Origin of the sequence: Rhizobium sp. PRIMUS64, assembly GCF_023006465.1 — a bacterium.
Lineage (GTDB): Bacteria > Pseudomonadota > Alphaproteobacteria > Rhizobiales > Rhizobiaceae > Rhizobium > Rhizobium leguminosarum.
In genome coordinates this window covers 1-89,001 of sequence record NZ_JALBGX010000019.1, presented here as the reverse complement: position 1 = coordinate 89,001, position 89,001 = coordinate 1, and the positions used below count along the sequence as shown (strand labels likewise).

105 protein-coding genes and 5 pseudogenes are annotated in these 89,001 nt (G+C 60.0%); 50 read left to right on the top strand and 60 right to left on the bottom strand.

Features of this window, described 5'->3' with window-relative positions; genetic code table 11:
- Positions 1 to 187: pseudogene (locus tag MOV76_RS11090) on the bottom strand (MarR family transcriptional regulator); the annotation flags it as partial.
- Between the two features lie 92 nt (positions 188 to 279).
- Here MOV76_RS11090 and MOV76_RS11085 point away from each other — a divergent pair.
- Positions 280 to 1,737 carry an MFS transporter gene (locus MOV76_RS11085; RefSeq protein ID WP_247264511.1) on the top strand — a complete coding sequence of 486 codons (1,458 nt, stop codon included), beginning with the start codon at positions 280 to 282 and terminating at the stop codon, positions 1,735 to 1,737.
- 100 nt (positions 1,738 to 1,837) lie between these two features.
- Here the strand turns inward: MOV76_RS11085 and MOV76_RS11080 are convergent, their stop codons facing one another.
- The 5 genes from MOV76_RS11080 to MOV76_RS11060 form a co-directional block, all read right to left on the bottom strand.
- The gene (locus MOV76_RS11080) at positions 1,838 to 2,617 is read right to left on the bottom strand and encodes a class I SAM-dependent methyltransferase (RefSeq protein ID WP_018241160.1); all 780 of its coding nucleotides are present in this window, start codon (positions 2,615 to 2,617) and stop codon (positions 1,838 to 1,840) included.
- 162 nt (positions 2,618 to 2,779) lie between these two features.
- The gene (locus MOV76_RS11075; protein WP_047619548.1) at positions 2,780 to 3,775 is read right to left on the bottom strand and encodes an NAD(P)H-quinone oxidoreductase; all 996 of its coding nucleotides are present in this window, start codon (positions 3,773 to 3,775) and stop codon (positions 2,780 to 2,782) included.
- Between the two features lie 175 nt (positions 3,776 to 3,950).
- The gene (locus tag MOV76_RS11070) at positions 3,951 to 5,774 is read right to left on the bottom strand and encodes a bifunctional diguanylate cyclase/phosphodiesterase (RefSeq protein ID WP_245498921.1); all 1,824 of its coding nucleotides are present in this window, start codon (positions 5,772 to 5,774) and stop codon (positions 3,951 to 3,953) included.
- Between the two features lie 159 nt (positions 5,775 to 5,933).
- Positions 5,934 to 6,173, bottom strand: coding sequence for a type II toxin-antitoxin system ParD family antitoxin (locus MOV76_RS11065; RefSeq protein WP_018241158.1), 240 nt, complete (start codon positions 6,171 to 6,173; stop codon positions 5,934 to 5,936).
- Positions 6,174 to 6,366: 193 nt separating this feature from the next.
- Positions 6,367 to 6,921: an HdeD family acid-resistance protein gene (locus tag MOV76_RS11060; protein ID WP_018449469.1), complete on the bottom strand. Its 555-nt coding sequence runs from the start codon at positions 6,919 to 6,921 to the stop codon at positions 6,367 to 6,369.
- Between the two features lie 152 nt (positions 6,922 to 7,073).
- Between MOV76_RS11060 and betI the strand changes: the two genes are divergently transcribed.
- The 3 genes from betI to betA all read left to right on the top strand — a co-directional run bounded on the left by betI (position 7,074) and on the right by betA (position 10,980).
- The gene (betI, locus tag MOV76_RS11055; RefSeq protein WP_130718806.1) at positions 7,074 to 7,700 is read left to right on the top strand and encodes a transcriptional regulator BetI; all 627 of its coding nucleotides are present in this window, start codon (positions 7,074 to 7,076) and stop codon (positions 7,698 to 7,700) included.
- Positions 7,697 to 9,160, top strand: coding sequence for a betaine-aldehyde dehydrogenase (gene betB, locus MOV76_RS11050; protein ID WP_018241156.1), 1,464 nt, complete (start codon positions 7,697 to 7,699; stop codon positions 9,158 to 9,160). The genes betI and betB overlap by 4 nt, the downstream gene beginning before the upstream one ends.
- A 170-nt stretch (positions 9,161 to 9,330) precedes the next feature.
- Complete coding sequence (gene betA / locus MOV76_RS11045) at positions 9,331 to 10,980, top strand: choline dehydrogenase (protein WP_130715972.1); 1,650 nt, start codon at positions 9,331 to 9,333, stop codon at positions 10,978 to 10,980.
- Here the strand turns inward: betA and MOV76_RS11040 are convergent, their stop codons facing one another.
- The 5 genes from MOV76_RS11040 to MOV76_RS11020 all read right to left on the bottom strand — a co-directional run bounded on the left by MOV76_RS11040 (position 10,981) and on the right by MOV76_RS11020 (position 13,213).
- Complete coding sequence (locus MOV76_RS11040) at positions 10,981 to 11,280, bottom strand: type II toxin-antitoxin system RelE/ParE family toxin (RefSeq protein WP_130715971.1); 300 nt, start codon at positions 11,278 to 11,280, stop codon at positions 10,981 to 10,983.
- A complete protein-coding gene (locus tag MOV76_RS11035) occupies positions 11,277 to 11,558 on the bottom strand; it encodes a YlcI/YnfO family protein (protein WP_003546405.1) in 282 nt (93 codons plus the stop codon). The genes MOV76_RS11040 and MOV76_RS11035 overlap by 4 nt, the downstream gene beginning before the upstream one ends.
- 119 nt (positions 11,559 to 11,677) lie before the next feature.
- Entirely contained in the window at positions 11,678 to 12,151 is a 474-nt protein-coding gene (locus tag MOV76_RS11030; RefSeq protein ID WP_130715970.1) for a DUF6644 family protein, read from the bottom strand.
- A 19-nt stretch (positions 12,152 to 12,170) separates the two neighbouring features.
- Positions 12,171 to 12,518: a DUF6152 family protein gene (locus tag MOV76_RS11025; protein ID WP_130715969.1), complete on the bottom strand. Its 348-nt coding sequence runs from the start codon at positions 12,516 to 12,518 to the stop codon at positions 12,171 to 12,173.
- A gap of 248 nt (positions 12,519 to 12,766) precedes the next feature.
- Positions 12,767 to 13,213, bottom strand: a complete 447-nt coding sequence (locus MOV76_RS11020) for an Rrf2 family transcriptional regulator (protein ID WP_027685528.1) — start codon at positions 13,211 to 13,213, stop codon at positions 12,767 to 12,769.
- Between the two features lie 420 nt (positions 13,214 to 13,633).
- On the opposite strand from MOV76_RS11020, the gene MOV76_RS11015 reads away from it, so the two are divergent.
- The 5 genes from MOV76_RS11015 (at position 13,634) to MOV76_RS10995 (ending at position 18,797) form a co-directional block, all read left to right on the top strand.
- Complete coding sequence (locus tag MOV76_RS11015) at positions 13,634 to 14,374, top strand: phosphoadenylyl-sulfate reductase (RefSeq protein WP_130715968.1); 741 nt, start codon at positions 13,634 to 13,636, stop codon at positions 14,372 to 14,374.
- Positions 14,375 to 14,488: 114 nt separating this feature from the next.
- On the top strand, positions 14,489 to 15,442 hold the full coding sequence (gene cysD / locus MOV76_RS11010) for a sulfate adenylyltransferase subunit CysD (protein ID WP_003546395.1): 954 nt from the start codon (positions 14,489 to 14,491) through the stop codon (positions 15,440 to 15,442).
- 1 nt (position 15,443) lies between these two features.
- Positions 15,444 to 16,940, top strand: coding sequence for a sulfate adenylyltransferase subunit CysN (gene cysN, locus MOV76_RS11005; RefSeq protein ID WP_130759470.1), 1,497 nt, complete (start codon positions 15,444 to 15,446; stop codon positions 16,938 to 16,940).
- Between the two features lie 408 nt (positions 16,941 to 17,348).
- Positions 17,349 to 17,990, top strand: a complete 642-nt coding sequence (locus tag MOV76_RS11000; protein WP_018241147.1) for a peroxiredoxin-like family protein — start codon at positions 17,349 to 17,351, stop codon at positions 17,988 to 17,990.
- 393 nt (positions 17,991 to 18,383) lie between these two features.
- Positions 18,384 to 18,797 carry a GFA family protein gene (locus MOV76_RS10995; RefSeq protein ID WP_165420877.1) on the top strand — a complete coding sequence of 138 codons (414 nt, stop codon included), beginning with the start codon at positions 18,384 to 18,386 and terminating at the stop codon, positions 18,795 to 18,797.
- A gap of 154 nt (positions 18,798 to 18,951) precedes the next feature.
- Here MOV76_RS10995 and MOV76_RS10990 read toward each other — a convergent pair whose 3' ends face one another.
- Both MOV76_RS10990 and MOV76_RS10985 read right to left on the bottom strand, forming a co-directional pair.
- Entirely contained in the window at positions 18,952 to 19,332 is a 381-nt protein-coding gene (locus tag MOV76_RS10990; RefSeq protein WP_245278918.1) for an N-acetyltransferase, read from the bottom strand.
- A gap of 138 nt (positions 19,333 to 19,470) precedes the next feature.
- Positions 19,471 to 20,337 carry a LysR family transcriptional regulator gene (locus MOV76_RS10985; protein WP_197728767.1) on the bottom strand — a complete coding sequence of 289 codons (867 nt, stop codon included), beginning with the start codon at positions 20,335 to 20,337 and terminating at the stop codon, positions 19,471 to 19,473.
- A gap of 67 nt (positions 20,338 to 20,404) precedes the next feature.
- Here MOV76_RS10985 and MOV76_RS10980 point away from each other — a divergent pair, with 67 nt between their 5' ends.
- Positions 20,405 to 21,376, top strand: coding sequence for a quinone oxidoreductase (locus MOV76_RS10980; RefSeq protein ID WP_130759468.1), 972 nt, complete (start codon positions 20,405 to 20,407; stop codon positions 21,374 to 21,376).
- A 14-nt stretch (positions 21,377 to 21,390) separates the two neighbouring features.
- On the opposite strand, the gene MOV76_RS10975 is transcribed toward MOV76_RS10980, so the two are convergent.
- The 11 genes and pseudogenes from MOV76_RS10975 to MOV76_RS10925 form a co-directional block, all read right to left on the bottom strand.
- Positions 21,391 to 21,894 (bottom strand): hypothetical protein, encoded by a 504-nt coding sequence (locus MOV76_RS10975; protein ID WP_020572948.1) that lies wholly within the window; start codon positions 21,892 to 21,894, stop codon positions 21,391 to 21,393.
- Between the two features lie 490 nt (positions 21,895 to 22,384).
- Entirely contained in the window at positions 22,385 to 23,566 is a 1,182-nt protein-coding gene (locus MOV76_RS10970) for a cellulase family glycosylhydrolase (protein WP_028734147.1), read from the bottom strand.
- Positions 23,567 to 23,581: 15 nt separating this feature from the next.
- The gene (locus MOV76_RS10965; protein ID WP_130759466.1) at positions 23,582 to 24,961 is read right to left on the bottom strand and encodes a hypothetical protein; all 1,380 of its coding nucleotides are present in this window, start codon (positions 24,959 to 24,961) and stop codon (positions 23,582 to 23,584) included.
- Positions 24,962 to 24,963: 2 nt separating this feature from the next.
- Complete coding sequence (locus tag MOV76_RS10960; RefSeq protein ID WP_130759465.1) at positions 24,964 to 25,965, bottom strand: glycosyltransferase family 2 protein; 1,002 nt, start codon at positions 25,963 to 25,965, stop codon at positions 24,964 to 24,966.
- On the bottom strand, positions 25,958 to 26,785 hold the full coding sequence (locus MOV76_RS10955) for a hypothetical protein (protein ID WP_130759464.1): 828 nt from the start codon (positions 26,783 to 26,785) through the stop codon (positions 25,958 to 25,960). The genes MOV76_RS10960 and MOV76_RS10955 overlap by 8 nt, the downstream gene beginning before the upstream one ends.
- Entirely contained in the window at positions 26,782 to 27,669 is an 888-nt protein-coding gene (locus tag MOV76_RS10950) for a DUF6492 family protein (RefSeq protein WP_130715965.1), read from the bottom strand. The genes MOV76_RS10955 and MOV76_RS10950 overlap by 4 nt, the downstream gene beginning before the upstream one ends.
- Positions 27,666 to 29,765 carry a hypothetical protein gene (locus tag MOV76_RS10945; protein WP_247264510.1) on the bottom strand — a complete coding sequence of 700 codons (2,100 nt, stop codon included), beginning with the start codon at positions 29,763 to 29,765 and terminating at the stop codon, positions 27,666 to 27,668. The genes MOV76_RS10950 and MOV76_RS10945 overlap by 4 nt, the downstream gene beginning before the upstream one ends.
- Positions 29,752 to 30,912, bottom strand: coding sequence for a glycosyltransferase family 4 protein (locus tag MOV76_RS10940; protein ID WP_130715963.1), 1,161 nt, complete (start codon positions 30,910 to 30,912; stop codon positions 29,752 to 29,754). Before MOV76_RS10940 ends, MOV76_RS10945 begins: the two co-directional genes overlap by 14 nt.
- Before the next feature lie 26 nt (positions 30,913 to 30,938).
- Positions 30,939 to 31,655: a glycosyltransferase family 2 protein gene (locus MOV76_RS10935; protein WP_246724833.1), complete on the bottom strand. Its 717-nt coding sequence runs from the start codon at positions 31,653 to 31,655 to the stop codon at positions 30,939 to 30,941.
- Positions 31,656 to 31,828: 173 nt separating this feature from the next.
- Complete coding sequence (locus MOV76_RS10930; RefSeq protein WP_245278920.1) at positions 31,829 to 33,085, bottom strand: polysaccharide biosynthesis/export family protein; 1,257 nt, start codon at positions 33,083 to 33,085, stop codon at positions 31,829 to 31,831.
- Positions 33,086 to 33,370: 285 nt separating this feature from the next.
- Positions 33,371 to 33,512 (bottom strand): annotated as a pseudogene (locus MOV76_RS10925) (IS5/IS1182 family transposase); the annotation flags it as partial.
- Between the two features lie 215 nt (positions 33,513 to 33,727).
- Between MOV76_RS10925 and MOV76_RS10920 the strand changes: the two are divergent.
- Positions 33,728 to 34,681 carry an NmrA/HSCARG family protein gene (locus tag MOV76_RS10920; protein ID WP_247264509.1) on the top strand — a complete coding sequence of 318 codons (954 nt, stop codon included), beginning with the start codon at positions 33,728 to 33,730 and terminating at the stop codon, positions 34,679 to 34,681.
- Between the two features lie 60 nt (positions 34,682 to 34,741).
- Here the strand turns inward: MOV76_RS10920 and MOV76_RS10915 are convergent, their stop codons facing one another.
- The 3 genes from MOV76_RS10915 to MOV76_RS10905 all read right to left on the bottom strand — a co-directional run bounded on the left by MOV76_RS10915 (position 34,742) and on the right by MOV76_RS10905 (position 37,255).
- Positions 34,742 to 35,662: a LysR family transcriptional regulator gene (locus tag MOV76_RS10915; protein ID WP_247264508.1), complete on the bottom strand. Its 921-nt coding sequence runs from the start codon at positions 35,660 to 35,662 to the stop codon at positions 34,742 to 34,744.
- Positions 35,663 to 35,863: 201 nt separating this feature from the next.
- The gene (locus tag MOV76_RS10910; protein ID WP_047619503.1) at positions 35,864 to 36,463 is read right to left on the bottom strand and encodes an NADPH-dependent F420 reductase; all 600 of its coding nucleotides are present in this window, start codon (positions 36,461 to 36,463) and stop codon (positions 35,864 to 35,866) included.
- A gap of 39 nt (positions 36,464 to 36,502) precedes the next feature.
- Positions 36,503 to 37,255 (bottom strand): 3-oxoacyl-ACP reductase family protein, encoded by a 753-nt coding sequence (locus MOV76_RS10905; protein ID WP_247264507.1) that lies wholly within the window; start codon positions 37,253 to 37,255, stop codon positions 36,503 to 36,505.
- Positions 37,256 to 37,366: 111 nt separating this feature from the next.
- Here MOV76_RS10905 and MOV76_RS10900 point away from each other — a divergent pair, with 111 nt between their 5' ends.
- Positions 37,367 to 38,296, top strand: coding sequence for a LysR family transcriptional regulator (locus tag MOV76_RS10900; RefSeq protein ID WP_210067113.1), 930 nt, complete (start codon positions 37,367 to 37,369; stop codon positions 38,294 to 38,296).
- Positions 38,297 to 38,383: 87 nt separating this feature from the next.
- Here MOV76_RS10900 and MOV76_RS10895 read toward each other — a convergent pair whose 3' ends face one another.
- On the bottom strand, positions 38,384 to 39,373 hold the full coding sequence (locus MOV76_RS10895) for a LacI family DNA-binding transcriptional regulator (RefSeq protein ID WP_063829411.1): 990 nt from the start codon (positions 39,371 to 39,373) through the stop codon (positions 38,384 to 38,386).
- A 612-nt stretch (positions 39,374 to 39,985) separates the two neighbouring features.
- On the opposite strand from MOV76_RS10895, the gene MOV76_RS10890 reads away from it, so the two are divergent.
- Positions 39,986 to 41,491, top strand: a complete 1,506-nt coding sequence (locus MOV76_RS10890) for a DegQ family serine endoprotease (protein WP_247264506.1) — start codon at positions 39,986 to 39,988, stop codon at positions 41,489 to 41,491.
- 143 nt (positions 41,492 to 41,634) lie between these two features.
- Here the strand turns inward: MOV76_RS10890 and MOV76_RS10885 are convergent, their stop codons facing one another.
- Positions 41,635 to 42,009: a hypothetical protein gene (locus MOV76_RS10885; protein ID WP_047619498.1), complete on the bottom strand. Its 375-nt coding sequence runs from the start codon at positions 42,007 to 42,009 to the stop codon at positions 41,635 to 41,637.
- A 72-nt stretch (positions 42,010 to 42,081) separates the two neighbouring features.
- Positions 42,082 to 42,486 (bottom strand): hypothetical protein, encoded by a 405-nt coding sequence (locus tag MOV76_RS10880; RefSeq protein ID WP_018241126.1) that lies wholly within the window; start codon positions 42,484 to 42,486, stop codon positions 42,082 to 42,084.
- A gap of 191 nt (positions 42,487 to 42,677) precedes the next feature.
- On the opposite strand from MOV76_RS10880, the gene MOV76_RS10875 reads away from it, so the two are divergent.
- The 8 genes from MOV76_RS10875 (at position 42,678) to MOV76_RS10840 (ending at position 45,971) form a co-directional block, all read left to right on the top strand.
- On the top strand, positions 42,678 to 42,980 hold the full coding sequence (locus MOV76_RS10875) for a hypothetical protein (RefSeq protein ID WP_247264505.1): 303 nt from the start codon (positions 42,678 to 42,680) through the stop codon (positions 42,978 to 42,980).
- Positions 42,981 to 43,125: 145 nt separating this feature from the next.
- On the top strand, positions 43,126 to 43,389 hold the full coding sequence (locus MOV76_RS10870) for a DUF1488 domain-containing protein (RefSeq protein WP_018241124.1): 264 nt from the start codon (positions 43,126 to 43,128) through the stop codon (positions 43,387 to 43,389).
- Between the two features lie 79 nt (positions 43,390 to 43,468).
- On the top strand, positions 43,469 to 43,831 hold the full coding sequence (locus MOV76_RS10865; protein WP_018241123.1) for a hypothetical protein: 363 nt from the start codon (positions 43,469 to 43,471) through the stop codon (positions 43,829 to 43,831).
- A gap of 70 nt (positions 43,832 to 43,901) precedes the next feature.
- Positions 43,902 to 44,048, top strand: a complete 147-nt coding sequence (locus MOV76_RS10860; protein ID WP_017959492.1) for a hypothetical protein — start codon at positions 43,902 to 43,904, stop codon at positions 44,046 to 44,048.
- An 85-nt stretch (positions 44,049 to 44,133) separates the two neighbouring features.
- Positions 44,134 to 44,577, top strand: coding sequence for a pyridoxamine 5'-phosphate oxidase family protein (locus tag MOV76_RS10855; RefSeq protein WP_168319584.1), 444 nt, complete (start codon positions 44,134 to 44,136; stop codon positions 44,575 to 44,577).
- A gap of 213 nt (positions 44,578 to 44,790) precedes the next feature.
- Entirely contained in the window at positions 44,791 to 45,027 is a 237-nt protein-coding gene (locus tag MOV76_RS10850; RefSeq protein WP_018241121.1) for a hypothetical protein, read from the top strand.
- A gap of 116 nt (positions 45,028 to 45,143) precedes the next feature.
- A complete protein-coding gene (locus tag MOV76_RS10845) occupies positions 45,144 to 45,326 on the top strand; it encodes a DUF3606 domain-containing protein (protein WP_018517836.1) in 183 nt (60 codons plus the stop codon).
- Positions 45,327 to 45,770: 444 nt separating this feature from the next.
- A complete protein-coding gene (locus tag MOV76_RS10840; protein ID WP_018241119.1) occupies positions 45,771 to 45,971 on the top strand; it encodes a hypothetical protein in 201 nt (66 codons plus the stop codon).
- Positions 45,972 to 46,579: 608 nt separating this feature from the next.
- Here MOV76_RS10840 and MOV76_RS10835 read toward each other — a convergent pair.
- From MOV76_RS10835 to MOV76_RS10810, 6 genes and pseudogenes are all read right to left on the bottom strand, one after another.
- Positions 46,580 to 46,765 (bottom strand): hypothetical protein, encoded by a 186-nt coding sequence (locus MOV76_RS10835; protein WP_018241117.1) that lies wholly within the window; start codon positions 46,763 to 46,765, stop codon positions 46,580 to 46,582.
- Positions 46,766 to 47,039: 274 nt separating this feature from the next.
- Positions 47,040 to 47,468: a DUF1515 domain-containing protein gene (locus MOV76_RS10830; protein ID WP_113542617.1), complete on the bottom strand. Its 429-nt coding sequence runs from the start codon at positions 47,466 to 47,468 to the stop codon at positions 47,040 to 47,042.
- 14 nt (positions 47,469 to 47,482) lie between these two features.
- Positions 47,483 to 47,893, bottom strand: a pseudogene (locus MOV76_RS10825) (hypothetical protein); the annotation flags it as partial.
- Between the two features lies 1 nt (position 47,894).
- Positions 47,895 to 48,092 (bottom strand): annotated as a pseudogene (locus MOV76_RS10820) (terminase); the annotation flags it as partial.
- Complete coding sequence (locus tag MOV76_RS10815) at positions 48,058 to 48,531, bottom strand: terminase small subunit protein (RefSeq protein ID WP_130759453.1); 474 nt, start codon at positions 48,529 to 48,531, stop codon at positions 48,058 to 48,060. The pseudogene MOV76_RS10820 and the gene MOV76_RS10815, both read right to left, overlap by 35 nt.
- A 21-nt stretch (positions 48,532 to 48,552) precedes the next feature.
- On the bottom strand, positions 48,553 to 48,789 hold the full coding sequence (locus tag MOV76_RS10810) for a hypothetical protein (protein ID WP_018449515.1): 237 nt from the start codon (positions 48,787 to 48,789) through the stop codon (positions 48,553 to 48,555).
- A gap of 712 nt (positions 48,790 to 49,501) precedes the next feature.
- Here MOV76_RS10810 and MOV76_RS10805 point away from each other — a divergent pair.
- Both MOV76_RS10805 and MOV76_RS10800 read left to right on the top strand, forming a co-directional pair.
- Entirely contained in the window at positions 49,502 to 50,383 is an 882-nt protein-coding gene (locus MOV76_RS10805; protein ID WP_050565095.1) for a dienelactone hydrolase family protein, read from the top strand.
- Positions 50,384 to 50,469: 86 nt separating this feature from the next.
- Positions 50,470 to 50,649, top strand: coding sequence for a hypothetical protein (locus MOV76_RS10800; protein WP_245510096.1), 180 nt, complete (start codon positions 50,470 to 50,472; stop codon positions 50,647 to 50,649).
- A 107-nt stretch (positions 50,650 to 50,756) separates the two neighbouring features.
- On the opposite strand, the gene MOV76_RS10795 is transcribed toward MOV76_RS10800, so the two are convergent.
- Positions 50,757 to 51,218, bottom strand: a complete 462-nt coding sequence (locus tag MOV76_RS10795) for a hypothetical protein (RefSeq protein ID WP_247264503.1) — start codon at positions 51,216 to 51,218, stop codon at positions 50,757 to 50,759.
- A gap of 290 nt (positions 51,219 to 51,508) precedes the next feature.
- Here MOV76_RS10795 and MOV76_RS10790 point away from each other — a divergent pair, with 290 nt between their 5' ends.
- From MOV76_RS10790 to MOV76_RS10780, 3 genes are all read left to right on the top strand, one after another.
- Positions 51,509 to 51,838: a helix-turn-helix transcriptional regulator gene (locus MOV76_RS10790; protein WP_247264502.1), complete on the top strand. Its 330-nt coding sequence runs from the start codon at positions 51,509 to 51,511 to the stop codon at positions 51,836 to 51,838.
- Positions 51,835 to 52,299: an SRPBCC domain-containing protein gene (locus tag MOV76_RS10785; protein ID WP_210067108.1), complete on the top strand. Its 465-nt coding sequence runs from the start codon at positions 51,835 to 51,837 to the stop codon at positions 52,297 to 52,299. Before MOV76_RS10790 ends, MOV76_RS10785 begins: the two co-directional genes overlap by 4 nt.
- A 64-nt stretch (positions 52,300 to 52,363) precedes the next feature.
- Positions 52,364 to 52,780: a GFA family protein gene (locus tag MOV76_RS10780; protein ID WP_168297816.1), complete on the top strand. Its 417-nt coding sequence runs from the start codon at positions 52,364 to 52,366 to the stop codon at positions 52,778 to 52,780.
- A gap of 359 nt (positions 52,781 to 53,139) precedes the next feature.
- Here the strand turns inward: MOV76_RS10780 and MOV76_RS10775 are convergent, their stop codons facing one another.
- Positions 53,140 to 54,213 (bottom strand): alkene reductase, encoded by a 1,074-nt coding sequence (locus MOV76_RS10775; RefSeq protein WP_112906242.1) that lies wholly within the window; start codon positions 54,211 to 54,213, stop codon positions 53,140 to 53,142.
- Positions 54,214 to 54,338: 125 nt separating this feature from the next.
- On the bottom strand, positions 54,339 to 55,127 hold the full coding sequence (locus tag MOV76_RS10770; protein WP_113542609.1) for an SDR family oxidoreductase: 789 nt from the start codon (positions 55,125 to 55,127) through the stop codon (positions 54,339 to 54,341).
- Between the two features lie 113 nt (positions 55,128 to 55,240).
- Between MOV76_RS10770 and MOV76_RS10765 the strand changes: the two genes are divergently transcribed.
- A complete protein-coding gene (locus MOV76_RS10765) occupies positions 55,241 to 55,816 on the top strand; it encodes a TetR/AcrR family transcriptional regulator (RefSeq protein ID WP_131605189.1) in 576 nt (191 codons plus the stop codon).
- Positions 55,817 to 55,944: 128 nt separating this feature from the next.
- Here MOV76_RS10765 and MOV76_RS10760 read toward each other — a convergent pair whose 3' ends face one another.
- The 6 genes from MOV76_RS10760 to MOV76_RS10735 form a co-directional block, all read right to left on the bottom strand.
- Complete coding sequence (locus tag MOV76_RS10760; protein WP_026188308.1) at positions 55,945 to 56,142, bottom strand: hypothetical protein; 198 nt, start codon at positions 56,140 to 56,142, stop codon at positions 55,945 to 55,947.
- 8 nt (positions 56,143 to 56,150) lie between these two features.
- Positions 56,151 to 56,549, bottom strand: coding sequence for a hypothetical protein (locus MOV76_RS10755; protein WP_247264501.1), 399 nt, complete (start codon positions 56,547 to 56,549; stop codon positions 56,151 to 56,153).
- Positions 56,550 to 56,726: 177 nt separating this feature from the next.
- Positions 56,727 to 57,629 carry an NADP-dependent oxidoreductase gene (locus MOV76_RS10750; protein WP_247264500.1) on the bottom strand — a complete coding sequence of 301 codons (903 nt, stop codon included), beginning with the start codon at positions 57,627 to 57,629 and terminating at the stop codon, positions 56,727 to 56,729.
- An 82-nt stretch (positions 57,630 to 57,711) separates the two neighbouring features.
- A complete protein-coding gene (locus tag MOV76_RS10745) occupies positions 57,712 to 58,110 on the bottom strand; it encodes a DoxX family protein (protein ID WP_247264499.1) in 399 nt (132 codons plus the stop codon).
- 29 nt (positions 58,111 to 58,139) lie between these two features.
- Positions 58,140 to 58,520: a glutathione S-transferase N-terminal domain-containing protein gene (locus tag MOV76_RS10740; protein ID WP_018241093.1), complete on the bottom strand. Its 381-nt coding sequence runs from the start codon at positions 58,518 to 58,520 to the stop codon at positions 58,140 to 58,142.
- Complete coding sequence (locus MOV76_RS10735; protein WP_018241092.1) at positions 58,517 to 59,365, bottom strand: class III extradiol ring-cleavage dioxygenase; 849 nt, start codon at positions 59,363 to 59,365, stop codon at positions 58,517 to 58,519. The genes MOV76_RS10740 and MOV76_RS10735 overlap by 4 nt, the downstream gene beginning before the upstream one ends.
- Before the next feature lie 119 nt (positions 59,366 to 59,484).
- On the opposite strand from MOV76_RS10735, the gene MOV76_RS10730 reads away from it, so the two are divergent.
- Positions 59,485 to 60,381, top strand: a complete 897-nt coding sequence (locus MOV76_RS10730) for a LysR family transcriptional regulator (RefSeq protein WP_247264498.1) — start codon at positions 59,485 to 59,487, stop codon at positions 60,379 to 60,381.
- 133 nt (positions 60,382 to 60,514) lie between these two features.
- On the opposite strand, the gene MOV76_RS10725 is transcribed toward MOV76_RS10730, so the two are convergent.
- The 3 genes from MOV76_RS10725 to MOV76_RS10715 form a co-directional block, all read right to left on the bottom strand.
- Positions 60,515 to 61,270, bottom strand: a complete 756-nt coding sequence (locus MOV76_RS10725) for a hypothetical protein (protein ID WP_247264497.1) — start codon at positions 61,268 to 61,270, stop codon at positions 60,515 to 60,517.
- 11 nt (positions 61,271 to 61,281) lie between these two features.
- A complete protein-coding gene (locus MOV76_RS10720; protein ID WP_247264496.1) occupies positions 61,282 to 61,485 on the bottom strand; it encodes a hypothetical protein in 204 nt (67 codons plus the stop codon).
- Between the two features lie 210 nt (positions 61,486 to 61,695).
- On the bottom strand, positions 61,696 to 63,078 hold the full coding sequence (locus MOV76_RS10715) for a tetratricopeptide repeat protein (RefSeq protein ID WP_130651967.1): 1,383 nt from the start codon (positions 63,076 to 63,078) through the stop codon (positions 61,696 to 61,698).
- An 80-nt stretch (positions 63,079 to 63,158) separates the two neighbouring features.
- Between MOV76_RS10715 and MOV76_RS10710 the strand changes: the two genes are divergently transcribed.
- From MOV76_RS10710 to MOV76_RS10690, 5 genes are all read left to right on the top strand, one after another.
- Entirely contained in the window at positions 63,159 to 63,434 is a 276-nt protein-coding gene (locus tag MOV76_RS10710; RefSeq protein ID WP_024322782.1) for a DUF4242 domain-containing protein, read from the top strand.
- A gap of 499 nt (positions 63,435 to 63,933) precedes the next feature.
- Positions 63,934 to 64,986, top strand: coding sequence for a sensor histidine kinase (locus MOV76_RS10705; protein WP_247264495.1), 1,053 nt, complete (start codon positions 63,934 to 63,936; stop codon positions 64,984 to 64,986).
- 73 nt (positions 64,987 to 65,059) lie between these two features.
- On the top strand, positions 65,060 to 65,452 hold the full coding sequence (locus MOV76_RS10700) for a response regulator (protein ID WP_018241090.1): 393 nt from the start codon (positions 65,060 to 65,062) through the stop codon (positions 65,450 to 65,452).
- A gap of 79 nt (positions 65,453 to 65,531) precedes the next feature.
- On the top strand, positions 65,532 to 65,936 hold the full coding sequence (locus MOV76_RS10695) for a hypothetical protein (protein ID WP_247264494.1): 405 nt from the start codon (positions 65,532 to 65,534) through the stop codon (positions 65,934 to 65,936).
- A 239-nt stretch (positions 65,937 to 66,175) separates the two neighbouring features.
- On the top strand, positions 66,176 to 66,967 hold the full coding sequence (locus tag MOV76_RS10690; protein ID WP_247264493.1) for an aldolase: 792 nt from the start codon (positions 66,176 to 66,178) through the stop codon (positions 66,965 to 66,967).
- A 15-nt stretch (positions 66,968 to 66,982) separates the two neighbouring features.
- Here MOV76_RS10690 and MOV76_RS10685 read toward each other — a convergent pair.
- The 3 genes and pseudogenes from MOV76_RS10685 to MOV76_RS10675 all read right to left on the bottom strand — a co-directional run.
- Positions 66,983 to 67,135: pseudogene (locus tag MOV76_RS10685) on the bottom strand (ethanolamine utilization protein); the annotation flags it as partial.
- Positions 67,136 to 67,197: 62 nt separating this feature from the next.
- Positions 67,198 to 67,671 carry a nucleoside deaminase gene (locus tag MOV76_RS10680; protein ID WP_247264492.1) on the bottom strand — a complete coding sequence of 158 codons (474 nt, stop codon included), beginning with the start codon at positions 67,669 to 67,671 and terminating at the stop codon, positions 67,198 to 67,200.
- 281 nt (positions 67,672 to 67,952) lie between these two features.
- Entirely contained in the window at positions 67,953 to 68,402 is a 450-nt protein-coding gene (locus tag MOV76_RS10675) for a VOC family protein (protein WP_131623356.1), read from the bottom strand.
- 51 nt (positions 68,403 to 68,453) lie between these two features.
- Between MOV76_RS10675 and MOV76_RS10670 the strand changes: the two genes are divergently transcribed.
- A complete protein-coding gene (locus tag MOV76_RS10670; protein ID WP_028734195.1) occupies positions 68,454 to 69,056 on the top strand; it encodes a TetR/AcrR family transcriptional regulator in 603 nt (200 codons plus the stop codon).
- Between the two features lie 174 nt (positions 69,057 to 69,230).
- Here the strand turns inward: MOV76_RS10670 and MOV76_RS10665 are convergent, their stop codons facing one another.
- Positions 69,231 to 70,169: an AraC family transcriptional regulator gene (locus MOV76_RS10665; RefSeq protein ID WP_247264491.1), complete on the bottom strand. Its 939-nt coding sequence runs from the start codon at positions 70,167 to 70,169 to the stop codon at positions 69,231 to 69,233.
- Positions 70,170 to 70,248: 79 nt separating this feature from the next.
- On the opposite strand from MOV76_RS10665, the gene MOV76_RS10660 reads away from it, so the two are divergent.
- Entirely contained in the window at positions 70,249 to 71,076 is an 828-nt protein-coding gene (locus MOV76_RS10660) for an oxidoreductase (protein WP_247264490.1), read from the top strand.
- Positions 71,077 to 71,128: 52 nt separating this feature from the next.
- Here the strand turns inward: MOV76_RS10660 and MOV76_RS10655 are convergent, their stop codons facing one another.
- From MOV76_RS10655 to MOV76_RS10645, 3 genes are all read right to left on the bottom strand, one after another.
- On the bottom strand, positions 71,129 to 71,368 hold the full coding sequence (locus tag MOV76_RS10655; RefSeq protein WP_247264489.1) for a hypothetical protein: 240 nt from the start codon (positions 71,366 to 71,368) through the stop codon (positions 71,129 to 71,131).
- Positions 71,365 to 71,682: a hypothetical protein gene (locus MOV76_RS10650; protein WP_018449539.1), complete on the bottom strand. Its 318-nt coding sequence runs from the start codon at positions 71,680 to 71,682 to the stop codon at positions 71,365 to 71,367. The genes MOV76_RS10655 and MOV76_RS10650 overlap by 4 nt, the downstream gene beginning before the upstream one ends.
- Positions 71,683 to 71,757: 75 nt before the next feature.
- Positions 71,758 to 72,477, bottom strand: coding sequence for an SOS response-associated peptidase (locus MOV76_RS10645; protein WP_168297800.1), 720 nt, complete (start codon positions 72,475 to 72,477; stop codon positions 71,758 to 71,760).
- Positions 72,478 to 72,674: 197 nt separating this feature from the next.
- Here MOV76_RS10645 and MOV76_RS10640 point away from each other — a divergent pair, with 197 nt between their 5' ends.
- The 4 genes from MOV76_RS10640 to MOV76_RS10625 all read left to right on the top strand — a co-directional run bounded on the left by MOV76_RS10640 (position 72,675) and on the right by MOV76_RS10625 (position 76,732).
- The gene (locus tag MOV76_RS10640; protein WP_026231155.1) at positions 72,675 to 73,265 is read left to right on the top strand and encodes a TetR/AcrR family transcriptional regulator; all 591 of its coding nucleotides are present in this window, start codon (positions 72,675 to 72,677) and stop codon (positions 73,263 to 73,265) included.
- A gap of 72 nt (positions 73,266 to 73,337) precedes the next feature.
- The gene (locus MOV76_RS10635) at positions 73,338 to 73,967 is read left to right on the top strand and encodes a hypothetical protein (protein WP_018449542.1); all 630 of its coding nucleotides are present in this window, start codon (positions 73,338 to 73,340) and stop codon (positions 73,965 to 73,967) included.
- Positions 73,968 to 74,207: 240 nt separating this feature from the next.
- Positions 74,208 to 74,783, top strand: coding sequence for a DUF308 domain-containing protein (locus tag MOV76_RS10630; protein WP_247264488.1), 576 nt, complete (start codon positions 74,208 to 74,210; stop codon positions 74,781 to 74,783).
- A 176-nt stretch (positions 74,784 to 74,959) separates the two neighbouring features.
- Positions 74,960 to 76,732: an adenylate/guanylate cyclase domain-containing protein gene (locus MOV76_RS10625; RefSeq protein ID WP_131605168.1), complete on the top strand. Its 1,773-nt coding sequence runs from the start codon at positions 74,960 to 74,962 to the stop codon at positions 76,730 to 76,732.
- Positions 76,733 to 76,874: 142 nt separating this feature from the next.
- On the opposite strand, the gene MOV76_RS10620 is transcribed toward MOV76_RS10625, so the two are convergent.
- Positions 76,875 to 77,468 carry a TetR/AcrR family transcriptional regulator gene (locus tag MOV76_RS10620; RefSeq protein WP_018449545.1) on the bottom strand — a complete coding sequence of 198 codons (594 nt, stop codon included), beginning with the start codon at positions 77,466 to 77,468 and terminating at the stop codon, positions 76,875 to 76,877.
- A gap of 123 nt (positions 77,469 to 77,591) precedes the next feature.
- Here MOV76_RS10620 and MOV76_RS10615 point away from each other — a divergent pair, with 123 nt between their 5' ends.
- The 6 genes from MOV76_RS10615 (at position 77,592) to MOV76_RS10590 (ending at position 81,262) form a co-directional block, all read left to right on the top strand.
- Entirely contained in the window at positions 77,592 to 77,972 is a 381-nt protein-coding gene (locus MOV76_RS10615; RefSeq protein ID WP_028734204.1) for a DUF4267 domain-containing protein, read from the top strand.
- A gap of 1 nt (position 77,973) precedes the next feature.
- Positions 77,974 to 78,294: a DoxX family protein gene (locus tag MOV76_RS10610; protein ID WP_028734205.1), complete on the top strand. Its 321-nt coding sequence runs from the start codon at positions 77,974 to 77,976 to the stop codon at positions 78,292 to 78,294.
- 383 nt (positions 78,295 to 78,677) lie between these two features.
- Complete coding sequence (locus MOV76_RS10605; RefSeq protein WP_018241069.1) at positions 78,678 to 79,010, top strand: helix-turn-helix transcriptional regulator; 333 nt, start codon at positions 78,678 to 78,680, stop codon at positions 79,008 to 79,010.
- Positions 79,003 to 79,488: an SRPBCC domain-containing protein gene (locus MOV76_RS10600; protein WP_028734206.1), complete on the top strand. Its 486-nt coding sequence runs from the start codon at positions 79,003 to 79,005 to the stop codon at positions 79,486 to 79,488. Before MOV76_RS10605 ends, MOV76_RS10600 begins: the two co-directional genes overlap by 8 nt.
- Positions 79,481 to 80,101, top strand: coding sequence for a glutathione S-transferase family protein (locus MOV76_RS10595; RefSeq protein WP_026231157.1), 621 nt, complete (start codon positions 79,481 to 79,483; stop codon positions 80,099 to 80,101). Before MOV76_RS10600 ends, MOV76_RS10595 begins: the two co-directional genes overlap by 8 nt.
- Positions 80,102 to 80,449: 348 nt before the next feature.
- On the top strand, positions 80,450 to 81,262 hold the full coding sequence (locus MOV76_RS10590) for an alpha/beta hydrolase (protein ID WP_247264487.1): 813 nt from the start codon (positions 80,450 to 80,452) through the stop codon (positions 81,260 to 81,262).
- A 233-nt stretch (positions 81,263 to 81,495) separates the two neighbouring features.
- Here MOV76_RS10590 and MOV76_RS10585 read toward each other — a convergent pair whose 3' ends face one another.
- Positions 81,496 to 82,428, bottom strand: a complete 933-nt coding sequence (locus MOV76_RS10585; RefSeq protein WP_247264486.1) for a LysR family transcriptional regulator — start codon at positions 82,426 to 82,428, stop codon at positions 81,496 to 81,498.
- A 121-nt stretch (positions 82,429 to 82,549) separates the two neighbouring features.
- Here MOV76_RS10585 and MOV76_RS10580 point away from each other — a divergent pair, with 121 nt between their 5' ends.
- From MOV76_RS10580 to MOV76_RS10570, 3 genes are all read left to right on the top strand, one after another.
- Positions 82,550 to 83,242, top strand: coding sequence for a type 1 glutamine amidotransferase domain-containing protein (locus MOV76_RS10580; protein WP_247264485.1), 693 nt, complete (start codon positions 82,550 to 82,552; stop codon positions 83,240 to 83,242).
- Positions 83,243 to 83,659: 417 nt separating this feature from the next.
- A complete protein-coding gene (locus tag MOV76_RS10575; RefSeq protein ID WP_247264513.1) occupies positions 83,660 to 84,598 on the top strand; it encodes a sialate O-acetylesterase in 939 nt (312 codons plus the stop codon).
- Positions 84,599 to 84,937: 339 nt separating this feature from the next.
- Complete coding sequence (locus MOV76_RS10570; protein ID WP_247264484.1) at positions 84,938 to 85,465, top strand: BA14K family protein; 528 nt, start codon at positions 84,938 to 84,940, stop codon at positions 85,463 to 85,465.
- A gap of 150 nt (positions 85,466 to 85,615) precedes the next feature.
- Here MOV76_RS10570 and MOV76_RS10565 read toward each other — a convergent pair whose 3' ends face one another.
- The gene (locus tag MOV76_RS10565) at positions 85,616 to 86,362 is read right to left on the bottom strand and encodes a glucose 1-dehydrogenase (RefSeq protein ID WP_247264483.1); all 747 of its coding nucleotides are present in this window, start codon (positions 86,360 to 86,362) and stop codon (positions 85,616 to 85,618) included.
- A 107-nt stretch (positions 86,363 to 86,469) separates the two neighbouring features.
- Between MOV76_RS10565 and MOV76_RS10560 the strand changes: the two genes are divergently transcribed.
- Entirely contained in the window at positions 86,470 to 86,814 is a 345-nt protein-coding gene (locus MOV76_RS10560) for a helix-turn-helix transcriptional regulator (protein ID WP_018241057.1), read from the top strand.
- Positions 86,815 to 87,546: 732 nt separating this feature from the next.
- On the opposite strand, the gene MOV76_RS10555 is transcribed toward MOV76_RS10560, so the two are convergent.
- Positions 87,547 to 88,086, bottom strand: a complete 540-nt coding sequence (locus MOV76_RS10555) for a hypothetical protein (protein WP_247264482.1) — start codon at positions 88,084 to 88,086, stop codon at positions 87,547 to 87,549.
- A gap of 1 nt (position 88,087) precedes the next feature.
- On the bottom strand, positions 88,088 to 88,537 hold the full coding sequence (locus MOV76_RS10550) for a hypothetical protein (protein ID WP_408987990.1): 450 nt from the start codon (positions 88,535 to 88,537) through the stop codon (positions 88,088 to 88,090).
- Positions 88,538 to 88,676: 139 nt separating this feature from the next.
- Here MOV76_RS10550 and MOV76_RS10545 point away from each other — a divergent pair.
- The coding region (locus MOV76_RS10545; protein WP_247264481.1) for a phosphotransferase enzyme family protein at positions 88,677 to 89,001 on the top strand (325 nt) is incomplete at its 3' end.

Here is an 89,001-nt window from a genome sequence, read left to right as displayed (position 1 = left end):
GGCCCCTGCCCGCGGCGGCAACGGTGACCGGTTCCACCAGCCCCTCCTCCGCCATCTTCGACAGCTGCTGCCGGGCGGCTTCGCCTGATATGCCGAGCGCATCGCCGATCGCGGCGGCAAGCTGCGGGCCGTCGGTCTTTATCAGGATCAGGATCCGGTTGGCTGGGGACTGGCGCATATTTTCCAAGTCAAGTCTTGTTTTAATCAAATCGGCATGCAATTTTCCAATTTATAACTTGGAAAATAATCCTTCGCCAGTAAAAATCTCGGGGTCCTCCCATGTCGAATATCGACCAGACTGCAGCCGTCCCGAATTCCAGCTCGGTCTTCCGCCTGTTCCTGCCCGAGCACCTGCCGGCAACGCTGATGCTGGCCGGCGGCGTGACGCTTTATGCTGTGGAGAGCTACATCATGGCGACGATCGCGCCTTCGATCGTGCGCGATATCGGCGGGCTCGCGCTGTTTTCCTGGGTTACCAGCCTGTTCGTCGCCGCCGCCGTGCTCGGCTCGATCTTCGTCGCCATGCGGCCGCGCGGCATCGGGCTTCGATCCGTCTATGTGATCGCGGCACTTGTCTTCGGCGTCGGCAGCCTGATTGCCGCAGCCGCACCGTCGATGCCGGTGGTGCTGATCGGACGCGCGGTGCAGGGTCTGGGAACTGGCGCGCTGGCAGCGCTCGGCTATGCCTTCATCCGCTTCGTCTATCCCGAGCCCCTATGGCCGAAGGCCTCGACGCTCTATGCGGCGATCTGGGGCGTGGCGACCGTCATCGGACCGACGCTCGGCGGCTTCTTTTCTTCGGGCCACACCTGGCGTTACGCTTTCATCGTGCTCGTGCCGCTCGGGCTGTTGATGGCATTCCTGGCGCCACGGCTTCTGCCCGAGGTCGAGGACGACCGCGAGCAGGAGAAGACCCCGGTTGCCCAGATCGGACTGCTGCTTGCGGCCGTGCTGATGGTGAGTGCGGCCGGCGCGATCGAGACAACAGGCGCGAAAGCGGCGCTGATTGCGGCCTCGGTCATCGCGGTGGCAACCATGCTTCTCATCGAGCGGAAGAGCCCGAACCGGCTCTTGCCGTCCGGCGCCGTCAGCCTTTCCCAGCCGATTTCCCGGGTCTACCTGGCGATGCTCGCCATGACCGTCGTCCTCGTCAGCGACGTCTTCATTCCCTATTTCCTGCAGACCCTGCATGGGGTGGCGCCACTCCTATCGGGATATCTCGTCGCACTCGTCGCACTCGGCTGGACGTTTGCGGCCTTCCTCAGTGGCTCTTGGACCGGCAGGCAGGCTTACCGGGCAATCGTCATTGGTGCCCTTATCGAGGCGGCGGCGACCGCTTCGCTCGCGATTTTCCTCGCGAGCGACAATCCGGAGGGGCATATGCCTTTCATCGTGCCGGCGGCGATCGGCATGTTCATGATGGGCTTCGGCATCGGTCTCGGCTGGGCGCATCTGGTCGCCATGGTCCTGAGGCTTGTTGCCGACAACGAGCAGGACAAGGCCTCTTCGGCGATCCCGACGATGAGTTCGCTCGGCGGCGCCTTCGGTGCGGCCTTCTCAGGCGTCATCGCCAATGGCGCCGGACTCGTCGATCCGGGCAGCGTTGCAGGCAGCATCTCGGCGGCCCACTGGCTCTATGTCGCGATGGCGCTGCCCGGCATCGTCGCGATTGTGGCGGCGATGACGCTGAGAGAGTCCGAAAACCACTCACACTTTTCGGACGACATCATGCTCTAAAGCGCCTCGCATCAAATTTGATACATGCAACACGCTTTAGCTCTTTGTTTTTATGCATGTCGTTGTCCCGGAACCGCTGCACACTTCCGGGCGACATGCATTAGGCGACGTTGCGCTCCGGTTCCGGCTCCTGCTGGACGGCCTGCTGCTTCACGCCGAGATAGAGGACGGAGCTGCGGCCGATGCCATAGGTATCGCAGACCTCGGGCGTCAGGAATTCGGTGACCGGAACTTGCTGCACCGCCAAACCGGCGCGCTGGATCACATCGATGAACCCGGACCTTGAGAAGAGGCGCACATGGTCGTCTTGGCCGAAATGCGCCCAGCGGCCTTCCGGCGTCGTCACTTCGGGATTTTCATAGTTGTCCTCGATCGACAGGCAGATCGGCGCCATCAGGATGGCGATGCTGTGCTCCTTGAGAACACGCCGGATTTCGGCGGTGGCACGCACCGGATCCTCGACATGTTCGAGCACATGGGAGCAAAGCACGAAGTCGAAGCTCTCGTCGGCGTAGGGCAGGTTGTGGATATCAGCTTTGTCGTCTGCCTCGGGCATATACATGTCGCAGCTGCGGTAGAAGATATGCGGGTGGCTCTTGAGCCAGAAGCTCAAGGCCCGTCCCGGCGCAATGTCCAGGAACCGGAAGGGGTGCGCCTGGTTGAGGCGCTGGAACACTGGCGTCAGGAACAGCGCGTAGAGCCTGTCGCGATCGGACGAATGACAATTGGGGCAGCTATAGGCCTGATGGTTGATCGTCTCGAATTCATCGACGCGATAGGGAAAGCCGTGCTCAACCGCCTTGTCGATGTAGTAGCGCGGAAGCGGTATGAAATGCGGAATTCTGCTGCGGCAGATGGGGCAGGCGTGGAATAGAGCCATTGCATTCCTCGTAGGGACCGTACAATGCGCAAGCAACACCACATCAAGATGCGCAGTTTCGGGGCCGGGTTTCGATCAGACGACTGTTCAACGACCCGGGGAGACTCACAAACGGCCAGGATCAGCTTCACCTTGCGCACAAATGCTGGTCCGAAGCTGACCTCAGACGGTGAGCATGACCTTGCCGACATGGCTGCCGTCTTCCAGCAGCCGGTGGGCTTCGATAACCTCTTCGAAGGCAAAGACCTTGTGGATGACGGGCGCAACGGTGCCGGCTTCCAGCAGCGGCCAGACCTCGGAGAGCAAGTCGTCGCGGATGGCGCGTTTTTCTTCTGCCGTGCGCGGCCGCATGGTGGAGCCGGTGACCGTCAGCCGCTTGACCATGATCGGCGAGAGATTGACCTTTTCGGCGATCGCGCCGCCGAGGAAGGCGATGATCGACAGGCAGCCGTCCTTGGCCAACGAGCCGATGTTGCGCTCGAAATAGGAGGCGCCGATCATGTCGAGGATGATATCGACGCCGTGGCCGGTCTCGGCCTTGATCACCTCGGCGAAATCCTCGGTCCTGTAGTTGATCGCGCGTTTGGCGCCGAGCCTCTCGCAGGCCTCGCATTTCTCCTTCGAACCCGCCGTCGCGTAGACTTCAGCGCCGAAGGCGCGGGCGAGCTGGATCGCCGTCGTGCCGATGCCGCTGGAGCCGCCATGGATCAGCACGGTTTCGCCTTCCGTCAGCCCAGCCATCTGGAAGAGATTGGCCCAGACGGTGAAGAAGGTCTCGGGCAAAGCGGCCGCCTTTACCGCGTCATAGCCCTTAGGGAACGGCAGGATCTGGCCTGCCGGCAGCAGGCAATATTCGGCATAGGCGCCACCATTGGCGAGCCCGCAGACCTTGTCGCCGACGCCATAGCCGCTGACGCCGGGGCCGACGGCAACGATTTCGCCTGATAGCTCCAGACCGAGGATCGGGCTCGCATCCTTGGGCGGGGGATAGCTGCCCTGGCGCTGGGCAATATCGGGGCGGTTGACGCCGATCGCCTCGGCGCGCACCAGAACCTGCCCGTCTTGCGGTACGGGAAGCGGTCGCTTGCCGATCGTCATCACCTCCGGCCCGCCGAAGGACGGCAGATCGACGAAACGCATTTCCTGAGGCAATGGCATGACCCGGCTCCTCCCTGGAGCAGTTCAGCTTTTGGTGGAAGTGCGCGGAACCGCTCTGGCTTTTTGTCTAAAACACAGGAAGTAAATCAGCCCCGCAGGCTTGGGAAGACTTGATGTGGCAGAGGCGTCAATTCGCCTCGCCCACTGCATAAGTGCTACAGCGTCCTTTGCGCATCTAAAATGACGCGCGGCGCTGTAGGAGATGGAAGACCAGGCCTCCCTCGCTGTCCTTGGCGGCCGACTTGATGATGGCGATTTCGGCGCTGACGCGGTTGATATCGTCGATGACGAGTCCTTCCGGCAGTTCGATGACGCCGATCGAGCAGCGCATCAGCGGGAACAAAGCTTCGGCGCCGGTGCGGTCGTGACCGAGGATGCGGCCGGCGGCGCGATCCTCGTCGGAATAGAGGTCCCGCACGTCGTCATGGAAATCGCTGATCAGCCGCTCGAGGATTTCCGTCAGCTCTTCCTTGGTCCAGCCGACGACGCCGATGAAGAAATCGTCGCCGCCGACATGGCCGAGGAAATGACGTTCGGCGAAGAAATAGCGGCGCATCAGCGCGGCAAACAGCGAGATCGCGTGGTCGCCGAGATGGAAGCCATAGGCATCGTTGAACGGCTTGAAATTGTCGAAGTCGCAATAGCAGAAGTGGCGAAGCGCATCGCCGTCGCGGCCGGACTGACGCATGAAATCGCGGATGGCACGATTGCCCGGCAGGCCGGTCAGCGGGTTCTGGTCCTGCGCGGTCTTCAGCTGTTTCTCGTTGATGACCTTGATCAGCGACGCGGCGGAGACGACACCGGCATAGCGCATATTGTCGGTCAGGATCAGGCAGTTGCTGCCTTCCATATTGGCGAAGATGGCCATCAGTTGCTCGGCGTCGCTGTCGAGGCCGACGATCGGCGCCATCTCGACGAAATGCGAGATGGAGCGCTCGTACATCTTGTTCTTCAGGAGATCGCGGCCGAAGGGCTGGTAGATATACTCCTTGAGGTGATGCTCGTGGATGATGCCGCGCGGCTCATCATTGGCGTTGAGGACGGGAAAGAAAGCCTGGCGCGGATTACGCCGGAAGAGTTCGAAGACGCTGTCGATGCTGTCATTCTCATAGACCGTCGGCAGCAGCTCGATCTGCTTGCGGATGAGGATTTCGTCGAGCGACTGGCTGCCCCGCTTGCTCTTGCCGAGCTCCTGCAGGTGCGGGTAGGACGGCGCCAGCTCTGATATATGCGTCGTCGGGCGGGAGATAAACCAGCCCTGGACGAGGTCGACGCCATATTCGCGGCAGGCGATGAATTCGGCCTCGGTCTCGATGCCTTCGGCGATGACGCGCGTGCCGAGCACATGGGCAATGTTGACGATGCTCCTCAAGAGATGGCGCTTGCGGGGGCTGCGGTCGATCTCGGCGACGAAATGGCGGTCGATCTTGAGATAATCGACGGCATAATCGCAGAGCAGCTTTATCTCGCCGTGGCCGACGCCGAAATCGTCGATCGCCAGTTTGAAACCGGCCTTGCGCAGCCTGGAAACGAGGCCGGAAAATTCCGGCACGCTGGTATTGTCGAAACGCTCGGAGAATTCGAAGCAAACGGAAGACGGCGGAATATTCGCCTTGCGCAGATGCTGCAGCAGGCTCTCGACTAGGTGTTCGCCATGCGGGATCAGCCGGACATCGAGATTGAGGAACAGCGTCGAGGTGGAGCAATTCGATAGCGTCGCGAATTTGGCGAGCGCGCGGCTGGCGACCATCTGTTCGAGCTGCAGCAGCTGGCCGGCCTGGTGAGCCTCGTCGAGGATTTCGAGGGGCGTATCATAGCCGATGCGTTCCTGGCCGCGCATCAGGGATTCGTAGCCGAAAACCGTGCCGGTGCCGGCCTCGACGATCGGCTGGAAGGCATTCTCGACCACGAGCTTGGCAAGGGTGACGATCTGATCGCTGGCGTAGCGGCGCAGGACATCCGGCGCGACGGTGGCAGCCAAGGACATGCTGGTCTTCATTGTGGGCCGATCTCCACTGTGACTTGTTCTTTTTCGTCCGGAACATGCCGCAGAAGGATCAATGAACTCTTTCGCCAGTGTGAAAGTTTTATGAAACGCGCAAGAGCATCCTGCGCGTTCCGCGTTCATTCAATTTTTCCAATGCAATCAAATGCTTGTTCAGGCGGAGCGACGGCGCTCCGCCTCATGATCGGCGAACATGTCGGCGACGCATCTGCCGCCGGATGGAGCGCCGTCGTCAAGAATATCGTCCCGGAACTCATTGAGCTTGCGGGCGGTATCCCAGAGGCGGAGCGCCTCGCGGACGACCTCACTGCTCGAGGCATAGCCGCCATTGTCGACGGCGGCGCGGATGCCCGCTGCCTGTTGCGGAGAGATGGAAACGGTGACCATCGGCATGAACTTCCTCCCTTTTCTGATCAGGCAGAACCCTGCCTCTGGGGGACGCATGACCATTTTCAGCATTCTCGGCGATCTCGCCGGTGCCTTGGTGCATTCGCACTCAGACCGTTCACTTGACTTAGGACCGGTCTGTAACCCGTTAAGTCTAATCCCCTGTCATAGTCTTGTCAAAAAAGAACGGTCAGCGGCATCAGTTTCGACTGCGGATGCCGAGGCTGAAGGCAATCATTGTCGAGCCCTGGACGATGAGATCGGCGGCGAGGAACAGGCCGAGGATCCACAGGCTGTTCACCGGCCAGCCGAGCGCGATGACGAAACCGGCAAGAGCGGTGATGACGCCACTTGCGACGATCCAACGCCAGCCCTTGGTGGGCTTCATGCGCATGCCGACCCAGGTGCGGAAGACGCCGGCGATGACCAGTGCGAGCGAGAGAAACAGCGTCAACGCCGCCGAGGTCAGGATCGGATTGACGAAAGCGCAGATGCCGGCAAGCACATAGAGCAGGCCGCTCAGTATCCAGAACAGCACATGATCCCAGCCGCGCACCTGGAAGGCATGGACGAGATAGATCACCCCGCCGAACAGCATCAGCATGCCGACATAATAGACCGAAACGACGGTGGCGAGCATCAGATTGCCGAGCGCGATCAGACCGCAGACGAGCAACAACACGCCGAGGCCGGCAAACCAGATCCATTTCGACTGTAGCGAAGATGTCGGCGTTCCCTCGAAGACATCGGTCATGATGCACCTCCTGAAATTCTGAATATGTTGCAGCAATTTGACAGGGAAAGATCCGCGCCCAGTCAAATCGCGAAAGATTTTTATTGATTGATCAGTCAATCAAAAATAACCTGCCGCTGATTTCAAGGAGTGGTTTGTTGCCGAAAGTCGGAATGGAGCCGGTGCGCCGCAAGGCGCTTGTTGATGCAGCGCTGCGGGTGATCGGCGATCACGGCTCGCTTACCGTCACCATGTCCGATATCGCCCGGCAGGCCGGCGTGTCGCCAGCCCTGGCGCATCATTATTTCGGCAGCAAGGAACAATTGCTGATCGAGACGATCCGCTCGCTTCTCCGACAACTGCGCAGCGATACGGTGGCGGCACTTAAGGCCGCCAGGACGCCGCGGGCGCGGCTTTCCGCCATCATCCGCGTCAGCTTCCACGCCGACCAGTTCGCGCCGGAGACGATTGCCGCCTGGCTTGCCTTTTACGCCGAAGCGCAGCGCTCGGAAGAGACGCGACGCTTCCTGGTGATCTATGCGCGGCGGCTGCGCTCCAATCTGCTGGCCGACCTCAAGGCGCTGTTGCCAGCTGACGCCGCAGAACGCATCGCCGAAGGCGCTGCGGCGATGATCGACGGGCTTTATATCAGGCAAAGTCTGAAATCCGCGCCGATCGGCATTGAAGCCTCGATCGCGCTGACGGAAGATTATCTGAATGCGCTTTTGGCCACCGCCTCCCCCTCTCCCCGGAGCGAGAAGGGACGACCACATCGAACCACCCAAGGACAAATGACATGAAAGCCCAGCCGAAAGCCTCACACTTCATCGACGGCGAATATGTCGAGGATACCGACGGCACCGTCATCGAGAGCCTCTATCCCGCGACCGGCGAGGTGATCGCCCGGCTGCATGCCGCAACGCCCGCGATCGTTGAACGGGCGATCGCGGCGGCCAAGCGCGCCCAGCCGGAATGGGCGGCGATGAGCCCGATGGCGCGCGGGCGCATCCTGAAGCGGGCAGCCGACATCATGCGCGAGAGAAACCGGGCGCTTTCCGAACTCGAGACGCTCGACACCGGCAAGCCGATCCAGGAGACTGTTGTCGCTGACCCGACCTCGGGTGCCGATGCCTTCGAATTCTTCGGCGGCATTGCGCCGGCCGGTCTCAACGGTTCGCAGATCCCGCTCGGCCAGGACTTTGCCTATACCAAGCGGGTGCCGCTCGGCGTCTGCGTCGGCATCGGCGCCTGGAACTATCCGCAGCAGATCGCCTGCTGGAAAGCTGCGCCGGCGCTTGTCTGCGGCAATGCCATGGTGTTCAAACCGTCCGAGAACACGCCGCTCGGGGCGCTGAAGATCGCCGAGATCCTGCATGAGGCAGGACTGCCGAAGGGCCTCTTCAATGTGATCCAGGGCGACCGCGACACCGGGCCGCTGCTCGTCAACCATCCCGATGTCGCCAAGGTATCGCTGACCGGATCGGTGCCGACCGGCCGCAGGGTGGCGGCGGCCGCCGCCGGCAACCTCAAGCATGTGACGATGGAACTCGGCGGCAAGTCGCCGCTTGTTGTCTTCGACGATGCCGATCTCGATTCGGCGGTCGGCGGCGCGATGCTCGGCAATTTCTATTCGACGGGGCAAGTCTGCTCGAACGGCACACGCGTCTTCGTGCAGAAGGCTGTTAAGGCCGAATTCCTGAAGCGGCTGAAGGTCCGCACCGAGGCGATGCTGATCGGCGATCCGATGGACGAGGCGACGCAGGTGGGCCCGATGGTTTCCTGGGCGCAGCGCGAGAAGGTGATCTCCTACATCGAGAAGGGCAAGGCCGAGGGCGCAACACTGATTGCCGGCGGCGGCATTCCGAACAACGTCTCCGGCGAGGGTTATTATGTGCAGCCGACGGTGTTTGCCGATGTCACCGACGACATGAGCATCGCCCGCGAGGAGATCTTCGGGCCGGTCATGTCGGTGCTCGATTTCGACGATGAGGACGAAGTGATCGCGCGGGCCAATGCCAGCGAATTCGGCCTTTCCGGCGGCGTCTTCACCGCCGACCTCACCCGCGCCCACCGCGTCGTCGACCGACTGGAGGCGGGCACGCTCTGGATCAACACCTACAATCTCTGCCCGGTGGAAATCCCCTTCGGCGGCTCGAAACAATCCGGCTTCGGCCGCGAGAATTCGCTGGCCGCGCTGGAGCATTATTCCGAGCTGAAGACGGTTTACGTGGGCATGGGGCCGGTGGTGGCGCCTTATTGAAGAATATCTGGTGCCCCTCACACTAACCCTCTCCCCGCTCGCGGGGAGAGGGGACGTGGCATACGGGGCGCTTAAGAATGCCGAAACGGTGCGGCATATCCCTTCTCCCCGCGAGCGGGGAGAAGGTGGCGGCAGCCGGATGAGGGGCAGGCTCTAGGAAAGACAAGACTATGCAAGCAGATTTCGTCATCATCGGCTCGGGCTCCGCCGGCTCCGCCCTCGCCTACCGTCTGTCGGAAGACGGCAAGAACAGTGTCCTCGTCATCGAGGCGGGCGGCAGCGATTTTGGGCCGTTCATCCAGATGCCGGCGGCGCTTGCCTGGCCGATGAGCATGAAGCGATATAACTGGGGTTATCTGTCCGAGCCGGAGGCGAACCTCAATAACCGGCGCATCACCGCGCCGCGCGGCAAGGTGATCGGCGGCTCCTCGTCGATCAACGGCATGGTCTATGTGCGCGGTCATGCCGAGGACTTCAACCGCTGGGAGGAGCTCGGCGCCAGCGGCTGGGCCTATGCCGACGTGCTCCCCTATTACAAGCGGATGGAGCATTCGCATGGCGGCGAAGAAGGCTGGCGCGGCACCAACGGGCCGCTGCATGTCCAGCGTGGCGGCTTCACCAATCCGCTGTTTCGCGCCTTCGTCGAGGCCGGCAAACAGGCGGGCTTCGAGACGACGGAGGATTATAACGGCAGCAAGCAGGAAGGCTTCGGGCTGATGGAACAGACCATCTTCGGCGGCCGCCGCTGGTCTGCCGCCAATGCCTATCTGAAGCCGGCGCTGAAGCGGCAAAATGTCGGGATCGTCTATGGCTTCGCCCGCAAGATCGTGATCGAGGACGGACGTGCCACAGGCGTCGAGATCGAACGCAACGGCAAAGTGGAGGTGGTGAAGGCGAACCGCGAAGTGATCGTCTCGGCCTCCTCCTTCAACTCGCCGAAGCTCTTGATGCTGTCGGGCATCGGTCCCGGCGAACATCTGCAGGACATGGGCATTACGGTGAAGGCCGACCGGCCGGGCGTCGGCGCCAATCTGCAGGACCATATGGAATTCTACTTCCAGCAGGTCAGCACCAAGCCGGTGTCGCTCTATTCCTGGCTGCCGTGGTTCTGGCAGGGCGTGGCCGGCGCACAATGGCTGCTCTCGCGCGGCGGGCTCGGCGCCTCCAACCAGTTCGAGGCCTGCGCCTTCCTGCGCTCGGCGCCGGGGCTGAAGCAGCCCGACATCCAATACCATTTCCTGCCGGTGGCGATCAGCTATGACGGCAAGGCGGCGGCGAAGAGCCACGGCTTCCAGGTTCATGTCGGCTACAACCTGTCGAAATCGCGCGGCAGCGTGACGCTGCGTTCGGCCGATCCCAAGGCCGATCCGGTGCTGCGCTTCAACTATATGAGCCATGCCGAGGATTGGGAGAAATTCCGCCACTGCGTGCGCCTCACCCGCGAGATCTTCGGCCAGAGCGCCTTCAACGACTATCGCGGACCGGAGATCCAGCCGGGCGAAGGCGTGCAGAGCGACGAGGAGATCGACGCCTTCCTGCGCGAACATCTGGAAAGCGCCTATCACCCTTGCGGCACCTGCCGGATGGGCGCCAAGGACGATCCGATGGCGGTGGTCGACCCGCAAACGCGGGTGATCGGCGTCGATGGCCTGCGTGTCGCCGACAGCTCGATCTTCCCGCACGTCACCTACGGCAACCTGAACGGACCGTCGATCATGACCGGAGAGAAGGCGGCCGACCATATCCTCGGCAAACAGCCGCTGGCGCGCTCGAACCAGGAACCCTGGGTCAACCCGCGCGCGGCGGTGGGCGACAGATAGTCAGTGGTAGTCTTCTTCGCGGTGGTGACGGACGGCGAGGACAATGACGCTCGTTTCGCTCATCACTTTGAAAAGAATGACATATCCGGCAGAACCGAATGGTACGACGAGCTCGCGCAGCAAGGGATCATCCGCAGAGGCGCGTCTGGCCATTAGCGGGAAATCCTGAAGTATCATCAGAGCTTTTTGGATGGCGTTGATGGCACGTTCCGCCAAATCCGGATCACGTTCGATCAGAAAATCGGCGAGCCGATCCAGATCTCCATAGAAGGTCTGGGTATACTTTAGCTCGAAGGTCACTTCTGCTGCGCTGCTTTACGGGCTTTCGCCTTTTCAAGCTTTTTGCGCATCAACTCCTGAATGTCGTCCGTTGTATAAAACACACCGGTCCGCTCTGCGTCCGCCAAGCCGGCCAGACCCCGCGCGATGAACTCCGCTTGGGTCTTTCTGTAATCGATCTGGCGGCGAAGAGAGTCCTCTATCAGCGACGACAAGCTCTCGCCCTCTTTGAGAACGCTTTCGGCGGCAGCGCGCAATTCAGGATCCACGCGAAGGGACGGGAGAGATGCCGTTTTCATGACGTTCCTCATGCGTTGCAATTGCAATGCAATATGATGGATCATCGTGTTATGTTCAACTCCCCTCCACCTGACGCAATTCATATGCGCCGCGGTTGAGAAAATCGGGAGCGATCCCATCAGAGAAATCCGATCCAGCGTCCCGCCACAAGTGCGGCGATCCATGTCGCCGCCGACAGAGCCGCCGAAACTCTTATGGCAGGGCGAAGAATGCCGACAGTGGTTGCCGTTCGCCAACCCTGTCCCGCGTGCACCACCAGCACGTTGAGTAATCCGAAGGCAATCAGCCCTAGCTTGGCGAGGAAGGCGGGATTGGCGGCATATTCGACCGCCCGGACGCTGAAGAGACAGAAGCCGGTTAGAATAGCCGCGGCAAGGCCGACGCCGGCGGAGCGGGAGAGAAACGGGGCAACGACTTCAACAGGCAGCTTGCGGAAAAAGCCGACGAGCTTGAGATCAAGCGGCAGGATGGCGCCGATGAGAAGACCGATCGCCAGGATATGGGCTGCGTTGACGAACATGTAGAGTGTTCCGGAGCGCCGGAGCGCGGCCGCAGGCATGGTGGCTGACAGCCATTCGAGAATGTCGATCACAGCTCAGTTCGCCCAGAGGTCAGTTCGTCTTGATGCGGTCGGGATAGATATCGTAGCGCTTGTCGCCGATGGTGAGGCGCACCGCCTTCATCCGCTTCTCCTTTGGATCCTGCGAACGGTTTCCAAGGGCCACCACCTGGTCGCCGGGCTTGGCGACACCTTCGACGAAGCCGGAGCGTTCCGTCTGGCGCGGATTGCCGAGCTCGACGAGCCAGACGCCGTCATTGGCGGTCGCGACGTTAAGGGTCGGATGCGGCCCGCCCATGGAGATTTTCTCGATGGTGCCGCGAAGCTCGATCTGGTCCGCCTCTGCCCAGGACCAGCCGTGATGGGCCATTGCGCCGGTGGCGAAAGCCACAGAAAGCATGGCCGCAACCACTAGAGTATTTCCGTTTTTCTTCGCGCCACGGAAATGCTCTACCTCTTTGTTTTCACGCAATTCCGGACGCAAAACCGCTGTGCACTTTTGCTGGAATTGCTCTAGCCGCTGTGCTGAAATTATAGACATCATGTCCTCCCTACCCGTATTGACGGGCAGGTGGAGCATTTGAGCCGGAAGAAAAGGGATTTCACCAAATCTTGAAGAAAGATGCGGGCGTCAGTTCACCCTGATGCTCAGGCCAGCAGACGGGTGACTTCGGCGCTGTGCGTTGGGGCGACGGCATCGGCGATGGTCGTCGAGAACAGCACCTTGCGGGTGGCGTCCGCCACCTTGGCGAAGACGTGGCGGATCTGGCAGTTCTGTTCGCCGTCGCAATCGTCGCACCGGCGGTAGGCGGTGATCGAGAGGCATGGAAGCGGGGCGATCGGGCCGTCGATGATGCGCAGGATCTCGCCGAAGGTGATGGTGTGGGCGGGCTTGAGGAGGAGATAACCGCCCTGCTTGCCGCGGCGGCTGGCGACGACGCCGTGATGTTTCAGGTCGAGCAGGATCTGTTCGAGGAACTTCTTCGGGATCTTCTGCTGCGCCGCGATATCGGAAATCATCACCGGTTCGTCGGCATCGGCATCAGCCAAGACCGTGAGCGCCCGCAGCGCATATTTCGCCTTTTGCGTAATCATTTTTGACCATCGACACACACAGGCAGTGCGAATTTCCGCACTGCTACGGAAGTACTTTCACCTCTATGGCACAACCAGCATGAACGGAATTTGAACGCGCCGGAGAAAGCCTTGAGAGACAAGCGTTTTGGCCTTGTTTTTTGCTCTCGGCCAAGCTCTCTTAATCTATGCCAAAACTGCGCCTTCTGCACCATTTTCGGCATCACTTCAGATTTCGGATTGACAGGCTGCGTGTAACTCTACTATTTCTATAGACATTCGAGCTGCCGATGTGGATTTTCATCCGCAGGCGGCTGCTTTTCTGCATCGCGGCAGCTTCGGAGAGATATTTGCTCTTCCGGCCGCAGCTTTCGAAATCCCTTTTTCTGTCCGATCCCTGTGTGAACTGCGATACTCCGGTCAACAAAGGACAGGATTCTCATGACTGCTATCAATCCGATTGCGGAAGCCAAGGCGCTGAATGACAGACTGGCAGGCCTCGACCTTGCCGGACGCCTGTCGCTGGTCTCAGGCCTCGGCGGTCGCGTGGTGTTCACAACGTCACTCGGCATCGAGGACCAGGTGATCACCGCCGAGATCGGCACGCACCGCCTGCCGATCGATGTCGCCACGCTGCAGACCGGCCGGCTGTTTGCCGAAACGCTGGCACTGATCGAAGAGACCGAAAGCCAGTACGACATCCGCATTCATCGTTACGAGCCCGAGAAGGCCGATATCGACGCCTATGCGGCACAATACGGCCTCAACGGTTTCTACGAGAGCGTCGAGGCCCGGCATGCCTGTTGCGGCGTGCGCAAGCTGAAGCCGCTTGCACGGGCGCTCGAAGGTGCTGCGATCTGGATCACCGGCCTGCGTCGCGGCCAATCGGCCAATCGCGCCGAAACGCCCTTTGCCGAGTATGACGCCGAACGGCACCTGCTGAAGGTCAATCCGCTCGCCGACTGGGACCTGGAGGCGATCAAGGCCTTCGTTTCCGCAAATGGCGTGCCGGTCAATCCGCTGCATCAGCGTGGTTATCCTTCGATCGGTTGCGAGCCCTGCACCCGGGCGATCAAGCCCGGTGAGCCGGAACGCGCCGGCCGCTGGTGGTGGGAGCAGGACGAAACGCGCGAATGCGGCCTGCACGTCGCCGAAGAGGCCGCAGCGATCGCCGCACAGTAAATCACCCCACGGCTTTCCCAATCGGGGCGCGGCGACCGCCGCAGCCTTGGGAAAGTCAACATCAAGGAATTGTTTTGCGGCGAGCCGTAAACGACCGATAGCCTGGAGTAAAACATGCCCGATAGCCGTCCGGATACGGAACTCAGCAATCCGCAGAGCGCCAAGGCGCCGCTCGACCCGCATCTGAAAGCGCTGGAAAACGAATCCATTCACATCTTCCGCGAGGTTGCGGCCGAATTCGAGCGTCCCGTCATGCTCTATTCGATCGGCAAGGACTCCTCGGTGTTGCTGCATCTGGCGCGCAAGGCCTTCTATCCCGGCCGCGTGCCCTTCCCGCTGCTGCATGTGAATACCGGCTGGAAGTTTTCCGAGATGATCGCCTTCCGCGACGAGACCGCGAAGAAGTATGATCTCGATCTGATCGAGCACATCAATCCGCGCGGCAAGGCCGAAAACATTACGCCGTTTACGCATGGATCGGCTGCTTTCACCGACATCATGAAGACCGAAGGCCTCCGTCAAGCGCTCGATGCCGGCCAGTTCGATGCCGCTTTCGGCGGCGCGCGGCGCGACGAGGAAGCCAGCCGCGCCAAGGAGCGCATCTATTCCTTCCGCACGCCGGATCATCGCTGGGATCCGCGCAACCAGCGGCCCGAACTCTGGAACATCTACAACGGCATGATCCGCAAGGGCGAGAGCGTGCGCGCCTTCCCGCTGTCGAACTGGACTGAGGTCGACATCTGGCGCTACATCCAGGCCGAGGACATTCCGCTGGTGCCGCTTTACTACGCCAAGAAGCGGCCCTTCGTGGAGCGCGACGGCATGATGATCCTGGCCGAAGATCCGCGCCTGGAACTGCTGCCCGGTGAAGTCCGCCAGGAAGGCATGATCCGTTTCCGCACCCTCGGCGACTTCCCGCTGACCGGCGCCATCCGCTCACAGGCCACCACCCTCGAAGAGGTGATTGCCGAACTCGAAATTGCAACGGTGTCCGAACGCCAGGGCCGCGCCATCGATCGCGACCAGTCCGGCTCCATGGAAAAGAAGAAGCGTGAAGGATATTTCTGAGATGACCGCAGCCCAAACCGCCGTCTCGGCCGCCACCGTCGTCAGCCTGCCCGCCGCCGAGCAGCAGAAAGCTCTGCGCGATTCGCGCCCGCTGCGCCTGATTACCTGCGGCAGCGTCGATGACGGCAAGTCGACCTTGATCGGCCGCCTGCTCTGGGACACCAAGGCCGTCAAGGAAGACCAGGCCGCCACCCTGCAGCGCGATTCCACCGGCAAGCAGAACGATCTCGGCCTGCCCGACTTCGCATTGCTGCTCGACGGCCTGCAGGCCGAGCGCGAACAGGGCATCACCATCGATGTCGCCTATCGCTATTTCTCGACCGACAAGCGCTCCTTCATCGTCGCCGACACGCCCGGCCACGAGCAATATACCCGCAACATGGCAACCGGCGCCTCGACCGCCGATCTCGCCATCCTGCTGGTCGATGCGCGCTTCGGCATTCTTGAGCAGACGCGCCGTCACGCAACGATCGCCTCCCTGCTCGGGATCAAGCAGTTCGTGCTTGCCGTCAACAAGATCGACCTGACGGGCTATGATCGCGCCGGCTTCGACAAGATCAGCCATGACTTCCGGGAATTTGCCCTGTCGCTCGGCGTCAAGCAGATCACCGCCATTCCAATGTCGGCGCTGAAGGGCGAAAACGTCGTCTATTCCGGCCAGGCCGCCATGCCCTGGTACAGCGGCCCAACGCTGGTGGAGACACTGGAGCTTGCCACCGTGCGCTCGTCGCAGACGGTCGGCTTCCGCCTGTCCGTCCAGCGCGTCTCGCGTCCCGGCGAAAGCTTCCGCGGTTATCAGGGCACGGTTGCCGGCGGCTCGGTCAAGCCGGGCGACAGCGTCATGATCCTGCCGTCCGGCATGGTCGCCAATGTCTCCAAGATCGTCACCTTCGATCTCGTCCGCAATGCCGCCGTTGCCGGCGACGCGATCACGCTGGTGCTCGACCGCCAGGTCGACGTGGCGCGCGGCGACATGATCGTCTCGATCGACGCCCAGCCGCAGGTCGGCCTTGCCTTCGACGCGCAGATCGTCGCGCTGCAGCCTGAGGGTATCGAGCCCGGTAAGCGCTACTGGCTGAAGAGCGGCAGCCGCCGCCAGCGCGTGCAGGTGCAGCCGCTCAGCCAGCTGGAGCTGAAGACCGGCGCCTGGAACGCCGCCCAGCGGCTCTACATGAATGCGATCGGCAAAGTCCGGCTCGTCTTCGACGAAGCGGCGATCTTCGACCCCTATGAGCAGAACCGGCTTTCCGGCTCCTTCATCCTGATCGATCCGGAGACCAACAACACGGTTGCCGGCGGCATGGTCACCGGCAAACGCACGGAACTCGGCGGCCTGCACAATGGCGAAGCCCGCGTCATCCTCTCGCTTCCGGCCGATCTTGCCGAGCAGATCATGGCAAGCGAACTCTTCGCTAGCCGCAGCCATGAGGCCGAGGTGCGGCGCATGACGGCAGCCGAAGCGGCCGACCTCTGGTCGAGCGCTGCAAGCGATATCTAAGGGATAAGGGGCCAGCAAGTCTGGCCCCTCATCGAGACCGAATCCGCTGGCTGCAGGGCCGGCGGATTCCCTGTCGAGCGGCAAAGAACCGATCAGAACCTGAGACTTTGCGATAGGGGCTCTCCACTACGCGGCCCCACGCTGCTTGAACGCAAAATCGGCAGGTCCCCCCGCTCAATTTTCTGTGTCCGCCTCTACGGCCGCTAAAAAAATCAGAGTTTGCAGAAAACGGACTTTTTCAATTCACGATTCGCTGTTTAACGCTTGCCCGCAGGCCAATGTGGGGCCATTCTTAGATCGGATCCTGGCGGTGCGGTAAGACGAGAGGTCAGGCCTTGCAACGCTCAATCTCGACCTCGAAGCACGTGGCGCCTTTTCTCGACTGATCCCCGAGCGAGGAGGTTGTCCATGTCCACGCACTTTGTCGACCATCCGCTACAACCGGGCGACCGGGTCCCGAACGTTGTGTTTGATGCGATCTCGCGCGAGGGGAAGATCGCTCTTGATGATTTTCGCGGCCGCAGCCCATTGTTGATCGGTTTGTTTCGAGGCCTGCATTGTCCGTTCTGCCGGCGCCATGTCGCGGCCATGGCATATCTCAACCCGATGCTGCGTGAGAAAGGCGTCCAATCCCTGGCGGTGGTCAACACCCCGGTCGAACGCGCGCGGCTCTATTTCCGTTACCATCCGATACCCGATCTTCTTGCTGCTTCCGACCCGGTACGGGCTTCGCACCAAGCCTTCGGCTTACGCGAGGTCGGGATCGACACGGTCATGGCGATACGGATCGATCTTCCGGGCGAGTTGCCCGAGCCGATGGGCGTGATGGCAATGGACGAGTTCATCAACGAGAAGGAAGGATATCAGATTACGGAAGCCGATCAGCAGATGATGACTGCCGACCACGGGCAGCTTGTCGGTCAGTTCCTAATCGACCGGGAGGGCATCGTACGCTGGAGCTTCACTGAAGTTCTGGAGGCTGGGCTCCAGACATTCAAGGCACCGAATTCCGAGGAATTGATGTCGGTAGCTTCCCAAGTCGTGCATTAACAACGAAAAACTCGATCGACGACCCGCCGCCCGGGTGGTGCTATGCATCGTTCGAGATGCTCATCGATTCGCTGTTTACCGCTTGCTCGCTAGTGATCGCCCTCCGCCCTTGGCTAGAGATCGCCAGTGGAATTTGAAATCCAGCTTGCCGCAAAGAACCGATCAGAACCTGAGACCGTGCGATCAGGGCTCCGCATCCGCTCCGCGCCGAAGCGGTCAGATGGCGTTCCTCTAGACTTCGGCATTTCCGCGATCTACATTTGAGCTTCTGTGAGCCTGAAATTATATCAGCTCTCAGTCCCTTCGCATCGCCCACCCCAACCATTTGCGGTTCGGGCCTGCGCTTCACCCCCCATTCAACGTAATTTCACCGTGCAAGCGGGAGGAGTTTCCATGGCCAATGCCCAATGCGCCTGCGGCGCTCTGAGACTGATGCTCAGCGAGCCGCCACAATTGACTGCGCTATGCCACTGTTTGGCTTGCCAGCGCAGAACGGGTGCGCCGTTCAGCGCAAATGCTTTCTACTCGATGGGCTGTGTCGAAATATCTGGAACGTCTACAGAATTCATTCGTACCGCCGAGAGCGGCCGCAAGGTCCGAATGCATTTTTGCCCAATGTGCGGCTCGACCGTCTATTGGAAGGCCGATGCTGCGCCGTCCTGGATCGGGGTGGCAGTCGGTTCCCTTTCCGACCCGACCTTCGCGCCACCCGCCATGTCAGTCTACGAACAATCGAAACATCATTGGGTGCAGCTTGACGAAGCGGTAGAGCACTTTCAGAGCCATCCAATCCGCCAATTGGAATGAATCGACGCGGGCTTTCGGCCTCAAGCGGACTTTGGATCATCGGCAGCGCAAGCGCTTTCGCTGCCTGCTAGACAACCCTTTCGCGCAGACCATTGATCGCTGACAACACCGTTGCCTCCGGACCGAGCCGTCTCGGCAGATAGTCGCGCAAAACTCAGAGTGATCGTTCGAAAAGAAGCTCATTCCCCCTTTCGCCGACATGCTCCCAACCAGCCGCTCGATAAAATCTCTCGGCTCGGGTGTTTGGATCGGTGGTGAGCCACGCGCGTTCGATGCCGGCAGATTTGAGGCAGGCGCAGGCTTCGGCCAGCAGAATCGAGCCAATCCCTTTTCTTTCAAATCCGGGAGCGATAAAGAGCGCCCAAATGTTTCCGTTGCGTGGGTCAGCCGCGGAAAAGCCGACCACATCGCCCTTCTCTTCCCAAACGGCCACTCCCGGATTTCTTACATACCATTCATAATCATGATCGGTGACCTTGGAGGGGTCAGCCAATACGTTTTCGACGACTGAAGAACGGACAACTTTGAGCGCCATGAGGTCACTCGCAACCGCTTTTCGGAGCATGCAACGATCTCTCGATAGCTTGTGAAAGGCTTGCAGAATGCCTCTTTGTGGCGATCAGTTCAATGACTGCCTCTGCCGCTTTACGGCCCTAGCCAACTGAGCGGACTACTATTTCCCGAGAGCGTTTTTCAGCGCATCGACGACGACGCGAACGGAGGGGATGTCCTTGATGTCCGAATGGACAACCAGCCAGACCTCTCTTGTCAAAGCATATTCGTTCTCAATGCGCTGGAGACCGCTGGACTCCGGGACAGCGAAATCGGGGAGCATGACGACACCTGCGCCAAGGCTTGCGGTTGCGGCCTGAAACTCCAGAACGGATGACCTCACAGCGATCGGCCGGCCGGCGGCCAATTCGATCAACCGCAACTGTTGCGGCGAGGCGTTCATGGTTTCGTCGTAACCGATGAAGGTCCAGTCCGGCGGTGGAACCGTTTCGAGATAGGTCTTGGATGCGTAGAGATGGAAGCTTGTCTCGCCGAGCTTGACGATGGCGTAATCGCCGTCCTCGGGACGCGACATTCGCACCGCAATATCCGCCTCTCGTCTGTTCAGGGACGCGAGGCGCTTTTCTCCGACAAGCGTGATCTGAACACCGGGATGGTCTCGCCTGACGGCCGCGATCGGCTTTGCCAGGAGCACGCTTGAGAGAGCGGGAGGCGCGCTGATCCTCACATGGCCACGCAATTCCGTGGCGCTGCTGCGACCAAGCTGCTCGATTGCCGCAGTTTGCGCCGCGACAAGAGCTGCGTGCCTGGCAACCTGCTCTCCGTCCGCGGTTAACATGATGCGCCGTCCGCGGCGGTCTATGAGTTTACGCCCCAGGCTGGCTTCAAGCGACGAAACGCGCCGACTGATCGTGGCGTGTTCGACGCCGAGCTGCTTTGCGGCACCAAGCAATGTTCCGGACTGCGCGAGTGCCAGGAAATGCCGAAGGTCGTCCCAGTCGATATTTGTGAATTCTCTCCCAATCATTGTGAAGCAATAGGGAATTTTCACACATCATGCCATCGCTTAATTTGTGCCCATGAAGGAGCACGAGATGACCGACCAAATCATATGGCTGAACGCCCCTGGTGACATCACCCAGTTCCGCGTTGAGCATCACCATTGTGAGCCTCCCGGTGATGACGAGATAAAAATCCGTCATCAGGCGATCGGAACCAACTTTCTCGATGTCTATCATCGAAAGGGCATCTACCCCATGCCCTCCTACCCCGCGGTGATCGGTGCGGAGGCGGCGGGCATCGTCGACGATGTCGGTCCTGGTGTCTCCCTGTTCCAAAAGGGTGACCGCGTTGCCTATGCCGGGCCTCCGGTTGGAGCCTATCGCTCCACGAGGAATATTGCCGCTGAAAGGGCGATCAAGCTTCCGGATGCCGTTTCAGCAAAGACGGCAGCGAGTTCGCTGCTCAAAGGCATGACCGCCTACATGCTGTTGAAAAAGACCTATAATGTGCGTGCAGGCACTCAGGTTCTGATCCATGCGGCCGCCGGTGGGCTTGGCAGCATCCTCGTGCGTTGGGCCAGGTCGCTCGATGCCACCGTGATCGGGACGGTCGGCTCTTCCGAAAAGGCAGCCCTCGCCGCATCTTATGGCGCCGATCACCTTATTGTTGGACGAGGCGCCGATATCGTTGCGGAGGTGAAGCGGCTCACGAACGGGCTTGGCGTCGACGTCGCCTATGACGGGATAGGCGGCGACACGCTTCTCAAAAGCATTCGTTCTGTCCGCCCATTCGGCATGGCTGTCACCATCGGTCAGGCCGCCGGTGCTATTCCACCGGTGCCTGTCGAGGAACTTCGACCGGGCAAGGCGCTCTGCCATCCGAGCATCATGGCCTGGTGCGCTGACGTCGGACAATATCGCGAGGCTGCTCTCGCTGCAGTCGGGGCGATGGAAGCGGGGATCGTTTCGCAGATCGGTGCCGAATATCGTTTGGCCGATGTTGCCAAGGCGCACGAAGAGATGGAATCCGGACGCTCGGCCGGCAGTATCCTGCTGATACCCTGATCGGTCAGCGTCCGTTATTTCGGTTTGCGCAGATGGAGAGATCCTGTCGGAATAGGAACCACACTGGCAAGTCGTTGGCCTACCACGGTACCGATTGTGGCAACCCCGGACGTATTCCTGGATGCAGGCTCGATTTGGCGAAGAAACAGTCCGCTATCATCTGCAAGAGATCCGATGGTAATCATCGGCTCATCGTCGACGAAAAGTATCAATCCAATGCCGGATCCGACCTTATCCTCCACCCTGCACGGCAGGGCTCTCAGTACGGTCTCCGCGTTTGTCGAAAACAGGGATTTCACAAGCCCGCCAAGGGCTTCGACCTTATTGACGAACGGCCGCACGACAAGCGTGACCGCGTCTTCTTCAGATAAAGAGAGTTTGACTGAAAACTGAGCCGGCGCAGAACCGGTTGGCAGGCAAGCACTATAAAGCTGGAAAATCGCGGCGCGGGCGAAATTCAAGCGTGTATCATGGGATTCGGCTTCGACGATTGATTGAAGAAAGCGTGAAGAGTTCACTGCCGCAATCCCTATTTCGAATCGGGGTAGCCCGATGAGGTTTCATTATACGATACCGCTTCTGCGTGCGAGCCGTCCGCATTATTCATATTAACGAATGCTGACCTTCGAAAATCTCCGGCTTGTCCCCGATATCCTGGATAGACCGCGAATATTTGGCGAAGCTGGAAAGCCAGTTTAGATCGCAACAAAATATGTAAGCATTTAGGTCAATACTCTGGCGTGTCGAGATCGCTATCACTCGTCTATCGGTATGCGACGATTGTGGAGGGTGGAAAGCCCCCGGAGCATGATGCCGAAAAGTGCCCGCAGTATTCGGAAGACATCATGCTCCATAAAAACCGGATTCAGATTTCAGGCCGACCGGCCTAAATCATCCTGCTCCAGGGGAAAGAACGCGCAACCGTTCCGGTCCGCAGGAGCGCTTCCGATCTTCGTGTCACGCATATTGTCTTCTTGAAATCGGTTTCCGCCTTCGAGCGAGCCCTGATTATTGAAACTTGAGGGCGGCGGCGCGCAGAGCCTGCCAAGCAGGGCCTCCATCGTTATGAATGTCGAATTTGTCGTAGTCGTCCTGGGGATAGAGGCCTGAGTCCTGTGTGCTGACAAGCCGCCAAACCACCCAGCCTCCGCAATCCGACGTGGCGATCGTGTTCAGCCAAGTTTGATAGGCATTTGCCTGATCGGGATCGGATCGCGGAACTCCAAATTCCTCCAGGATCACCGGTTTCCCGATATTTCGTCCGATCTCGCAGTATTCGCGAATGCGAGCATCGAAATCGGAATGGCTGATTTTGACGTAGGATGGGTAGCCATGCCATGTGCCGAAATCGACGCTCGGAATGTTCATATCCGACAGCTTCTGATCCATGTTCCCATGGCCCGTCGTTACGAGCTGTTTCGGTGCCAGGGTTTTGACATAGGCTGACATTTCCGACACCCAGTCGTGAAGGAGCGGTTTGGGATGAATGTCAGGTTCGTTGGCCAGGTCCCAGGCAAATATGGTGGGGTCATCGGAATAGCGGACACCAGTAATCGTGTTGACGCGCGACAAAACATGCCGAATCCATTCCTTGTAATCGCGTCGGGTTCGCGGATCAGCGGCAAAAAAGGTGTATTTGTCCGAACTCCCGTACCAGGCGTTCATCTGTTGGGCACCGCCCGTATAGGCCCAGAAATCGACGAATGCGAGAATCAGCTTAAGTCTGCGCTTCGCCGCTTCCGCGATGAGGTAATCGACCTTTTGCAGGCCGTCAGGTCCATCGTTGGGAACCATCCGTTTGGTTGTCGGATCCCAACTCATCATATAGATGCCCTTGGTACCCAGATTGCTGGAATCGGACGTGCTTTTTGAGTTCCAGATCGTCGGCACCCGGCCGTCCAGCGACCCTATTACCGGTTGGAGGAAGGTGCGCACCACATTGGCACCCATTGCCGTGGCATCGTCCAACACGCGGGTGACTTCGCCTGGCGAGCCAAATGTCAGATAATGGTTGTTTACGCCGGCCACGCGAAATGGTTTGCCGTCCAGCAGGAAGCCCTCCCCTTTCGTCGTGACGAAAGATTGCTGCCCAGATGACTGCGCGGCAGTAGATCCGACCTGAGCAGACCAAAAAAGCGCCAGCGCCGCAGCGCCGACAGCGAAATTCCGGAAGCGTTGAATAGGCCTCATGCGAAGAACTCCCTTTCAAGCCCGTGACGCAATTCCGATTTGGTCGGTCTGGTCGAGGGAATTGCCATATGTCGAGACACCGGCAGCCGCTGATGGCGCGGTGGTGGATGGCGTCGCAATGCGCCGCGCAGCCCAATACAATGCCGGGCACAGAAGGAGGCCTTCCAGCGAAACAGCAATGACCCAGAAGTTGGCTGTGCCTGCAATCCCGAATTGCGCACCGGCGGCAGCGGCCACGATCTCCAGCACCGCACCGCCGATCAGAACGAGCGTGGCAAAACCCAGGCGCCGCCGGACACGTTGAACCGCGAGATAATGATACTTGGACGCCATTCCGAAAGCGGCAAAGCCAAGAAACTGGAGACTATTTCCTGCAATCACAGCATAGGCCGGATTGAATATCCAGAGCATGAAGCGCGGCAGGAACAGGAACGCCAAGGCGGTCGCCGCGCAAACCAGCATCGACAAGCCGAGCGACAGGCGCAGGCGCGCGGGAAACAGCTCCGGCTCCCGCACAGCGATGGCAAACAACACCGAAGCGAGTGACGCAGGGACTAGAAGCGCGACGTTCAGCACCGTCCATGCGGCATAGAAGGCGGCGTTGATCTCAGCGGACAGCATCACCGTGACGACGAAGGGCAGCAGCAGCGCCGGCGCCTGAACAGCCATGCTGAGCCCATGATGACCTAAAACCTGTCCGAGCGCCGGGCGGAAGGCGTGGATGTCCGGCCGGTGGAAAACGCGCCCACCGGTATAAAGAAGTAGCCCGGCCACGACGACCAGTGAGACAAGCTGCCCGGTAAACCAGGTGGTGAAGATCGCCAATTCGCTGCTTGCGCGGCCAAGTGTCAGGCCGAGAGCGATCAGTAAAAGAAGCTTGCTGGCGGCGAAGACGACGTTTCGGGCCAGTTGAAGGCCGCTGCGCAGAAGGCCGACCAGGGCCTGGTCGAGCACGAGGGTCACGGCCGTCAGAGCGCAAGCAGCAACGAAGAAGAGATCGGTCGCGGAGGAGCCGACGATCGAGCCAAGCTGCGTCGATGTCCAGGCTGCGATAGCAAGATAGATCAGCCCCACCACGATGGAGGCGCTGAACGAGGCAAGGAGCGCGCCCGTCAAAAAAGGGCCTGCTCTTTTCTGGCGGCCTATCTCGCCCATCAGGAAGGGTCCGAGACCGACTTCCCCGAGATTCGCGAGGAGGTTCATCAACGATATGGCGGCGGCGGCGAGCCCAACAGCCTCGGCCGAGAAGGAACGCGCCGCGAACCACCAGTAGACGAAGCCGAGAATGGCCGTCATCAACGTTCCAAGCCCCAACATGCCTGCATTGAGGAGCAGGACCGCCTGATTCATCAGGAGGCTGCGGACCATGGCAATAGCGGCGTTGAGGGTCATCATGCCTATTCCACCGGTTCGAGAGCGCGAGCAGGAACGGAGGTGAACGGTCGCGTAAGGGCAGCGCGGGTCCGGCCGAGAGCGAAGCCGGCCGCAGTGGCTGCCAGGCCGGCGCCCAGCGCGACGGCGCGAAGAAGGCCGCTCGGCTGGCCAAGCAACACATCAGCGAATCCCCGCATAACCCCTTGGGGCAACGTCCTCGTCATATAGGTCTTTTCCGACGCCAGCGCCTCGCCGGAGCCCGCCATCAACGATAGGCAGGCCTTTGAAAGCCCTTCGGCCCAGCAGCGATGGAGGAAATATTTCCACGTCGCGCGATCGGCGGGTATGGCGTGATCGCTGCCGCTCGATGGCTCGAAGACGAAACGGCCATGCGGCAAGGCCTTGGTTGCACGGATGCAGAGTTCGGTTTCCTCGCATCCGAGCGGCAAAGCGTTGGCCGTTCGGCCCAAGCCGGAATCGAAGCCGCCCGTATGATCGAAGACGGAGCGGCGGATGCACATGGACGCGCCGATGAGGTTGCGCACCGGCCCCGGATGAAGGCCGCGATAGGTGCAGCCGAGGGTCCATAGAAATTCTTCGGGAAACCAGGACGGACGGTCTGTTTCCCACAACGGGCGGATGGCGGACACGGCGCCCAGAACCGAGGGATCCTCGAGTTGCCGCCCCAAGGTCGCCAGCAAATCTTGATCCGACACAGCGTCGTCGTCGAGAAACAGGATGACCTCGCCGCGGCTGACTGAAATCCCGGTGTTGCGGGCACCGGAGAGGCCGGGCGGATGAATATTCTCGACGATCCTGACCGGGGTTTCGAAGCACTTGGCGCGCAGACGCAGCGCCAGTGCCGGATTGTGATCGACGATGACGACGATCTCGTCCGCGGCCGGGACCTGGCGCGCTGCCGCCGCGATTGCTTTGTTGAGAATGTCCCAACGCTTGTCGGAATAACAGCAGATGACGATTGCCGTCGTAAGCTTGCCGGGCACGGGGTGCTGGAAATTATCCATTTTTCGGCTCCGGAGCGAACTGAAGGGTTATTCCGGTCGGTGCCGGGGACTGGAGCGTGTCGATGGCCATCCAGACCTTGCGGTAGATCGTTCCCCTGTCGCCGCCCTTGTAGAGCCAGGCTTCCAGCCGTGCGGGTGGGCGCGTTTTTGTCGGTACGGAGAATTCGAAGGTTTGGCTGGAGGAAGGCGCCAGTTCGAAGGTTGGCATCTTTCCAATCAACGTGCCGCCCAGAACAAGGTCAAAACTGTAAAGCGTTTTGGCGTCTTCCGAATTGCGCACGCCGACCGTTACCACATTGTTCGTCCAGTTCCATTTGGGCACCATCCAAAGCTCGGTGAAATGAAACGGCTTGCGTTCAAGCGCGACCGGGCGCGCCACGAGGACGGAACTCGCCGCCAAGATCATGGAAACTGCGAAGATCGCAAAACGGCGGCCGGGCCAAGCCCAGGGGATGGCTGGAACCGGCCTTGCGAGCAGCAAAACGACATTCAGCCACCGAAGGGCGATAGTCGTCAGGCCCAGCGCGTAGACCCAGCCTCGCGCATCGAGATGGCCGACGACATGCAGCAGAAGCCCCAGAAAAATGCAGGTCGCGAAGCTCAGGAACACCGCGAACGTCCCCCTGGTGACCCCATCGCCCTCGAAGCGCAGGGTGTCCACCAGCATGCGGCCCGGGAAATACAGTAACAGCGGCGCGCAGAGCGCCAGACGGACCAGCTTCTCCCAGGTCGAAAAGGTTTCGGGCAGCCACGTTACGGCCAACGCAGCGGCAAGAACCCACAGCGGAATGATTCCCAGAAAGACGCGGCGGGCCATCATCGGGGACGAGCTCCTGCATTCGCCCATGCCGTTGCGCCGATGATCTGAGCGGCGCCCGGGTTCACCTTCATGAGCTTCTGGCGGATCACATTCGGGTCGAAGGATTTCTGGACGAGATGAACGACCTTGCTGTCCAGCCGGCTCAGCGTGAGGCCGAGGCGGCTATGGATCTGCGTCAGATAGGCCCCGCGCGCATCGCGCATCGTCGGCGACAGGTGCATCACATCGAGCAGAAAGACGGAATAGAGTGTCCATTCTCCGAACCGCGTCTGGTCTTTTGACGCACTCAGACCCTTGAGCAGCTCGACGTAGGGTGTTGAGCCGTATTTCGACGCGATGTAGTCATTCAGCGCGATGAGCCATTCACGCTTGAAGCAGAAGAAATCGTTGATGAAATCGACATAGCGAAAAGACCGGGCCGGCTCGACGCCGAGGATCCTTGCGACATTGCGCAACCGCTTCTTCTCGAAACGGTAGTGAAGATCGGGAAGCCTGTGGCTGGAATAATAGAGAACCGGTTCGCGCCGGTCGATCAGATCGGTCGTCGCGATGGGCCGCAGCAGCAGTGTATCCGCACCGAGATTGCAGAAATGCTCGGTGCGGCAGAATTCGAAGGCGCGCAGCTTGATGATCTGCTGCCGAAACCAGCCGGGAAGTTCCAGTTCGCTGGCTGAAAGCCAGTCGTTGTCGCCGGTGACGGCGGCGCCAGGCACGAGACCCTTCCCGTCGAGGAAGGCTCTCAAAGCGACCGGGTTGTCCGTGACCATGGTTAGGTTTCCCTTGTCGGGGAAATGCTGCTGGTAGGAGCGAAGGGACGCTTCGAGCAAATATTCGATGTCCCGCGAATGGACGCACATGAAAGCGTCGATACGGCTATCGATCATTGTAAATCTCCGTCTGGTCGTCCCAGGGATTGCACCGGCTCTCCGGTCCGCCTAGGAGGGGCGGCGGGCTGCCGTGTTTTCCCGAGCCGCTCGACATCGAAAATGACCATGAAGCCGTTGTCGAAGGTGCGGTCGACATCGGGCTCGGAATTGAACTTGAGCAGCGACGACGCCTGGAGGGGGACCGTGTGGTTTCGGTCCTGCGCGCCGCCGTCGAAATAGACGCCGACGCCGGGCAGGCCGGTGGTCATGCGCAGATCGACCATGACGAAACCGACGCCCGAGTCGATCAGCAGCTTGCGTTCCATCGGGCCGAGATCGGCAGCGGTGATGGCCATGCCTGTATCCTGCCCGCTCTCAAGCGTGGTCGAGACCTTTTGCCGGCCGTAGGTGGACAGGAGCAGGCGATTGATCCGGTCGGTTGCGAAATGCTGCTCGCCGCCCAGCCATTCCCTGGTCCACTTTGCGGCGCTGATCCCCATCGGTTCTATCGACGAGGAGTCGGCCGAAACTTCATAGCCGGCCGGAACCAGGATACGTGGCCCCTCGGAGCTGATGACGCCAGCGATCAGCACCGTCGTTGCGGCGGCGGCAAGCGACGATGCGCGCAGCCAGCCACGCGAGGTGCCGTGCCAGAATGCCGCGACGGCCACCGCGACGACGATTGCGACGCCGAGGAAAGATAGCGAGCCGATGCGGTTGCCGATCTCCCACCCACTGCGCGTCAGCCGGAAGATGATACTGACGGGATAGGCCAGCGTCACCAAAACGAGGATCTCGAGAAGGCTTGACCGCCATAGGCGCCATCTGGTCGGCGGCCAGAGGATGCTCGCATTCGGGTGCTGCCCATTGAAAACGAGCGAGCGGAGAAAGCCGGTGAGAAGTCCCAGGCAGATCAGCGCGACGCCCGCCATCGTCAGGTAACGTTGCCAAGCAGGCGCCAGGGCTCCCGTGTCCGACACGAAAAGCTTACGCGTCGAGGTCGAACTCGATACGAGTTGCGCTACCTCGTGTATGCCGCCTGCCAGTACGGGAAGGATGTAGCTGCCGGTGGGGTTCCCGACGATCTTCGACCAGGCGACCGGAGCAATCACGGCGATCGAGGCCAGCAGGATCGCCTGCCGCCTCTGCATAGCGGAAGCGCCCTGCCTCAGGCATTCCATCACCGCCGTGCCGCACAAAAGGGCCGTGCAAAAATAGGAGGTGAGATGATGAGTAGCTGCGAGCGCCACGATCAGGACCATGGTGGCGACGACCGTCGGCCAGCCTGCCGTGTCGCCTCGCTCCAGGCGTCGGCTTTCGGAAGCCAACAGCACCGCCGCAAGCATGGGGATCGCCAGGCTTTCATACGAGTAGTGGACGTCGAACAGCAAAAACGTGGACGAACCCATGTAGATCAGGCAGGCGATGGAGGCGATCCGTGCAGAATTCGTGATCTTCTCAAAGAGCAGGAATAGCGTGAGCATCAGCATCATCCGTGCTGCCGCCAACACGATGAGGCCTGCCGCGAAGACGGACAGTCCGGACAGTTTGACCAAGGCGGACGTTACGAGCTCTAACCCGGGATAGAGGGGGCTGACCGGCAAAAGGGGATTGGGCAGGAACAGTCGCCCCGCCTCCAGAATGTCGTTAACCGTCGCCCAGTGCAGGAATTCGTCATGGTCTATGAAGGCGACGGGCGCGCGGATCAGGCGTACCACGAAGAGGGCTGAGGTCACGATCACGATGAGCGCCAACCGCTCCAGGCGGCTGGCCCCCGGATGGATGATTCGCGCCGCAGCGGGGAGAAAGATCGCGGCGATGGCGGTATAGAACGTGGGAACCGCCCAGCCCTCTCCCAGCCGACTGGCATTTGCAGCAAGAGCGACCACAATAAGGGCGCAACTGCACAGGAAGGCAAAGGCCGGCGACATCCCCAGCGACGAAGGATCGGCAACACCCCCGACCGCGCTGTCCTGCCTGCGCAGGCCCAGAAATGCGGCGATCCACAGATCGATGCGTGGAATGGAAACCCCTACCGTATAGCCATGACGATAAGCTCCGTCCTGGTAGGCCTTCTGCTGGTCTGGAGACGTCCGCCCCTCAACAACGGTCATCGTGCTTCAAATCTCCAAGCAGTGCCGGACCGGTTCGCAGTTCAGGCTGCGGATGCGAAAGTACGCGTCTGTACACCATCAGCAGCCGGTCCGTGCAATCGTCCCAGTCCGGCAAGCTCGTCTCAACCGAGATCGGCCCCGCCTCCATGGCGGCGAGCATTTCACGCGCGGTGAAGTCTGGCGAAGCGTTGAGCGGAATGGATCGCACGAGGCCCTCCTCAGCCAGCTCCCGAAAGCCGGATGTGTCGGTGGTCAGTACGGGAGCCTTGACCGAAAGCGCCTCCATAACCGCCACGGGATGAGCTTCATAATCGCTGAGGAGCACGACAAGAGCGGCCGAAGACAAAAGATCGGCCATTGCGGACCGGTCGGTCGGCGGAATTGCCCCGATCTCGACACGGTTGCCGAGCCCGAGTTCGGCCACCTGCTGACGCAGCTTCGCCTCATAGGGGCCTTCTCCTAGGATCCGAAGGCGCATATCGGGGAATTTCGTTGCCAGCACATTAAATGCAGCAAGCGCCCGATGATGACCTTTGTAGCGCTCCAGCCTGCCGAGCGAGACAATCAGCGGCCTGTCGTGAGGTGAAGCTGGTCGCCGCCCGGACTTTTCCGGCAGGCGCGCGCCATTGGGGATAACGATGAACCTGTCTCTCGCGATTGCCATATTATGGCTGAACAGATCCGCTTCGAACCGCGACACGCCAATGAGTTGCGCTGCTCTGGCGGCCAGAGGCGCAAGCATTCTATGTTGGAAGCGCCGGATCGAGGACCGAAATCGTGACGAATGGCCACCGCTGTGAAAGGTAACCACGAAAGGAAGCCCGTTCCGCGATGCGGCGGCCATTGCCAGCGGTGCCAGGAAGGTGTGGTAGCCCTGAACATGCATCAGGTCCCAATCACCTTCGGCGACCGCCCTGAAGACGCCGGGGGCGAAGCACCAATCCCGCCCACGGGGAAAGGTCTTCAGCCTGACAATCTGCACGCCGTCTCGGCTTTCCGCTGCCGGAAGAAGGCCGTCGGGATTGCCCGTCAAGACCGTCACCGCATGCCCCTTGTGCACGAGCCGGGTTGCGACCTCGCTTACATGGGTTTCCGTTCCTCCGGCAAAAGGCAGGTATCTCGCGCTGAGCATCAATATGCGCATCATGCGGCCTCGCCCATTAAATCCAGACCTCAGGACATGCCCTGCTCGAGGACTTGGACGCCCGCCGGCGTGCTGACGCGTTCTCGGAAGATCGTCTTCAGCACGCGCCAGCCGTCCGGAAGGGCACGCAGATTGCTGACGCCGTAGATACGCTCCGATTCAAAGCTCGCGACTTCCATGATTTTGAGCTTGTTCTTCAGGGCCCGCAAATTGATCAGCGTCTCAATTTCGAAGCCGTCGCAGTCGGCACGCAGCAAGGGAACATGCCGTTTCCAAAAGCCCATGTAGCCGTAGCACAAATCGCTGAAAGAGCTGCCATAGAGCATCCGGACCAGGAGGGTCAGGCCGAGATTGCCGAAACGGCGGATGACCGTCATGTCGCTGGTGCCGCCACCCTGCATAAAACGAGAACCCTTGACGAAATCCGCACCTGCAACAAGAGCCGCGACGAACAAGATGATTTCGTAAGGATCCATCGACCCGTCAGCATCAAGCATCACGATCATATCACCCGATGCGGCTTCGAAGCCGGTCCGCAATGCGATGCCTTTGCCCTTCTTGGGCTGGAGTACGATCTTGACATCGTCGCGCATGCTTCGCGCTATGTCTGGCGTTCCGTCTGTCGATCGCCCATCGACGATGATGATTTCATGCACCCAGGTCGGTATGCGGGGCAAAAGCAGCTTAATGTTTTCCGCTTCGTTCAAGGTTGGAATGACGAGCGAGGTCCTTGGCAAATTGAACATCGGACCCTGGACCGGCATTGAGGAATGCGAGGATTCTAAAGCTTCGATTGTAGACATAAGCTCTCCATGGCGTTTTGGACCGCGTGACAAATCGCAAATCAACGATGCCCCTGAGCTCTTGGGCCGAGAGGAGGACTAAACTCTCCCAGTCGGGAGGAGTATGCGGCTAAGTCTCAATGGACTTTGATCAGATCGCCAGGCTGTAAGACCGTTTCTTCGGTCGCAGGTTCGACGATGACACCGTTCGGTCCAGGCCGAACGATTTCGAATTCAACATCGGCGGTATCCTCCGACGATACCATGGACCGGAAAATTTCAAGATCGCTCTCGGTCGTCTTCAACGCCGTTGATAGGCCTCTTTCGGCATCCGCTGCTGACTTTTCGATCTCGATCTTGCGTTCGATACGATCGCGCTCGACGTCCTGTTTCGCTGCCGCCAACCGTTGCTTTGCGCTCTCGACATCGATGACGGCCTGCTGTTTTCGATCTTCAGACTCAGTCAGTTCGCTTTGCGCCCGGGTCAACTCGATGCTGGTGACAAGCTTGTTTTTGGCCAAATTCTCGATACTTGCCAGCCGATCCTGACGGACCCGAATTGTGGCATCATAATTGCCGACGCGTGCCTGGCGCAGATCGAGATCGGCCTGAGCATCGGTAACAGATTTTGCGTAAGCACTGCTCTGCGCATCCTTGCTCGTCGTTACCAATTGGCGCTGCCATGTCTCATCATCCAACAACTGTTGAGCATCGGGATCGGGACCAAGAACAGGTGTGCCAATGCTGGCAATTTGCACGGAATCGCGCTTCGCCCTCAGCACCTCGGTTCGCGACGCAAGCCGCTTCAGATCGGCCAGCCCAGCCTTCAACCGCTCGATCTGGCGTGTAATCTCCACACTCTGCCATGGCTCGATAGTCTTCGCCGTCATGCCACCCGCTTGCGCAACGGCATGCAGAACAGTCATGCCATCAACATATTGAAACGAGCCTGGATTACGAACCGGGCCGGTAATGTAAATCGGCTGGTGCTCAATCCTGACGATGTTGACGAACCCCTTTCTGCCGACCAGACTTTCGTACGAAGGAAGAATTATCGCCTCCACATCGGCCGGAGGAAGCCCTCGAACCGGGAAGCGTCCCAAAAGCGGAAGCGAAATGGTTCCGTCCGCTTCAACGACGTATTCGCCAGTGAGCTCGGGGCGCTGGTAAAAGTTCCAGGGAACCGTGCCCCGTGAGCCCGTCCAGCGATCTTCTACAGAGGCCAAGCTTTCGTAAAATGCGAGATTCAATTTATCGCCTGAACGAAGACCATCACGCAGCGATTGAGGCTGCCGGGCCGAAGTCTCGCCAGAGGTCACAACCGGGGCCGAACCTGTGGACGCAGGTAAATCTTCCGCTGCTGACGTCAATGGAACAATTGCTGCAAACACCATGCACAGTATTGTTTGATGCAGGCGAGAACCGATTCTCGACCTATATTGAGGCATCTCTGGCGATATTATCTTCGAAAGCTTCATGTTTCGAATTTCCGCTTTGGAAGCGCTGAACACTGTCCGATCTCTTTAAGATTAACATAATATTAACCATATTCAATAGTACTTAACAATGATTAATACATCTGCCAGACAGGCCAAGAGTCTGCGTTGAAAAGAATTCAATAAAAGTAATATCTTGCGGCGACTGGGCAGCACTTCGAAACCTTTGGTCCTATCGGTTTATTTGACGGTCTGCAGGGTGAACTTGCGTCTTTGCCATGCAGCTCTCAGCATTAGTCCATCAGAGCCGCCATCGGCGAAGAGATGTCTGAGCCAACGCCGGCATTTGAGAAGTGGTTTCAAGAACGACACTTGCGCCGTCGCGATGGATGGCGAACCGATTTGTATCCAGGCCCAGCCGGGACGCCATTTATCCAGAAAATGGCATTACGTTATGCATTTCAGATATCTACAGCCATAGAACCTGTTGCGATAGGGTGCCCGCCATCGAGTGGGCTCTCGGCACAGGCCGACCGCTCTCCCGCAAAACGACGCCTGCCACCGTAGCGGCGTCAATGACAGGGAAAGGTTTAAAGCTCTATGTCTGCACATGAAAAGCCACTGATCGCGATTGTCGGTGCAACGAGCAAACAGGGGCGCAGCGTCGCCGCGACACTTCTTGAGAGCCAACGTTTCCGGGTGCGAGCTTTAACCCGGAAAAAGGATTCGCCTGAAGCTTTGCGCCTGGAGGAACGCGGCGCTGAAATCGTAGCCGTCCCTCTCGAACTTGGCCGTCAAAAGGACCTCGTCACCGCCTTCAAAGGCGCGGATGGCGCATTTCTGATGACGCCGCCGATCGCCCCGCCCGAGACAATCGAGGCCCCTCTCGGCCGACAACTGGCGGATGCCGCCGTTGAGGCCGGCGTCGGGCATATTGTTTTCAGCACGCTTGAGAATGTCGACAAGATCACCAACGGGACGAAATATGCGCCGCATTTTACCGACAAAGCGCGCGTTGCAGACCATATTCGCGGCCTGCCGGTCTCTCATTCCTTCGTCATGCTGGCATTCTTCTACACGAATCTTCTCGAATATTATGTGCCGCGCATGGAGGGCGATACGCTCCTCTTGCCGATTTATCTTCCTGAAGATTTCCGAGCGCCGTTCGTCGATCCGCTGACGGCGACCGGGCCGGTCGTGCTTGAAATTTTCTCCAATCCCGAGCGTTACAACGGGAAAACGCTGCCGATCGTTGGCGATATCATTTCTCCGCGCGAGATGGTCGAAACCTTTCAGCGTGTGACCGGGCTCAAGGCCGCGTATCGAAACGCTTTCACCCGGGATGGCCTGCTGCACTATTTTCCGGAGTTTGCCGCCAACGAACTTCTCGTTCGAGAGCTTCTGGGGATGGTCGAATATGCTGTCGACCATGGCTATTTCGGCAAGGAGCACGATCTCGAATGGAGCCGTCGCCTGAACCCCGACACTCTCAACTGGGAGCAGTATCTCAGGACGACGGGGTGGCGTGGCGATAAGCGGTCTTTCGGACTTTGAAGCATGTCGCGCAAATGTGTGCAGCGGTTTTGCGATAACGACATGCTTGAAAACAAGGGCTTACGATGGCCGAATTCCCGGCAATTTGGAAACCTCGGCGACAAGAAAGTCGACGAGAAGCCGAACGCGGGCAATGGCGGCACGCTCTGGAACGATCAGCAAGCTCACCGGAACCGGTAAAGGACGATAGTCGCCAAGCACGACCTCGAGCTGGCCGTCGTCCAGAAGATCGTGGACCAACCAGAGGTGTGCAGGACCAATGCCGCGTCCGGCGGCAAAGGCTTCGCGCGCCGCAAGCCCGTGATCGACGCGCAGCTTGCCACTGACCGGGATCATCAGGCTTGTACCGTTGGGAGAGGACAGAACGAGCTGATCGCTCCCCGCCACATTGGACATCACGACGGTTTCGTAGCGTGACAGATCGGCTGGGCGTTCCGGCCGTCCGTGGGAGGACAAATAGGTCGGAGCGCCCACCAGCAACCGATGGCTTTCTCCGAGCGCATGAAGTTTCATCGCGCTGTCCGCGAGAGGCCCAAGACGGAGTGCGACGTCGACGCCTTCGCGAACCAGGTCGATCCGCTCGTCCGTCAGATTGAGGTCGACCCGGATGTCTGGATGCCTGTCCTGGAAATCAAAGATGAGGCGGGTGATGTGCATCACGCCGAGTGCTGCCGTACAGGAAAGCCGAACAGCCCCAGCAGGAGCCCGGCGGGCATCTCTCGCTTCTTCCGCAGCCTGTTCGACCAGGCGCAATATCTGAAGGCAGTTCGTATAGTAGCGGCTACCTTCCTCCGTGAGGGTGACGCGACGGGTGGTTCGGCTGAGAAGCGGCACGCCGACAGCCTCCTCGAGTTCATTGAGGTGCCGCGTCACGGTGGATTGACCGACACCCAGCTCTCTTGCGACCATCGACAGGTTACCGCGTTCGGCGACGCGAACGAAGGTGCGCATTCTGTCCAGAGACAGTCCCGCACTATCCATTTTTCAGCACAGTGATCCTCATTCTTTCCATATAGGGAATAATCTGAGCCGTGCCTACTGCATAATTCCTTAAAACGGAACCGATTTAAGGATAAAATTATGCAGCAATTCAAAGTGTTACAGCGTCCTTTGCGCGTCTGAAAAGACGCGCGGCGCTGTCGTTCGAGCAGATCGGCCGGATTGATCCGGCCGATCGCTGTTTCATCCGAATTTGACGAGGTTGAGGACAGGCAGCGGCCCGCCGGGGAATTGCGCGAGCTTGCCGCCGATCGAAATCGGCCCGAGATCGATGCCGGCAAAGCCCAATTTGGAGATCAGCGTCCCCACTTCGGCCTTCGATTGGGCATCATCGCCGGAATAGAAGAGCACGCGGCTGCCGCCCTCGGCGCGGGGATCGGCTGAAACCAGATGCGCCTGGAGATGGTTGAATGCCTTCACAACGCGAGCACCGGGCACCAGGCCGGCGAAGACCTCAGTCGACAAACGGCCGTTCAGCTCGGCCGGTTTGAACAGCGGTCCTTCGACCGGATTGTTGGCGTCGATCACGATGCGACCCGCCCAGTGGGGAAGACCCGCCAATGCCTTGGGAAGCTTCGACCAAGGGACGGCGACAAGGACGAGGTCGGCTTTCGCCGCCTCTTCGATAGTCCCCGCCGTAATGTGCGGCGACAGTTCCTCGGTCAGATCCTGCAATGTGTCAGGGCCGCGACTGTTCGAGATCGTGGCGGCGATGCCGTTGCGGGCAAGGGCTCGGGCGAAGGCGGAGCCGATATTGCCGGCGCCAATGATGCCGATGGTCATTGAAATTCTCCTTATTGGGAATGATGGTTGGGGTAATGCTCAGGCGGTGAAGCCGCCGTCGGCGACGATATCGGCGCCGGTCACGAAGGCCGCCTCGGGGCCGGCGAGATAGGCGACGAGGCTGGCGATTTCATAGTCCTTGCCGTAGCGACCGACGGCCATGCCGGGGCCGACGATCTGCGAAACAGGGCCACCGTCCGGGTTCATGTCCGTGTCGGTCGGGCCGGGATGCACCGTGTTGACCGTGATGCCTTTCGGTCCGAGATCGCGCACGAGGCTGCGGTTGAAACCCGCGACAGCACCCTTCGTCAGCGTATAGAGCGAGGCGGTCGGGAAGGCGGCATAACGGACCATCGAAGAGCCGATATGGATGATGCGGCCGCCCGCTTTCATGCGCCGCGCGGCTTCCTGAGTGCCGACGAAGACGCCCGTAACATTGACGGCGATCATCCGCTCATAGTTTTCGAATGTGATCTCCTCGATCGGGCCGCCAAGGGCGATGCCTGCATTGTTGACGAGAATGTCGAGCGAGCCAAATGTTTCTTCCGTCTTCGCCACTGCCGCCCGCACCGATTCCGGATTGCCGGAGTCGGCATGGATGGCGACAGCGCGGCCGCCGGCATCCTCAATTTGCTTCACGACCGCGGCGGCTTTGTCGGGCGATGCGCTATAGGTGATGGCGACCGCTGCGCCGTCGGCAGCAAGGCGTTTTGCGATTGCTGCGCCGATCGAGCGAGAGCCGCCCGTAACGAGAGCGGCCTTTCCGGACAGTTTCCGAGAAGTGTCGGACATTGCGATAACTCCATTGTTTGGTTTCGATGGAACGAATATCGCCTTGTTATTCCCTTGTGATTAGACGGTATTGCCTGTTATCAATTTCAAGCATTCATTGAAAGTTATGCTATGGAGACGCTTGCAAACCTGGAATCCTTCGTGCGCAGCGCCGAGCTTGGAAGCTTCTCCTCGGCGGCACGACGGCTCGGCCTGACGCCGGCGGCGGTCAGCCGCAATGTCGCAGCACTGGAAGGCAACCTGAAACTCAGGCTGTTTCAACGAAGCACCCGAAGTCTGACGCTCACGGAAGCAGGCGAGCGCTTTCTGCACTCAATCCGAGATCACCTGGAAAGCCTGCAGGGAGCGATCTCGGAGGCATCGAGCGAACAGTCCGAACCATCCGGCGTGCTGAAACTCAGCATGAGCCCGACACTCGGCATAGGCTACATCCTTCCGCTATTGCCGGAGTTCATGCAGCGATATCCGATGATCCGGCCGGAATGGATGTTCGAAAACAGACAGGTCGATCTGATCGCCGAGGGCTATGATGCTGCGATCGGCGGGGGTTTCGAGTTGACGCCTGGTGTCATCGCCAGGCCATTGGCCCCTGCTCATATTATCCCCGTGGCATCACCGGGATATCTGGGCGATCGGGTTCCGCCTCATGATCCGTCGGGCTTGCACGAACTCGACGGTATCGTCATGCGTTCGATGCGGACGGGTCGAATTCACCAGCGGCAGATGCGCAATCTTGCTGGAGATGAGCAGCCTGCGGCCTTGAAAGAGACGATCGTCGTCAACGATCCCGCGGCCATGCGATCCGCCGCCCTTCTCGGCCTTGGTGTCGCGATGATCGCCAAGGCGGATGCTCTGGCCAATCTGGAGAGCGGCGAGCTGATCCGATTGATCCCGGCATGGTATGCCGACGCAGGCCCGATTTCGATCTATTATGCAAACCGCACCCTGTTGCCCTCCAAGACAAGAGTGTTCATCGACTTCCTGACGGAGGTTTTTCAACGTGAGCGATGGCCGGAACGATTTGCAGGAACACTGGGCTGATATCGATATTTTGGCTGCCCGCATTGCTCGAGCATGATGCCGAATAGTGTAAGCGGTTTTCCCCTAACTATTTAATTTAGAAAAGGTTTATCGCGTCGAGCCGCGCGGGATGATGGAGAAGCCGCAATCGACCTTGTTTTCGCCGGGCGGCTCGTCGCGGATGGCGCGCCGCAGCATGTCGGCGACGCGGTAGCCGATATCGTAGCGTGGAATCTGAACTGTCGTCAGGGTCGGTTGGGTGAAGGCTGAAAACTCCAGATCGTTGAAGCCGCAGATGCCGACATCCTCCGGCACGCGGATGCCGCGCGCGGCGCATTCGATGAGGACACCGAGCGCCAGATCGTCGCTTTGAGCAAAGACGGCATCGATATCCGGCACGCGCTGCAACAGGCGGGCAAACAATTCCCTGCCGAGGCCGGTGCTGCTTCCCTCATTTCCGCCAATGGCGAGATCAGCATCGAAACGGCCGGCTTCGCCCATCGCGGCCTCATAGCCTTCCTTCCGGCGACGCGAGCGAATATCCGTGCCGCGGCCGATGAAGCCGATCCTCTCATAACCCCTCGATAGCAGGAAGCGGGTGGGTTCGGCGCCGGCCGCATAATGATCGAGGCCGACGACCAGCCTTTCCGGCTCCTGGCTGAGATCGGTGATATGGGCGATCGGACAGGCGGCGTTTTCGATCAGCGACAGAAGATCATGATAGGATTCGGCGCCCGCGATAATGACGCCGGCCGGCTTCTGCGTCAGGAAGGATCTGAGCTCGCCGGCCTCGCCGTCGGCATGGTGGAGCGTGTTGGAATATTGCACGCGGAATTCGGTGGTGCGCAAGCAATCCTCGATGCCGATCATCAGGCCGGCGAAGCCGTGATGGTGCAAAGCGGGCGTGATTACGCCGATGATGCCGTTGTGGCGGCCGGCGAGTGCCCGGGCGGCAAGATTGGGGATATACCCCATCTCGTCTACCGTGCGCAGGATAGTCTGGCGCAGATCCTCCGAGACGATTTCGGGATTGCGAAGCGCGCGCGAAATGGTGATTGGGCTGACACCCACCTTCTTCGCCACATCGCTCAACTTCACATGCGCACCGCGCCTGGCCTTCCGCCCCCGCTCCACTGCCGTCCTCACCGCCCCCGTTATATCTCGCCCGCGAGACTCGCTTGCCCTCGAATCGCGACCTTTACTTTCTGAAGAAGAAATAATTTAGAGTCTACTAACATTTTATATTCGCAACAGAATCCGGGAATAGAACTTCCAGAAACAGCAACGGGATCGTCTGTCGGCAAATTACGGGCGCCTGCGGCGATCGGATCACCGCCATCGGGAATAAGTCCATTTATTTTCGAATGAAAACATCGCGAAGGACGCGAAGCGAGACAAAACCGGGCCGGAAGTTCTGCAGCGGGGCAGCCGGCCGGAACGCACGGGCAGCGAAGATTAAATTCCCGTCATAACTTACAAATCGGCAATATAAACATGATCAAACTTTAATTTGTAAATCCGCTTGGTGGGATCATATGAATCCCGAGCGCCAATTCTTCTCTTCCCCCGGTCGCCGCCCCTCGACGACTGCGCGTTCCCAAGAGGAATTGCCGCCAATAGCCATCCGACGCCAGGTCCCAGGACATGGAACCGCGACGCCATCCAAAGCCAACGCTCTCGCAAGGGACCACCGCCCAAGGGATCACCACCATGTCACACATCTTACGCAAACATCGCACCGCAGCGCTTGTCGGAGCCGCCATCATCGCCGGCGCGGCATGCCTGCCCTTTACGATCAATTCGTCCAGCGCCTTTGCCGCGCCGTCCGATGCCGGCGGCGTTCTCGCGCCGAGCGGCTCCTTCGCGACCATCGTCGATGCCGACAAGCCGGCGGTCGTCACCATCACCACGACAATGAAGGCGACCGATGTCAGTGCCGACCAGCAGGAGTCGCCGATGGACGAGCAGTTCCGCCAGTTCTTCGAGGACCAGGGCATCCCGCTGCCGCACCAGGCGCCGAAAAACCGGCCTTCGCAGCAGGCGATGGCGCTCGGCTCCGGCTTCATCATCAGCCCCGACGGCGTGATCGTCACCAACAACCATGTCATCGACAATGCCGTCGACATCAAGGTGACGCTGGATGACGGCACGGAACTGCCGGCCAAGCTGATCGGCACCGACCCGAAATCCGATGTCGCCGTGTTGAAGATCCAGGCGGGCAAGCCGCTGCAGACCATTGCCTGGGGCGATTCCGACAGGCTGAAGCTCGGCGACCAGATCCTGGCGATCGGCAACCCCTTCGGCATCGGCACCACGGTGACGGCTGGCATCGTCTCGGCGCGCGGCCGCGACCTGCACAGCGGCCCCTATGACGATTTCATCCAGATCGACGCGCCGATCAACCATGGCAATTCCGGCGGCCCGCTCGTCGACCGCAGCGGCAATGTCGTCGGCATCAACACCGCCATCTATTCGCCGAATGGCGGCAGCGTCGGCGTCGGTTTCGCCATTCCCTCCGACGAGGCCAAGGCGATCGTCGCCAAGCTGCAGAAGGACGGCTCGATCGATCACGGCTATCTCGGCGTGCAGATCCAGCCGGTCACCAGGGATGTCGCCGATGCCGTCGGCCTTGATAAAACAGGGGGTGCGCTGGTTGCCGCCGTCACGGCCGATACGCCGGCCGCCCATGCCGGCCTGAAGCCGGGCGATATCGTCACCTCAGTCGGCGGCGAGACCGTCAAGACGCCGAAAGATCTGTCGCGCCTGGTCGCCGACCTTTCGCCGGGCGCCAAGGAAGCGCTCAGCGTCTGGCGCGACGGCAAGACGATCGATCTCAACGTTACCGTCGGCACCAATGAGGAAGGCCAGAAACAGGCCGCGGCCGAAAGTCCCGCCAGCAAGGGCGAGAGCAGCGGCCAGCCGAGCCTCGGCATCGGCCTTGCCGACCTGACACCCGACGTGCGCCAGCAGCTCAACCTGCCGCGCTCTGTCAACGGTGCGGTGGTCGCCAGTGTCAACCCGGACAAGTCGGCCGCGGCCGCCGGAATTCAATCCGGCGATGTCATCGTCTCGGTGAACGACAGACCGGTCCACAACACCCGCGACGTCAAGACCGCGATCGCCGATGCCGGCAAGGCCGGCCGCAAGTCGGTGCTGCTGCTCGTCGAACGCGATGGCAACAAAACCTTCGTCGCCGTGCCGTTTGGGGCCGCCTGACGGTCGCCCGAGCTTTTGCCGCAAACAGGAAAAGCCCGCCTAAGGCGGGCTTTTCGACAGACCCCGAGCGGATAGTCCCTGGAGCCAAGCACCGCTCAGTCAGCAAGAAATCTATAGGGCGCCGTCCGCCCCTCTATTCCTGCTCAGGGAGATTTCAGCGTCGTTGTCTTTGCCCGCATACGGGATTTGCCTTTTTGGCGGTTTGCCTCTTGCCGCTTTATCGCGTCGGATTGGCTGCGTTGCGCCGCCTCCAATTGCTGCCGCGTCGGGAGATCATGGTCGTAGGTGGCAGCGCTGAATGCCGTTGCGTTGTCGAACGGACCTTTGTGTGGACGCGCCAGACCATAGGCTTGCTTATCAGCGCTATCGATCCCCTGCTCCGCCGACGGTGAGCGCGCTTGACGAGCCTGCGTTATCAGATCGTCGGCGGTCGAGCTTGACGTCGCGTTTTTCCGCACGGGGGCGATGGTCTCGCGTTTCCTGGCCCGGTCCTTTTGATCGGCGTGAATCCCAGACATGTCTTCTTCCTTGTTCGTCATGTCATCGCGACGATCGATCGGGCGTTGCCGGTGACGTCGCAGCAGGCGCGTTCACGGGATCTCGGACAATCGTTCAGGCAGCCTGGTTTTGGGAAAGCGGTAAGCTGGCGGCCGCAGCGGTGCGTCCGCGCGACCAGACGCCGTATACCGCGCGATCCGATAGGCTTTCACCGGGGCGCCGCCGTCATCCTGCCATCTGGCAAAGGAGCCGTCTTCCATGGCCTGCGGAAGCGGGCCTGAGCTCAACTGTGTCGCGAGATACATTTTCAGAGCCGATTTCAACGCGGCCTCATCGACGATTCCCATCTGGAAACAATGAATGAGGAAACTTGTGGCGCTGATCTCACCATCATCGGTCGCGTAGGTTTCGCCGCCGCGAAAGCCGGCCTTTCGGAGGATACGGTCCAGCATTCTCAAATTGTGGATATCGAATAATTGATCTGATGTGGAAGACATTGTGTCCTCCTTCGTTGGGGCTAGGGTTCGCTGGCGCCAGGGCTTACTGGCGCGCCCCAAGCAGCGGTGCCCGTATCGTGCCCGCCGATAGTTCAGCTTGCGCTCTTTGCCATCTGACCGCAACCTCATTCGGCGGTAGCCATTGATAATGGCGTGGCGGAACCCATTTTAGAGAGAGGAGGATACGCATCATGCAGTTTAACGGTGAAGCGACCCTCACAAAGCCGTCGGCACTGGCGGTTTCAGAACGGCGTGCGCTCATAGATCACCTCAGAGAGGTGATCGCAGGCCTGGCTCACGGGCTGGCCGCCGATGGATTGCTGGACCTTGTGCCGCCTCTGCTTGAGATAAACAGAGTCCTCCGCGATATGACGGACGAAATTTCGCGTGCGGACCCGGTCTATTCCGACGAGATCATCACTGGTACGGTGCGCTTGATCAAGACATCTCAGGCTTTGCTTGATGACCGGGTCATCGTGCAGACGATCCATTGAGACCTGCCGACGGTCAGGCATGGCGGCAGGCTGGTTGCCAACCATCTGGCATCAAGCTGCCCGTTCCGGTCAGCCGTGCATCGACAATCATCGCCGGGTCCGAGGGTCGCACAGCGGCTCCCGCCCACTTCCAAGGACAACCGCAATGGCACTTATCTTTCCCAACAGAAGCCGCAGCTTCGACGAAGCGAGAAAAGGTGTCCGCTTCACCGGCTATGACGGCATGTTCGAGGTCAGGTTTCTGGTCGAAGAAGCAGCGCTCGGCAGCGCGATCACCCAGAATTCTTCCGAAGCCGCCTATCTCAATGCCTTCGATGCGGCGCGTTCTTCCATTCAGGAGGCTGCATCGAGAGTCTATCAGCATCGACGCGGAAACAACTTCACGCTCACGGCTGCAGATTTTCGCTGATTGCGAGAAGGCGTATGGCCGGTGAAATGAAACGGCCACCATCCTGCTACTGCCGGATGAGACAGGGGGAGCAAAGCATATGGTTGCCACACGATACCGCCTGAAAGACCTGAAGCTGGCGCGTCGCCATATCGTGAAGGCGGCGCATCGCGTTGCCGATCAGGAAATGCTGATCAGGAAACTATTGCGCAAAGGTAGACCCTCCGGATCGGCCTATGCGCTGCTCAGCAGGCTCTACGACGATCAACGGCGGAAACTCGATCGGCTGAAACTGATCGAAGCAATGGTTGAGGTCGAAGCGCAATCCTGTATGGACGTGCCCCGCAATCCTGCCCCCTCCGCGCCGCCATTGGCGATCGTGCACAGCAGCGGGATCTCTCTGCCGGACCGGCAATCCGCCACGCCTTGTAGCGCAGAGGATTGGCGCCCATATTTGGTGTAGTGGCAGTTTGTGAACGGGCGCTGCTTCCCGGGTGATCAGAGTTATCCGGCCCCAACCAAAGGAGGGCATGATGTCTTCCACGGTAAACATCCATTCGTGGAAACGCCTGGCTCAGCATATCGGCAGGTTCCGGTACATCGACTTTCTGGTGAAATCGACACCGGCCATCTGTCTGGCCTTTATCGTCTATATCATTCTCAACGATGTCTTCTGGTAGGCGCGGCAAGACTGTTGCGGCGAGCCAGGACGCTTTGCTGCCTATCAAACGAAGGACTGAAACGCAGACGGAATTGGATAACGCAATGCAACTGCGAGAAATGGGTGAACAAGACTGCCTCGCCTTTCTGGCAGGCCACACCCGTGGCCATCTGGCATGCCTGGGCGAAAAATATCCCTATATCGTTCCCATTCAGTATGCCTATGAAAAAGGCCGACTTTTCATATTTTCCATGCCGGGCCTGAAGATAGATCTGTTGCGGGCCCATTCGCCAGCCTGCGTTCAGGTTGAAGAATTCGGCGAAAACCGAACGTGGAGAAGCGTGCTTGTTCAGGGCACCTATGATGAGCTGACCGATACGCCGGCCCGGCATGACGAACGCATCCACGCCTGGTCTCTCCTGCAGAAGCAACCGTTCTGGTGGGAACCCGGATCGCTTGCCTTAAACTCGGAAAGCGAAGACAGCCTTGCTCCCTCCATATTCTTCGGCATTTCGATTGAGATGGTATCGGGGAGGCAAGTGGTTTAACATGCGGGCGTTCAGACTGGCCGCGCCTTGATCCTTGATTCGCAAGGCGGCGCTGCTGCATGATATATGGAACTCCAGACAGACACCCCCAGCTAAACGCTGTCCGATACCAGCCTTTCCCATAGGGGCGCGGATTGCTTGATGCATCTTACCAACGTGGCCTGCCGAACCGGCACCGCGTTGAATGCCACGCGACCACCCATAGGGAAAACGATGACAGACGCACCTGAGAATGAAGCGCTTTTCAACATCACCGGACACTATGTGCAGGAATTGAAGGCCGTTCTTCAAAGCGAGAGCATTGTCGAAGGCACCGACTACGAAAACAGCGCCTTTAACGAAAAACGACGGGCGGAAGGACTGCACCTGCTGCGATTCCACAAGACCGGCACGGCAGCGCAGGCGACGCAGATCTGGGAAAAACATATGACGGCCCGCGCGCATCGATAAGACGGCACGAAGCCCATTCTTCGATTGATGCCGACTTGAGAGCGCCGGTTCTCCGATCCTTTGTCCGGAGACGGGGTTGGCACGTCCAGCTCAACATTTCCATGGAAGGAAAAATCATGTCCAATGACAAAACGAAAAAGATCCAACCCGCCAAAGAGGCTGTCACTGAGGCGCCCTACGAAGTCATCTACTTCGCCAAGAAACACCGCATTTCCAACGAGGATGCCAGGGACATCATCGAAAAGCACGGCGCCAATCGCAAAGAGGCTGATAAAGCCGGCCGCCGTATCAGCGTCTAGCGCAAAAAATAGCCTCGCAGGCGCTAAACTCTAAGGGCTTTATTGGATGCATGTCATTTTCCCAAAACCGCACACACTTTTGGGCGACATGCAGTATTTGATGCATGTCGTTATCCCAAAACCGCGCACACTTTTGGGCGACATGCTTTATTTGATGCATGTCGTTATCGCAAAACCGCGCACACTTTTGAGCGACATGCATTGGCCGCGGCTGGCTTTGCACCTGCTTGCGATGCCACGATGCAACATCAGTGGACGAATTAACCCTACTGGCTTACCTTAATATCAGCATGCGCTTGAATACATCCGCCCCTATGCCATCGTAGCTTCAACGACAACACTTCTGGTTCCTGAAGCAGCTCGCCGGAACCGTGGCCCCGCCTTTCCCTGGAGAGGCTGGGTTGCCTTCAGAGGCCCCGAGCTAGATCGAATGGAGGGTATGCCATGAACAACGTCTTGGAATTTCGTCCAAAATGCCCGCATGACGAAAGTCTGTCCGACTGCCGGGAAGCGCTTGAACCGGCCGTGATGAAAATCGTCAGCGACGCCATCGGCAAGGGATACACGGCCGCGGAAGCCGCCATGGTGGTTGCCGATATCGCCGACGATTACATTCTCATGCTCTCGCGGCAACTGCAGCGTTGACAGGCTTTCCTGGCGCGCAGCTGTGCCTTCTTGATCCATCGCAGATACTGGCGCCGACGCGGATCGATGCGTCTTCGAGCGTGTGAACTTCCAAAGTCGACAAACGACAAATGACTTTGCCCGCTGACGACAGCCGGGAGCAAAGCGCCATCATACCTGCATGAGTGGACCGCGCAGCAACTGCAGGGGTAGCAGTAGGTACAGGAGACGAGACCTGCCGCGCGATCCGCCGGCAAAACCCCTGATATTGTCGGAAGTTCCCCGGCAGAGATACGACGCCACGATCCCGGAAATTCCGCCGGGGATGATCGACAACCTGCCCGGGCACGTTGCGACCGTCACACCGATAAGCTCGCGCTGGGCGAAAACCGACAGGCTCATTAGAACGCCAACGAAAAACCCCGCCGGAGCAGGGCTTTCAGCAGGTCCAAGTGGAGCAAGCCGGAGATTCGGCCCACGTCTTAAACAAGATCGATCATGTCAAAACCCGGCAAAAGCACCTCTTTCGCGAGCGTTCACGGCGCTGCTCTGTTCCGCTCAATCTTTGAATCATTGCCGTAATGTGGCGTGTATTGATCACCTGCGACGTCTTCCGCGACCCTCGCCATCTAACGCCACCTCGGCTGCCGCGGCGGAGCATTGGCCTGGATTTCATGGAGCGGCGCCCGAGAGCCGAGAAGTTTCTTCAGCTTCTTCTCCTCGGCCGGGCCGATCCCAAACTTGCGGCAATGTTCCGCAACATCGTGCTCTCGCGGGCCGGGAATGCGAACTTGGCGATTGCTCATGGTTTTCATGACCGTTTCCTCCTGAGAGGAAAACCAGCAGGCCGCCGTTTTGTTCGTTAGTGACGCCTAAAATTTAGCTGTCTGGTTTGCTTCGGTTTTGGGGCGAGCATGAGTATCCGTCTGCCGGGCGCCACGGCGGAGCCTAAAGGGGTCACCAACGGGTTCCATTTTCATCAAACGAAACAGCGCCATCGCGACCGCAATAGTAGGCTATCTGTAGAGCACGAGATGCATCTGCGCACGGCACACCCAAGACCGGCCGCCGAATGACCGGCACCACCCATCAATTGATCTTCAACCAATGCCGCAGCGCCGCCACCGCGCCATCGCTCGCATAAGCGATCATCCCGCCGATCGTCAGGCCGGCGAAGGCAATCAGGCCTGAGATGCCATAGCCGATCGTTTTCATCCGTTTCCACTCTTCAACCGCCGGCCCGACCGCCTCCTGGTTCTTCTCGACGGTCTCCTTGAGGCTTTTGATTTCCTCGCGGATCTGCGCATCCGCACCGCCGCTGATCGCCACCCTGGTATCGAGATGGGCGATCTGCCTGGCCTGTTCGTCGAGCCGCTGGTGGATCACGGCGCGGCTATTGTGGGCATTGGCCTTTTCGTCGCTGACCTCCTTGCGCAGAAGCGCGACGTTGTCCTCGATGCCTGTCAGCCTGCCCTCGACGCGCCCGAGAGCGCGGAGAATATCGTCATTGGATGTCATCTCTCAGCGCTCGACTAGGGGTAAAATTTCAGCTTTTCGGATTGTGGCAAGCGGCCGACAAATCGCAAGATCCCATGCAGCGTCGGATGGACATAAGACGTGGTATCGAGGTTCATGCCGTGAGCCAGCAGCGCGGCATTGTCCTGGACGTTGGTGGCGAATATCTCCTGCACCTTATAGTCGGCCGTCCCGTCGCCATTGTCGATGCGGCCATAGGTGTTTCTCGACGTCCATTGACCAGGCTGATATTCGAACATGATGCGGGTGCCGTCCGGCACTGAAGCCGGCAGCTTGATCGTGTCCCACGTCGTCACGCCGTCCTGATTTCCAGGATGCCCGACGACGTTTCCGAGCGGAAACATTTCAGCGGCCGACGACTTCGTCGGATCAGTGTCCGCCGTGAAGGCAAGCAGCTGATCGATGACCGGTCGTCAGACCCAGCTGGCGGGCTTTCAGCAGCACATTGAGGTAATGCATCTGCTCGAAAAACGTCATCTGCGTCCAGTTCATCTCGAACCTGACGCGTTTGCCCGATTTGTCGGTGATCCAATAGAGGTTGTTCAGCCGCCAGCGCCAGTCGGAAAACTGGTCAACTGCCGTTTGGAAGTCCGCGCGTCTTACCATTGATATCTTCCAGCAACTGCGAAACCTCGCCGGTCACGACGCCTTGGTCGGGCTCGACCTTGGAACCGTATTTCTTCGGCTTCAGCTTTTCGGCGACCCATTGGCGGGTGGCGATGCGGAGCTGCGACCGCCGGATGGCCTCGCCATTCTCCTGCCAGCCGGTGGTCTCGCCGCTCGCATTCTTCTTTTCGATCCAGTCATTGCTGCGGTCGTCGGCAATCTCGACCATCTCGTCGACAAAGCCGTCGGCCAGGATTTCGCGGGCCAGCGCATACCGCGCCCGAAAGGCCGCCTTATCGTCGTCGGCGAGCCAGGACAGCACGGTCGACTTTGACGGCATATCCTCATCCCGGCAGATCGACCGCAGGCTTTCCCTGTCAGCAATGCGCTCGCAGATCTTCTCGGCCAGCGCCTGGCTGAACTTGGTCGGTCTTCCCATGGGGCGCGGCTTCTGGAAGGCTCAGAACAGCGCAATGATGTTGGATGCGGTGGTCCCGGTCAGCGCCACGATGGCGGCATGAACAGGCAGGATCGTTCCAGCCGGCACGCTCTTGAAGATGACAGGATCCATGTCACGACGCGGCGCAATGGCAACATCACCGGCCGTGCCGATGTAAAGCGCGCGGGCTCCGACGATGGCGGTATCGTTCGGCGTTACCGCCGCTGCCCGGGAGGCCGGAGCAATCGAAGGGTCCATTGCAGTTCTCCTTGGAAGAGGCGAGCGCTACCCTGCCCGATCCCTATGTGATTGAAGATGAGAGGTCAGCCGGAAAAGGATGGGGATCAAGGGCGATCCGAGGAAGCGGACCGGACGTCTGAGATGACCGGTTCTCAAGCCTTGGCGAGTGACGCAAACGATTGAAGGGGCGGCGCCGATTTTATCGACATCACCTCTGGACTCAAATTTCGCAGCTTGGATTTACGGTAGTGATAAATGATCTGCCAGGGGGTGATCAAGGACTAATTGTGGGTCTCGCGCCAGTTCGAAAACCGAGGCTGCTCGATCAAGTGGGCGCCAGAATGCCATTCGCTGCAGCGGCAAGTTTGGCAAAACGTCCCTCCGCTCTCCCTCATCCCAGGCCTTGAGCCTAGGATCCATTCCGCTTCTGATGGAGACCAACGTGGGTCCTCGGGTCAAGCCCGAGGATGACGGAGCAAGAGGTGGGCCGTGTGACAAATCCGCAAGCCTTAGCAAGTGGCGCGTACGATCAGCCGGCGGCGCCGACTTGGTCGACATCACCTCTGGACTCAAATTTCGCAGCTTGGATTTACGGCAGTCATAAACGATCTGCCAGGGGGTGATCAAGAGCTTCTAATCGCGGTGCGCGGTTAATTTAACTCCGCCGAACCCGACCCAATCGGCGGCAACCCCCCTCACCCGCTTTGCGAGCCTTCAGGTCCGGCGTACAATGAGCAGGCTGTTGATCAAATGGCGGAGAAGTTCAGTGAAAACCACGAGACTTTTTCTGTGCCTCGTCGCTTTTCTCAGCGTCACGCTCGCTGGAAACCCGGCTGATGCCGACGAACGGGTTCACTTCGAAAGCGCGCCCGTAAAGCTCAGCCCGTTTCGAATAAGCAAGGCTAGAGAACAGGGAGAAATTATTTCTCAACCGCAAGGCACACCCCTGCTGGGATATTTGTCCCGCCCGGAGGGTGATGGCCCCTTCCCGGCGGTCGTCCTCCTGCATGGATGCGAGGGCATGCGGTTGAGCGTCAAAGACCTTTGGCCGAAACGGCTGGTTTCGTGGGGTTACGTCGTGTTGGTCGTCGATAGCTTCACTACCCGCAACATCAAGGACACGTGCCAGGGTTCTCTCCCCGATCGCCTCTTCGACGCCTATGGGGCTTTGAATTTTTTATCGAAACACAGCTTTGTCGATATCAGGCGCGTTGCCTTGATGGGCTTTTCAACCGGCGGCACGGCGACGCTGGAGGGGACAAAAATCGAAGGCAACGAACAGCTCATGGACCACAAATTCAAGGCAGCGGTTGCCTACTATCCCCTCTGCGCGGCAAGTCAGGGTGACGCGACGGTGCCGACCCTGATTTTGAGTGGCGAACGAGACAATTGGAGCCCGGCTGACCGATGCCAGAAGAGGCTTGCCCGTCTGAGTGACAATGGCCCGCCCATCGAGCTCAATGTCTACAAGGGCACTTACCACGATTTTGATGCTCCGGAGTTTAAGGTGGGAAGGCGGGTGTTTGGTCACATCGAAAAATACAATCCAGACGCCGCAGGAAAATCCATCCGCAGCGTTCGAACATTCCTTCAAACGTACCTCTCGAACTAAAGCCCGAGCTTTGTCCGCATGAGCGCCGATACTGTTGAAACACGATGCCCGGTGTTATGGTGGATGCTCGCAAGAGGAGCGAGCGGATGATCTGGATCTACTCTGTCATCGGCGTCTTGAGCGGCGCGCTACTGATCGGCCTCGCGATCTGGGTCGGCATGTCACCATCATTATCCGACCGAAAATCGTGGCTGCCGGAACCGAGTGGAAACTCCGTAGAGCCGAACGATTCGAGTATTGCGGGATCGGGTAGTGACTTGGCTTAGATCTGCGGGAGATTGAGCGTCGGCTGCGAGTTTTACACCAACGCACCCGCATTCTCCGTCATTCCAGGCCTTGAGCCTGGAATCCATGCCGACCGGCCGCGGAGGCACTACCGCGTGAGCATCGCCTTCAGTCGCTGTTGCAAGGCAGGAGGTTCGCTAGACATTCGAACCTGACCGAGCGCATACCGCATGGCAGGCGTGAACGGCAGCCAATGCTGCAAATGATCCAGCAATTCATCCGACATCATGTCTTCGAGCGGGCCGGCGCCCATTTGACCGAGCGCTTTCTCGTGATCAGGTAATCTGGCTTGCTCGACAATGGCGAGAACGCGCTTCAAGACGCTCTCTCTCGAATCATGCAGTAAAATCGTCGACCAATACCATTCGCCAGGATCTGCGAGATAAGCCTGCACATAGGCTTCAGCGCTAACCGGTGGCTTTCCGACAGCCGTCACATCCGGCAGCCACGTCAGATCCGATGCGAGCGCGCTGCTTGTGAACGGTTTGGCCGCTGGAGCGTCGGCGGTGTGGCTCCCCGAGCGCGGGTTGCTACGGTTTTTCTTGGTCACTTTGGCTTTCCATTTCGAAAGCACTCTGCATCAGCAAATGGTTGTCCGCAACTCAACTCCGCTATCCCCGGCCACTCGACGCGCCATCCGCTGCGCCGGCGGCAAGTTTGGCGGAAACGCGCCCCCACCCTCCGTCATCCCAGGCCTCGAGCCTGGGATCCATGCCCGTGGCTGATGGAGGCCGACGTAGATCCTCGGGTCAAGCCCGAGGAAGACGGAGCAAGAGGCGAACTCCCCACCAAAACAAATTAGCCTTGACTCATCAATTAGCATAGGCTATTTATTTCCTCATGATCGAAGCCGCTTCCATCACCACCGTCATGCGCGCCCTTGCCGATCCCACGCGGCGGGCCGTGTTTGAGCAGATCGTCAATTCAGACGAAATCACCGTCGTCGAACTGACGCGGGCAAGCAGCGTCACGCAGGGCGCCATTTCTCAGCACCTCAAGGCGCTGAAGCTGGCGGGCCTGGTCGCCGAGCGCCCCGAAGGCCGGAAGGTCTATTACCGCGCCGAGCCGGAAGGCCTGGAGCCCCTTGTCGACTGGATGAGCCATTACGGCGTCTTCTGGCGCGACCGCTTTGCCAATCTCAGAACATTGCTGAAGGAAATCGATCCATGAGCGACGCCGCATTGAGGCCCGACACGCAAGAGATCGTGGTCGACGAGGTCTTCCCGCATCGGCCGGAGACGATCTGGAAAACGCTGACCACGGCCAATCTGATGGGCCGCTGGCTGATGATGCCGGCGGGCTTCGAGCCCGTGGAAGGCAAACGCTTCACCTACCAGACGACGCCCGCCGGCGCCTGGGACGGCACCATTTACTGCCAGGTGCTGGAAGTGAAGCCGAACGAGCGTCTCTCCTATGCCTGGAAAGGCGGGCATGAGGGAAATGCCGGCTACGGCTCCCCGCTCAACACCGTGGTCACCTTCATCCTGTCCGAGGTCGAAGCCGGCACGCGGCTTCGCCTCATCCATTCCGGCTTCGTCCTGCCGAGAAATGAAACCGCCTTCCAGAAGATGGGCGAAGGCTGGAAGAAGGTCGTGAAGAACATCGGCGCCATCGTCGGCGAGACGGACTGAGGCGACCGACATCGCGCTTGCCGACGCAGCGTTTTATTCGGCGGCGCTTCATCAGGAGAGAGATATGAGCAAGCCTTACACCGGCGGATGCGCCTGCGGTGCGATCCACTATGAAATCTCGGCCGAGCCGATTGCGATGAACGACTGCCAGTGCCGCGATTGCCAGGCGACCAGCGGCACCGGGCACGGATCCTACCTGACCTTCCCGAGCCGGCAGGCAGTGAAGCTCGAGGGCCAGGCGACGCATTGGGAGATGGTCGCCGACAGCGGCAACGTCAAGACGCGCGGCTTCTGCCCCAGCTGCGGCGCGCCCGTCTATCTGACCTTCTCTGCCATGCCCGATCTCTTCACCATTCACGCCGCCAGCCTCGACGATCCCACCCGATACCAGCCGCAGATGGTGACCTACACGCTGCGCGGCCTCGGCTGGGACCGGGTCGATCCGGCGGTGCCGAAATTCGAGACGATGCCGCCGATGTAGAGTTGGGGCAGCGGGCCTGGCAAATGGTGCGATCGACGGCTGGGTCGCCGTGTGTCAGTGAATCCGATGCCCACCTGACCTGGCGCAGGCGATGCCAGGAGATGTCAATTTCCGGCAAGACGCTCGATCGGCTCGGCCAGGTCGAGCCAATGCGGGCGATTGCCCCACCAATCAACATGATCCGGCGTCTAAACATCTAAAGCTGGCGGACGGTATCAGCTGGCAATGCAGAAATTCGCCTCGGCCTGCGCGTCCTGGTGAAACTTGAGGCAAGGGCGTTCTTAGCCCCGCCGCCTCCCCCATTCGGCATGGTGAAAAGGCGCCGTGCAGCAGCACGGCGCCGGTGCATCACGCGCGCGTCATGCGGCGATGGAGGGATAGTCGGTATAGCCTTGGGCGCCGCCGCCATAGATGGTCGCCGGGTTCACCTCCGCCAGCGGAGCAGCGGTCTTCAGTCTCTCGACGAGATCAGGATTGGCGATGAATGGCCGGCCGAACGAGAAGAGATCCGCTGCGCCCTCCGTCAATCGCAACGTTGCGCGGTCGAGGTCGTAGCCATTATTGGCAATGTAGGTGTTTGCGAACTTGGCCCTGAGCTCCGCGTAGTCAAAGGCAGCAGCCTCATTGGGCCCGCCGCGCCCAGCTTCGACGACATGGAGATAGGCAATCCCCATCTGGCCAAGCTTCTCGGCGATATAGTTGAATTGCGCCTGCGGATCGCTCGAGGTGACGCTGTTGACCGGCGAAATCCGCACTCCCGTCCGCTCGGCGCCGACCTCGGCAGCCACGGCGGCAGCGACTTCCAATATCATCCGGGCGCGATGTTCGACCGAGCCGCCATAGGCGTCGGTGCGGGTGTTGGAGCCGTCTTTGGCAAACTGTTCCAGCAGGTAACCGTTGGCGCCATGGACTTCGACGCCATCGAAGCCCGCGGCAATCGCGTTGGCGGCGGCGCGACGGAAATCGGCGATGATGGCCTGGATCTCATCCAGTTTGAGCGCGCGAGGTTCGGACACGTCGACGAAGGCATTGTTCACGAAGACCTTGGTCTCAGCCTTGATGGCCGATGGCGCGACCGGCGCCTGCGCATTCGGCTGCAGATCGACATGCGAAATACGACCGACATGCCAGAGCTGCAGGAAGATGTGTCCGCCTTTGGCATGCACCGCGTCGGTGACTTTCCGCCAGCCGTCGATCTGGGCTTGCGTATAAATTCCCGGTGTATCCTGGTAGCCCTGCCCTTCCTGCGAAATCTGCGCGCCTTCCGAGATGATCAGGCCGGCTGTCGCCCGCTGGGCATAATATGTCGCGGCGATATCGCCCGGCACGAAGCCGGCGCCGGCTCTGTTGCGGGTCAAGGGCGCCATCACGATCCGATTCGCGAGCGTCAGGGCGCCGAGTGTGTAGGGTTCAAAAAGTGCGTTGTCAGTCATTTCGTTTCTTTCGTCAGGATTTCGGGGGTCTCTGTCACATCTCGGAGTTTCGCGCCGGAACACGGCACAGGCCGGCCTTGCGACACAGCCTGTGTTGGTGTGACGGCGCGTTTCCGCGGGAAGCGCTACGAGGCGGCTCGATAGCGCTCTGCCGGCTCAGACTGCGAAAAGCCCGGGATCATCGTCTGGCGCGCGGACTGATAGGCGTCCCATTGGGCGGCATCGTGCAGCGGCGGGATGGTGACGGGCTCGCGCTTGTCGAAGCCTGCCAGGGCGGCGTCCACTAGTTCGCCCACTTCCATCACGCCGGAGAGCGTGTTGACGTCGATGCCGGAAAGCTCCCAGATCTCCGTCCGTGTCGCCGCCGGCAGGACCGCCTGGACGTAGACGCCTTTGGGACCGAGTTCGAGGCTGAGCCCCTGGGAAAGGAAGGTCACGAAGGCTTTGGTGGCGCCGTAGACCGTCATTCCGAATTCCGGGACGAGTCCGACGACCGAGGAGACGTTGACGATGGCGCCCGAGCCCGCTTCGACGAAGCGTGGCGCAACGGCGCTGGAAAGGCGGGCAACCGCCGTCGTGTTGAGCGCGATCAGCTGGGCGATATCATTGACGGGCTGATTGACGAACGTGCCTTCGAGGCTCGTGCCGGCATTGTTGACGAGAATCCCGATCCGATGATCGTCGCGCAGACGGGTTTCCACCGCCGCAAGCTCATCGGATTTGGTGACATCGGCCTGCAGGATGTCGATCGTTACGCCGGTTTCCTCGCGAAGTCGCGCCGAGAGAGCCTCCAGCCTTGCCTTATTGCGGGCGACCAGTACGAGATTGTGCCCACGACGGGCGAAACGGTCTGCATAGGTCGCTCCGATACCCGAGGAGGCGCCGGTGATGAGGACGGTGGGAGTGTCGGTCATTGTCTTGTTCTCTTTCGAATGAGCGTTATATAATTATGATGACGATCCTAATTACGGGTTTAAAGTGATGGCTATCATAAAAAAGTCAATGGCAGAGAGGGAGAAATCTCAACATGAAAATCAGCCGTGAGCAGATGGCCGAAAACCGCCAAAGGATCCTGGAAGTCGCAAGCCGGCTGTTTCGGGAGAAAGGATTCGAGGCCGTCGGCGTTGCCGAAGTGATGAAGGCCGCAGGCCTGACGCATGGCAGCTTCTACGGTCATTTCAGCTCGAAGGACGACCTGATCGTCCAGGCGCTCGCGCATGCGCTTGGCCAGCGCAATGGCGCGTCACTCCCGCTTGGCGCCTATATGGAAGAGTACCTGTCGCCGCGCCATCGCGACAACAGGGCCGGTGGCTGCCCGATTTCCGGACTTGCCGCCGACACGCTGCGCCAGACGCCTGAGGCCCGTGCGGCGGTGACGGAGGGTGTGCGGGCGCAGATCGACTGGATGAGCGAGAAGGACGAAGGGCCGGACGCCGACCGCCGACGCCGGGCAATCGCCAACTGGTCGGCGATGGTCGGGGCAACGATCCTCGCTCGCGTCATAGTCGATCCCGCCCTGTCGAAGGAAATATTGACGGAGACGCTGGCCTGGATCGATGACGGAGCCGACCGACCTGCTTCGACACCGGCAAAAGCCGAATGAGGAAATGCCACGGTCAGCGGCCGTGCCCCGCCGCAGTTGTCATCCCATCGCCGGATCCAAGATCCTCGATGCCGACCTGCCATAGGTGGGCAGCCGTCGGCTGAGCGTCCAGCTCCATTTCGGGCATTTTAGTCCCGATCGTAGCTCGGCCGCCAGCCGCGGGTCATGCCGCCGCCCATGGCGCCTTCTGCCAATATCAACTGCCGGCGCAAATGTCGGACGTCCTCCAGCAGCGTGCCTATTGCGGCCCGCATATCGCCATTGTGATAGGCGACCACCTCGGCAAGCTCATTTTCGACCGGCCGCGACGATGTTTCGGCTTCCATGGCGGCGCTCAAGAGAAGATGCCCGCCATTTTGAGTTTGCCGCAGAAGCTCGCTATGGCTTTCGCGACGCCCTCGCTGCAGGGAAACTTGAACGGTCGCGTGGCCTCCTCGGTCAGAACCGGCTCGCCGGTTGCGGCGTCACGGCCGGTGACATGCTTCGTCAGCAGGATGCCACAGGCCTCGCCGGCGGCCTCGTCGATCGCCATCTGGACATCGCCAAGATAGGTATCGCTGGGGATGTCGATGATGAAGGCGGTGAAAAATCTCACGCCGCGGCTCCCCGCCACAGCCTTGACCAGGCTTGCATGCGCCTCGGAGACCTCAATCTCCTTCTCCGGCGGCCACATTACATCACTTGCGGGCCACGCATCATCTTCCACGGCTTCGCCGATCGGCTGCTCACGCATATCCGCTCTCCATATCTTCGGTTTTCAGATGGCGGCCGCCGCGCCGATGTTCTTATTATGTTCTGATAACGAAGAGTGTCAAGACGGATGTTTTGCTGTGAGCGACCTTTCGGGCAACCGCCAGAGAATGGGGCATGATCGAGAGATCTGCACCACGCTTCGGCCCTGTCTTAAACCCTAATGCTTGAGCACAACCTTGCCCGGGGCTCCGGCTGCGACCGCATTCTGCGCCGCACCGATCTCCTCCAGAGTGAAGGTATGGGAAATCGGGATGACCAGCAGGCCGCGCACGGCAGCATCCAGCACGGCGTCGAGCGTCGCCGCCTCGGTGCGGTGGAAGAGTTCATGGATGGTGACGCGGCCTCCGGCATTGGCGCCTTCCGGCACCGGAACGATGCTGGCGACCGTGCCGCCATCACTGATATGGCCGATGAGATTGCCGGCCACCGGCCCGGCGGCACTGATCCCATAGGCAAAGCTCGGGCTTGCGACGGGGAGCGTGATGTCAAGCGCTTCGCCGGCCAGGGCCTGGCCTTCGCTCAGCCGCTCGGGACGGACGCCGGCCACCGGCTGGGCGCCGATCTGCTTGAGATATTGGATGGCGGAACGGCCGACGGTGCCGAGGCCGCCGGAGACCAGAACCCGGTCACCAGCCTTGACATCAAGCGCCTCGACGGCCTGGCGCCCGGTCAGCCCGGCCTTGACCAGCGATGCACCCGCTTCGAAGCTCAGGCCAACCGGCAGCTTGGCGACGGAGGTGGCGGGAAGCACACCATATTCGGCATGGGCGCCTTTGCCGTTTGCCGCAAAATCGGCGACGACCCGATCACCGACCGCAAAACCGGTAACGCCGTCGCCGAGTGCCGAGATGGTGCCGGCTGCGTCGCCCCCGAGCACGGCCGGCAGCGGAAGCGGGATGAACTTGGCCATGAAGCCCTGGCGGAGAATGAGGTCGAAAGGATTGACGGCGGATGCCTCGATCTTGATCAGGATTTCGCCTGGTCCGGGCTTCGGCGTCGGGATATCGCCGATTTCGAACTGGTCGACATCGCCGTAGGATTTGAGAAGGGCCGCTTTCATTGTGGTCTCCAGATTTTGTCGTCGCGCTTGGGCGTGAGACCAGGCTGCCGGCTGGCAGCCCGGTCTCGGCCGGTTCCCGCCGTTAAGCCGTAGCCGGACGACGCGCGGTGTCGAGCGTCCATGCGCCACCACCGGCAAAGGCGAGGTAGAGGAAGATGAAGCAGAACAGGATGGCGACTTCGCCCATGTTCAGCGCCGGCCAGAAGCCATAGGGCATGTGGCCCATGAAATAGGCGGCCGCCATTTCGCCCGAGGCGATGAAAGCGGCGATGCGCGTTTGAAAGCCGATGAGCATCAGAGCCGAGGTGATCACCTCGATGGCGCCGGCGATGATCATGATGGTCGGAAGCGGATAGGGCACGCCCTGAATCGGACCCGGAAATTGCAGGAATTTCATGGTCGCGTGTTCGAGGAAGAGAAGCGCGGTGATGATGCGCAGGATTGCGAGGACGTATGGCGTCCATTTGCTGGTATCGGTCATCGAGGCTTTCCAATGTTGGTTATGGGAGATCAGGCGGCGGATGCCGCTTTCTTCAGTTCCTGGTTTTCTTTCCAGAGCTTCATCGACATGGCGAAGACGCCGTCGACATAGTTGCGGTAGACCGTCATGCCGGCCGGATCGCGGCCTGCCTTGGCTGCAAAGAACGCAACGATGTCATCGGATTCCGTGACGTATCGGCCGGGCTCAAGCTGCGCGGAGGGAAAGCTCACCTTGTCGAGATGCGGCTGAAGCTCGGCGCGGATCTTCGCCTCCTGCTCGCTGTCGGGAACGAAGTCGCGGGTTTCAACGTCCGAGGCCAGTCCCGATTCCAGGAGGAACAGGCGAACCTTGAGGCAGAAGGGGCAGTTTTCCTTGAGATAGACGATCGGTTTGAACGTTGCGCTGGTCATTGCGCATCTCCTTTTGATTGAGGGGCAGAGGGGACATCGCCGAAGCGGAAGCTCGATGCGGTCAGGCCACCGGCGAAGTCTTTCTGGTGGTAGGTGACGGCGCCCGGTTCGTCCTCGGCAGCGCCCACCGCCACCATCAGGGGGATCAGGTGGTCTTCCCGCGGATGCGCCGCGCGGGCGGCGGGCGCCTTCTCCCATTCGACAAGCCGCTCGGTGCGCGTTTCGGATGGCGACCGGATCAGCGTCTCCTGCAGCCAGGCGTCAAACTGACGGGAGGGGCCATGTCCGGCCGTGCCCTGTATGGCCGACAGGTTGTGGTAGCTGAGGCCGCTGCCGATGATCAGCACCCCCTCTTCGCGCAGCGGCGCGAGCGCCCGGCCGACCTTGAGATGCAGCGCCGGATCGTAACCGGCATCCAGCGAGAGCTGGACCACAGGGATGTCTTCGTTGGGATAGAGCGGCTTCATCAGGCTGAACGTGCCGTGATCGAAGCCGCGGGTGGGGTCCGGCCTGGCGTCGATGCCGGCGGAATGCAGCAGATCCTGCACGTGACGCGCCAGCTCGGGGGAGCCCGGCGCGCCATACTTGATCTGATAGAGATAGTCGGGGAAGCCGTTGTAGTCGTAGACCATGCCCGGGTTACTGCCCGAAGAGACGGCAAAGCCCCTCTCCTCCCAGTGGCCCGAAACGACCAGCACCGCCTTGGGCAGATCTTGAAGCTCGGCCCGCATCTCGATCAGGGATTGCTCGAGCTTGTCGAAATTGCTGCGAAAGCCACCGGTCATATAGGGCCAGGGGCCGCCGCCATGGCTGAGGAAATAGGTGGGCAGCCTCGATGTCTTCACGTCGCCATTCCTTTTCGGCACCGCCGCTGCGGCTGGCCTTGTTCAGCGACTGTCTTGGTTTTCCCTGGATTGATCAATCGGCTTTGCCAACATGCATCATTTCCTCTAAGTTGATGATCATGGACACGATGATGAGCCTGCGGGTATTTTGCTTGGTCGCGGAGCTGAAGAGCTTCACCGCGGCAGCAGGCCGTTTGAATCTGTCGCCGGCGATGGTGAGCAAACACGTGATGCATCTGGAGACGCGCCTGGGAAGCCGGCTCTTGAACCGGACCAGCCGGAGTGTCACCCTTACCGAAGCCGGCGCGCTTTATTTCAACCAGACCAGGCAGATGCTCGAAGGGCTCGACGAAGTGGAAGCGTCGATCGGCAATGTCACGGTCGCGCCGCGCGGAACGCTCAAATTCAGTGCTCCCGTGTGGGCGGCCAGTTCAGGCTTTGTCGATATCCTGGCCGAATACAACCAGCGTTATCCGGATGTCAGCCTGGATATGGATCTCAGCGGCCGGATCGCCAATCTGGTCGAGGAAGGCTTTGACCTTGCGCTGCGGGCAATGTCGTCCGAGCGGCTCGATCCGGGTCTCGTTGCGCGCCCATTGGCGAAGATAGAATTCCGCCTGATGGCATCGCCGGATTATCTCAAACGCGCCGGGCGACCCCAGAGCATCGCCGAGTTGAACGGCCATGCGCTGCTTCGCTACAACGGCATCAATGTCAGCGAAAGCCTGCTGTTGGGCCGCCAAAACGACCGGCATAAGGTCACCTTCCGCAATGTGCTGCTGAGTGCCAACGAGACGCTTCTGCACCTGGCGGCCTTGCGGGGAATGGGGCTGGTCTTCCTGCCGGAATGGCTGGTGGAGGAGGATCTGAAAGCAGGCCGGCTGGAGGTGGTGCTTGCCGGGACGCTCGGCATCAGCAACACGCTGCATGCCGTCTACCCGAGCCGGAAATACCTTTCCGCCAAAGTCCGCACCTTCATCGATTTTCTCGTGCTGCGCTCGCCACAGATATTCTGACGCTCGCAGAACGCCCGACCGGACAATTCCTTCGATAGGAATCTCTGCCCTGCCGATCCGCAGCCGAATATTGAGGGCGTAGCGTTGGTCTCCCATTAAACAATGCTATTGGGGAGCAAATAGAGAAAGACGCTTAGGAACCGTCATCAGATAGCCAAATCCTCAGTTTGCCGACCGACCTGAAGCCCAGCCTTGTCATTTCGTTTAGCGCGGCGCCACTGTCATATCCGACTAGCGGCACATCGGGTGAAAAGGCGATGTTGGCCAACGAAATGGCATCCAGGAAGACCTGCGGCATACCGGTCAAGCTAAAGATATTGGAAATCCCTACAGCCTCGGGTGATCGATTTACGATGCAGCCCGCATCAAAGCCGTCGCCGGCCAATCGGCCATAGATATGTATGTTGGGATCGGAAAGCAGGGCCGGTGTGAAGACGTTGGCATCGGTCTGGCTACCAGACTCTTTCCAGGAATGTTCCCAGCGATCCAGTGCCGCCGCATCGCGAATGCGTGTCCAATCTTCAGGCGCACGCGCTGCAATTCCGTGAGGTTCAGCCCAAATCCATGATGCGGAAAACAACAACCGGAATCCTTTGTTGACGAGATCGAGCCTGGAAAACCCATCTTTCAGACCGGGTCTCCGTCCTAACCGATCTGTCAACCGACCGATTTCAACCAGCTGTTCCTCTGTTGCGTCCGGGTCGAGTGTCGTCATGTTGGAATAGTATGGAGGTGCGATCGCATCGCTTGACCAAAATGCACTGGTTCGCTGATCAGGCAGTCCATGGGCACGGAACATCGCCTGATACAGGTCTGCATTGTTAGCGGCACATATGCGCGCTTTTTCTGCATCGGATCGTACCGTGTGTTTCCGGATATCGCTTTGCAAGGGGTTGCCTATCATAAGAAACCCTGTTGCTCGGAGCGTCTGACACCTGCGGCGTCACGAAGCGCATCGATCAGTTCATCAGGACCATTGAGCGGATGCCCTACCCTCTTCATCGCGGCATGGACCATGACCATGTCGCCGGCGGAAATCCCGAGATTGTCCAGATCCTTGGCGAGCGTGAAGCGTGTGCGGAACGCGGAACGATCATAGGCCAACGATTATTGGGTCGCCTTCGAGAGTCAAGGGATTGACGATTACGGTGGATCGATGGATGCGGGCGTTACGACAAACGGCTTGCGACATCGTTGCTGCATGGAGGTGGCTCGGCGATGAAAAACTTCGCGGAGGTCTCAAACGCGCGAAGAGCGGACCTCCCAGTTGCCATGATTGATTTTGATGTCGCCTCTTCCGGCCACCGCATAAACTCAACCTGAAGAGAGCTCGCTTGCTTTCCGCGCATATCGATCAGCCTGCTCTTCCTCGCCCATCGCTGCCAGCAGAAGGGAGAGATTCCGATACGTCTGCGGGTCAACAGGACGCAATCTTATGGTGGTGAGATAATGTGACTTTGCATCCGATAAAGCGCCCTTCTCGTGAAGAAGCACCGCCAGATTATTGTGAGCTTCCGCGTATTCCGGCGCCGACCTCAGCGCTGCGCGATAGTGTGATTCTGCCGCCTCGACGTCTCGCCCTTCGAGAAGCATCGCATAGTTGTAGTGAGCCTCAGCGTAATCCGGCCTGAGCTGCAGCGCCTGTCTGTACTGCGATTCAGCCTCTTCCGCATCGCCGTGTTTCTCGAGGAAGACTCCGAAATTGTTGTGGGCTTCGGCAAAACCCGGCCGAAGTCGCAGCGCCTCTTGGAAGTGATGATGCGCTTCGAACCGATCGCCCCATTCGTCGAAAAGACCAGCGAGGCGCAGAAGGGCGTCCACGTAGTCTGGTCGGCACTTCAGAGCCTGCCGATAATGTGCTGCAGCTTCATCAGGGCGGTCGGTTTCCTCAAGAAGTATCGCCAAGTTGTAGTGAGCTTCCGGATACTGCGGCCAGAGGCGAAGGGCATCCAGGTAGCGGGCTTCGGCGGCGGTTCTGTCACCAGCGGCTTTCAGGATGACACCGAGGTTGTTGTGCGCTTCCGGATAGTCGGCCCGGAGCTCCAATGCTTTTTCGTAGCAATGCAGTTCCTTTGCCAGCTCCCGTGTATCCGTACTTGCGATCCCGGCCCCCTTTAAGAACCAGTCCTCGGCCGTCATCCGCTCTTCGGACCGTGCAGCAAGTGCCGTGTGGTTCACTGATACGACCCGATAGAGATGCCGCCTCGGTAGGTAGTCGCCTTTGAGTTCGAATACGTCAACCTCGTGGAAGAGATAGACCGGCAGATCGATGAGATCGAGTACGGTCTGCGTGACGAAGAGGGTATCGGGCTCGGCACATGTTTCCACGCGCTTCGCGATGTTCAAGGCACGACCGATCCAGGCGTCGTCATCGTGCATCCGGGAGCACTCACCGAAGTGGCAGCCCACCCGGACTGGGAGGTCATGCGCCTGGTCGGATGTCAAGTGACGTCGCCGTTGCTTCCAATAGGCGATTAGCTTCAACGAGAAATGGACGGCTACATCAGCAGATTCGAATAGATAAAGATGCCCGTCGCCTGTAAAGTTCTCGTGCCGCCGCCCGTATTGGCTGGCAAGCGTCTGAGACAGGTATCGATATTCCGCAATTGCGCTTGTGATCGTATCGCGCGAAACCCTGTTCCAAACCGCTGAGTGTCGGACGAGGTCTGTGAATACGGCGGCAAAGTAGATGTCCATTCGCAACGGCCGGAAGTTCAAAGCGATCGCGCAACATGTTCAAACGGTTGCTGTCGTCGCTCAACCCAAGGACAACCATCATGCCACAGTACATGGTCGAAAGACACCTGCCTGGAATCACTCCCGATCAACTCAGTGCGGCGGCGTCCCGCGCGAAGAACGTCACCGCAGAGATGACCAGCCAGGGCAAGCCAGTGCGCTATCTTCGCTCGACATTCGTACCATCCGAGGAACGATCATTCTGTCTGTTCGACGCTTCGTCGGAACAAGATGTGATGGAGGCAAACGAACGCGCAGAGATCCCGCTGGTGAGAATTACCGAAGTTAAGCACATCTCTGCCGATGACGTGGTCTAGCGCATCAATGGTCGACGTAAGCGCAAACGATGTAACGACCACTTCGGGTCGACAGGTGGCAAGCGTAAGGCCAGGATCGGCCTAAGCGGACTAACGGAGTTAGCGAACTGTCGGCCGACTAAGCCAGAGTCCACGACTTGCGATGCCGAACGACTTTCCGCCTTGATCGCGAACCTTCCGGTCGAAGAGCCGAATGCGGAAGGCCGCCGTCGTCCGGAACGCGCCAATTGCGGTCGCGCGTCGCATCGAATTGGATTCAGCCGATCGGCTTTAGGTCTGTTATTTGATGCATGTCGTTGTCCCTAGACTGCTGCACACTTTTGGGCGGGCATGCATTCGGCATCGGCGTCGCCCGGCATGCAGCCCGTGATATTTAGCATGAAGCGATTGCGCGTCACGCGTGTTAAAGTCTTTTTGTCCAGCTGAGGCTTCCGGCCGGTTGGCATTGTTGCCGAGTGATGACTTGCTTCGTGAGTCTCCGGCCCTTGAGGGCCTCTCCATGCAAAAGACACCCACCGTGCGTTTCGAAGCGGCGAGCACTCTTGCTGTGGTGGTATCGTCCAATGAACCGCTGCTATACCTATCCGACGACCAGAAAATCATTGCGGCGAGCGCATCCTTCTGCCGGGCCTTCGACATCGACCCCAAGATGGTTTGCGGCCAAAGCCTCAGCGAAATTGGAAACGGTGAATGGGCGATGCCCCAGCTTGCGTCACTGCTCACGGCCACCGCCTCGGGCAGCGCCACCATCGAGGCTTACGAAATCGACTTTCAACGGCCAAACCAGAAGACACGGCACCTGGTCGTCAATGCACGGACACTCGACGACGGCGACATCGATCATATTCGCCTGCTGCTCGCCATCACCGACGTGACCGATGCGCGCGCCGAGGCTCGGCTGAAAGATGATCTCGTTCGCGATAATGCCATCCTGCTGCAGGAGGTCCAGCACAGGGTCGCCAACAGCCTCCAGATCATTGCCAGCGTTCTCATGCAGAGCGCCCGGCGGGTCCAGTCGGAGGAAGCGCGCGGGCATCTCCACAACGCCCATCACCGGGTCATGTCGATCGCGGCCCTGCAACGCCAACTCTCCATGTCCAACGGCGGCAAGGTTGAACTCCGTCACTATTTCACTCAGCTTTGCCAAAGCCTCGGCGCGTCGATGATCGCCGACCCCGACAGGCTTGCGATTCAGGTGATGGTCGACGAGAGCGCCGTGGAAGCGGATGTTTCCGTTCGCTTGGGGCTTGTCGTGACCGAGCTTGTCATCAACGCCCTCAAGCACGCCTTTCCCGATGAACGACCGGGCGCAATCGTCATCGACTATCACTCATCCGGCAAGGACTGGACTCTCGCCGTTACCGACAACGGCATCGGCATGCCTGCTGGTCGCGAAGCACTAAAGGCGGGCCTCGGGACTGGCATTGTGGAGGCGCTCGCAAAGAGCCTGAATGGCGACATTCAGTTGAGCGACGCGGGTCCCGGCGCCGTCGTCACAATCAACCACCGGGAAAGCGCCGGTTTGCGAACCGACATTTCTACGGCCGCTTAGGAACCGAATGGCTTGCGAAACGCTATCCCATCGGAGCCTGCGAGGCTCACACTCCAAATTGACCGAGTGAGCGATGAAATATGGCAAAGCGGTCGTCCTGGTCGTCGAAGACAGCACGATTATTCGGATGAGTGCCGTCGATCTGGTACTCTCTGCGGGCTATGAAGCGCTTGAGGCATGCGATGCCGATGAAGCTATTCGCATCCTTGAGTCGCGAAACGACATCGATCTGGTTTTCACCGATGTTCAGATGCCGGGCACGATGGACGGCATCAAGCTATCTCATTACATCCGGGATCGGTGGCCACCAGTCAGGTTGATCGTTGCCTCCGGCGCGGCCATCCTCAAAGAGAGCGATCTCCCCACGGGAAGCAGGGCCTTCTCGAAACCCTATGACAACCACGCAATTACCGATGCGATGGCTCATCTGCTGTCGATCGGGAACACGACTGAGTTGGCAAGTTAAGGGTTTTTCGACAAGCTTCCAGGATGATCAGGACGTCGTCGACCGCCATCGTCTCGGTGAAGCGCTGAGGAACTGAACATTGACACAACCCGCAGCCGACAGGGTCCGCTTTCAATTTGTCACGCAATGTCCAAGGGATGATGGCTGCGGCGTATTCGTCTTGCAGATGCTGACGGGCAAACCCTACGACCAGATTGCCGGCATGATCGATTGGGGCGCTCAGACCAATCATTACACGACGTGGAACGAACTGCGCGGCGTCCTGACCGAGTTGGGCTGGCAGACCGGCGGATTACGCAAGGCAGAGAGCTGGGGCGATGTTTGCGGGGTAGCGGTCGTCCATGTCGAAGGAGACCACTTCATCCTCTATGACGCCGATAACGGCATCTTCTATGATCCGGGGCAACCCGACGGCCCCGATCTGCATAGCCGCCTCGTTCCTGTGAACTACCTTGCAGTGCAATCGCCAGAGAACGGTGTCTAACTCCCAGACCCTGAGCCTGGGATCCATGCCGGTCCCGATGGTCCGCGCCGATGGCTCACTCGCCGTGACCACCATTCCAGGCTCGCGGGTACTGAAAGGCGCAGCCGCCGAGCCGCGTACTCACCCAAATATGCAAATGACCGAACCATGTTTGCCGCCAGCCGGCTTGATGCCAGGCCAATCCGGGCGTAGTTCAGAGATAGCCACCCTCTCCTTCGACAAAAATTTGAAACGATCCTATGGCGCACTCCCTCAATACAGCCCCATCGCCCGCCGGCGGCCCCAACCAGCCGAAACTTGATACGGACGACATCTGGCAGGCCCGCGTCGATCTTGCTGCCTGCTTCCGGATGGCGGCAAGGCTCGGCATGGAGGAAGGGATCTGTAACCATTTCTCGGCCGTCGTTCCCGGCTATGATGACCTGTTCATCGTCAACCCCTACGGCTACGCTTTTGCCGAACTGACCGCCTCGATGCTGTTGATCTGCGACTTTCACGGCAACGTGGTGTCGGGCAGCGGTCAGCCCGAGGCCACCGCTTTTTACATCCACGCCAGGATTCATAAAAACGTTCCCCGCGCCAAGGCGGCGTTCCACACCCATATGCCTTATGCCACCGCTCTTTCGATGACGGAGGGCGATCCTCTCATCTTTGCCGGGCAGACCGCCTTGAAATTCTATGGACGCACGGCCGTCGACCACAACTATAACGGCCTGGCGCTCGACGCGCGCGAGGGCGATCGCATCGCGGCCGCGATCGGCGATGCCGACATCGTCTTCATGAAGCACCACGGCGTGATGGTCTGTGCACCCAATATCGCCGAGGCTTGGGACGACCTCTATTACCTCGAGCGCGCCTGCGAAGTGCAGACGCTCGCCCTGTCGACCGGACGCGAAGTCCTTGCCGTCGCGCCCGAGATCGCCGAAGCGGCGTATCGGCAAATGCGCGAAGGAGACCCCGAGTCGGCCCGGCTCCATCTGGAGTCCGTCAAGCGCGCACTCGATCGCAGCGAACCCGAATACAAGCGCTGATCCGCAGACCGCGGCTTAGTCGTGCGCCGGCCGCCAATGCGGATAGGTGACATAGGCGGTGAGCGCGCCCTCCTCGTGCGAGCGGATGGTCACCGCTTCACCCTTGGGCATGTAGACGATCGCGCCGGGCCCCGCGGTGACCGTCCCCAAGTCTGTCGAGACCGAAAGCCCGATGCGAGGATTGAAAGTGTTAGGACGTCCTTTGTGCGTCCGAAAGGACGCACGGCGCTCTAAGCCTTGCCCAGATGCTTCGGCCAGAATTGCTGATGGACTTCGGCGGCTTCGTCTTCGAGGTTCGTCGGGCCAACCACGGTGACGTTGCGCGCGCCGGTTTGCAACACCGCCCGGCTCGGCACGTTCAACCCGATCCCGGCGATCTCGCCAAGCCGCGTTTCGGAGCAGGCAAACACCATGCGCCCGATGCCCGACCAGTAAATCGCCCCGGAGCACATCGCGCACGGTTCCGTGCTGGTGTAGAGCGTGCACTCCGCGAGAAAAGCAGTGTCGTAGTGCTGCGCCGCTAGTTTAACCAGGTTCATCTCGGCATGGTTCGTCATATCGCGGCCGGTGAAGACGCTGTTTTCGGCGCGAAGGATGACTTCGCCGTCCTTGACCAGCACCGAGCCAAACGGTTCGTCGCCGTGTTCCATCGCGGATTTCGAGAGCGCAATCGCCTCGCGTAAAAACGGCTCGTGGTTTTCCATCAGAGTCCCCCCAGCTAGAGCGGGATGAGTTTGTCTTGAATCGGAGGGATTTCCAAGGGGCTGCACATCAGGCGATCGCGTCGTCTTGGTCATCGTGTCATGGCTCAAGACACCGGATCCGATCGCCGAAAGAATAGCCTGTGCAGGGATTGGGCCTCGCTCAGGCGTCACCGGCACCCAATCCTCAGTGATGCAGGCGGCGATCTGGGTGGGATCGTTGGAAACCACCGCCGCGTTGAAGGCGCGCTCAGCCTCCTCGAGCGCTTCAAGGGCTGCGGCACTTACGCCGACATGTCCTCGTTCCAGCGGCGTTGCATCTCCTCAGGCGTGACCTGTTCGATGGTTTGCGACAACATCCAGCGATGACCGAAGGGATCAAGCACCTGCGCCACCCGCTCGCCAAAACTCTGGTCGGTCGCCGGGCGCAACATCGTCGCCCCAGCCGACAGCGCCTGCGCCAATGCTTCGTCGGTCGACACCGTGTCCATGTGGAAGGTCACCGGCGAGCCTCCGATGGTATCGGGAGACAGGGCGCCGAAGTCCGGATATTCGTCCGCCAACATCATCAGCGTCTCTCCGAAACGCAGCTCGGCATGGCCGATCCGCCCATCCGAAGGATCGGTCATGCGGAAGACTTCCGTGGCGCCGAAAGCCTCCTTGTAGAAGTCGATGGCCCGTGCCGCATCCTTGACGATGAAGTAGGCGCTCACTTTTCGGGCAAAACTCGGCATGGACGATCCTCCTTGACTGGTTTATATATTAACGTTACGTATCGTAAAGATATGAGTCAAGAGAGTAATGCAACACCGAGGAAACGAGGGCGACCGCCAAGCGCTGCCGCGCAGAGGCGTGCCTTGGAGGCCGCCCATGAAATCCTGATGGCCGAAGGTTTTGGCCGCATGACGATCGAAGCCGTGGCGGCGCGGTCCGGCGTCGGCAAGCCGACGATCTACCGCTCCTGGGCCAATGCGCAGGAACTGGCGATGGCCGCTCTTCTGGTCAACCGGCTGCCGGAAGCGGAGGTTGGAGGAGGCACGGCACAGGCGGCTCTCGGCGCGCAGATGAGCGGACTGGTGACTGCCTTTGCGAGCACGCGCGGGCGGCAGATCACCATGGCACTTGCGGCCGCCGACCCGGAAAGCGAATTCACCAAGGCCTTCCGCAATCGGGTGATCCTGTCGAGCCGCAACGCGGGTCGTGTCATCCTGGAGGAGGCTCTGGCTCGGGGAGAGATCGTTCCGCCGCTTGATATGGAGGCGCTGCTCGACATGATCTACGGACCGGTCTTCTTCCGGCTGCTGGTCGGCCATCGCCCGGTCTCGCCGGAGTTCGGCGATGCGATCGTCAGGACCGCGTTGCGGGCCGTTGCACCGTCGGGCGCGTGACCCCCACGTCGCGATGGGCGAAGCCGACGGCTGCGCAGGCGGCCGACCAAGCGGCCTAAAGCGCGTCGCGATCGCGCGTCGCGATCTTTCAGATTCGCTTGGCCCGCGCTTTAGGTCTTTGTTTTTCCGCATGTCTTTGCCGCAAAACCGCTGCACACTTTTGCGAGACATGCTTTAGCCGTGATCGTCACCCAGTTCGCCAAGGTGGCGCTGGACCCACGTGATCTCTTGCGATGCCGTGCGCCCGAAATGCCGTTTGAAATCGCGGCTGAACTGCGCCGGGCTGGCGTAGCCCACGGAAACCGCGACCTCGGCAATCGTTCTCGTCTGGCGCGCGATCATCAATCTTGCTTCATGAAGCCGCATGGCTTTGACGTATTGCATCGGACTGTTGCCGGTCAGCCCCTTGAAATGGACATGGTAGGAGGGAACGCTCATGCCCACCTCTCTTGCCAGATCGGCGACGGCGATCTCCAGGCCATAGTTTTCCCGCAACCAGGCGAGGCTCTGAATGATCTTTCCGGATCTGCCTTTCTGCTGGAGGGCGGCGATCATCGCGCCGCCTTGCGGACCGACCAGGACGCGGTAGTGCAGTTCGCGCAGAATGCCGGCGCCAAGCACATCCGTCTCGACGCTGCTGCCAAGCGCCGTCAGCAGGCGCAGCAGGACATCCTCGATATCGTCAGCCATGCTGCTCGACACGAGACTTCTCGGCTGGTCGCCTGGCAGTTCGGCATGTTTTTCCACCTGCAATGCGATCTCGGCCGCCATCTGCATATCGAACTCGACATAGACCGCAAGCAAGGGCCGCTCGGGACTGGCCGTCGACGTCATCCGAAACGGAACGGGCAGCGACACCGCCAGATAATGCTCCTCATCATAGAGGAAGACTTCGCCTTCGAGGATGCCCTGCTTGCTGCCCTGCAAGACGAAAACCGCGCCCGGTTTGTAGAGCACCGGGATGTCGTGGAGCACGGCTTCCGTGCGCAATATGCGGACGAAAGCAAGCGCGGTCGGATTGTATCCGTGACGCGGGGCGAGACGCCCGGCCAACGCGACCATCTCCTCTCGCCTGGATAGGCCGCGATCAGCCATCATAGGATTTGGCAACATTCTGAGAGAATCCGCAATCGATTCACCGGTTTCTCCATACTATTTGTCAAGTTCCATCCTCAATCAAGGAATATCGCTGATGTCACGAAAGACCTTCTTCATCACCGGATCGAATTCCGGCTTCGGGCTCGCCATTGCGTCTGCGGCCCTTCAGGCGGGCCACACGGTGATCGGCACCGTGCGCTCGCAAGCGTCGCGCCAAGCGCTCGCCAAAACCCTGCCTGGCCTGCGGCCGGTCGTCTGCGACGTCACCGAGTTCGACCGGATTGATGATGTCGTCCGCCAGGCGGAGGACGAGCATGGGCCTGTCGACGTGCTGATCAACAATGCCGGCTACGGCCACGAGGGCGTGCTCGAGGAGTCGCCGATCGAAGAGATGCGGCGGCAGTTCGACGTCAACGTCTTCGGCGCCGTCGCCGTTGCCAAGGCATTTCTGCCTGGGTTTCGCGCACGACGCCGCGGCTTCATCGTCAACGTCACCTCGATGGGCGGCATGATCACCATGCCGGGCATCGGCTATTATTGCGGCAGCAAATTTGCGCTCCAGGGCATATCGGAGGTGATGCGGGCGGAAATGGCCCCGTTCGGTGTGCATGTGACGACCCTTTGCCCCGGCTCCTTCCGGACGGACTGGGCCGGACGATCGATGGTCCGCACCGAGCGGTCGATCACCGATTATGATGGCCTTTTCGATCCGATCCGTAAGGCGCGCCAGGCCGTCAGCGGCAAGCAGCTCGGCGATCCCGCCAAACTGGCCGCGGCGGTTTTGGAGCTCATCGAATCCGATAATCCGCCGCCGCAGCTGCTGCTCGGCAGCGACGCCCTCAAACACGTATCGGAGAGGATCGTTCGCCTCCAGCAGGAGATAGAGGCGTGGAAGTCTGTGACCGTCTCGACCGACGGCTGATAGCAGAATATCTGTATGCCGCTTCAACGATATCGAGATAATCAGCCCGCTCTTATTGGATGATTTTCTCGCCCCCGGCCGCCTCCAGCTTACGCCGGAGCGCCTGTTCCTGTTCAAATGTCTTGTGCGGGAAATGCTCGAAGCACCACCAGCGCGTTGGAACGGCCGGGGATGGGCTGTTTCCCCAGCCTCCCCACTCCTTGCAGCGTGTGCCGTCAGCAAGCCGGTGCTCGCAATAATGCTCAACGATCACATTGGCGCCCGGCGCAGTCGAATGGCCTTCGATGCTCATGGGTGCGTCCTCCGTTTCCCGCTCTTGATGCTCTCATAGATCATTTCCAGCCGCCTCGAGGCGACATAGGCACTGTCCTCGTATCCGGCCGATGGCCAATCCAGTCGATGGCTGCCATCTGTCGCCACGATCCAGAACCATCGATTATCGATCCCTCCGCCTGCCTGTGAGCGGAATATCCTGCCGATCTGGGTATCGCCGTCAAAAGCGACGTAATCGTCGCCGGGTTTCTCTTTCCAGGCGTGCCGCCATTTGTATTTGATTTCCCGGCCGCTGACATGTTCCCACGATTTCCATGTGATTTGTTCTGGCATGCGTCGTCCTGTCCTCTCGCGAGGTTTTCCTTTGACCGCATGGTTGATGGATGGCTCCCGCCCGAGCCGGTGAATTCAGATCAGCGTCGGTTCCGGATCGGGGTCGATCGGATCGATGATGTCAGCCGTGTCATTCTTCGGCGAACCCACATTGCGGCCGATCGGCCACATGGTCATCAGTTCCGCCGGGAACGGCTTCATCAGGTCGCTCGGATCAGGCTCCGGCGATAGCCAGCGCTCGTAATCTTCGCGGTGCAGGACGACCGGCATGCGGTCATGGATCTGCGCCATCATCGCATTCGGCTCGCAGGTGACGATTGCGAAGTTTCTGATGTCGACGCCTTCCGGGCTGCGCCAAATCTCCCAGATGCCGGCGAGCGCAAAGGGCGAGCCGTCAGCCATGGCGATCGCATAGGGCTGCTTGTTCTTGCCGGTGCCAAAGATATCCTTCCACTCGAAGAAGCCGTTGATCGGCACCAGGCAGCGGCGCGACCTGTAAGCCGAGCGGAACAGGCCGTTGGTACTGATGCCCTCGCAGCGGGCATTGATCGGCGGCGGCCGCCCTCCCGGCTTCATCCATGCCGGCATCAGACCCCAGCGCGCCGAGGCGAACACCGGCCCCATGACATCAGGCTCGCGGACCATGTCGCGAATGATGATCGGATAGTCCAGCGTCGGCGCGCCGTTATAGCGCGGAAATCGGTTCCCGAGCGCATCGATCGCGCCCCGCTCTGCAAAGGCGAAATTGCGCACCAACTCCTCAAGCGATGTCTTGATGTAGACGCGACCGCACATCCGGAACTCCATACCGCATATTAGATGTTCTGATTATGTTCTGGGTATTCGAGGCGAGTCAAGGCCGGTCGCTACAACCGATGCCGCCATCGCTTTCACCAGAGTCAAGGTGAAGCCTGTCACCGTCTCGACGACGGCTGACGGCGGAGATCTGCTTGCCGCTTGACAGCCTTCCTACTGGAAGGTAGATGAAATCCATGAGCAATGTTTTGACGACCTCCGACGAAATCCTGGCCTCCGCCCGAGCTCTGATCATGACCGGAGGCTATAACGGCTTCAGCTATGCCGATATTGCTGCCGTCGTCGGCATCCGCAAGGCCAGCATCCATCACCATTTTCCCAGCAAGACCGACCTGGTGCGCACGCTTGTCGTGCGATATCGCGAGGATGCCGAGGCGGCGATCGCCGGCCTGGAGCAACAGGTGCGAAATCCCCTGGCGCTCCTCCAAGCCTATGCGGGCCACTGGGCCCAGTGCATCGAGGATGCCAGCCGACCGTTTTGCGTCTGCGCCCTGCTGGCGAGCGAACTGCCGGCGCTGCCGCCGGAGGTCGCAGCCGAGGTCAAGGCTTTCTTCCGCTTTGCGTCGACATGGCTGACCTCGGTGATGGAACGGGGCGCTCAGGACGGCAGTTTGAAACTGTCGAGCGAACCGCGCGTCGAGGCTGAAGCCTTCATGGCCACCGTCCATGGCGCCATGCTTTCAGCCCGGGCTTACGGTGCCCCGGAGATCTTCGCCACCATTCTGGCCCCCACCTTGCAGCGGCTGTCTCCGACCGCCGCTCAATAGAGCTCCGGGCGGCATAAAAGCCCGGAGTGACAACGACGTTCAGTGAAACTACCAACTAGTAGGAAGAACGACATGATCAAGAACATTCTCCCCGCCTTCATGCTGGGGCTCACCGCCATCGCGTCTGCGGCCCTGCCCGCGGCGCCTGTCCATGCCGAAGACCAGAAGCCCGAGCAGATCCATGTCAGGGGCAGCATCGTCAGCTACAGCGGCTCCGCTCTCAAGGTGAAGACCCGCGAGGGAGAGACCGTCGATGTCACCCTCGCCGACGGCTGGAAACTGGCGAGCGTTGCAAACGCTGCGGTCACCGACATCAAGCCGGGCGACTTCGTCGGCATCGCATCGCTGCCGAGTGAAGGCGGTGGCGACGGCGCGCTTGAAGTGCTGATCTTCCCGCCGGCGATGAAGGGTGCCGGTGAAGGCAGCTACGGCTGGGACCTCAAGCCCAACAGCAGCATGACCAACGCGACCGTGGCCGACGCCGTCAAGGGCGTCGATGGCCGCACCGTCACCGTCTCCTATCACGGCAAGGAAAAGAAGATCGCCATTCCGGACGGCACGCCGGTCGTCACCATCGCTCCGGCCAGCAATGACGATCTCGTTCCCGGCGCCGTCGTCTTCATCCCCGCCGAGAAGGCTGCCTCGGGTCCCCTCGCCCATCAGGTGCTTGTCGGCAAAAATGGCGTGGTGCCGCCCATGTGACCACGTCGTCGCCGGTCGGCCGGGCCGCCCCCGGTTCGACCGGCGATTTACCAGGGAATGCTGCCTGACCGGCAGCCAATGCGCCCGAATGACGGAGAACCGTCGTCTCGGCAGCCGCCCGTCGGCACTCGGGCAGTTCCGGCAAACCCATGAAAGCAATCGCGATGAGGGACGACGCCGCTCCCGGCGGTGAGCCGTCCCTATCAGACCAACACCATCACATTCAGGAAAGAGATCTTGATGACCAACGATCAAACCACCGTCGCGCCTGGCGACAGGGAAGAGTGGCTGACGCGCTATTACTTCACCCGCGCAGCCTTTTCCGCAATCTGGGTCGCAGCAGCCTTGACGACCGGCCGCCAGTCGCTTGCCGTCGCGGCTGGTTTGCTGATCCTCTACCCGGCCTGGGATGCCGCCGCCAACCTCATCGACGCAGCGCGCAATGGTGGCCTTGCAAACAACCGCAGCCAGGCGATCAACGTCGCCGTCAGCGCGGTGACGACAGCGGCCGTGATCGTCGCCCTGACGATGAGCATGAATTGGGTTCTCGGCGTCTTTGGCCTCTGGGCGATCTTTTCCGGCCTGCTGCAGCTTAGAACCGCTGTCCGGCGCTGGAAGACCAATGGCGGCCAGTGGGCGATGATCCTCAGCGGCGGCCAATCCGCGGTGGCAGGCGCCTTCTTCATCGCCCAGGCGCAAATGCCGGAACCGCCCTCCATTGCCAACATCGCCGGCTATGCCGGCCTCGGCGCCTTCTATTTCCTGGTGTCGGCCGCCTGGCGGAGCGTCACAGAGATGCGGCGGAATCGGGCCTGAGCCGATCGGGGGCCGGATCTTCCGTTCGGCCCCATGACAGAGCAGTCATTGCGTGGGGCTGTAACGTCGGCAGCGTCCACATGAACCATGGCCAACCAGGATCGCTCTGAGCAGCGGCTAAAACTTCTTTCTTGCCCTCTGTCTCCCTGTTATCGTGGAAGTTAGGAGACAGCGCCATGAGCGAGAACCGAAAGCTGGCTGCAATCCTGGCCGCGGACGTGGTCGGGTACAGTCGGCTTGCCGGCGCTGACGAGGACCTCACCCTGGCGAGGTTGCGCACACTGCGCAGCGATCTCATCGATCCGACGATCGCCGTGCACCACGGCCGGGTGGTGAAGCGCACCGGCGATGGTGCGCTGGTCGAGTTCCGCAGCGTGGTGGACGCCGTGCGCTGCGCCATTGAGGTGCAGAACGGTATGGTGGAGCGCAATGACGGCGTCCCGCAGGACCGTCGCATCGAGTTCCGGATCGGTATCCATTTGGGCGACGTCGTCGAGGAAAGCGACGGCGATCTGATGGGCGACGGGGTCAACATCGCTTCGCGATTGGAGGGCGTCGCTGCGGCGGGCGCGATCTGCCTGTCCGAGGATGCCTATCGCCAAGTCAAGGCGAGGCTCGACCTCTCGGTCAGCGATCTCGGCAGCACGCAGCTCAAGAACATCGCCGAGCCGATCCGGGTCTATTCGCTGCAAGTCGGCAGCGCAGCGACCAAGGCAGCCGCGACCTCGGAAACCGCGACGAGCCGACCGGCGATGGCAGCGCCGCCGAAGCTGTCGATCGCCGTCCTGCCGTTCGCCAACATGAGCGGTGACGCCGAACAGGATTACTTCGCCGACGGCATCTCGGAAGACATCATCACGGCGCTATCGAAGCTGTCGCAGCTCTTCGTCATCGCTCGCAATTCGTCGTTCACTTTCAAGGGCAAGAACGTCCATGTGCAGGAGGTGGGCACGAAGCTCGGCGTGCGGTATGTGCTTGAGGGTAGCGTACGCAAATCGGGGAACAGGGTACGCATCACCGCGCAGCTCATCGACGCGACCACCGGCGGGCATTTATGGGCGGAGCGGTTCGATCGCGACCTCACCGACATATTCGCGGTTCAGGACGATGTCACGCAGCAGATCGTCGGCGCGCTGGCGGTCAACCTGACAGAGGGCGATCGGCAAAGACTTGCGCCGGGGCAGATGCGGCACCCCGAGGCGTATGACTGCTTCTTGCGTGGCCGGGAGCTGTGGCACCGGCTGACGAAGCAAACGAACAGCGACGCCCGCGACCTTTTGCAACGTGCCGTCGAACTGGACCCGAACTTCGCCTCGGCCCACGCCTTCCTCGCCCTTACCCACGGGCTCGACTACCTGAACCGGTGGAGCGCGTTGCCGCAGCGCTCGATCGAGCAAGCCGAAGAGGCGGCGACCCTGGCGGTAGCGCGGGATGATAGCGATCCCGTGGCGCACTGGGCACTGAGTGTGGTCAAGCTTTACTCGCGACAGCACGATAGAGCCATCAGCGAGGCCGAGCGTGCGATCGTCCTCAATCCGAACTTCGCCGAAGGGCATGTCGGCCTCGGCGAGGCACTCATCTATTCAGGCAGATCCGAGGAGGCACTCGCCTATTTCGATCGGGCGAGGGTCCTCAACCCGTATTTTCCGGATGTCGTTCTTCACTTTCAGGCCTTGGCCTTGTTTCCACTGGGAAGGTACGAAGAGGCCGTCGAACTGTTGCTGCAGCGCGTGAGCCGCAACCCCGTCACCGATGTCTCGCGCGCGCTTCTGGCCGCCTGTTACGGGCACCTCGGCCGTTTCGAAGAGGCTCGCGCGACGTGGCAAGAGGTGATGCGCGTCAATCCCGACTACTCCCTGGAATACCGTCGCAAAGTCTTGCCCTTCAAGAACCCCGCCGATTTCGAGCTCGTCGTGGAGGGGCTACGCAAGGCCGGTGTCGTACAATGACGGTGATTAATCTCAGATCTTGAACCTGTTGGGTGGCGTGTGGAGCAAGGACAGCGACGGATCTGGACATGATCGGCGACAGCTCTCTGTTGGAGATGCGCAGTCCACATCCGGTAGCCGATGCGCCAAGCGACTGATGTCATCAGCCGCGACGGGGCGCGTTTCCTCCCGCATCCACGATCGCCTGAACCACAAGCGCGATGCGTTTGTCACGCATGCCGGGCCTGATGCGGCCTGAACGTTCGAGCTCGGCAAGCCCATGAAGGGCTGCCCAGAAGGTCTCGGTCACGATCTCCACATGGCGCGAGAACGGAGACACAGCTGCTGCAATGGCGTCGAAACCGGCCCGAAGTTCCGATCTCGTTTCGGCCTCGGCGAACTGCAGTTGGGTCGGCAGGATAAACATGGCCTGGTAGAGTGCTGGGCGACTGAGCGCGAAGGCAAAATAGGCCATGGCAACATCCATGAGGGCATCTCGTCGCCCGTTCGCCCCGCCTGCCGCTTCCTGAAGAACGGTTGCGAGTTCCTTGAAGCCCTCGACTGCAACCGCGGCAACGATGGCGTCCCTGTTGGCGAAATGCGAATAGAGGATTGGCTGGCTGTATTCGATTTCCTTGGCCAGGCGGCGGATCGTCACGGCATCCCACCCTTCACTCTCCGCGACGGCACGTGCTGCCGCGACAATGCGCTCTTCGCGCCCTGCCCTTTCCCGACTTTTTCGCTCTGCGATCCCCATTGCTCAATCTCCATGCAGGGCCAGCACTCATCAAAGATTATACCAACGCTTGACTAACTAGCAATGCTAAGGCATTTTATATAGCAGTGCTAGTTTTTATATCAATGATAGAAGGATTGTCTCATGCTTTGGTTTGCCAACGGGGCCGGATTGCTGCTTGCCCTCGCTATTATCGTGATCGGCACCAGCTATATTGCGAGCCCGACGACCACGATGCGCAGTTTCGGCCTGCCGCTTCCCGAAGAAGGCCCAAACGTCGCTTGGTGGCTCCGCCTCAAGGGTGTTCGCGATATCGTCGCGGGATTACTCGTGCTGGCGTTCATGGTGTGGGGTTCCCAACGGGAGGTCGGCATCGTGCTTTTGATCGAAGCGATGATCCCTGCGGGCGACATGCTGCTCGTTCTCGCAGCGAAAGGCTCCACCAGAAGCGCCTTCGGCATTCACGGCCTGACGGCGGTGATCATGGTGCTGGTCGCCATCCCCATGATGATCGGGGCGCACTAAGATGGTTCACGTTCTTTCCATCTGGTTCCTGGTTGTCGCCTTCGCGGGCGCAGGTCTCGTCAACGCCATCGGCACGGCAGGGACGCGAAGCGAATTCGCTCGGTGGGGCTACCCGCGCTGGTGGGGCATCGTGACGGGTGGGCTGGAGATATCGAGCGCCGTCCTGATTGCGCTTCCTGCCAGCCGCATTGTCGGCGTGGGGCTCGGGGCGGTCATCATCGGGGCTGCGGTTTTCACGGTTCTACGCCACCGCGACCATGCACACCTGGCGCCGCTGAGTGTCTTTGTCACCCTGATTGCTGTTGCTGTAATCGCATCTTGAGCACGATCGGCCGCTTTCACCGACAGGCGTGGGCGAAGCACTATCATGTGGTTCCTGGCGCCACCTGATTGTAGCGGTAATCAGCCCCAAGCCTCACCCTATACCGCTTTGGTTATCGAAAACCCGCCCCCACCCTCCTTAATCCCAGGCCCAGAGCCTGGGATCCATGCCCGCTGCTGATTGACGAGGCCAGAGTGGATCCTCGGGTCAAGCCCGAGGAGGACGGAGCGCGGGGTGGCGTCTGCAGCAGGAACAGCGACGTATCCCGACATGATCGGGAGTCATCAACGCCGATTTTTGCCCCGTGATTTCGCCCATGCAAAACCGTTGACATTACGCTGAACAGAATATATCCATTCGGCTATATAGCTACATGGTGATATATGGACGACAAGCTCGATGCGATTTTCTCCGCACTCGCCGATCCCACGAGGCGAGCAATTCTTGGGCGGCTTGCGAACGGCAAGGCGACGGTGGCCGAGCTCGCTGATCCCTTCGAGTTGTCTCAGCCTGCCATATCAAAGCATCTCAAGGTCCTGGAACAGGCCGGATTGATCCGCTCCGGCCGTGAGGCGAATTCGCGTCCCCGCGTCCTCGAGCCGGCTGCGTTGAAGACAATTGCTGATTGGATCGCCGATTACAGACGCTTCTGGGATCAAAGCTTTGATCGTCTCGATGACTATCTGTCCAAGGTACAAGGATACGAAAATGACTAATCCAGAGACCGACACCGACAACGCCCGCGACCTGGTTCTTGTACGAAGGTTTGATGCCCCATGCGATCTGGTTTTCAGGGCATGGACCGACCCGAAAGCGTTCGCACAGTGGTGCGGTCCTCACGGTTTCAAGGCGGTGGGCGACCGACTCGAAGCCTGGCCCGGCGGTAGACACCGCGCCTGTCTGATCGCGCCAGATGGAGAAGAGCATTGGGTCGGCGGAAAATATCTGGAGGTCGAGCCGCCGCACAGGCTTGTCTTCACACATGCCTGGGAACTCGCAACCGGCGAAAATAGCCCGGAAACAGTCGTCACCATCACGTTCAGGGAAAGCGACGGAGGTACGGAAATGACTTTTCGGCAGAGTGGATTTGATAGCGCATCGTCACTTAAGGGTCATGAAGCCGGCTGGTCCCAAAGTCTCGAGCGATTGAGCGTCTTTCTCGGGACTGAATCCGAGGGGCCGGATCATGTCTAAGGCGGCGATGAAGCTCTATTATTGCGAGACGCTCAATCCGCGGAAGGCCTGCGCCGCTGCCCGTTTTCTTAAAGCCGACGTCGAGTTCGTCAGGGTTGACCTCGCAAGCGGAGAACAGCGCACCGCAAAATTCCTGGCGCTTAACCCGAACGGGAAAGTCCCGGTGCTGCAGGATGATGCCGGAACTTTATGGGAAGCGAACGCCATCATGTGCAGGCTGTCTGACAGCGTCGCATCGGATTTTTGGCCGCATGACCACCGGCAGATCGACGTGCTGCGCTGGTTGAGCTGGGATGCCAGTCATTTCACCCGGCACGGTGCAACGCTGTGGTTTGAAACCTTGATCAAGCCGTTGTTCGGCGGGGAGCCTGACGTCGCCGTGATCGAAGATGCGAAGACGAGTTTTCGACTCCATGGTCGCGTGCTCGACGATCATTTGGCCAAGAACAGCGTCGCCGTCGGGAAGACACTGACTGTGGCAGACTTCGCATTGGCCGCGGCACTTCCTTTTGCAACCGCCGCCGGGATTCCCGTCGCCGAGTTTCGGCATATCCAGACGTGGTACGGACGGCTTGAAGAACTGGATGCGTGGCAAAACCCTTTCCCGGCCTAGGAGGGCACGGGCGAAGGACCCTTTTGCCAGGGTGAAAGGCGTTGGCGGCACTCCTCCTTTGTCGCCGAGGCTACATCGATCCGGCCAGGCAAGTTCAGCGATCGACCTCTCTTCGATGCTGAAGATGGCAGCTCATGCATTCGCAGAGCGCCAATGCGGATAGATAACATAGCCGGTGAGCGCGCCCTCCGCATGCGGTCCGGTTCAGATGCGGCGATCAGTCGAGCCTCTTCTCCATAGGATCGCTTTGTGCCTATATTGCCGCTGCGCTGAGCACACCACGCCGCAACGGGCCGCGGTTGCCGCATAGCGTTCTGGTCATTGCCAAACCGGCGGGTACAGTTTGTCGTGAGCGCTACAAGGTACTTGCTGATCTTGCCGCTGATGGCGGTCTTCGCCTACGTGGCGCTCGTGGGTCTGATCTATCTGTCTCAGCGAGCCCTGCTTTACCCCGGAGCCGGCGCCACACCTGTTCCGGAGCACCCGAGTTGGGGCGAGACGGTCCACATCCAGACGCCCGACGGAGAGATGCTTCAGGGACTGTACAGCCAGGGCGACAGCGACAAGCCCTGCGTGCTCCTCTTCTTCGGAAACGGTGACCGCCTCGACAATTACGCGTTTCTCGCCCAGGCGCTGACCACGCGGAGGATTGGATTGCTGGCGATTTCCTATCGCGGCTATCCCGGATCGACCGGCTCACCCAGCGAGCAGGGCCTGCTGACAGACGGGATCGCCGCGTTCGACTGGCTTTCGGCACACGGCGGAAGCGAGATCATTGTGCTCGGCCGGTCACTTGGCACTGGCGTCGCCGTGAATACCGCCGCGAAGAGGCCGGCCGCGGGCGTCATTCTGGTGTCTCCGTACCTGTCGGTACTGTCGATTGCGCAGACGCATTATCCGTTCCTCCCGGTCGAGGTTCTTCTCAAGGATCCCTTTCGCTCGGACCTCAACATAGGCAAAGTAGGACAACCGAAGTTGTTCCTCCACGGCCGGCTTGACGATAGCATCCCGCTTTCTTCAGGGCAGGCGTTGTACCGCATCGCACCCGAGCCCAAGCGGATGTTGATCTATGACGGTGCGGGTCACAACGATATCTTGAACGACAGAATGGTCGGTGACGTCATCCGTTTTGTGGAAGCGCTGCAAGGAAACCGGCCTTAAATCCCGTCACGGACGGGAGCGGTTTCCCGGTCGTAGTGGGAGGCAATGCCCGGGAGCGGCTCGCGAGGCGACCAGAGTGGATCCTCGGATCAAGCCCCGAAGAGGACGGAGCGCGGGCTGGCGTCTGCAGCGGGAACAGCGACGTATCCCAACATAATCGGGTGCCATCAACACCGATTTTTGCCCGGCAATTTCGCCCATGAAGGCCTCGCCGAGGTCTCGAACACGCGTTTTCAATTTCCAGCCATCGCTTCTGCCGCCGCAGCGTCGGAGACATCCTTTGCCACCTCTGATATCAATGACCTCAGCCACCGATGAGCCGGATCGTTTCGATAGCGGACATGCCATGCCAGCTCTACCGGAAAGCTGCCAAGATTGACCGGTGCGGGCAGGATTTTGAGACGCGGGTCGCGGGCAAGGCGCTGACAGATCAGCCGGGGCAGTGTCGCGCAGTAGTCGGTGACGGCCACCATTTCCGGGACCGCCAGGAAATGGGTGACGGAGACCGAGACGTCGCGCCTGAGACCGGCCTGCTGCAGCATCTGGAACAGGCCGACACGCATCCGGCCGGGCGGAAGCACGTTGACATGCCGCATCCGCTGATACTGTTCCTCGGAGATGCTTTCGGCGATCTCGGGATGATCGCTGCGCACGACGCAGGCCAGTCCATCATCCATGAGATGCTGCACGACCATGTTATCAGGCGGCTCGACGATCCTGCCGAGCACCATTTCCGTCGCCCCTGAAATCGCGCCGGTCTCAGCCAGATCATTGCCGAAGGGCGTCAGGCGAAGCCTGATCCCGGGCGCGCATTCGCGCAGCCGCGCCACGATCACCGGCATCAGGACAAACTCGACGTAGCTGTTCGGGGCGATGGTGAACTGCCGTGTCGCCCGCGCCGGATCGAACGCCTGCTGACCGAGAATGACGTCATCGAGGCTCGCCAGGGCCCCGCGGATCACTGGAGCAAGCGCCTGCGCCATTTCAGTCGGCTTCATGCCATAGCGCTCGCGGATGAACAGCGGATCGCGCAGCGTCTCGCGAAGGCGGTTCAAGGCGTTGGAGACGGCCGGCTGCGTCATGCCCAGTTGTTCGGCTGCGCGCGTGACATTGCGCTCTTCCATGAGCGCCACGAAGACAGGGAGAAGGTTGAGGTCATACTTCATCCAGATATATTGCCAAACGCATATCTGAAATCAAAGAAATAAATTTCCGGAATGAGAATGGCCGAGGCATGATCCGCTCATCGACAGCAACCGATCACATCTGTCTCGAAAGGATCTCCAGATGAAAATCCTCATGGTTCTCACCTCGCACGACGAACTCGGCAATACCGGCCGGAAGACCGGCTTCTGGCTCGAAGAGTTCGCCGCCCCCTATTATGCCTTCCTCGAAGCCGGCGCCGACGTCACCGTCGCATCGCCCAAGGGCGGACAGCCGCCTCTCGACCCGAAGAGCGACGAACCGAGCTTCCAGACCGATCAGACCCGTCGCTTCCATGCCGACCCGGAAGCCCAGGCCGTGCTCGCCTCGACCGTAACGCTCGCTTCGGTCTCCCATGAAGATTACGACGCCGTGTTTTATCCGGGTGGCCATGGCCCGCTTTGGGATCTGGCGGAAGACAAGAATTCGATCGCCCTCATCGAATCGCTCTATCAGGCCGGCAAGCCCGTCGCCTTTGTCTGCCACGCACCGGGTGTGCTGCGCCACGTCAAGGCTGCCGACGGCACGCCGCTGGTTCAGGGCAGACAAGTCACCGGCTTCAAGAACTCCGAGGAAGACGGCGTCGGTCTGACCCAGGTGGTGCCGTTCCTGGTCGAGGACATGTTGAAGGAGAATGGCGGCATCTATTCCAGCGGCCACGACTGGTCGTCCTATGCCGTCCAGGACGGCCTGCTGATCACCGGGCAGAACCCCGGTTCATCGGTGGAGACTGCCGGCATTCTGCTCGCCGCCGTGACGGCGGCAAAGGCCGCCTGACACAGCGCGGCTGGTCGGGGATCAACCCATGACCAGCCGCTTTGTTATTCGTGTTGCGGCCATACTCAGAGCTTTCCCTTGCCAGCAGTTCGCGGGTCCGCTGGAGACCTGCCCGGCGGCGATTTATCGCGCGTACGATCGGCGGCCCGCTGCTTTATCTGGACCCGCCCTATTGGGATGGACGAGCAACGGGAGTTTCTCCATGGAACTGCAGGCTGCACAGCAGGCACGATCTCTCACCCAACCGGATTATTGAAATCACCGGTCCGGTCTATATTTGAGCAGACTTCGGCGACGCCACGCGAACTAGTCGTGGAATGGGCTCGATCTTCGCGACGAATTCTCTTTTTTAAAGATCATGCCCGAGGCAAGCAGATGTGGCGGTGTGTCGTCGGATGACGCTTGAAAGTCAACGGCATGCGCAAAACAATGGCAGTCGGCCTTGCCGCCTTGATCGCCATGTACTTTCTCGGCGGCATGAGCGCGAGACATGAGATCTTTCCTTGGCCACAACTTTCCGCGCTGAGGACAATGGTTGGCGGAGAGAAGGCGGCGGCTCCAAGCCGTTATGCTTTCGACGACAAGGAACGACTCATCGGGGATGAATCAAAAACGCTTGTGACCTGCCCGACTCAAACTGACCGAACTGCTGTCTTACTCGTTCTTGGTCAATCGAACGCGGCCAACGACGGTGGACAACGGCACAGGTCGAATTATGGCGCTCGCGTTGTAAACGCCTTTGACAAACGGTGCTTCATCGCCGCCTCGCCACTTCTTGGATCGACCGATACCAAGGGAGAGTACTGGACGCTGCTTGGGAACAATTTGATCGCATCGGGACAAAATGACAGCGTTATCCTCGCACCTCTCGCATATTCCGGATCTGAGGTCGCACGATGGGCGAAAGGCGGTGACCTCAATCCCGTGCTGGTCGATACCGTGAAACAGCTTCAGGATTCCGGTTATCGGATAACGAGCGTCCTCTGGGTGCAAGGAGAGAAGGACCTCGTTATCGGCACCACTGCGGAGACCTATCAGGAATTTTTCATGTCGATGGTTGACACGTTGCGTCAGCACGGCGTCGAAGCACCCGTCTACATTTCGATCGCATCGAAATGTCTCGAACCGAGCAACGGCGGCTTCAAGGAGCATATTCCAGACAATGCGATAGTACGGGCGCAACTGGCCCTGTCAAAAAGCGGCCACGGTATCCGAGAGGGCGTAAATTCTGACGCGTTGCTCGATGGAGACGACCGCTACGACGATTGCCATATCGGGGGCACTGGCGCGGAGAAAGTGTCCCGGGCCTGGCTGAACCTTCTGCGCGGCGATCGCCGCCTGGAAACCTCGGGATAGTCTTCCTAGAACCGGTTTTCGCGCCTTCGCGAGCTCGGCCCCGGGCTCTGTCCGGTATTCGACACCTTGTCACTATCGGCCGGTGATAACAGCGCTTTGCCGGCGTCTCCGACGAGCTCCGCGTCGCATGATTCAGGGAGCGTGCATCGGCTCCTATGAGATGACGAGGGCGGAGAATGCCTTCGCCGGGAGCCTCCTTCGAAGAAAGCTGCCCTGCTCATGCATAATTCCTCGAATCAAAGTCGATTTTAGAGTAAAATCGATCAGTTTACCTAGAGGGCTGAAACGTCCTTGCGCGCCGACTTCGGCGCGCGGTGCTGTAGAAGGAAAGATGAGCCAATGAAAAGGTTAGCAATCGTTACCCTGTCGCTGGTGACGGCGCTGACGAGCGTCCCGCCGGCCATGGCGTTTCCCACCGTTGCCGTGCCGAACATCGAAGGCGCACAGGCGCAGCCGGTCCAGTACAGACATCACGGCGGCGGCCATGGCGGCTACTACCGGCATGGCGGCTACTACGGGCATGGACACCACGGTAGTAACAACGGCTGGGCCTGGGGACTCGGCGGGCTCGCGGCCGGCGCAATCATCGGCGGAATGCTGGCGCAGCCGTATTACGGCCAAGGCTACTACGGTCAAGGCTACTACAATCGGGGTTACTACGGCCAGGGCTATTACGGATCCGCCTATTACGGTGCTCCGCGCTACTACGGGTCGACCCTGTACCGTCCGCGCTATTACCGCCAGGCCTATTATGGCGGCAACGGACATACGAGCTGGTGCTATGCGCGCTACCGGTCTTACCGGGCCTACGACGACACGTTCCAGCCCTATTACGGTCCGCGGCGGGCGTGCGTCTCGCCCTACTAAGGCATGTCGCGCAAAAGTGCGCAGCGGTTTTGCGCAAAAACAAAGACCTAAAGCGCGACAAGCGAATCTGAAAGATCGCGACGCGCTTTAGCCGTTTAATTCAGAACAGGATTCAGATCTGAGGCCGACCCGGCCTCACATCATCCTGTTCTAGCGGAAACCGCCGCTGGCGGCCAATCGCTCGCCGGTCAGCCAGCGGGCATCGTCGGAAGCGAGGAAGACGGCGACACCGGCGATATCGTCCGGCTGGCCGGTGCGGCCGAGCGGCGTCTGGGCCACCAAAGCCTGCTCGAAGTCCGAGCCGATGACGCCTGCGGAGTGCGTACCCTCGGTCTCCACGATCCCCGGCAGGATGGCGTTGACCCGGATCTTGCGCGGCCCCAGCTCCTTGGCAAGCACGCTGTTGATGCCCTCCACGGCGCCCTTCGTGCCCGTGTAGACTGAAGAGTCTGGCGGCGCCAGGCTGGTGACCACCGACGAGATGTTGATGATGCTGCCGCCCTCGCCGAGATGCTTGGCCGCGGCCTGGCTGGTCAAGAGAACGCCCAGAACATTCACGTCGAACATGCGACGATACTGTTCCTCGGTCACCTCACCGATTGGTGCGAATTCATAGACGCCGGAATTGTTGACCAGCACGTCGAGCTTGCCGAACTCCCTGACCGCAGCATCGACCAGTCCCTGGGCCTCGCCGGCTTTCGAAACATCGCCCTGCACCGCGATGGCTTTGCCACCGGCCGCACCGATCGCCTCGACCACGGCGTCCGCGCCCGCCTTGCTCGAAGCGTAGTTGACCACCACTTGCGCACCCTCTGCTGCGAACGCCTTGGCAATCGCAGCGCCAATGCCTTTGGAGGCGCCCGTCACCACAGCGACCTTTCCTGTGAGCTTAGCCATTTGTCGTTCCTTCCGATCTGGACAGCCGCCGGGATTGGCTAGCTTGTTCCATAGTTCGGAAATTCGGAACTGTTGATCTCATTGTCAAGGGACGCTATATAAAATTCATGAGACCGCTCTTTCACCCAGCCCTGGAGGACATCAAGCCCGAGGCGATCCTCTATGCGCTGTCCGATCCGGAGCGCGTTGCCATTTATGCAAAGCTTGCCGGCGCCAGCAGTGGCGGAACGTGCTCTGCCCTTGCCGATCTCGGCGACCGCGTCATTCCAAAGTCGTCGCTGTCCAACCATTTCAAGGTGCTGCGCGAGTCCGGGTTGATCATCAGCGAGCGCCAGGGTGTGGAGATGCGTAATCAAACGCGCTGCACCGAGCTGGACGAACGCTTCCCGGGCCTGATCAAGGCCATTCTGACGGCTTACGGCCAGCCTCCCGGGCAGCCGAAGACGGACTGATCGCCCCTAGAGGAATTCCAGGAAAAGTGCGAAGCGGTTTTCCGTCCGGAATTGCGTGAAAACAAAGAGATAGAGCAGCATAGCCCCCAATGGCCGCTGCCGACGGAGGTTCGCCTAGAGCAGATCTTGCGCTCGATGAATCGATTGTGAAGTGACGGCGCAGGTCGAAGCTGATTCAAGATCCAATTTGGAGAGGTGGATGATGGCACGAGTCTTGAGCGACAATCTTCGATTGCGGGTGTTGAAACATGGGCTGCAGTGGTTGCGATGGCGAAGCTGGACTCAACAAGACTTCAATTTTAGCGGGGAATGCATTGCGGTATACGATCATTATTCTGAGCGTTGTAACGGCTCTAGCGTCGTGTGCTACTTCACCCTATGACACCCCAGAGATACGCCGCGTCGGGTCAGCCGGGAGTGCATTGGGCAAGTGCTTGGAGCGGACCACAAAATCGTATCTTGTTTCAAACAAAGATCCGCAAAAAGTCGCTTCAATGCTTGATAACTCATGCATGGCGGAACGAAAGGCAATGTCGGATGCTAAGCTCGCGGCTGGTCTGCCGGTGGATTATTTCGATTACGGAAAAGGGCGACACGAAGTCTCATTATCGTGGGTGCATTATTTACAGTAGACCCAGAATAAGCGCTCCCCACGGGCATCGAAGGACGAGGCCGGCGTGACGATGCCGGATGAATGCAAGGAGCACCGCGCGGCGGTTGCGCTTGCTCGGTCTACGGGCTCAGACTTTCCGCAAAGAGGCCCAGGCTGGTGCCTCGGCCGGTGACGACAGCAGGCTTACCCGGCAACAGGCTCATCCTGACATCGTCTCGGACACGGCAAATTGTGTCGAAGAGAAAGGGTAGGCCTTCGAGCTCAACTGGTGTTCGGCATTTGGAGTCGCCCCATCGATCGGCATTTGCCACGGTAAAAGAGAGCTCGACCTGATGGCCCGCGACCATGGCGAGCGTCATCGGCAAGGCAACAGCGACAAGGCTTTTTCCCAGAAAGTAAGCAAAGATGGGGGCCGAAAACATGGCAATAGCCGCCTTCCCATCGCCGAGCGGAGTAACGTCCATGTCTTTCCAGGCGACCCATGACAGAAACGCCGCAGGGAGCAGACCGGCCGCAATCGAAAGATCATTCGCTTTGGATGTCCATTCGATGGACGGCAGGAAGTTAAAGCCAGACATCCTCACGACAACGGCAAGTATTCCCGGCAACAGCCACACCAGCAGCAAAATCGTGACTAGTTTCCTGATGAGACGCTTCACCCTAGTTCTTGATTACATTGATGTTGACGGTGACGTCCTTGATGGTCCCCTCCCCGTAGGACACCCTCACCTTGTACATGTCACGTCCAGAATAGCCGCTCTTGGAAGTATAGTATTCCGACACGCCGGGAGATTTTCTGACATTGCATTTATTGCGGACGCCATCTCTGTAATTCGGAAAGATATTTTCTTTGACGAAGTCAACCGAGCCATGCGCCGGGGCTTGGACCAATTTTATATTGGCCATTGTTGCAACGGTGCAGTCTACATTCAAATTGTAGGACTGGCCCATCTTTGTTCGCTCTCCACTCAGAGCCCGACTGTCATCCGCGGAAATAGTAACACCGTTACTATTGGTGGCGCATCCGGAGAGACCTAAAATGATGGAAAGCACAGAAATCGAAATATGATTTTCTCTAAAAAATCGCGAACCCGGCATTTTGTTTTTCATCTCATAGTTTTATTAATAGCGTGCTTCACCTTATTCAATCAGCAGCTTATTGCAATGGTACAGGCGTGCGCCGCGCCCGCCTCTATGGTCTCCTCTCCACGGAAGCAGCCTGCCAGCAAAGCCCGATGGTACAGCGCCCATGTTCGACTTTAATCCGCTCTATTCGACCCCGCAGATTGCGGCTATCGAACAGTTCATCAATCAGCACTATCCGCTTGCAGGGCCGGTTTCCTGCCGGTTGCTGCAGCGTGGCCTGAATGATGTGTTTCTTGCCCTCGGAAGCAACGGCGAGCGGTATGTGTTCCGGCTTTCCCATCGCCGCGCCCGTGGCCCGGCCGACGTCAGGACCGAAACGGCGTTCCTGACGCATCTCGCGCAATCGGGCGTTCCGGTCGCAGCAGCCATCCCGACCCGCGAGGGCCGCTTGTTCGCTGAGGGACAGGCGCCGGAGGGTGCGCGCCAGG

Bases quoted from the DNA above. Each gene is read 5' to 3' on its own strand.
- MOV76_RS11085 (WP_247264511.1), top strand. From the start codon at position 280: ATGTCGAATATCGACCAGACTGCAGCCGTCCCGAATTCCAGCTCGGTC.
- MOV76_RS11080 (WP_018241160.1), bottom strand. From the start codon at position 2,617: ATGGCTCTATTCCACGCCTGCCCCATCTGCCGCAGCAGAATTCCGCAT.
- MOV76_RS11075 (WP_047619548.1), bottom strand. From the start codon at position 3,775: ATGCCATTGCCTCAGGAAATGCGTTTCGTCGATCTGCCGTCCTTCGGC.
- MOV76_RS11070 (WP_245498921.1), bottom strand. From the start codon at position 5,774: ATGAAGACCAGCATGTCCTTGGCTGCCACCGTCGCGCCGGATGTCCTG.
- MOV76_RS11065 (WP_018241158.1), bottom strand. From the start codon at position 6,173: ATGCCGATGGTCACCGTTTCCATCTCTCCGCAACAGGCAGCGGGCATC.
- MOV76_RS11060 (WP_018449469.1), bottom strand. From the start codon at position 6,921: ATGACCGATGTCTTCGAGGGAACGCCGACATCTTCGCTACAGTCGAAA.
- betI (WP_130718806.1), top strand. From the start codon at position 7,074: ATGGAGCCGGTGCGCCGCAAGGCGCTTGTTGATGCAGCGCTGCGGGTG.
- betB (WP_018241156.1), top strand. From the start codon at position 7,697: ATGAAAGCCCAGCCGAAAGCCTCACACTTCATCGACGGCGAATATGTC.
- betA (WP_130715972.1), top strand. From the start codon at position 9,331: ATGCAAGCAGATTTCGTCATCATCGGCTCGGGCTCCGCCGGCTCCGCC.
- MOV76_RS11035 (WP_003546405.1), bottom strand. From the start codon at position 11,558: ATGAAAACGGCATCTCTCCCGTCCCTTCGCGTGGATCCTGAATTGCGC.
- MOV76_RS11025 (WP_130715969.1), bottom strand. From the start codon at position 12,518: ATGCTTTCTGTGGCTTTCGCCACCGGCGCAATGGCCCATCACGGCTGG.
- MOV76_RS11020 (WP_027685528.1), bottom strand. From the start codon at position 13,213: ATGATTACGCAAAAGGCGAAATATGCGCTGCGGGCGCTCACGGTCTTG.
- MOV76_RS11015 (WP_130715968.1), top strand. From the start codon at position 13,634: ATGACTGCTATCAATCCGATTGCGGAAGCCAAGGCGCTGAATGACAGA.
- cysD (WP_003546395.1), top strand. From the start codon at position 14,489: ATGCCCGATAGCCGTCCGGATACGGAACTCAGCAATCCGCAGAGCGCC.
- cysN (WP_130759470.1), top strand. From the start codon at position 15,444: ATGACCGCAGCCCAAACCGCCGTCTCGGCCGCCACCGTCGTCAGCCTG.
- MOV76_RS11000 (WP_018241147.1), top strand. From the start codon at position 17,349: ATGTCCACGCACTTTGTCGACCATCCGCTACAACCGGGCGACCGGGTC.
- MOV76_RS10995 (WP_165420877.1), top strand. From the start codon at position 18,384: ATGGCCAATGCCCAATGCGCCTGCGGCGCTCTGAGACTGATGCTCAGC.
- MOV76_RS10990 (WP_245278918.1), bottom strand. From the start codon at position 19,332: ATGGCGCTCAAAGTTGTCCGTTCTTCAGTCGTCGAAAACGTATTGGCT.
- MOV76_RS10985 (WP_197728767.1), bottom strand. From the start codon at position 20,337: ATGATTGGGAGAGAATTCACAAATATCGACTGGGACGACCTTCGGCAT.
- MOV76_RS10980 (WP_130759468.1), top strand. From the start codon at position 20,405: ATGACCGACCAAATCATATGGCTGAACGCCCCTGGTGACATCACCCAG.
- MOV76_RS10970 (WP_028734147.1), bottom strand. From the start codon at position 23,566: ATGAGGCCTATTCAACGCTTCCGGAATTTCGCTGTCGGCGCTGCGGCG.
- MOV76_RS10965 (WP_130759466.1), bottom strand. From the start codon at position 24,961: ATGATGACCCTCAACGCCGCTATTGCCATGGTCCGCAGCCTCCTGATG.
- MOV76_RS10960 (WP_130759465.1), bottom strand. From the start codon at position 25,965: ATGGATAATTTCCAGCACCCCGTGCCCGGCAAGCTTACGACGGCAATC.
- MOV76_RS10955 (WP_130759464.1), bottom strand. From the start codon at position 26,785: ATGATGGCCCGCCGCGTCTTTCTGGGAATCATTCCGCTGTGGGTTCTT.
- MOV76_RS10950 (WP_130715965.1), bottom strand. From the start codon at position 27,669: ATGATCGATAGCCGTATCGACGCTTTCATGTGCGTCCATTCGCGGGAC.
- MOV76_RS10945 (WP_247264510.1), bottom strand. From the start codon at position 29,765: ATGACCGTTGTTGAGGGGCGGACGTCTCCAGACCAGCAGAAGGCCTAC.
- MOV76_RS10940 (WP_130715963.1), bottom strand. From the start codon at position 30,912: ATGATGCGCATATTGATGCTCAGCGCGAGATACCTGCCTTTTGCCGGA.
- MOV76_RS10935 (WP_246724833.1), bottom strand. From the start codon at position 31,655: ATGTTCAATTTGCCAAGGACCTCGCTCGTCATTCCAACCTTGAACGAA.
- MOV76_RS10930 (WP_245278920.1), bottom strand. From the start codon at position 33,085: ATGGTGTTTGCAGCAATTGTTCCATTGACGTCAGCAGCGGAAGATTTA.
- MOV76_RS10920 (WP_247264509.1), top strand. From the start codon at position 33,728: ATGTCTGCACATGAAAAGCCACTGATCGCGATTGTCGGTGCAACGAGC.
- MOV76_RS10915 (WP_247264508.1), bottom strand. From the start codon at position 35,662: ATGGATAGTGCGGGACTGTCTCTGGACAGAATGCGCACCTTCGTTCGC.
- MOV76_RS10910 (WP_047619503.1), bottom strand. From the start codon at position 36,463: ATGACCATCGGCATCATTGGCGCCGGCAATATCGGCTCCGCCTTCGCC.
- MOV76_RS10905 (WP_247264507.1), bottom strand. From the start codon at position 37,255: ATGTCCGACACTTCTCGGAAACTGTCCGGAAAGGCCGCTCTCGTTACG.
- MOV76_RS10900 (WP_210067113.1), top strand. From the start codon at position 37,367: ATGGAGACGCTTGCAAACCTGGAATCCTTCGTGCGCAGCGCCGAGCTT.
- MOV76_RS10890 (WP_247264506.1), top strand. From the start codon at position 39,986: ATGTCACACATCTTACGCAAACATCGCACCGCAGCGCTTGTCGGAGCC.
- MOV76_RS10885 (WP_047619498.1), bottom strand. From the start codon at position 42,009: ATGTCTGGGATTCACGCCGATCAAAAGGACCGGGCCAGGAAACGCGAG.
- MOV76_RS10880 (WP_018241126.1), bottom strand. From the start codon at position 42,486: ATGTCTTCCACATCAGATCAATTATTCGATATCCACAATTTGAGAATG.
- MOV76_RS10875 (WP_247264505.1), top strand. From the start codon at position 42,678: ATGCAGTTTAACGGTGAAGCGACCCTCACAAAGCCGTCGGCACTGGCG.
- MOV76_RS10870 (WP_018241124.1), top strand. From the start codon at position 43,126: ATGGCACTTATCTTTCCCAACAGAAGCCGCAGCTTCGACGAAGCGAGA.
- MOV76_RS10865 (WP_018241123.1), top strand. From the start codon at position 43,469: ATGGTTGCCACACGATACCGCCTGAAAGACCTGAAGCTGGCGCGTCGC.
- MOV76_RS10860 (WP_017959492.1), top strand. From the start codon at position 43,902: ATGTCTTCCACGGTAAACATCCATTCGTGGAAACGCCTGGCTCAGCAT.
- MOV76_RS10855 (WP_168319584.1), top strand. From the start codon at position 44,134: ATGCAACTGCGAGAAATGGGTGAACAAGACTGCCTCGCCTTTCTGGCA.
- MOV76_RS10850 (WP_018241121.1), top strand. From the start codon at position 44,791: ATGACAGACGCACCTGAGAATGAAGCGCTTTTCAACATCACCGGACAC.
- MOV76_RS10845 (WP_018517836.1), top strand. From the start codon at position 45,144: ATGTCCAATGACAAAACGAAAAAGATCCAACCCGCCAAAGAGGCTGTC.
- MOV76_RS10840 (WP_018241119.1), top strand. From the start codon at position 45,771: ATGAACAACGTCTTGGAATTTCGTCCAAAATGCCCGCATGACGAAAGT.
- MOV76_RS10835 (WP_018241117.1), bottom strand. From the start codon at position 46,765: ATGAAAACCATGAGCAATCGCCAAGTTCGCATTCCCGGCCCGCGAGAG.
- MOV76_RS10830 (WP_113542617.1), bottom strand. From the start codon at position 47,468: ATGACATCCAATGACGATATTCTCCGCGCTCTCGGGCGCGTCGAGGGC.
- MOV76_RS10815 (WP_130759453.1), bottom strand. From the start codon at position 48,531: ATGGGAAGACCGACCAAGTTCAGCCAGGCGCTGGCCGAGAAGATCTGC.
- MOV76_RS10810 (WP_018449515.1), bottom strand. From the start codon at position 48,789: ATGGACCCTTCGATTGCTCCGGCCTCCCGGGCAGCGGCGGTAACGCCG.
- MOV76_RS10805 (WP_050565095.1), top strand. From the start codon at position 49,502: ATGAGCAGGCTGTTGATCAAATGGCGGAGAAGTTCAGTGAAAACCACG.
- MOV76_RS10800 (WP_245510096.1), top strand. From the start codon at position 50,470: ATGATCTGGATCTACTCTGTCATCGGCGTCTTGAGCGGCGCGCTACTG.
- MOV76_RS10790 (WP_247264502.1), top strand. From the start codon at position 51,509: ATGATCGAAGCCGCTTCCATCACCACCGTCATGCGCGCCCTTGCCGAT.
- MOV76_RS10785 (WP_210067108.1), top strand. From the start codon at position 51,835: ATGAGCGACGCCGCATTGAGGCCCGACACGCAAGAGATCGTGGTCGAC.
- MOV76_RS10780 (WP_168297816.1), top strand. From the start codon at position 52,364: ATGAGCAAGCCTTACACCGGCGGATGCGCCTGCGGTGCGATCCACTAT.
- MOV76_RS10775 (WP_112906242.1), bottom strand. From the start codon at position 54,213: ATGACTGACAACGCACTTTTTGAACCCTACACACTCGGCGCCCTGACG.
- MOV76_RS10770 (WP_113542609.1), bottom strand. From the start codon at position 55,127: ATGACCGACACTCCCACCGTCCTCATCACCGGCGCCTCCTCGGGTATC.
- MOV76_RS10765 (WP_131605189.1), top strand. From the start codon at position 55,241: ATGAAAATCAGCCGTGAGCAGATGGCCGAAAACCGCCAAAGGATCCTG.
- MOV76_RS10760 (WP_026188308.1), bottom strand. From the start codon at position 56,142: ATGGAAGCCGAAACATCGTCGCGGCCGGTCGAAAATGAGCTTGCCGAG.
- MOV76_RS10755 (WP_247264501.1), bottom strand. From the start codon at position 56,549: ATGCGTGAGCAGCCGATCGGCGAAGCCGTGGAAGATGATGCGTGGCCC.
- MOV76_RS10750 (WP_247264500.1), bottom strand. From the start codon at position 57,629: ATGAAAGCGGCCCTTCTCAAATCCTACGGCGATGTCGACCAGTTCGAA.
- MOV76_RS10745 (WP_247264499.1), bottom strand. From the start codon at position 58,110: ATGACCGATACCAGCAAATGGACGCCATACGTCCTCGCAATCCTGCGC.
- MOV76_RS10740 (WP_018241093.1), bottom strand. From the start codon at position 58,520: ATGACCAGCGCAACGTTCAAACCGATCGTCTATCTCAAGGAAAACTGC.
- MOV76_RS10730 (WP_247264498.1), top strand. From the start codon at position 59,485: ATGGACACGATGATGAGCCTGCGGGTATTTTGCTTGGTCGCGGAGCTG.
- MOV76_RS10715 (WP_130651967.1), bottom strand. From the start codon at position 63,078: ATGGACATCTACTTTGCCGCCGTATTCACAGACCTCGTCCGACACTCA.
- MOV76_RS10710 (WP_024322782.1), top strand. From the start codon at position 63,159: ATGCCACAGTACATGGTCGAAAGACACCTGCCTGGAATCACTCCCGAT.
- MOV76_RS10705 (WP_247264495.1), top strand. From the start codon at position 63,934: ATGCAAAAGACACCCACCGTGCGTTTCGAAGCGGCGAGCACTCTTGCT.
- MOV76_RS10700 (WP_018241090.1), top strand. From the start codon at position 65,060: ATGAAATATGGCAAAGCGGTCGTCCTGGTCGTCGAAGACAGCACGATT.
- MOV76_RS10690 (WP_247264493.1), top strand. From the start codon at position 66,176: ATGGCGCACTCCCTCAATACAGCCCCATCGCCCGCCGGCGGCCCCAAC.
- MOV76_RS10680 (WP_247264492.1), bottom strand. From the start codon at position 67,671: ATGGAAAACCACGAGCCGTTTTTACGCGAGGCGATTGCGCTCTCGAAA.
- MOV76_RS10675 (WP_131623356.1), bottom strand. From the start codon at position 68,402: ATGCCGAGTTTTGCCCGAAAAGTGAGCGCCTACTTCATCGTCAAGGAT.
- MOV76_RS10670 (WP_028734195.1), top strand. From the start codon at position 68,454: ATGAGTCAAGAGAGTAATGCAACACCGAGGAAACGAGGGCGACCGCCA.
- MOV76_RS10665 (WP_247264491.1), bottom strand. From the start codon at position 70,169: ATGTTGCCAAATCCTATGATGGCTGATCGCGGCCTATCCAGGCGAGAG.
- MOV76_RS10660 (WP_247264490.1), top strand. From the start codon at position 70,249: ATGTCACGAAAGACCTTCTTCATCACCGGATCGAATTCCGGCTTCGGG.
- MOV76_RS10655 (WP_247264489.1), bottom strand. From the start codon at position 71,368: ATGAGCATCGAAGGCCATTCGACTGCGCCGGGCGCCAATGTGATCGTT.
- MOV76_RS10650 (WP_018449539.1), bottom strand. From the start codon at position 71,682: ATGCCAGAACAAATCACATGGAAATCGTGGGAACATGTCAGCGGCCGG.
- MOV76_RS10645 (WP_168297800.1), bottom strand. From the start codon at position 72,477: ATGTGCGGTCGCGTCTACATCAAGACATCGCTTGAGGAGTTGGTGCGC.
- MOV76_RS10640 (WP_026231155.1), top strand. From the start codon at position 72,675: ATGAGCAATGTTTTGACGACCTCCGACGAAATCCTGGCCTCCGCCCGA.
- MOV76_RS10635 (WP_018449542.1), top strand. From the start codon at position 73,338: ATGATCAAGAACATTCTCCCCGCCTTCATGCTGGGGCTCACCGCCATC.
- MOV76_RS10630 (WP_247264488.1), top strand. From the start codon at position 74,208: ATGACCAACGATCAAACCACCGTCGCGCCTGGCGACAGGGAAGAGTGG.
- MOV76_RS10625 (WP_131605168.1), top strand. From the start codon at position 74,960: ATGAGCGAGAACCGAAAGCTGGCTGCAATCCTGGCCGCGGACGTGGTC.
- MOV76_RS10620 (WP_018449545.1), bottom strand. From the start codon at position 77,468: ATGGGGATCGCAGAGCGAAAAAGTCGGGAAAGGGCAGGGCGCGAAGAG.
- MOV76_RS10615 (WP_028734204.1), top strand. From the start codon at position 77,592: ATGCTTTGGTTTGCCAACGGGGCCGGATTGCTGCTTGCCCTCGCTATT.
- MOV76_RS10610 (WP_028734205.1), top strand. From the start codon at position 77,974: ATGGTTCACGTTCTTTCCATCTGGTTCCTGGTTGTCGCCTTCGCGGGC.
- MOV76_RS10605 (WP_018241069.1), top strand. From the start codon at position 78,678: ATGGACGACAAGCTCGATGCGATTTTCTCCGCACTCGCCGATCCCACG.
- MOV76_RS10600 (WP_028734206.1), top strand. From the start codon at position 79,003: ATGACTAATCCAGAGACCGACACCGACAACGCCCGCGACCTGGTTCTT.
- MOV76_RS10595 (WP_026231157.1), top strand. From the start codon at position 79,481: ATGTCTAAGGCGGCGATGAAGCTCTATTATTGCGAGACGCTCAATCCG.
- MOV76_RS10585 (WP_247264486.1), bottom strand. From the start codon at position 82,428: ATGAAGTATGACCTCAACCTTCTCCCTGTCTTCGTGGCGCTCATGGAA.
- MOV76_RS10580 (WP_247264485.1), top strand. From the start codon at position 82,550: ATGAAAATCCTCATGGTTCTCACCTCGCACGACGAACTCGGCAATACC.
- MOV76_RS10575 (WP_247264513.1), top strand. From the start codon at position 83,660: ATGCGCAAAACAATGGCAGTCGGCCTTGCCGCCTTGATCGCCATGTAC.
- MOV76_RS10570 (WP_247264484.1), top strand. From the start codon at position 84,938: ATGAAAAGGTTAGCAATCGTTACCCTGTCGCTGGTGACGGCGCTGACG.
- MOV76_RS10565 (WP_247264483.1), bottom strand. From the start codon at position 86,362: ATGGCTAAGCTCACAGGAAAGGTCGCTGTGGTGACGGGCGCCTCCAAA.
- MOV76_RS10560 (WP_018241057.1), top strand. From the start codon at position 86,470: ATGAGACCGCTCTTTCACCCAGCCCTGGAGGACATCAAGCCCGAGGCG.
- MOV76_RS10550 (WP_408987990.1), bottom strand. From the start codon at position 88,537: ATGAAAAACAAAATGCCGGGTTCGCGATTTTTTAGAGAAAATCATATT.